The organism is Streptomyces griseorubiginosus (genome assembly GCF_001514195.1).
GTDB lineage: Bacteria > Actinomycetota > Actinomycetes > Streptomycetales > Streptomycetaceae > Streptomyces > Streptomyces griseorubiginosus.
Window position 1 is genome coordinate 1 of sequence record NZ_KQ948744.1, and the last position, 109229, is coordinate 109229.

Genomic DNA, 109229 nt, shown 5'->3' on the forward strand with positions numbered 1-109229 from the left:
GGCAACGACTGTGTCTTTTCCGGTCGAAACTTCATAGTGTTTCGGTGGTCATAGCGTGAGGGAAACGCCCGGTTACATTCCGAACCCGGAAGCTAAGCCTTACAGCGCCGATGGTACTGCAGGGGGGACCCTGTGGGAGAGTAGGACACCGCCGAACAAATTGTGAGAAAACCCCCGTTCCATTCGGAACGGGGATTTTCTGTTTTTCCGTACTACTGTGTCGGCATGAATTACGTGATTCGGTCCGTTCGTGCTGAGGAGTGGGCTGCCGCCAAGGCTCTGCGGCTGGAGGCGCTTCAGGATCCCGTCGCGCCTCTTGCCTATTTGGAGACCTATGCGGAGGCCTTTGGCCGGCCTGACTCCTTCTGGCAGGAGCGCACCGCTTCGGGGGCCGAGGGGGCGGACGGTGCGCAGACGGTCATCGCCGAGGCGCCCGATGGTCAGTGGGTCGGGACGGCGACCGTGTTGATCGAGGAGCCCGGGACCACGGACTGGGCCGGGTTCCCCGTGGAGCGGAAGCAGGGGCACATTGTCGGCGTCTATGTGCGACCCGAGGAGCGGGGCAGCGGGCTCACCGATGTGCTGTTCGACGCGGCCCTGGAGTGGGCCTGGGCGCACGGGGCCGAGCTGGTGCGGCTGATCGTGCACGAGGACAACGCGCGGGCACAGCGGTTCTATCGCAGGGCGGGGTTCGTGCCGAGTGGTGTGGTGGTGCCGCTCGCGAAGGCTCCTGGGCAGTCCGAGTTGGAGTTCGTGCTCGAACGCTCCTGAGGACGCTCGCGACTACACGGGCAGTTCGGCGTCCGGCCAGCGGGTGCGGGCCTGTTCCCGGGAGCGGAGCAGGGCCAGGGTCGGCAGGCCCCGGTCCGCTCTGGCGGCCAGGAGCTCCGGGAGCTGGGGGAGCGGGGCTACGGCTGCGACGTCGTCCAGGACGAGGGTCAGTGGTGGGTCGAGGCGACCGGCGGATGACCGTTCGGCCATGTGCCGGCCACGCTCGACCACGCTGGAGGCGAGAGCCGTCAGAAGGGGCATCGCGCCGGGGTTGGTCCTGGGGTCCTCGATGGATTCACCGACCAGATAAAGCGTTCCCCCTTCGTGGACGAAGGAATCCAAGGCGAGGGCATCATTTCGGTTGGGAGTGCATGCCTCGCGGATGTTGACGGTGAAGAGGGCGGAGAGGGTCCGGGCCGTCAGTTCCTGGGCGATGTCCCTGCGCTCCGGGTGCGCGGTGAGGGCCGCTTCGAGTTCGCCCGCGGAGCCGGGGGCGGCCTTCGGGTGGGTGCGGAGGGTGCGTACCGCGTCCTGGATCTGGGTGCCCTGGCACCAGCGGTGGACGTGGCGGATGGTGCGGGATTCCAGGGCGGCGGCGTGGAGGTAGCTGCGCAGGAGCGTTTCGGCTACGTCGGTGACAGCCTGGTCGATCTTCGCGGTGGGGCGTACGGGGGCGAGGAGGGCGGTGGCTCTGGCCTTCGCCGTTTCCTTGTTCTCGCAGCCGGCTGTCGGTGACCAGTGGAGGCGGGCCGGGGTGTCGCAGAGGTGGGTGGGGTCGTAGACGTGGACCGGGCCGAGTTTGGCTCGGGCGTCCTTGGTGTCCTGCCAGAGGGTGGGGTTCGAGGTGACTACTAGGGCGGGGCCCTCGGCGTCTCTGATGGCTTGGGTCGCGGTGGTGTGGCGGGTTGCCTGTGGGGCGTAGAGGACCGCGCCTTCGGCGCGGGATGTTTCCCACCCGCCCACCCGTTCACCGTTGGACAGAGAAGTGAGCAGCTCGGCGGCCGCGGACGGTGCACGGAGTGGTTCCGCGGGATGGGGGAGCCCGGGCGGGTCGCCCGCCGTCGGCGGCTGCGGCTGCTCGATCGCCGCTGATCTCAGTGGATCGCCCAGCTGGGCTGCAACGGTCGGCTCCTGCTCCGCGGATGGTCTCGGGGCCGGCACCTCATGGGCGGCGGCCGGTACCTCATGCACCGGCTCCGGAGCCCTACGGCGTTCCCGCGCCGCCGTCTTCTCCGCTCTCGTTCTTGCCCGTACCGCTCTCCAGCGGGCCAGTGTGCCCATGACGAAGATGGTCAGGACGACCAGGATCATCAGCTGGCCGATCAGCAGGCCCCAGACCAGGCCGTAGCCGGAGAGCTGGGCGGGCGGGGTGTCGGGCCAGGCGCCCGGGATGTCCTGGGGGTGGCCGATGAGGTGGCGCATGGCCAGGGGGGTGCGGGTGAAGGTGACGGACCGGGGCCAGGCACCGTGGGTGAACAGGCCCGCCAGGCCCGTCGCCGTCCAGACCAGCAGGGTCATGCCGACGAGGAAGGCGAGTATGCCGACCAGCAGGCCGTCCGGGATGCCCCCCCGGGCTTCCCGGGGTTCCCGAGGGTCCCGTCGGCGGTCGTCCGGTCTCACCACTGTCCGCCCCTCCTACGCCACCGTCGACTCGGAGTCGCCCATGTGCTGTTCCACGAAGGCCGCCGCCCTCTCCTCCGCCTCCAGCTCGGCGGCGCGCAGGGCGTCGTCGGTGAGCTCGCGGTCCGCGGAGGACTCCGTCATCGCGCGGTCGGTGAAGACCAGTGGGCGTTCGGTCTCGGTGACCAGGTGTTTGACGACCTGGACATTGCCGTTGACGTCCCAGACCGCGATGCCGGGGGTGAGGGAGGGGATGATCTCGACGGCCCAGCGGGGCAGGCCCAGGACGCGGCCCGTGGCTCGGGCCTCGTCGGCTTTCTGGGCGTAGATGGTGCGGGTCGAGGCCATCTTGAGGATCGCGGCCGCCTCCTTCGCCGCCGCTCCGTCCACCACGTCGGACAGGTGGTGGACGACCGCCACGAAGGACAGGCCGAGTCGGCGGCCGAACTTCAGCAGGCGCTGGAAGAGCTGGGCCACGAAGGGGCTGTTGATGATGTGCCAGGCCTCCTCGACCAGGAAGATGCGCTTCTTCCGGTCGGGGCGGATCCAGGTGTGTTCCAGCCAAACTCCCACGATCGCCATGAGGATGGGCATGGCGATGGAGTTGCGGTCGATGTGGGACAAATCGAAGACGATCAGCGGCGCGTCCAGGTCGATGCCGACCGTGGTCGGGCCGTCGAACATGCCGCGCAGGTCACCGTCGACCAGGCGGTCAAGGACCAGGGCGACATCGAGGCCCCAGGCGCGTACGTCCTCTATGTCGACGTTCATCGCCTCGGCCGACTCGGGTTCGGGGTGCCGTAGCTGCTCCACGATGTCCGTGAGGATCGGCTGGCGTTCGACGATGGACTCGTTGACGTAGGCGTGGGCGACCTTGAGGGCGAAGCCGGAGCGTTCGTCGAGGCCGTGGCCCATCGCGACCTCGATGATGGTCCGCAGCAGGGCGAGCTGGCCGGTCGTGGTGATCGCCGGGTCCAGCGGGTTGAGGCGGATGCCCTGGTCGAGGGCGGCCATCGGGTCGAGACGGATGGGAGTTATCCCCAACTCCTGCGCGATGAGGTTCCATTCACCGGCGCCGTCCTCGCCCTGGGCGTCCAGGACGACGACTTGGCGGTCCCGGAAGCGCAACTGCCGTAGGACGTAGGTCTTCTCGAGGGCCGACTTGCCGTTGCCGGACTCGCCCAGGACCAGCCAGTGGGGGGCCGGGAGCTGCTGGCCGTAGAGCTGGAAGGGGTCGTAGATGTAGCCCTTGCCGGAGTAGACCTCGCGGCCGATGATCACGCCCGAGTCACCGAGGCCGGGCGCGGCGGTCGGGAGGTAGACCGCCTGCGCCTGGCCGGTGGACGTGCGGACCGGCAGGCGGGTCGTCTCGACCTTCCCGAACAGGAAGGACGTGAAGGCGTCGGTGAGGACGGACAGCGGATCCCGCATGCGTGGTCCCCTACTTTCGGATGCCGGTGGCGAACGGAAGCGTGTTCACGAAGGCGCGGTGGTGCTCGCGGTCGCACCACTCCAGCTTCAGGTACGACTTTCCCGCGGAGGCCCTGATGGTCCGCTTGTCGCGGGCCAGGGCCTCGGGGGAGCGGGAGGAGACGGTGATGTAGCCGACCAGGTTGACGCCGGCCGCGCCGCTCGCGAGGTCCTCGCCGCGCTGGTCGAGGCGGGAGTGGGCGGCCACGTCACGGGGGTCGATGGTGCGGTTCATCTTGGCCGCGCGGGACGCCTCCGCCTCGTCATTGGTCTTCTCGGTCAGCATGCGCTCGATGGCGATCTCGGTGGGTTCGAGGTCCATCGTGACGGCGACCGTGCGGATGACGTCCGGGGTGTGGACGAGCAGGGGCGCCAGGAAATTGACGCCGACCGGGGTCATCGGCCACTCCTTGACCCAGGCGGTGGCGTGGCACCAGGGCGCGCGGGTGGAGGACTCCCTCGTCTTCGCCTGGAGGAACGTCGGTTCCATGGCGTCGAGTTCGGCCGGCCAGGCGTTGCGCTGGGTCATCGCCTGGATGTGGTCGATGGGGTGGTCGGGGTCGTACATGGAGTGGATCAGCGACGACAGCCGGCCCTGGCCGAGCGGCTGGCGGACGCGGATGTCGGCCTCCTGGAGGCGCGAGCAGATGTCGGTCAGCTCGCGGGCCATGACGACGGCGAGGCCCGCGTCCTTGTCCAGCTTGCGGCCGGACTGGGGGCGGGCGGCGCGGGCCATCGCGTGGGCCTCCGCCGCCAGTTCCCGGGTGTAGTGCATGCAGGCGACCAGGTACGCGCGGTGCTGCTCGCTGCTGGTGGACACCATCGACTGGAGCTGGTCGTACGACGACTGGAGCCAGGGCAGCGCCTTGTCGTCCCCGCGTACGGCGACGTCCTTGGCGTGGGCGTCGGGGTCGGCGGGGAGGGTGCGGGCGAGCATCTGGAGGCGGGTGACGAAGCCGTCGCCGTTGGCCACGTGCTTGAGGAGGGTGCCGAAGCGGTCGACGAGGGCTTCCTGGTCCTCGGAGTCGCGCAGGCCGACGCCGGGACCCTCGATCTCGATGGCGGCGGTGACGGTACGGCGGTCCGCGTGCAGGAGGACGGCGATCTCGTCGGGGCCGAACGGGGCGGCGAGCCAGTTGATGCGGCCGATGCCGGGGGGCGGGCCGACCTCGACCTCGCGGCCGTCGACGTGGGTGCCGGCCTCCATGACGGAGGAGCGGTAGGTGGTGCCCTGGCGCAGGGTGCGCTTGTAACTGCGGTTGATCTCGAACCACTTGTAGAAGGTGCGGCGCTTGTACGGCACGTAGACCGCGGCGAGCGCGACGAGCGGGAAGCCCATCAGGAGCACGATGCGCAGGGAGAGCACCGGGACGAGGAGCCCGCACATCATGCCGAGGAACGCGCCCACGATGATGAGCGCGATCTCGCCCGACTCACGATTCCGGCCGACGATCGCGTTCGGCCGGGCGCGGCCGATCAGATATGTCCGGCGGGGCGTGACCGCATGCGACACGTGGGACTCGGTCGTCAACGCCCGTCACCTCCTGTGCTGTTGCTACTGCCGTTGCGGGTGTTGCTGGCGTGCGGGGTGTTCACCGGGTTGCCGGCGCGGGGAGCGGGAGCGGCGGAGGGGACAGATCCGCCGCCTCCGTTCGGGGTGCGCGAGCTGTGGGCGGCGACTCCGCCGGACGCCGGGTTGCTCGGGCGGGCGCCCGAACCTCCGGAGGCCTGACCGTTGTTGTCGGCCCGGGAGCTGTGGGTCTTGATGCCCTGGGCGACGAGGGTGGCGGGCGAGCTGATGACGGCCGCCGCCTTGCCTTCGGCGCCCTGCATGATGCGGTTGTTGCGGGAGCCGGCGATCTCGTCGCCGAAGCCGGGGACGAAGCGGTAGATCATCGCGCTGGCGAAGATGGCGAGCAGGATGATGGCGAGGCCGGAGACGACGGCGGAGAAGGCGTCGGGGCCGTCGTCGGAGGAGAGTGCGCCGGCGAGGCCGAGGACGATGACGATCACCGGTTTGACCAGGATGACGGCGATCATGATGCCGGCCCAGCGGCGGACGTGGCCCCAGAGGTTCTTGTCGACGAGGCCGGCGTAGACGACGGTGCCGAGGAGGGCGCCGACGTAGAGGAGGGCGGCGCGGATCACGAGCTCCAGCCAGAGGACTCCGGCGGCGAGGATGCTGACCAGGGAGACGACGATCAGCATGATCGGGCCGCCGCCGATGTCGTTGCCCTTCTGAAGGGCGCCGGAGAAGGTGCCGAAGAAGGTGTCGGTCTGGTCGCCGGTGGCTTTCGCGAGGACTTCTGAGACGCCGTCGGTGGCCGAGACGACGGTGTAGAGGATGAGGGGGGTGAAGGCGGAGGCGAGGACGGTGAGCCAGAGGAACCCGATGGCTTCGCTGAGGGCGGTGGAGAGGGGGACGCCTCTCACTGCGCGCTTGGCGACGGCGAGGAGCCACAGGAGGAGGGTGAGGATGGTCGAGGCGGCGAAGACGACGGCGTACTGCTGGAGGAACTTCTGGTTGGTGAAGTCGACGTTGGCGGTGTCCTTGACGGCGTCGCTGAGTTTGGTGATGGTCCAGGCGGCGGCTTTGGCACAGCCCTGGGCGAGGGACGACAGCGGGTCGAGGGTGCTGGTGAGGCTGGGGGTGGAGCCACCGCTGGATCCTGAGCCGCTCTCGCAGTAGTCCTTGGCCGGGCCGACGATGAGGTCGCAATCGTCGTTCGAGGGCGTCGGTGAGGGCGTGGCGGACGGTGTTGGTGCCGCAGCTGCCCGTGAGGCCAGCAACAGGACTGTGGACTGAACAGCTGTCAGGGCGGCAGCGACCTTGAGGACGCGGCGCGGGCTACCGGGCATACGTGAACCCTCCGTACTCCTCGACGGCCTTGGCCATGTCGTCGGCGCTGGAAGCCTTGTTGTCACCGGGAACAGGCGCTGGGCCGTCCTTCTGGGCGAAGCTGTCGACTTTCCAGTCATTGTCCGACCAACGCAGCTGGAGGGTCATGGTGAACCAGTCGCTGCTCACCGGGTCGGTCGATGTGGCGCCGGCGGTGCCGTACAGGCCGGTGCACCAGACCTCGACGGACGCTGTGGTGTCCGACGAGCTCGTGACCTTGGTACCGATCGGGACAGTGCGCGAGACGTAGGTGCTTCCCTGCGCTGCGTCGCCGTTCTGATCGAGCCCGAGCTTGCTCAGGAACTCTGCCGTGTAAGCCTTGTTGAACTTGTCCGTCAGGGCAGCCTGCTGGTCCGCGACGAAGATCTGCTGGACGATCTCGGCTCGGCGGGTCGCCTTGAGGATGTCGGCGGAAACCAGCACCGTCGCGTAATTGGCGGCAGCACTCGCGGCACCCTGAGTGTCGTGAGTGAATCCCGACGGGATGCCACCCGACCGTGTACTCACAGGCTTGTTTCCGGTTGCCGCTGTGGAGTTTGCTCCGGGTTGCCCGCCGGTCCCGTCCGCTGACGTCGAGGCTCCCGATCCGTTGTCGCCGCGGTTCGCGAAGGCGATTGCTGCGATCAGGAGGACGATGACGCCTACGACGGTGACGAGGCTTCTGGAGGAGGAGCGGGGGGTGCGGCGGGCGCCGCCGTAGACGTCGCCGGGGCGTTCGGGGTAGCGGGTGCGGGTCTGGCCCGTGCCGCCGTAGCTCTCGTGGTCGTCGTCCTGACTCATGCCGCTCACGCCCCCTCGACGTCGTACGGGAACCCGTAGGAGTACGACGGTAGCCGCGCTGGTTCCCGCGCGGGTGCGGTGTGGTGACTCGACATCAGGGAACGCAACCTCAGCCGGTGGGCACTGCGGACGGGTGGGGTAGGAGGGGGTACCGGGAGCGCCCGGCCGGACTGGAGGTGCGTCGACCGGACGCTGCGGCTATACGGCCATTCCGTACACGATGGTGAAGAGCGTGCCCAGGGAGCCGATGATGAAGACTCCGGTCAGGCCCGCGACGATGAGGCCCTTGCCCTGTTCCGCGCTGAAGGTGTCCCGCAGGGCGGTGGCGCCGATGCGCTGCTTCGCGGCGCCCCAGATGGCGATGCCGAGGCAGAGCAGGATGGCGACCGCCATGACGACCTGGATCATCGTCTTGGCCTCGGTCCCCAGCGCCCCGAAAGGCCCCCAGTCTGGAGCGATCCCGCCGATGATGGTGTTGATGTCGCCCTTGTCGGCCGCAAAGAACATGTAAGTCACCGCCCCTGGTGGGTAGTTCCGTCCCCCTGCGTGGGCGCAGAGGTCAGTCCTCATTGTCGCCGACAATTCTGCCGTCGTATGTCGACTTGGCGGCATTGGCCGACGGGTTTCGTACGAATGACTGTCTGGTCACTCTGTGTATCACGGCAGGTCACGCCGGGCAATGAGGCCTGAGCGGAACCTGGCGTGTGGTTCCGTCGTTGACCCCTCTTACGACCTGCGGTGCTTCTGGCACCGATGTTCTGCGGGTGAAGGCTAACCCGGACCGCCACCGGTATGACGAACGGGCCGCGGTAGGGGAGCCCGCGGCCCGTTCGTTGACGGAGAGTCAGCTGGTGAAGGCGCTGACTCCCTCCGGAGTGCCCCAGCCGGTCGGTCCGTCGTAGCCCGACCGGGCGGTGCAGAAGTAGCTCGTGGTGCAGGTGCCGTTGTTGCCCGAGGTCACGTCGTTGAGGGCGGAGGTGTGCTTGTAGGGGTACTGGGCCGGGTAGTCGCTGCTCCCCGGGGTGCCGGCCAGTGCGTAGACGCTCGCGATGATCGGGGCGGCGGCGCTGGTGCCGCCGAAGGTGTACCAGTCGGCGGTGATGCCGTAGGAGTCGTAGACGGAGACGCCGGTGGCCGGGTCGGCGACGGCGGAGACGTCCGAAATCATGCGCTTGGTGCAGCCGGTGTCGGTCTGCCAGGAGGGCTTGGCGTCGTAGGCGGAGCAGCCGGAGCCGGTGCCCTCGGTGGAGCTGGTCTTCCAGACGCTCTCGGTCCAGCCGCGGGCGTTGGAGGCGGTGGACAGGGCGGTGCCGCCGACCGAGGTCACGTACTTGGAGGCGGCCGGGTACTCGGCGCCGTAGCCCGAGTCGCCGGCGCTGACGGTGATGGCGACGCCGGGGTGGTTGAAGTACGAGGAGTCGTAGGACGTGTCGCTCGACGACTCCGAACCGCCGTAGGAGTTGGAGACGAACTTGGCGCCGAGGGCGACCGCCTCGTTCACCGACTTGCCGAGGTTGGCCATCGTGGGCGAGGTCGCCTCGACGAGCAGGATGTGGGCGTTGGGGGCGATCGCGGAGACCATGTCGAGGTCGAGGGAGATCTCCTCGGACCAGCCGGCGTCGCTGGAGGGCAGGGAGGTGGTGGAGCCGGTCTGGGAGACCTTCTTGAAGCAGCCGTTGGCGGTGGTGCAGGCGGGGAGGCCGTAGTAGGAGCGGTACGTGGCGAGGTCGGATTCGGCGTTGGGGTCGTTGTAGGCGTCGACGATGGCGACGGTCGCGCCGGTGCCGCCGGAGGCGGCGGCCGCGGTCAGGCCGTAGGCGGACCGCAGGTCGCTCGGGCCGTAGCCGGTCGGGGTGGTGGCCTTCGGGGTGACGCCGCGGGCCTGCTGGGCCTTCTGGAAGGCGGTGGTGCCGCCGGTCACGCGCAGGGAGTCGCAGGCCAGTTCGCCGGCCTTCTTGGGGGTGGCGCAGGGGGTCGCGGTCCAGGTGACCTTGGACGAGGTCGTGGCGTCCGCGTGGACGGCGGTGCCGAGGCCGGCGAGGGCGAGGGCGGCGGTGGCGAGGCCGGCGGTGCCGACGCGGCGCCATCCGGGGCGTCTGTGGGGGGAGTTGGTACGCAAGATGCAGCCTCCTGATGACGGGGGAACAGGGGCGGTGCGGGTGCGTGCCGTCGGTGGGGTGTCCCGGGTGAACGGGCGGCGGCCTGCGAAGACCGTCCTCTTGTTGAGCACGTGACAACAAGGGAGCCGGTGGAATCCTGACCGACGCCTTACCGAGGCGGGCGTCGGATTACCCGGCGATGAAGGCCCGTTGGACTGTGGGCGGCACCCGCTTGACCTGATTCACAGTCGTACGAAACGCGGGGATACGGCGAACGGGCCGCGACCGGATGTCGTGGCCCGTTGCCGTGGTGCCGCCGAGGGGACCCCACGTCCCCCTCTCAAGGGCGGCGTCCCCGTGACCCGACGGGGACGTTCAGGGGGTTCAGCCGCCGAAGGCGGCCAGGCCCTGCGGGGTGCCGAGCCCGGTCGGGCCGTCGTAGCCCGTCCTGGCGGTGCAGAAGTAGCTGGTGGAGCAGGTGCCGTTGTTGCCCGAGGTCACGTCGTTGAGGGCGGAGGTGTCCAGGTAGGGGTACTGGGACGGGTAGTCGCTGCTGCCCGGGGTGCCCGCGAGGGCGTACACCGACGCGATGATCGGGGCGGAGGCACTGGTGCCGCCGTAGGTGTTCCAGCCGGTGCCGTCGGCGCCGTAGGAGTCGTAGACGGAGACGCCGGTGGCGGGGTCGGCGACGGCGGAGACGTCGGCGATCATGCGCTTGGTGCAGCCGGTGTCGGTCTGCCAGGAGGGCTTGGCGTCGTAGGCGGAGCAGCCGGAGCCGGTGCCCTCGGTGGAGCTGGTCTTCCAGACCGTCTCGGTCCAGCCGCGGGCGTTGGAGGCGGTGGACAGGGCGGTGCCGCCGACCGCGGTGACGTACTTGGAGGCGGCCGGGTACTCGGCGCCGTAGCCCTCGTCGCCGGCGCTGGCGGTGATGGCGACGCCGGGATGGTTGTAGTACGAGGAGTCGTACGAGGTGTCCGAGGAGGACTCGGAGCCGCCGTAGGAGTTGGAGACGAACTTGGCGCCCAGCTTGACGGCCTCGTTCACCGCGGTGCCCAGGTTGGCGTCGGTCGCGGACTTCGCCTCGACCAGCAGGATGTGGGCGTTGGGGGCGATGGCGGAGACCATGTCGAGGTCGAGGGAGATCTCGCCGGCCCAGCCGCTGTTCGCGGTGGGCAGGGAGGTGGTGGAGCCGGTCTGGGAGACCTTCTTGAAGCAGCCGTTGGCGACGGTGCAGGCGGGGAGGCCGTAGTAGCTGCGGTACGTGGCGAGGTCCGCGGCGGCGTTGGGGTCGTCGTAGGCGTCGACGATGGCGACGGTCTGGCCGGAGCCGTTGTTCGCGGAGGCGGCGGTGAGGCCGTAGGCGTCCTGGAGGTCGCTCGGGCCGTAGCCGGTCGGGGTGGCGGAGGAGGCCTTCGGGGAGACGGTCGCGGGCTTGACGCCCTTCTTGACGGCCTGCTCCTCCTGGAAGGCGGTGGTCCCGCCGGTGACGCGCAGGGCGTTGCAGGCGGCGTAGCCCTTCTTCGGGGTGGTGCCGCACACGCTGCTGTACTGCACGTGTGCCTTGGCGACAGCGGCGGCGATGGCCTTGCTGCTCACCTTGTGGGGAGTGGCCGCGTCGGCGTGCGCGGCGGTGCCGAGACCGGCGATCAGCAGGGCGCCGGTGGCTGCGGCGGCGGAGCCGATGCGGCGCCATCTGCCGGATATGTGGGGGGAGTTGGGTGTACGCAACGTACAGCCTCCTGTGAGTGGTTGCAGAGGCCTGCGGTGGGGACCACCGGTGAGGTTCCCGGTGGGGGCGGCGACCCGCGTAGACCATCGCCTTGTTGAGTACGTGACAACAAGACCGGCGACGGAATCCTGACTTCCGCCTTACTGAAGGGCGTTGCGGGCTTACTGATCAATGGCGGCGGGATGGGCGGGGAATGGCGTCGGCTTGACCATCTGCACAGGTCGCACACAACCGGAGGGTCAGGCGGGGTGTCCGTCAGACCTCTCCCAGAAGGCGCGCAGGGCGTCCGCGAGGGCCTCCGGGGCCTCCTCGGCCATGTGGTGGCCGGAGTCGATCGGGGCGCCTTCCAGGTGGCCGGCCGCCCAGTCGCGCCAGACGGCGATGACGTCGCCGTAGAGCTCGGCCATGTCGTCGCGGGTGGCCCACAGGATCTGGAGGGGGCAGCCGATGCGCCGGCCGGCCCGCTGGTCGGCGTCGTCGTGCTCCCGGTCGACACCGAGCCCGGCCCGGTAGTCCTCGCACATGGCGTGCACGGTGGCCGGGTCGTGGATCGCGCGGTGGAAGTCCTCGTAGGCCTCGGCGCCCATCTCGTCGGGTGTGGCCGTGTACCAGGCGTCCGGGTCGGCGTTGATGACGCGTTCGGCGGGCTTGGCGGTCTGGCCGAGGAAGAACCAGTGCCACCAGCTCGCGGCGAACCCGGCGTCGCAGCGGCGCAGGGCCTCCCCGATCGGGACCGCGTCCAGCACGCTGAGCGCGGACACCGCCTCGGGATGGTCCAGGGTGAGGCGGGAGGCCACGTACGCGCCCCTGTCGTGCCCGACGACCGCGAACCGCTCGTGCCCGAGCCCGCGCATCACCGCGAGGCAGTCCCCGGCCATGGCGCGCTTGGCGTACGGGCGGTGCTCCGGGTCGGTCGGGGGCTTGTCGGAGCCGCCGTAACCGCGCAGGTCGGGGCAGACGACGGTGTACCCGGCGGCGGCCAGCAGCGGGGCGACGCGGTGCCAGGTGGCGTGGGTGCGGGGATGGCCGTGCAGCAAGAGGACGGCGGGGCCGGTGCCGCCGTGTCGTACGCGCAGCCGGACACCGTCGCGGCCTTCACGGTGGGTCAGCTCGAAGCCGTCGAACACGCGGGTCTCCCGGTCGGTCAGGGCGTTCGGACCCGACTTCCCAGGAGTGTTCGGTCCACACTCGTACGCTCGGTTGACGCTTTTCTCACCTTCGTGCGGAATGCTGGCGTCCGATGAAGCGCACGCCACGTACCGCTCTGTACGCCGTCGTCGTCCTGCTCGCCGTCACCGCGTCCTCCGAGGCGATCGCCGACGACGGCACGGGGCCGTTCGGGGTGACCGAGGTCGCCCCCGCCGGCTCACAGATCGCCATGGTCGGCGCCCTGTTCGACGGCAGGCAGCACGTCTGCACCGCCTCCGTCGTCCGCAGTCCGCACAGGGACCTCGTCGTCACCGCCGCGCACTGTCTCGACGACAGCGACGACCTGGTCTTCGAGCCCGGGTACCGGGACGGCAGGGCGCCCTACGGGAAGTGGCAGGTGGAGAAGCGATACCTGCCCGAGGGGTGGTCCAAGGGGCAGGACGAGAACAGCGACCTCGCCTTCGCCACCGTGGACGGAAAGGTCCAGGACCGCGTCGGCGCGAACCGGTTCACGACGGGTACGGCGACCGGGGCCACCGCCGTCACCGTCACCGGGTACCCCTCCTCCCGGGACGTGCCGATCAGCTGCACCAACAAGCCCACCGCGCACAGCCGCACGCAACAGCGCATAGATTGCCCGGAGTTCACCGGCGGGACCAGCGGCAGCCCCTGGGTCAACGGCGACCGGCAGGTCGTCGGTGTGCTGGGCGGGCACGAGGAGGGCGGACTGACGCCCGACGTGTCGTACAGCGTGGTCCTGGGTGCGGAGGCCGCCGAGCTCTACCGTGAAGCCGTCTGCTGACGGCGGTGCGGTGATCTTTGTGCCGACCCCGCCGAGTACCCCGGTTTCCGGCGGGGAAGCTCATAAACTGGCGCGGGCGGACTCCCGGTCGGTGAGGGGCGGTTGACGGTGCGTAAGGCGTGGCTCGTGGCGGGCGCCGCTCTCGGGGCGGGGCTCAGCTTCGTGATGCTGCTCGTCGTCGGGGTCTACGTCGTCGCGGGCAACCTCGCCGGCGGGGTGGGCGGAGCCACCAGATCCCTGGCCAAGGGCGCCGTGCCGGCCGCCTACCAGGCGCTCGTGCAGAAGTGGGGCAACCTCTGCCCCGCCATCAACCCGGCCCTGCTCGCCGCCCAGCTCTACCAGGAGAGCGGGTTCAACCCCAACGCGCAGAGCGCGGCCGCGGCGCAGGGGATAGCGCAGTTCATCCCGGGGACCTGGGCCACGCACGGCGTCGACGGGGACGGGGACGGCGACAAGGACGTCTGGGACCCCAACGACGCCATTCCGTCGGCGGCTTCCTACGACTGCTCGCTCGCGTCCTATGTGAAGGACGTTCCCGGAAACCTCACCGACAACATGCTCGCCTCCTACAACGCGGGCGCGTACGCGGTCATCAAGTACGGGGGCGTGCCGCCGTACAAGGAAACCCAGAACTACGTGAAGACCATCACGACTCTGGAGGAGAGCTTCGCCGCGCCGACGAGCCGGGTCGATCCCTCCAAGCAGGCCGCCGGGGCGATTTACTACGCGCAGAAGAAGCTCGGGACGCCTTATCTGTGGGGCGGCACCGGTACGGCCGCTCAGGGCGGGCGCTTCGACTGCTCGGGGCTGACGCAGGCCTCTTACGAGAGCGTGGGCATCACTCTTCCCCGCGTCGCCAACGACCAGTACAACGCGGGCCCGCATCCGGCCAGAAGTGAACTGCTGCCGGGGGACCTGGTGTTCTTCTCCAAGGACCCGACAAATTCGCGTGCCATCCATCATGTGGGTATTTATGTGGGCGGCGGATACATGATCGACGCACCGAGAACAGGTGCTGTGATCCGGTTCGACCCGATCGACACTTCTGAGTACTTCGGCGCCACCCGGGTCACCGAAGATGGCGCGAAAGCATTGCCCACCACCGTGTGACCGAGCGTGAAACCCACCCCCTGAGCTGCGGCGATGTGTCTCTCTTCGATAACGTCTGCGTGATCATTCAGTGGAACGTGGAACGTATTAACGGGAGCCGTGCGTTCCTGAGGGCGTAGCCGAGCGCACATGGGTACGCCGGGAAAGACGACGAAGGGGCCGCAGCACCATGGCTGTTCTCGCCGAAACCGGGTCGAACCCTGACGTCGACCTGCTCTACGACATCAACGGCCTGGCCAAGGACGCCCCGCACTGGTTCGACCGGGTCATGGAGTACGTCGGGGAGTACGGGATCCTGCTCGGCATGGTGCTGCTCATCCTGTGGTGCTGGTGGAGCGGGCGCCGGCGCGGGGGTGAGGACGCCGCGTCCTCCGTGGCCGCGCTCCTCTGGGCGCCGCTCGCCGCCGCGCTCGCCGTTCTCGTGAACATCCCCATAAGGGGGTTCGTCGAGCGGCCCCGGCCGTTCCGGACCCATGAGGGGCTCGAAGTCCTGGTTTCCGGGAAGACCGACTATTCGTTTGTGAGCGACCACGCGACGATCACCATGGCGATGGCGGTCGCGTTGTTCGTCGCCAACCGGAAGTTCGGCGTGATCGGGATTCTGCTCGCGCTGCTCGAAGGGTTCTGCCGGGTCTACATGGGCGTGCACTATCCGACGGATGTCGTCGGGGGGTTCGCGCTGGGAACGGCCGTGGCGCTGCTGCTTTCGCCGCTCGCGATGGCTCTGTTGACGCCTTTGACGCGGGCGATCGAGGGGTCGTCGAAAGGGGCGTGGCTGATTCGGGCGCGGGGGAGCGAGCCGACGGGTTCTGTGGTTCCCGGGGCGAGGCGAGAGGCCGCGGCTTCTGAGAGGGATCTTGCCGCATAGATGCCGGGTGCGGCGCCGTCGTGGTTTCTCGCGCCCACGCGGCGGAGCCGCACATCGATACAGCCCCGCGCCCCTAAGGGCGCTACAGCGACTGCGGGTACGAGAAGAAGCCCTCCGGGTCGTACTGCTTCTTCACCTTCGTCAGCTTGGTCACCGCGTCGCCGTAGTACGCCTTGCGCCAGTCCCTGAGGGTCGGGTCCGTGTAGTTCTGGTAGGCCGCCCCGGAGGCGTACGGCTTCATCGCGTCGTGGGTGCCGGTGAGCCAGGACTGGGCCGCCGTCCCCGCGGTGCCCGCCCGCCAGGACGCGATGTACTGGGCCAGCATCCGGGAGCGGCGGTGGACGAAGGCCGTCGCCGTGGGGGAGACCCGGTTGACCGCACCGCCGAGTGCCGTGAAGGCCACGCTGCCCGAGCCGCCCCGGACCGAGGCGATGTGCGACAGCAGGGTGCGGATGCCGGCCGCGGAGATCGAGCGGTCGAAGAAGTCCGAGCGGGCCGCGTAGGTCTCGCGGCCGAGCGCGCCGTGCGGGTTGCGGTTCGGGGTGGAGCCGGGCAGATGGCACTGGGCGTCCGTGGAGAAGGACGAGCAGCCCGCGTACGCCTCCATCGCGCTCTCGTAGGAGTGCCGTCGGAGCGTGACGCTGCGGGCCGGTGCGCCCACCCGGTCGGCCAGCCGGTCCAGGGCGTTCTGGAGTTCGCCGTAGGTGCCCAGGGAGAAGGCCGCGACCGCCACCGAGGGCGAGCCGCCGTTCTCCAGGTGGCAGGAGGACCAGATCTCGTCGGGCTGGCCGGGACCCCACTCCTGCCAGGCCTTCAGCACGGCGGCCGCCTTCGACCACGGCCAGGTCGCGTACGCGGTCACGCCCTGCGGGGCCGGGTGGGTCCTGAAGTGCAGCTCGGTCACCACGCCGAAGTTGCCGTTGCCCGCGCCGCGCAGTGCCCAGAACAGGTCCTTGTTGGTGCCGGCGTTCGCGGTGAGCTGCTTGCCGTCGGCGGTGATCAGGGTGGCCTGGGTGAGGCTGTCGCAGGTCAGGCCGTAGGCCCGGGAGGCCACGCCGTGGCCGCCGCCGAGGACCAGGCCGGAGACGCCGACGGTCGGGCAGGAGCCCGCCGGGATCGTCACGCCCTTCGCGGTGAGCGCCCGGTAGACGTCGATCAGCTTGGCGCCGGCGCCGACCACGGCGGTGCCGCCCGAGGCGCGGACCCGGTTCAGCTCGGAGACATCGACGATCAGCCGGTTGTTTCCCGAGGACCAGCCGGCGTAGGAGTGACCGCCGTTGCGGATCGCGACCCGCAGACCGTGCGCGCGGGCGTAGGCGAGAGTGGTGCGGATGTCGTCCGCGTGCGCCACGTACGCGACCGCGGCCGGCTTCAGCGAGTCGAAGCGGGTGTTGTAGAGCTGACGGGCGGTCGTCCAGTCGGAGTCGCCGGGGCGTACCAGGGAGCCGTCCAGGTCGCGGCCGAGCGCGGCCCAGTTCGGGGCGGCCGAGGCGGGCGTACGGGAGGAGAGCCGCTGGTCGAGGGTGCTCTGCGCGGCACCTGCGCTGTCCTTGCCCTTGCAGGCGGCGGTGCCGGCCGCAGCGAGCGCGGCCGCGCCGCTTGCGATGAACGTACGCCGTTCCATGTGTCGTGCCTTTCGTCTGCCTCGTCGGCTTCCGTGGAACGAGACGGGGCTGTGGGGGGTGAGGGTTCCCTTGCCGGTTCCGGAATCACACCGTGCCCTCGACGTGAGCGTTCCGTGACCTCACCGCACCTTTCTCAGGGGTTCACCCCTCGTTCACTTCCGGCCATAAGCGCCTTCACCTGATCTGCCTAATTTCGGCCTTACGCGATGCGAGGTGCGCCACGAGGGCGCCCCCGTGTCACCCAGACTTCGCGCACGCCGCCGGATTCAGGACGGCGGCTCCCGGAAGGAACTCAAGTGAAGCTTCAGCGCAAGAACCGGCGGGCCCTCGCTCTCGGTGCTCTCGCCGTCTCCGGCGCCCTGGCCCTCACGGCGTGCGGCTCCGACGACACCAGCGGCGGCAGCGGCAGCGGCGGTGCCACGACGGCCGCCGCCGGCAACATCAAGTGCGACGACGCCAAGGGCCAGCTGCTCGCCGACGGCTCCTCCGCGCAGAAGAACGCGATCGACGCCTGGGTCAAGCAGTTCACGCAGGCCTGTGGCGTGCAGATCAACTACAAGGGCGGCGGCTCCGGCGCCGGTGTGACCGCGTTCAACAACGGCCAGGTCGCCTTCGCCGGTTCCGACTCCGCGCTGAAGCCGGAAGAGGTCACCGCCTCCAAGAAGGTCTGCTCCGGCGGCCAGGGCATCGACCTCCCGATGGTCGGCGGCCCGATCGCCCTCGGCATCAACATCTCCGGTGTCGACAAGCTCACGCTGGACGCGCCCACCATCGCCAAGATCTTCAACTCGAAGATCAGCAACTGGAACGACCCGGCGATCGCCAAGCTGAACCCGGGCGTCAAGCTGCCGGACCTCAAGATCCAGGCCTTCCACCGCTCGGACGACTCCGGCACCACGGACAACTTCACCAAGTACCTGATCGCCACCGCCAAGAGCGACTGGCCCTACGAGCACGGCAAGACCTGGGTGGCCAAGGGCGGCCAGTCCGCCGCGCAGTCCTCCGGTGTCGCCCAGCAGGTGAAGCAGACCAACGGCGCCATCGGCTACTTCGAGCTCTCCTACGCCAAGGACGGCATCACGCCGGTCAGCATCAACACCGGCGCCTCCGCCCCGGTCGAGCCGACCGTCGAGAACGCCACCAAGGCCATCGCCGACGCCAAGGTCGTCGGCACCGGCTCGGACCTCTCGCTGGAGCTCAACTACGGCACCAAGGCCGAGGGTGCCTACCCGATGGTCCTGGTCACCTACGAGATCGTCTGCGACAAGGGCAACAAGGCCGACACCCTGGCCGCCACCAAGGCGTTCCTGCGATACACCGCCTCCGAGGACGGCCAGAAGGTCCTCGCGGAGAACGACTACGCGCCGATCCCCGACGACATCATCGCCAAGGTTCGCTCCACCATCGAGACCCTGAGCTGACCTGAGTGTGCGGACCGGTCCGGGGCCCCGCAGCACGGGACCCCGGCCGGCCGCACCGTCCGGTGCACCGCCGCCAGGAGCCGCACCCCGCGTACGGCTCCGCAGACCGGAGAACCCGATGGACACACAGATAAAAGACGCACCTCCCCCCAGTCCCCAGCCGACCGTGGCCGAGCAGAAGCGCGCGGCCCGTGGCGCCACCCGACCCGGTGACCGGATCTTCCTCGGTCTCTCCCGCGGGTCGGGCATCCTGCTGCTGGTGATCATGGCCGCGATCGCGGTCTTCCTCACCTACCGCGCCTCGATCGCGATCAGCAAGGACGAGGCGAACTTCTTCACCGCGTTCGAGTGGAACACCCAGCTGATCCCGCCGAAGTTCGGCATCGCGGTGCTCGCCTTCGGCACGATCGTCTCCTCGATCATCGCCATGGCCCTCGCCGTCCCGATCGCGGTCGCCATCGCGCTGTTCCTCACGCACTACGCCCCGCGCCGCCTGCGCGGCCCCATCGCGTACGTGATCGACCTGCTCGCCGCCGTGCCGTCCATCGTGTACGGCCTCTGGGGCGCCCTGATCCTCGTACCGCACATGAACGGCCTGTACGGCTGGCTGGACGACTACTTCGGCTGGACCGGCATCTTCTCCTGGCAGCAGGGCGCCCCGCGCTCCATGCTGACCGTCGGCATCCTGCTCGCGATCATGATCCTGCCGATCATCACCAACGTGAGCCGCGAGGTCTTCCGCCAGGTCCCGCAGATGCACGAGGAGGCGGCCCTGGCGCTCGGCGCCACCCGCTGGGAGGTGATCCGCATGGCGGTGATCCCCTTCGGCCGCTCCGGTGTGATCTCCGCCTCGATGCTCGGCCTCGGCCGCGCGCTCGGCGAGACGATGGCCGTCGCCACCGTGCTCTCGCCGTCCTTCGACATCCAGGCCAGCCTGCTCGACCCGGGCGGCGGCACCTTCGCCCAGAACATCGCCAGCAAGTTCGGTGAGGCCAGCGAGCTGGGCCGGGACGCGCTGATCGCCTCCGGTCTGGTCCTGTTCGTCATCACCCTGCTGGTCAACGGCGCGGCCCGCATGATCATCGCCCGCCGCAAGGAGTACTCGGGGGCCAACGCATGAGCACCGCAGCCACCGTCAGCACCCTCAAGGGTGCCCGCCTGCCGAAGTGGTCGCCGTACGCGATCGCCGCCGGCTCCGTCGCCCTCGGCGTCGGCATCAGCTTCGCCGCCGACCTGCACAGCAGCATCCAGTGGGCGCTGATAGCCGGGCTGCTGTTCGTCCTCGGCACCTACGGCATCGCCGCCCGGGTGGAGGGGCGCCGGCAGGCCAAGGACCGGGTCGCCACCTCCCTGGTCTGGGTCGCCTTCCTGCTCGCCGTCGTCCCGCTGGTCTCCCTGGTGTGGTCGACCGTCGCGCGCGGTGTGAAGGTCCTCGACTTCTACTTCCTGACCCACTCGATGGGCCTGGTCTCCGACGACGAGCCCGGCGGCGGCATCTACCACGCCATCCTCGGCAGCCTGGAGCAGGTCGCTCTCGCCACCCTGATCGCGGCGCCGATCGGTGTGCTCACCGCGATCTACCTCGTCGAGTACGGGCGCGGCAGGCTCGCCAAGGCCGTCACGTTCTTCGTGGACGTCATGACCGGCATCCCGTCGATCGTGGCGGGTCTGTTCATCCTCTCGATCATGCTGATGTTCGACATGGAGCCCTTCGGCTTCGCCGGCTCGCTCGCGCTCGCGATCCTGATGATGCCGGTGGTCGTCCGCTCCACGGAGGAGATGCTCAAGCTCGTCCCGAACGAGCTGCGCGAGGCGTCCCTGGCGCTGGGCATCCCGAAGTGGCGGACCATCCTGAAGGTGGTCATCCCGACCTCCATCGGCGGCATCACCACCGGCATCATGCTGGCGGTCGCCCGTATCGCCGGTGAGACCGCGCCGGTGCTGCTGCTGGTGTGGGGCAACTCGCTCATCAACGCCAACCCCTTCGAAGGGGCCCAGCAGTCGCTGCCGCTGTACATCTACCAGCAGTACGCGAACAGCGCGGGCGCCGGTGCGGCGTACGACCGCGCGTGGGCGGCGTCGCTGACGCTGATCGCCTTCGTGATGATCCTGAACCTGGTGGCCCGCGGCATCGCCCGCTGGAAGGCCCCGAAGACCGGTCGCTGACGCGGCCTATCGGCGACTGATCTGGAAGTGAAGTAGACATGGCCAAGCGAATCGACGTAAGCGGGCTCACCGCCTACTACGGATCCCACAAGGCGATCGAGGACATCTCGATGACCGTCGAGCCCCGCTCGGTGACGGCCTTCATCGGCCCCTCCGGCTGCGGCAAGTCGACGTTCCTGCGCACCCTGAACCGGATGCACGAGGTCACCTCCGGTGGCCGGGTCGAGGGCAAGGTGCTCCTCGACGACGAGGACCTGTACGGCCAGGGCATCGACCCCGTGTCCGTGCGCCGCGAGGTCGGCATGGTCTTCCAGCGCCCGAACCCGTTCCCCACGATGTCGATCTTCGACAACGTGGCGGCGGGCCTGCGCCTGAACGGCTCGTACAAGAAGTCGGAACTGACCGACATCGTGGAGAAGTCCCTCAAGGGCGCCAACCTCTGGAACGAGGTCAAGGACCGGCTGAACAAGCCCGGTTCGGGTCTGTCCGGCGGTCAGCAGCAGCGGCTGTGCATCGCCCGCGCCATCGCGGTCGAGCCGAAGGTGCTGCTCATGGACGAGCCCTGCTCGGCCCTCGACCCGATCTCCACGCTCGCCATCGAGGACCTCATCGGTGAGCTGAAGGAGCGCTTCACGATCGTCATCGTGACGCACAACATGCAGCAGGCCGCCCGGGTCTCCGACCGCACGGCCTTCTTCAACCTGGCCGCCGTCGGGCAGCCCGGCAAGCTGATCGAGATCGACGAGACGGAGCGGATCTTCTCCAACCCGTCGGTCCAGGCCACGGAGGACTACATCTCCGGCCGCTTCGGATGAGCCGGTCCGGCTGCGGCCGCCCGGTCTCCTGAAGACCCCTCGCGGTGCTGCATGGCGGTGCCACCGCGAGGACACAGAGGGCCCGCCCCCGGATCAGGGGGCGGGCCCGTTGTCGTATGTGCGCGGCGCCTACAGGAGCGTGCGCGGCGCCTACGGGTACGTGCTCGGTGCCTACAGGAACAGCAGGTTCACGATGCCGTAGCAGCAGGCGGCCACGATCGCCGCCGCCGGCATGGTGATGAACCAGCCGAGGACGATGTTCTTGGCCACGCCCCAGCGGACCGCGTTGACGCGCTTGGTGGCGCCGACGCCCATGATCGCCGAGGTGATGACGTGGGTCGTGGAGACCGGCGCCTTGAACAGGTAGGCGGTGGTGAACATGATCGCCGCACCGGTGGTCTCCGCGGCGAAGCCCTGCGGGGGGTCCAGCTCGATGATCTTGCGGCCCAGGGTGCGCATGATGCGCCAGCCGCCCGCGTAGGTGCCCAGCGACAGCATCACCGCGCAGACGATCTTCACCCAGACCGGGATCGGGTCGCCGTACGTCTCGTGGCCCGAGATCACCAGGGCCATCACCACGACACCCATGGTCTTCTGGGCGTCCTGGAGGCCGTGTCCGAGGGCCATGCCGGCCGCGGACACCGTCTGCGCTATCCGGAAGCCCCGCTTGGCCTTGTGCGGGTTGGCCCGCCGGAAGAGCCACAGGATCGCCGTCATCACCAGGTAGCCGGCGATCAGGCCGACGACCGGGGACAGGAACATCGGGATGACGACCTTGTCGAGGACGCCGTTCCAGATCACCTCGGTGCCGCCGGCCAGCGCCGCTCCCACCATGCCGCCGAACAGCGCGTGCGAGGACGAGGAGGGCAACCCGAAATACCAGGTGATGAGGTTCCAGGTGATCGCGCCGACCAGCGCGGCGAAGAGGATGGCCATCCCCTTCGAGCCCTCCGGCGTCTCGATCAGGCCCTCACTGACCGTCTTCGCGACCCCGGAGCCCAGGAAGGCGCCTGCCAGGTTCATGACCGCCGCCATCGCGAGCGCGGCCCGTGGCGTGAGCGCCCGTGTCGACACCGAGGTCGCGATGGCGTTCGCGGAGTCGTGGAAGCCGTTGGTGTACGTGAAGAAGAGCGCGACCAGGATGGTCACGACCAGAGCGAAGGTGTCCATGGAAGGGTTCAGGACTCCTTGACGGCGATGGTCTCCACCGTGTTCGCCACGTGCTCGAAAGCGTCGGCGGCCTCTTCCAGGACGTCCACGATCTGCTTGAGCTTGAGCACCTCGATGGCGTCGTACTTGCCGTTGAAGAGCGTGGCGAGCAGCTTGCGGTGGATCTGGTCGGCCTGGTTCTCGAGGCGGTTGACCTCGATCCAGTACTCGGTCAGGTTGTCCATGGTCCGCAGGTTCGGCATGGCCTCGGCGGTCAGCTCGGCCGCCCGCGCCAGGACCTCGATCTGCTGCTCGACGCCCTTGGGAAGCTCCTCGACGTTGTAGAGGACGACCAGGTCGACGGCCTCCTCCATGAAGTCCATGATGTCGTCGAGGGAGGACGCCAGGTTGTAGATGTCCTCGCGGTCGAACGGCGTGATGAACGAGGAGTTCAGCTGGTGGAAGATCGCGTGCGTGGCATCGTCACCGGCGTGTTCCGCGGCCCGCATACGCTCTGCGATCTCGGCCCGGCCGGCGGTGTCCGCCCCGAGCAGTTCCATCAGGAGCTTCGAGCCCGTGACGATGTTGTCCGCGGAGGCGGCGAACATGTCGTAGAAGCTCGTCTCCCTGGGGGTCAGACGAAAGCGCACAAGGGGTCCTCGGGGTGCATCGGTTTCGGTCAGGGTGATGCTAAGTGCATCATCCGGCCACGGCTAATGGGCCGTCCCCCAGTGTCGCCCATCGGGCACAGTGGTTGGCACGGGGGCCGTCCGCAGGCCCTATACCCGGGAAACTTCGGTACGATATACCCAGGAGGGGTATAGGAATGCCCCTTGTTGTGGAGGACGCGATGACGACGACCGACACCGGCGCCCCGGCGCCCTCCGAGACGGTGACCGAAAACACCACCCACGGCTACCACAAGCAGAAGGACGAGCACCTCAAGCGCCTGCGCCGGATCGAGGGCCAGATCCGCGGCCTTCAGCGGATGGTCGACGAGGACGTCTACTGCATCGACATACTCACGCAGGTCTCCGCCTCCACCAAGGCGCTCCAGTCCTTCGCCCTCCAGCTCCTGGAGGAACACCTGCGGCACTGCGTCGCGGACGCCGCGGTCAAGGGCGGCGCCGAGATCGACGCGAAGGTCGAGGAGGCCACGAAGGCGATCGGCCGCCTGCTGCGCACCTGACGCACACCGCGCAGGCGCTGCGACGGGACGGGCGGCCCCGGGAGCGGACGCCGAGAGGCGTCCGGGACGTGGTCATCGGCTCGGGCTCGGGCTCGGGCTCGGGCACGCCACGTGCGGGGCGGTGGCTGGGCCGGCTTTCGGGCTCCGGCGGCTCACGCGCCGGAGTCGGTGGTGTCCATCCGTTCCTCGGCCACTTTCAGCACCTCGTCGATGCTCTCCAGGCTGAGCCGGTCGTCCGCGGCCGAGGCCGCGATGATCAGCTCTCCGCACAGTTCGATCTCGGCGAGGGCCACGTGGTCCTGAACCGCCGTACCGCCGACCGGAGCCACGCGCATCACCTCTTCTCTGCCGTTACCGACTTCCTAGAGTAGGGAGCGGCTACACACCGCGCATGGCACGGACGGGCTAGTCCTTGACGCCCGTCACGACCGCTCATCCATCGGCGATCTTGCCCGCGAAGATGTCCCTCGCGGCCGGCAGCCGTACGTCCGCGGCCACCCCGAAGTCGTACAGCAGGGTCGTCGAGGCGACCGCGACGGTGCCCGGCCGCTGGCCGTTGACGAAGCTGAAGCGGTGCCGGACCTTGCGGATACGGCCCTGGTCGTCGAGGTAGACGTCGAAGGGCACCGCGGCCGTGGCGAACCCTTTCGCCGCCGCGGCCAGGACGGCCCTGTTGGCCCGGGAGGCGCCCTTCGCGGCGGCGGTGAGGTCCGCGGTCCCCCGGTAGTGCCGCACCTCGGTCCCCGCCAGCTCGGTCGTCCCGACGTACGTCGCCGTCCTGGTCCCGCGCAGCACCTCGGCGGCGGCCAGCGGGTCGGTGGCCCCGCCGGTGACGAGGTTGCCGTCGGAGAGAGAGGCGGTGTCCACCCGCACCCACTTGTCGGCGGGCACCCCGGCACCCCGGTTCTTCATGAACAGGGCTCCGGGGGCGAGGAGTTCGGTGATCGGCCGGTGCTCGCTGGTGCCGGCCGGGTCCTGCGGCAGCAGCACCCTGAGCCGGCCGAGCCGCCCGCGGTAGTCGTACACGCCCTCGCCGCGGATGGTGACCCGGGTGCCGCCGGTGGCCATCTCCATCGAGGTGCTGGCCTTCGAACTTCCGGTGTCCATCAGGGTGTCGGGGGCGCGGCGCAGGGTTCCCACCGGGTCGGCCGCGGCCGCGTCGTCCGGGCCGGAGCCGGCGCCCGAGCAGCCGGCGGCGCAGGCGCCGGCCATGAGCACCGCCGCGACGACCGTCCCGCGGGCCCGCCTGTGCTGCTGCTCCGCCATCGCCGCTACCCCCAGCCGATACGTCCGTCAAGGACCCGTGTCGTTTCGCTTAACGACGGCTGGGTGGGCCCGTCACGCGCACACCTGCCGTTTACCCGGGGTGGGTAACGTTGTCGGTGTGGCGCAGCAGGACAGGATCCCCCCACCTCCCCCCGACGCACCGGCCCACCGGACACAGATGGTCGAACAGGGCCGCTTCTGTCTGGCCCGGTGCACCTGCGGCTGGCGCGGACCGGCCCGCAGAGCCCGCAGCCAGGCCCGGACGGACGCGGAGGGACATGCGAGCAGTGCCTGAGCGGCGTCCCGGGGCTAGAGCGGCAGCAGTTCGTCGATCAGGGTGCGGTCGCGGTACTGCGTGAGACGGCTGCGGGCCGCGGCGGGGGAGAGCCACAGGATGCGGTCCACCTCGTCGTTGGGGGTGAAACCGCCCCCGGTCGCCTCGGCCGCCCAGTAACGCACCCGCTTGGGGCGGCCGTTGGCCATGTAGCGGACGGTGGGGAGCTCGGTCCCGGGCTCGGCGGTGTAGCCGGTCTCCTCCTCGACCTCGCGCAGGGCACCGGCGAGGGCGTTCTCGTGGGGCTTCAGCTTGCCTTTGGGGTGCGACCAGTCGTCGTACTTCGGTCGGTGGACCAGGCAGATCTCCAGGTCGCCGTCGAGCGGGGAGCGCCGCCACAGGACGCAGCCGGCCGCCTGGACGACGGGGTTGTCGGAGGTGTCGCGGGTCTCGGTGTCCGGGGGTGGGGTCATGTGCTCACCGCCTCTTTCAGCCAGCACTGCTGGAACGCGAACCGGGCCGCCTCCACCTCGTGGCGCTGGTCGGCGTGCAGGACACCGAGGGCGTACGCGGTGGCCGGGGCGATACGGGGGGTGCGGGCCGCCGAGGCCGCGGCTGCCGCCGCCTCCGAGGCGTCCCGGTGCCGGTCCAGGCACTGGCCGGCCGTCAGGAGCCGTACGTCCACCGCGGGGGACAGGACCTCGCGGGCGTAGCGGTGCAGGCGCAGCAGCAGGCGGACCTGGTGCCAGGGGGCGTCCTGGGGGTGCGGGGAGGGGTCGGGGGAGAGGCCGTGGATGAGGGCCTCGGCGTTGTAGGGGTGGCCCGCGGTGACCAGGGGCAGGGCGGTCACCGCGTCCTCCAGGCGTTCCTGGGCCGCCGTGGCCAGGGGGTGCAGGTCGGTGCCGGCGGCGGTCTTGACCAGGGGGACCTCGCTGGCCAGTAAGGCGATGGTGTCGGCGACCGCGTGGAAGCGGGAGGAGCCGAGGGCCTGGAGGGCGGTGGAGTGGGCGCGGGTGCGGGCCAGGGTGAGCTGGCGGTCCAGGAGGGCGCCCGCCTTCGCCGCGCCGACGGTCAGGTTGCCGCGGTCGGGAGCGGGGGCGGGGCCGGGGTCCGCGCCGGGGTCGGCTCCGGGGGTGGGGCGGGTCGTGGGGGCCGCGCCCTGGGCTGGACGGGTCGTGGGACCCACGCCCTGGGCCGGGAAGACCGCGCCCGACAGTCGGTGCAGGGCCAGCAACAGCCGTTCCAGCCGGGACTCGTAGGCGTGCTCCATGCCCAGGGTCCCGGACAGCCAGGCCAGTTCGGGGCGCAGGGACTCCGACCACTCGGCGTCCAGGAGGGGGCGGAAGGTGTGGAGGCTGGCGCTGATGCGGCGGACCGAGCGGCGCAGGGCCCGGGCCGCGTCCGCGGGGTCCTCCGCGCCCGCCGCCGCACCGCCGGACTCGCGGTGCTGGCGGAGTGCGCGGAGGAACTCCGTGGCCTGGGACCGCAGATAACCCGCGAGGGCGTCCCCGGTCACGGTTCCGACGGGCCCGGTCAGCGGGCCGGTCGGTTCAAGGTGTTGCTGTGCCACGCCGGCGCCTCCGGGCGTCTATGAGCATCTCCTGGACGTTGCGCAGGGGTTGGCCGTCCGCGTCGGTCGCGTGCCGGGTCCACTCGCCGTCCGGGCCGAGGTGCCAGGACGCGGTGGTGTCCGACATCCCGGTCTCCAGCAGCCGGTTCAGGGCAGCCCGGTGGGCCGGGTCGGTGACCCGCACCAGGGCCTCTATCCGGCGGTCGAGGTTGCGGTGCATCATGTCGGCGCTGCCGATCCACACCTCGGGCTCGCCGCCGTTGCCGAAGGCGAAGACGCGGGAGTGCTCCAGGAACCGGCCGAGGATCGAGCGGACCCGGATGTTCTCCGACATGCCCGCGACGCCGGGGCGGATCGCGCAGATGCCGCGCACCCAGACGTCGACCGGCACGCCGGCCTGCGAGGCGCGGTAGAGCGAGTCGATGAGCGCCTCGTCCACCATCGAGTTGACCTTGATGCGGATGAAGGCCGGGCGGCCTGCGCGGTGGTGCTGGACTTCCTTGTTCACACGGGCGATGAGGCCGTCGCGAAGGGACTTGGGGGCCACCAGGAGGCGGCGGTAGGTCTCGCGGCGGGAGTAGCCGGACAGCCGGTTGAAGAGGTCGGAGAGGTCCGCGCCGACCTGCGGGTCGGCGGTGAGCAGGCCGAGGTCCTCGTAGAGGCGTGCCGTCTTCGGGTGGTAGTTGCCGGTGCCGACGTGGCTGTACCGCCGTAGCGTGTCGCCTTCCTGACGGACCACCAGGGACAGTTTGCAGTGGGTCTTCAGGCCGACGAGGCCGTAGACGACATGGCAGCCCGCCTCCTCCAGCTTGCGCGCCCACTTGATGTTGGCGTGCTCGTCGAAGCGGGCCTTGATCTCGACCAGGACGAGGACCTGCTTGCCGGCCTCGGCGGCGTCGATGAGGGCGTCCACGATGGGGGAGTCGCCCGAAGTGCGGTACAGGGTCTGCTTAATGGCGAGGACGTCCGGGTCGTCGGCGGCCTGCTGGAGGAAGGCCTGGACGGACGTCGAGAAGCTGTCGTAGGGGTGGTGCAGCAGGACGTCACGGGTGCGCAGGGCGGCGAAGATGTCCGGCGCGGACGCGGACTCGACCTCGGCCAGGTCGCGGTGGACGCCGGCGATGAACTTGCGGTACTTCAGCTCGGGCCGGTCGAGGGAGGCGATGCGGAAGAGGCCGGTGAGGTCGAGCGGGCCGGGCAGCGGGTAGACCTCCGCCTCGGAGATCTTCAGCTCGCGCACGAGGAGGTCCAGCACCTCGCGGTCGATGGACTCCTCCACCTCCAGGCGCACCGGCGGGCCGAACCGGCGCCGCATGAGTTCCTTCTCCAGGGCCTGGAGGAGGTTCTCGGCGTCGTCCTCCTCGACCTCCAGGTCCTCGTTGCGGGTGACCCGGAAGGTGTGGTGCTCCAGGACCTCCATGCCCGGGAACAGTTCCTCCAGGTGGGCGGCGATGACGTCCTCGATGGGGACGTAGCGGCCGGGGGAGGACTCCAGGAAGCGGGACAGCAGCGGGGGGACCTTGACCCGGGCGAAGTGGCGGTTGCCGTTGACCGGGTTGCGCACGATCACGGCCAGGTTCAGGGAGAGGCCGGAGATGTACGGGAAGGGGTGCGCGGGGTCGACGGCGAGGGGGGTGAGGACCGGGAAGATCTGGTGCCGGAACAGGGTGAAGAGGCGGGCCTGCTCCTTCTCCTGGAGTTCGTTCCAGCGGACCAGGTGGATGCCTTCCTCGGCGAGGGCGGGGGCGACGTCCTCGTGGTAGCAGGCGGCGTGCCGGGCCATCAGCTCGCGGGAGCGGGCCCAGATCATCTCCAGGACCTCACGGGGCTGGAGGCCGGAGGCGGAGCGGGTGGCGACGCCGGTGGCGATACGGCGCTTCAGTCCGGCCACCCGGACCATGAAGAACTCGTCGAGGTTGCTGGCGAAGATGGCGAGGAAGTTCGCGCGTTCCAGCAGGGGGGTGTTGGGGTCCTCGGCGAGTTCCAGGACCCGCTCGTTGAACGCGAGCCAGCTGCGCTCCCGGTCGAGGAAACGACCCTGCGGGAGCTGGGCGGCACCGTCGACCGGGATCTCCTCGTACGCGTCGAGATCGGCGTCGAGATCGGGTTCCAGATCGGAGACGGTGGCCGACACGGTGTGCGGGCGGTGCGCGGCTATGGAGCCCACGGAGGGCTGCACGTGCTGGACCTCTGCCTGGGCGTTCGACTGGCTCATGGACCCATTCTTCCGCGCCGAGCGCGAAACGGGCGCGTCGGAGGCGGCGAGCGGGAGCACGGCGGCGACCTGGGTCCCGACCGGAACGCCCCCGTTCCTGCGGACCCCCTCGGGCGGCGGCGAAGGCTCTGGCACGACGGGCTTCATCCACTGAGCCTCGCAAGCCTGTCTGAACCGACGGTTACAGAGACATGGCGGTAGGGATATCGGGGCGCGACTGCGGAGGGGTGGGGTGGGTTGTGGTTCCGGGGGTGGCGTCGGTTCTGGAGGGCGGGGTTGTGGCGTCGGGGGTGGGGTGCCGGTTGTCGAGGGCGAGGGGTGAGGGTGGTGGTTGCCGGAGGCGGGGTGCTGGGGGGACGGGGTGCTGGTTGTCGTTGCCGGAGTGGGGTGTCGGCTAGGGGTGGGTCATGGCTTCTGGGGCGGGGGCTGCGGCTCTTGAGGGGAGGGGGTCTGGCTCTCGGGGGTGGGTCCACGACGGGGGAGGGAGGGGTCGTGCTGCTGGGGCATGGGGGTCAGCCGCCGGGGCGGGGCGGGGCGGGTCTGGGCTGGGCACCGCTCCCGAGGACGGGAATCGCGGCTTACGAGGGGACGGGGTTACGGCTCTCGGGGTCGGGGCCGCACAGCCGCTGGGGGACGGGCCGTGGTTGCTCGGGAAGGCGCGCGTCGGCTGCCGCTGCCGGGCCGGAGCCCCAGTTGCCGAGGTGCGAGTGGCACGGCTCCCGAGGGGTTGCCGTCGGCCGGGGGCACGGCTCCTGGGCGGCGGGGGCGCCTTGCTGTGGACAGTGTCGAGGGACGGGCCCGCCGTCCACGTCAGGGGGTGACCCGGCGCAGTTGCCAGTACGTGGCTGTCGTTGCCAGGGCCGCGGTTGCCAGGACCAGGGCTGTTTCCGTGAGGTGGGTGGGCCAGAAGGCGGTGGGGGGCAGGGGGGTCGGGCGGTGGTGTTCCAGGGTGCGGTTGAGGACGGTCGTCACAGCCACCGACAGGGCCAGGGCGGGGAGCGGGCGGCCCAGCAGGAGGCCGGTGAGGGCGCCCACTGCCAGGGCGCACAGGCCGTACGCCACCACCAGGGGGCCGTGGTCGGCGAACACGTCGTTGAAGGCGAGGCTGTCGCCCATCAGGTCGCGGTGTGCCGACCAGGCCCACCGGTAGACGGGGACGAAGACCGCGCCGCCGACGACGAGCGCCGCCGCGGGCAGGGCGAGCTTGGCGGTGAGCCAGCGCCTCGGGGTGACGCCCTGGGTCCAGGCCAGCCGGGCGGTCCCGCTCTCCAGCTCGCGGCCGATCACCGCCCCGCCCGCCCAGGCGGCCACGGCCCAGTAGCTGTAGTACATGAACGTGCTGGTCCAGCTCATCGCCCCGCTGTAGGCGTGCCAGGCGTCGATCCCGCACAGGATCCCGTGGTCGGGGCAGGCGTCGAGCGTCTCGCGTACGGAGCCGGCCGTGACCTCGGTCAGCCACACCAGGTAGCCCACCGAGCCGAGCACGAACACCGTCCACACGATCAGTGCCGTGCGGTGCAGCCGCAGGACGGTCCGGGTCAGGCCCGGCGCGCTCATCCCGTCGCCGCCCGTCTGCGCAGGAGGCCGAACGCGAGGGCGACGGCCACGGCGGTGAGGGCGAGCAGCACCCCGGTCTCCAGGAGCTGGCGGGGCCAGTAGTCGGAGGACGGCAGGTACTCGCGGGAGAAGCCGACGACGTGGTGCTTGGCGAGGCAGGCCTTGTCGTCGTAGCAGTCCGGGTCGGCGACGCGGGCGCCGGTGGCGGTGATCGCACGGCTGCGGGAGTGCAGCTCGGGCGCCTGGTAGCGGCCCTGGAACGGCCAGTGGTTGCCGCGGAAGGCGTAGACGAGGAAGTACGCGAACCCGCTGAAGGCGAGCGCGGGCAGGGTGCGCCGGACCGCGAGGCCGATCAGGGCGCCGAGGGCGAGTCCGAGCAGCGGGGCGGCGACGGTGGCCGGGCCGAGGGAGAAGTAGAGGGCGCGGGGCTGGATGCCGGCGATCAGGAGGTTGCCGTGGGCGGTCCACAGCTGGTGGTAGAGGAGGGTGAGCAGGCCCGTCCCCGCGACGACGAAGGCGGCCGGCACGGCGAGCTTCGCCGCGAGCCAGCGGACCGGGGACACCGACTGGGTCCAGGCGAGCTGGGCGGTGCCGGTCTCGAGTTCCCGGGCGATCAGCGGGCCGCCGGCGAACAGGGCGACGGCGAAGGAGCCCACGGTGAGCAGGGTGTCGGCGTAGTAGAACCGGCTGCTGTACTCGTCCGCCGAGCCCATGGCCATGATGAGCCCGGAGTAGCCGTAGGTGTCGAGCGCGCGCTGTGCGGTGTCGGCGCCGGGGCCGAGCAGCCAGAGCAGGAGCCCCGCGGTGCCGGCCACGAAGGCGAGCCAGATCCACAGGGCGGCTCGGTGCAGGCGCAGCACGGTGCGCACCAGGCCGCTCCGGGGCGGTGCGGGGGCGGGGGCCGCCGCTTCGAGGGTCAGGGCGCTCACGCGGTCACCGCCTGCGGGGCCGGGGTGGTGCTCGGGGTGAGCAGTGCGGGGGCTGCGGGGGCGCGCAGGTGGGCGAGGACCAGTTCCTCCAGGGAGGGTTCCTCGGTCGCCCAGCCCTCGTCGACCGGCCCGTCCCGGCGGACCAGGGCGGTCAGGCCGCGGCCCGCCGTGCGGGACTCGATCACGGTGTGCCCGCGCCGGGTCAGGTCCTCCGGGGTGCCGCGGCCGGTGACCACGGTGTGGGCGGTGAGCAGGTCGTCGATGCCGCCGCCGAGCCGGACCCGGCCGCCGCCCAGGAGCAGCAGGTGGTCGCAGGCGTCGGCGAGCTCGGCGACGATGTGTGAGGACATCAGCACGGTGGTGCCGTGTTCGGCGGCGTCCGCCATCAGGGTGCCCATCAGTTCGTGCCGGGCGAGCGGGTCGAGGTCGGCCATCGGCTCGTCGAGGAGCATCAGCTCGGGCCGCTTGCCGAGCGCGAGGGCGAGGGCGACGCGGGTGCGCTGGCCGCCGGAGAGCGAGCGGATCCGGGACTTCGGGTCCAGTCCGCCCTGCTCGACGATCCGGGCGGCGCAGGCGGCGTCCCAGCGGGCCGGGTTCAGCTCGGCGCCCATGCTCAGGGTCTCGGCGATGGTCAGCTGGGGGTAGAGCGGCTTGTTCTGGGCGAGGTGGGCGACCCGGTCGCGGTGCTCGCCGGGCGCCCCGTCGAGGACGGTGAGCGTGCCGGAGGTGGGCCGCAGCAGGCCGGCGGCCATGGCGAGGAGGGTGGACTTCCCGGCGCCGTTGGGTCCGACCAGTGCGCTGATGCGGCCCGCGGGCAGCCGGAAGGAGCAGTCCTCGAGGGCGGCGCCCTGTCTGCCGTACCGCTTGCCCAGGCCGGACGCCTCCAGGGCGACGGCCGGGGCGGTGCTGGTGGAACTCACTGGTCCCCCTTCGGGAAGTGTTCGTCGAGTACGGCGGTGAAGAACGCGTCGACGTCCTCGCGCCCCAGGCCCGCCGACCGGGCGCGCGCGGCCCATGCGCCGAGCTCGGCACGGAGGGGGGTGTCGGCGGCCTGGGCGCCGGTGCCGAGCGTGGCGCGGACGAAGGTGCCGAGGCCGCGGCGAGCCTCGACGAGGCCTTCGCGTTCCAGTTCGCGGTACGCCTTGAGCACGGTGTTCGGGTTGATGGCGGTGGCCTCCACGACCTCTCGGGCGGTGGGCAGCCGGTCGCCGGGTTCCAGGAGGCCCAGCCGCAGGGCCTGCTTGGTCTGCTGGACGATCTGCACGTAGGTGGCGACGCCGGAGCGCCGGTCGATGCGGTACTCGACCACGCGGACAACCACCCTTTCACTAATTGAGTAGTGAAAGGGTGGTCCAGGGGGTCCGGAAAAGTCAAGCGAGGATTTCCCGTCGCCGAGTGAACCGCTCGGCGGGGGTCGTCCGATGAAGGGGCGTGAGGGAGACGAGAAGCGACGGGGAGCTGCTGCGGGCCATCGCCGCGGACGCGGACCGGCGCGCCTTCGAGGAGCTGTACCGGCGGTACGCGCCCTGGCTGCTGGCCAGGCTGCGCGGCCGGTGCGCCGATCCGGGCCTGGTGGACGACGTCGTGCAGGAGACCTTCCTCGCGGTCTGGCGGGGGACCGCCAGGTACCGCGAGGAGGGCGACGTGGCCGGCTGGCTGTGGCGGATCGGCTCGCGCCGGCTCATCGACGCGCTGCGCGGCGACGGGGCGCGGGGGCGGCTGCGGCAGGCCCTGGCCCGGATCCGGCACCGCGACGAGGAGTCCGCGGAGGAACGCGTGCTCGCGGGGGTGGAGCACGGAGACCTCGCGGGCGCCCTCGTCCGGCTCTCCCCGGAGCTGCGAGCGGTCCTCCAGGCCACCGTCATCGACGGTCTGACCACCCGGGAGGCCGCCGTCCTGCTGGGCATCCCGCCCGGCACCGTCAAGACCCGGGCGATGCGGGCCCGCAAGCAGTTGCGGGAGGAGCTGGCATGAGCACGAGTACCCCCGACAGCCCCCAGGGAGGTGGCGGCATGACCTGGCATGTGGCCGAGGACGATCTACGGGCCTACGTCCGGGGCGAGTTGACCGCCCCCCTGCTCTGGTCCGCCGACACCCACCTGGCCGCCTGCGCCACGTGCCGGGCGCTGCTGGCCGGCGTCACCGACCCGGTCGCGCTGGACGCCGGCTGGGAGCGGCTGGACGCCGAACTGGACGCACCCCGGCCGGGATGGTTCGAGTCCCTGCTGGTGCGGGCCGGGATCGCCGACCACACCGCCCGGCTGCTGACGGCCACCCCGGTGCTGCGCCGCTCCTGGCTGGCGGCCGTGGTGTTCCTGCTGCTGGCCACGGTCGGCGTGGTGCACACGGCCGGTTCACCGACCCTGTTCCTCGCCCTCGCCCCGCTGCTTCCGCTGGCCGGCGTCGCGCTGTCGTACGGCCCGGCGCTCGACCCGACGTACGAGATGGCGGTCGTCGCGCCCCTGCACGGCTTCCGGCTGCTGATGATCCGCACGCTCGCCGTGCTGGCCGCGGGCCTCGGCCTCAACGGGCTCGCCACCCTCGCCCTGCCCGGCTACGGCCTGCGCGCGCTCGCCTGGCTGCTGCCCGCGCTCGCGCTCACCGCGACCGGCCTCGCCCTCACCCCGCGGCTCGGCCCGGTCCTCGCGCCGTCCCTGGTCGGCGGCGCCTGGATCGCCGTCCTGCTGGCCGCGCAGGCCGCACAGGAGCGGGGCGCCGGTTCGCTCGCGCCGTTCACCGCGGCCGGCCAGGGCGTGGCCGCGGCCGTCGCCGCGCTCGCCGCCGGACTGCTCTTCGTGGTCCGTGACCGCTTCGACCTCTTCAACGGGAGCGCGGAGTGACGGCGGCCCGCCGCGGCCGCCGCCGCACGACCGACTTCGACCACGGCGATCACACGATCGCCCGCACTCAGGGGGACCACATGGGGGACCGCATGACCGACAGCCACCGGAGCACCGCATGACCACCACCGTCACCGCCTCGGGGCTCGGTCTCCGGTACGGCGGCACCCGCGCCCTCGACGACGTGTCGCTGCGGCTCACGCCCGGCGTGACCGGGCTGCTCGGGCCCAACGGCGCCGGAAAGACCACCCTGCTTCGGGTGCTCGCCACCGCCGTGCCCGCGGACCGGGGCTCCTTCACCGTGCTCGGCCACGACCCCGGCACCTCGCGCGGCCGCCATCAGGTCCGCCGCTCGCTCGGCTACCTGCCGCAGACCCCGGGCCTGCACCCGGACTTCAGCGCCTTCGAGTTCGTCGACTACGTGGCGATCCTCAAGGAACTCACCGACCGCACCGCCCGCCACCGCGAGGTGCGGCGGGTGCTGGAGGAGGTCGACCTGGGGGACGTGCGCGGCAGGCGCATCAAGAAGCTGTCCGGCGGGATGCGGCAGCGGGTCGCACTGGCCGCGGCGCTCGTCGGGGACCCCGGGTTCCTCGTCCTCGACGAGCCGACCGTCGGCCTCGACCCCGAACAGCGCATGCGGTTCCGGGAGTTGATCGCCGGGGCGGGAGAGGGCCGGACGGTTCTGCTGTCCACCCACCAGACCGAGGACGTGGCGATGCTCTGCCACCGCGTCCTGGTCATGGCCCGCGGCCGCATCCTGTTCGCGGGCACCCCCGCCGAACTGACCGCTCGCGCGGCCGGCCGGGTGTGGAGCAGCACGGAACGCGCCCCGGGCGCGAAGGCCGGGTGGCGCACCGGCACCGGCTCCTTCCGCAACGTCGGAGACCCGCCCGCGGACGCCGAGCTCCTCGAACCCACCCTGGAGGACGGCTACTTGCTGACCCTGGACGACGTGAGCGCGGAGGCGGCGGCGTGAGCGTGCTGACGGAGACGGCGGCCGGGACCGCCGTGCACGAGAAGGATCCGCGGCCGTCGTGGGCGGCCGTGGTCGCGCTCGCCCGCTTCGAGGCGCGGGACCTGCTGCGGTACCTGCCGGTGGCAGCGACGCTGCTGCTGTACGTCGGCTGGACCGCCTGGACCCTGTTCCACTCCAAGGACGGCATGGACGCCTACCCCGCCCTCCAGGACGTCGACCGGGACACCCAGACCGGGCCCCTGCTGCTGGGGATCGCGCTGTTCGTGTGCGTCAACCGGTGCACGCTGCGCTCCCGCCGGCGCGGCACCGACCGGCAGTTCGACGTGCTGGTCATGGAGCCGTGGCGGCGGACGGTCGCCCATGTCCTGTCGTTGGTGCCCTTCGCCGCCGTCACCGCGCTGGTCGTGCTCGGCGAGTTCACCCGGCAGGCCCTCAGGCCCGGCGCGGTGGGCCACGGCTCGCCGGCCGAACTGGCCGTGGGCCCGCTGTACGTGCTGCTGTGCGGGGCGCTCGGGGTGCTGCTGGCCCGGCTGGTGCCGACCGTGTTCGCCGCGCCGGTCGCGGTGATCGGTCTCGTCGTCCTGAGCGTGTTCGTCTCCGCGGGCACCGGCGGCGCGGAGTGGTCGCGTTGGCTGTCGCCGGTCGTGGACGAGGTGAGCGGCACCACCGTGCTGCCGTCGGACCTCCTCGGCCGCCCGGCGGCCTGGCACACGCTGTATCTGACGGGGCTGATCCTGCTGGTGGCGCTCGGCGCGGTGCTGGCGAGCGGGGGCCGTGGGCGGTATGTGCAGATCGGCGCGGCGGGGGCGCTGGTGCTGACGCTGGTCGGGGCGGTGGCCCAGTCCCGGGGTGTGTCACCGGAGTTGGCGGCCGCGCGGGAGCGGGCCTCGGTCACCCCGCAGCGCGACCAGTCGTGCGTGCGGCGGGCCGGCTCGACGTACTGCGCCTTCCCCGAGTGGACCGGCCGCGCGGACGACTGGGCGCGGGTCGTGGACCGGGTCCGGTCCCTGGCCGGGGGCACGGCCGCCCGGCAGCCCCTTCTCGTACGGCAGCGGGTCGAGGCGCGGTACGGGCTCGACGGGGACTCGGCGATCCCGGCGCTCACCACGCCCGGCCAGGTGACGGTCGGCACCCGCTGGGGCGGCAACCGGGTCCCCGAGTTCGCGGTCGGGGTCGCCTCGGTGCTGGTCACCGGGGCCGAGTCGAAGGGCGGTGAGCTGTGCGACGGGCGGGTGGTCACCGTCATGTGGCTCGTCCTCGGCGGGTCGGCCCAGCCGCTGACCGACCTCGCGGACGTCCGCCTCGACGACAGCGTCACCGGCTCGGCGAGCGTGCTCGCCCCGACCGACGGGCTGTCCATGTCGGCCGCCCAGACCGATGTCGTACGAGAACTGCTGGACCGCCCGCGCGACGAGGTGACGGCGGCCGTGCGACGGAACTGGACCGGCCTGACGGCACCCGGGGTCACGACGGCCCGGGTCGCACAGCTGCTGGGGGTCAAGGCACCGGAGGGGGCGAAGGACTGTGCCGGGGAGTGAGGGGCGGGGGGATGTGGGGGCCGAGGTGGCTGGTGGGGGCGACGGGGGAGGGCTGCGGTCCGACGGGAGGCGGGGGCCGGTCTTGTCGGCGGGACGCAGGCGGGCGGTCGAGGGGGCCGGAGTGGTTGAGGGGGGAGGGCAGCGGTCCGGCGTGAGCCGGGGGCTGGTCTTGTTGGCGGGACGCAGGCCGACGTGGCGGCGGGGGCGGGTGGGTCGGGGGATCGCGGCGGTCGAGGGGGCCGGAGTGGTCGAGGTGGGACGGCGCCGGTCCGGGGTGAGCCGGGGGTTGGTCGTGGCGGTGGGGCGCACGGTGCCGTGGCGGGTGGTCGGGGTCGGTGCGGTCGTGGGGCTGCTGGTCGTCTGGTTGCCGAGGCTGCTGGGCGGGACGCCCGACGCGTGGCTGGGGCTCAACCTGCTGCGGGCCGCCGCGCTGGTCTTCGCCCTCGGCCTTGCCTTCCTCCTGGACGACCCGGCCCGCCGGCTCACCACCCCGGTCCCGACCCGGCGGTGGGCCCGGACCGGGCTGCGCGTGGCCCTGGTGACCCCGGTCGCCGCCGTGTGGTGGACGGCCGCGCTGCTCCTCGTACCGGCGCAGAGCCGGCCCCCGGTCGGGCCGGTCACCCTGGAGGCCGGGGCCACGGCCGCCCTGGCCCTGGCCGCCGCGTGCGTGGTCGTCCGCTTCACCGAGGAGCCCGAGCCGGGCGCGTCGGTGGCGGCGGGCCTGCTGACCTTCGCCCTCCTCGCCCCCGCCCTGATCCCGTCCCGCTGGGACCTGTTCGTCCCGGTCGGCGACCCCGCCTGGGCGGCGGCGCATGTGCGGTGGGCCGCGGTGCTGACGGCGGCGGTGGTGACGGCGGTGCTGTGTGCGCCGGAGCCGGTGCGCAGCCTGAGGAGCCTCCGCGCGGCGTCGTGAACGGGCGGCGCATGGGGCCAGGGTGACGCGTCCCCAGGCGGGACCGTACGGGGTGACGCCTCCTCAGGCGGTGCCGTTCGGCGTGACGCCTCCTCAGGCGGTGCGGTGCCCGCCCACCGGGCAGCTCCAGCCCCCGCCCGCCGGGTCCGTCCAGACCGCGACTCCGTCGACGACGTCCGCCCGGGCGGGCCGTTCGGTGCTGGGGACGAGCGGCAGACCCGTGCGGTACAGCTCGACGTAGGCGTCCGGGATGCGGTCGGCGAGGGCATGGAGGATCTCGGCCTCGGGGAGCGCCGGGTCCACGCCGAAGCCGACACCCATCCCGTCCTCGTCCGTCAGGAGCACCTCCACCAGCCCCTCGTCCAGGGGAGAGAAGGAGACCGCGGGGATCGCGGGGGCCCCGACCGACAGATCACCGAGGACCAGCGCGACCAGCTCGCTCAGCTGCATCCGGCAAACGGTACGGCGAGCGCGTCGAGCAGGCCGCCGAGCTCTCGTGGGCCTTCGAGGTGGACCAAGTGCCCCTGTCCCGGCAGCTCGTGGACCTCCGCGTGCGGGACACGGCGCCGGACGTCCTCGAACGACGTGCCATAGGGGGCCGTCGAACGGTTGCGGCCACCGACGACCAGGTCGACCCGGTCGGCCCGGCGGGCCAGAACCGTCGGAGCGGGAGCGGCGTTCAGTGCGCGGAGCTCGGTGTACAACGGCTCGCTCAGCCGGCACAGCGCGGCCCAGCCGGCGCGGTCGGCCCGCAGGGCGTCGACATGGGCCGCGTCGAACCCGCTGATCCGCCGGTTCACGATCTCGACGGCACGGTCGGGTCCTGCGGACTCCAGCTCCGGCAGGGCGTGCGCGCCGAACGGCCGGATCACCGGCTCGTAGGCGATGACCTGCCGTATCGGTCGCTCCTCCGCGGCCAGCAGTGCGATCAGACCGCCGTAGCTCCAGCCGAGGACCGCTCCCGCATCGAACGTGTCGAGCACCACGCCCAGGTCCTCGACCTCGGTGCGCAGCGTGTACCCGGCGCCCAGCGGCCCCGAGGGCTGCCGCCCCCGCCGGTTCACCACGACCACGGAAGGCCACGCGCCGAGCGACCGCGCCACCGGCGCCCACGCCTGTGCGTCGCTCATCACACCGGGCACGAGGACCAGCCCCGGAGCGCCCGGGTCGCCGTACACGTCCACCGTGATCCAGCTGGTCCCGACCGCCAGGCTCTTCTGAAACGTTCGCTCCATAAACCTATTATGGAGCGATCGCTCTACAATGCAACCGTGTCCGAGCAGCCCTCGCCCCCGAAGACCCGTCCCCGTGGCCGCCCCCGGGCCTTCGACCGTGACCGTGCCGTCCTCGAGGCCGCCCGGCTCTTCTGGCGCCGCGGCTATTCCGGCACCTCGACCCGCGCGCTCACCGTGGCCCTCGGGCTCTCCACCTCCAGCCTCTACGCGGCCTTCGGCAGCAAGGCCGGCCTGTTCGAGGAGGCGGTGCGGACGTATGCCGAGCGCTACCGCGAGATCTACGAACGGGCCGTCACCGAACCGGACTTCGGGGCCGTCGTAGCACGCGTCCTTGTCGACTCGGTGCAGGAGTTCACCCAGCCCGGCGACCGCCACCCCGGGTGTCTCGTCACCAGTGCCGTGATGAGTGACAGCACGAGCACGCTCGACACCGCCGTCTACATGGCCGAGTTGCACGCGGCGAACGAGCGCCTGCTCCGCGCGCGTGCAGAACGGGCGGTCCGCGACGGCCACCTGCCCGCCGGATGTGATCCGGCGTCACTCACCGGGCTCGTCCAGTCCCTCTGGCACGGCCTGTCCGCCCGCTCCACCCTCGGCACCCCGCGCGAGGAGTTGATGGCATCGGCCCGCCTCGGCCACGAGCTGATCCGCCTGCACCTGGGGTGAGGGCGGGCTCCAGGTCCTCAGGTCTCCGTGCGGTACATCAGGTCCGTCTCGTACGTCGTGAAGCCGAGGCGTTCGTAGACCGACACCGCCGCCTTGTTGTCGGCGTCGACGTACAGCATCGCCGTGGGCAGGCCCTGGGCGGCGAGGTGGCGCAGCCCGATCGTGGTGAGGGCCTTGCCGAGGCCGCCGCCCTGGGTGCCGGGGCGGACGCCCAGGACGTAGACCTCGCCGAGCTGTTCCGCCGCGTGGACCTTCGTCCAGTGGAAGCCGACGAGTTCACCGGCGCGGAAGGCCAGGAAGAAGCCCGCCGGGTCGAACCAGGGCTCGGCCATGCGGTCGTCGAGGTCGCGCTGGGTCAGGGAGCCCTGCTCGGGGTGGTGGGCGAACGCGGCCGCGTTCACCGTGAGCCAGGCGGTGTCGTCCTCGCCGGGGACGAAGGCACGGACCGTCACGTCGGCGGGCAGCACCGGGTCGGGCAGCTCCAGGCCGGCCAGCGGGCGCCGCATCTGCCGCAGCTCGCGGAAGAGGGTCAGACCGAGGACCTGGGCGAGATGGCGGGCGGCGCTGTGACCGCCGTGCGCCCACACCCGCAGCCGCTTGCCGGAGGCGGCCAGGAGGGCGGAGCCCAGTGCGCGGCCGTGCCCGTGGCCGCGGTGCCCGGGGTGGACGACCAGCTCCGCGGCCGGCGCCTCCACCGGGTCGGTGTCCTCCAGCTGGGCGTAGCCGACCAGTTCGTCCCCGACGTACAGGAGCAGATGCGAGACGCCCTCGCGGGCGCCGCCGCGCAGCTGCAACCGGCCCTGTTCGGACACCGCCTGCTGGCCGTCGGCCTCCGCGGCCTCGGCGAGGAGCGCGAGGACGGCCCCGGTCTGGTCCGGCGAGAGCGCCGAGAGGGTCTCGAGGGAACGGGCGGTGCCGGAGCGTGCGATGTCGTCGCTGGTCATGGCTACGAGGGTAAGGGGAGGTCCGGGCAAAGCGGCGGCAAAGAAGCAACCAGGATGTAACCACGAAACCTCTGTTGCGCTACGCGCGTTGACCCTAGGCTGCGCCGGACGGGGGGCACTCTCACATCCCGAACCCAGGGGGGCGTATGCCAGCCAAGTCCCAGCAGCAACCGCGCCGCAGACGCACGTACCGGCTCGTGGCCGCGGCCGCCGGTCTCGCCACCGTCGGCGCGCTCGCCGCCGCGCTGCCCGCCGGCGCGCACGACAACAAGCACGGCAAGCCGCTGCCCAGCCGGTACCAGGACGTCCAGCTGCTGTCCTTCAACGACCTGCACGGCAACCTGGAACCGCCGTCCGGTTCCTCCGGCCGGGTCACCGAGCTCCAGGCGGACGGGACCACGAAGACCATCGACGCCGGCGGTGTCGAGTACCTCGCCACCCATCTGCGGGAGGCGCGCAAGGGGAACGCGTACTCCGTCACCGCCGCCGGTGGTGACATGGTCGGCGCCTCGCCCCTCATCTCGGGTCTCTTCCACGACGAGCCGACCATCGAGGCGCTGAACAAGCTCGACCTGGACGTCACGTCGGTCGGCAACCACGAGTTCGACGAGGGCGCGGTCGAGCTCGCCCGCCTTCAGAACGGCGGCTGTCACCCCACCGCCGGCTGTTACACCGACAAGAAGTTCGAGGGCGCCGACTTCCCCTACCTCGCGGCGAACGTGCTCGGCGAGAAGACCGGCAAGCCGATCCTCAAGCCGTACTGGGTGTGGAAGAAGAAGGGCGTCAAGATCGGCTTCATCGGCGTCACGCTGGAGGACACCCCGGGTGTCGTCTCCGCCGAGGGCGTCAAGGGCCTGAAGTTCAAGGACGAGGTCGAGACGATCAACAAGTACGCCCGGGTGCTCCAGAAGCAGGGCGTGAAGTCGATCGTGGCCCTCATCCACGAGGGCGGCCAGCCGGCCTCGGGCTCCTACAACTACAACTGCGACTCCCCGGGCTCGGGCGACGGCATCTCCGGCCCGATCGCGGACATCGCGAAGAACATCTCGCCGTCCGTGGACGCCCTGGTCACCGGGCACACCCACGCCGCGTACGTGTGCACGATCCCCGACCCGTCGGGCAAGCCCCGCATGGTCACCTCGGCCGCCTCCTTCGGCCGTCTCTACACGGACACCACGCTGACGTACGACCGCTTCACCGGCGACATCGTCCGTACGGCCGTGAAGTCGGCGAACCACGTGGTCACCCGGACCGTCCCCAAGGCGCCGGACATGACCGAGCTGATCGGCAGGTGGAACACCCTCGCGGCGCCCATCGGCAACCGTGCGATCGGGTACATCTCCGCCGACGTCCCGAGCACCGGCACCGAGTCGCCCATGGGTGACCTCATCGCCGACGCCCAACTCGCCCACGGCAGGAAGCTCGACGCCGGGACCGACCTCGCGCTGATGAACCCGGGCGGGGTCCGCGCGGGCCTCACCTACGCGGCCAAGGGGACCGAGGGCGACGGTGTGGTGACCTACGCCGAGGGCTTCACCGTGCAGCCGTTCTCCAACACCGTGAACCTCCAGGACTTCACCGGAGCCCAGCTGATCAAGGTGCTCCAGGAGCAGGTGAGCGGGTCGAACGCGGCCTCCCCGAAGATCCTGCTGCCGTCGGCCAACCTCACCTACACGCTCGACCTGACGAAGGCCGGCGCCGACCGGATCGTCGTCGACTCGGTGCGGCTCGACGGCACGGCCATCGACCCGGCGGCCACCTACCGGGTCGCGACCAACAGCTTCCTCGCGGGCGGCGGTGACGGCTTCACCACCCTGGGCCAGGGCACCAACGACCTCGTCGGCGGCGACGACCTGGCCGCGCTGGTGGACTACCTCACGGCCAACTCGTCGGCGACGAGCCCGATCGCCCCGCCGGCGGCCAACCGGATCACGGTCGTTCGGTAGAGACCTTCCGTCGACCAGGTGAAGGCGAGGGGACCGGCACGAGCCCGGTCCCCTCGCCGAGCCGGGGTGAGTCTTACTCTCCGTCACCAACGCTCGTGAACTGAACAAGCCGAGGCGAAGCGCTCGTTCGCGTCTGACGGAGTATGAGCAGGTCGAGCCGGGGACCTCGGAAGGCCGGCGCGGAAGTGAGCGGCCGCTGCCAACAGCGTTGTGTAGCGGTCGCGTTGAAGCCGTCGGACGGCACCACTCCGGCCTCCTGCGCGAAGTAATGCGGTGATAGCATTCCCGCGTCCGCGACCTTGATCCACTCGGGTCGGGTGCCATATGGGGGTTGGCTTCCTTGCCGTGACAGCAGCCGTTTGTTCCTGGTGAATGCGCTGTGGATCATCGCGCGATAGATCCGTAGATGTCTGCAACCGTGCCGGGAAAGGCTCCCATGAATCAAGTGGCACTCATATGGTGCCTGGCTTCGGTGGCGGCGTTGGCCGTTGCTGCGGTCGTGGCGCTCACTCTTCGTAGCAGAGCCCTCGGGGTGAAACTGCGGCGGGCCGAGGCCGAGGTGGCACAGGCGCAAGAAGCCGCTCGGCATCAAGTAGAGGCCGCCAACAGCAAGTTGGTGCAGTTCCAGCAGGAGCAGGCCGATGTCATCCGAGAGGCCGAGCAGGTCGCGGAGGACCGGACCAAGGGCGTTCTGAAGGGCTCGGCCCGCTTCCTCCAGAGCCTGGCCGCGGAGATGACGACCCTCCTGGACCGGCTTCAGCGCGAGTACGGAAACCACCCCGTCCTGAAGGACCTCCTCGAAGTCCGGCACGCCAACGCGCAGATGGCACGCAAGGCCGAGGGCATCGCGGTCCTGTGCGGCGGACCGCTCGGCCGCCGCACGAAGCCGGCGAGCATCTACGACGTGGTGCGCAGCGCCCAGGGCCAGATCCGCAACTTCCAGCGGGTCGACATCATGCAGGGCAGCAATGTCGCGCTGAAGGCGACGGCGGTCGCGCCGGTGGCCCTGACGGTTGCGGAACTGCTGGACAACGCCGCGACGTTCTCGCAGAACGACGCGCCGATCGACGTCACGTTCCAGCGGGTGCAGAGCAACATGTGCATCGTGATCGACGACGCGGGCGTCAGCATGAGCGACGAGGACCGGCAGGCCGCGATGGAACTGCTGTCGGGCGAGACCCCGCCCCGGCTCTCCGGGCTCGGCAACCAGCCCAAGTTCGGCTTCCCCGTGATCGGTCTGCTCGCCCGTCAGCACGGTTTCGGCGTCGATGTCACCGGCGTCTCCCGGTACGGCGGTGTCAGGGCCGTGGTGCGTCTGCCCGAGGAGCTGTGGACCATGGAGGAGATACCACCGCCCGCCCAGGACGTGCCGGTGAGCATCCGGCGCAACGAGGGCCAGCCGCGGCAGCCGCAGGCCGTCGAGCCCGTCGGACGTACCGCACACGGACTCCCCAAGCGCGGCCAGCGCCAGACGCCCATCGCGAGTGTCAGCGACGCCGGCCGTCGGGACGACTCCTCGCCGGTGCGCGAGGTCAGCCCCAGCCGCTCCCGGCTCGCCGGCTTCCAGCGCGGCACTCTCCTGGGCCGAGAAGATGAGGCTTCGTCATTCGAAGGGTCTGAGGACCGATGACCACCGCAGATCTGTCGTGGATGGTCGAGGACATCGTGGCCAACGTCCCCGCCGCACGGCATGCCGTCGTGTTGTCCGCGGACGGCATATCCAAGGGCGCGACGGACGGCCTGACGAGCGCCGCCGTCAGGACGATCTCCGCCGCCATGGCCGGCATGCAGTCGCTCAGCCGGGCGACGGCACGGTTCGCGGGCCCGGTGCAGAACTGGCAGTGGAACCAGACCCTCGTCGAGTTCGAGGACGGCTGGGTCTTCGTGACCGAGGCGGGCAAGGGCGCCTACCTGGCGGCCGCCGCCGCCCCCGACGTCGATCTGGGCGCCATCTCGTTCCGTATGCAACGGCTCGTCGCCCGGCTGGGCGACCAGCTCACCTCCGCACCCCGGGTCAGCGGTGCGAGGGCTGTGACGGTCGACGCCCAACTGGCCGAGGACGAGACGTCGGGCGGTCAGGGCTTCGTGCTCGCCGAGCTGGACAAGGCGGTCGCCGGGGTGCGGGGAGCGCGCCACGCCGTGCTGCTCGGTACCGACGGCCTGCCCCGAGGGACGACCTCGGGCATCGGCAAGGACATGGCGGACATCATCTCCGCCGCCATGTCGGGCCTGGTGGCCTACAGCCGGGCCACGGCACAGTTCGCCGGCGGGCTCCAGGACACGTGGCGCCAGACGCTCGTGGAGTTCGAGCACGGCTGGGTCTTCCTGATCGCGGCCGGCGAGGGCGCCTACCTGGCGGCGTCGGCCGAACACGACTGCGACATCGAGACGTTCGTCTCGCGACTGGCGGACGCGGTGCCCGCATTGAACGCCGCCTCGGCACCGCAGACAGGGACGGTGGGCCATGCATGACGATCAAGAACCTGCGCTGGAACTGACGTCCGAATTAGTTCCTCTCCATGTCATCGCCGACGGCCGGGACCTGCCCGCGGACCACGAGTACTCGCGCACCGCGCTCGTGACCGCCCTGGACGACTCGCCGGCGGCGGCGCGCACGCTCACCCCCGAGGCCCGCAGGGTCATGGACCTGGTCTCCGACGGACTGCTGTCCGTGGCGGAAGTGGCCGGGCGCACACAGCTGCCCCTGGGCATCGTGCGCATCCTGATCGCGCACCTGGTCGAGGTCGGGCTGGTCTACGTGCGGCCGCCGATGCCGCGGGCCGTGGCGCACGACCGCGCACTGCTCCAAGCCGTGGTCGACGGCTTGCAGAAGACTCTCGGAGCGTGACATGTACCTGGAACCAACCGTCACCACGGCCGTCAAGGTCCTCGTCGTGGGCCCCTTCGGGGTCGGCAAGACCACGTACATCGGCAGCCTCTCCGAGATCGTCCCGCTCCAGACCGAGGAGGAGATCACCGAGGCCAGCGAGGGCTACGACGACCTCGCGAACATGCCGGACAAGACCACCACCACCGTGGCCATGGACTTCGGGCGGCTCACCCTCAACGAGCAGCTGGTCCTCTATCTTTTCGGGACGCCCGGTCAGGAGCGTTTCAAGGAGATGTGGGAGGAGCTGTCGAGAGGCGCTCTGGGCGCCCTGATCCTCGTCGACCCCGACCGCCTTGACGAGGCGTTCCCGGTGCTGGACCTGGTCGAGAAATTCGACCTGCCCATGACGATCGGCGTCAACACCAAGGACGGGACGCCGATGTACGCCTGCGACGAGATCCGTGAGGCCCTGCATCTGCCTCCGGAGGTCCCCGTCGTCGACGTCGACGCGCGCGACCAGCAGTCGTCGGCCCAGGCACTCATCACCCTCGTGCAGCACCTCATGTCCACCCTTGTCTAGGAGTCACGGCATGCAGAACCACCCCGACACCACCCCGGAGATACCGCCCGGCTGCCCCGCACACGGCAACGTCGCCCTGTACGGCCCGCAGTTCGGCTCCGACATCGAGGGCACCTACGAGTACCTGCGTTCGCTCGGCCCGATCGCCCCCGTGGACATCGCGCCCGAGGTCGAGGTCGAGCTGGTCACCAGCTACGACACGGCGCTGAAGATCCTGCACGACCCCACGACGTTCGTCCGGGACTCCCGCCGCTGGAACGCCCTCAACGAGGGCCGGGTCCCCGCGGACAGCCCGGCCCTGCCCATGATGGGCTACCGGCCCAACGCGCTCTTCGCGGACGGCGCGCGCCACGCCCGGCTGCGCCAGGCCGTCACCGAGAGTCTGGCCACCGTCGACGAACTCCAGCTGGTCCGGCAGGTGCAGCAGTCGGCCGGCTATCTGATCAGCAGCTTCGGCGCCCGCGGGCAGGCCGATCTGATGACGGACTACGCCGGTCCGCTGCCGCTGCTCGTCTTCAGCGAACTGTTCGGCTGCCCGGCGGAGATCGGCGACCGCGTGATCGCGGGGATCAGCGGCATCTTCGAGGGCACCCCCGGTGCCGACGAGACGCTCGGCGGGGCTCTGATGGAGCTGATCGGGCTCAAGCGCCGCAGCCCCGGAGCGGACCTGACGACACGTCTGATGGTGCACCCCGCTCAGCTCACGGACGAGGAGGTGCTCCACCAGCTCGTCACGCTGCTCTCCGGCGGCACCGCGCCGCTGACGGCCGCCATCGGCACCGCCACCGCCCTGTACCTCAGCGAGGACTGGGCCGAAGGGCTCTCGGTCGAGGACGCGGTGGCCCAGACGCTGTGGAAGTACCCGCCGATCGCCAACTACGCGGCCCACTACCCCACCCACGACGTCGAGGTCGACGGCAGGACGCTGCGAGCCGGTGACCCGGTTCTCATCAGCTTCGCGGCGGCCAACAACGACCCCCAACTGGCCGTGCACCGCGAGCAGCTCAGCTCCAAGGCGCATCTGGCGTTCGGAGCCGGGCCGCACGCCTGCCCGGCCAAGGACCCGGCCGTCATGATCGTCATCAGCGCCGTGGAGGCCCTGCTCAACCGGCTGCACGACGTCGAGACCCGCATCGCGTTCAAGTCCCTCGCCTGGAGCGAAGGCCCCTGGAGCCGTTCGCTGGTGACGGTACCGATCCGGTTCACTCCCCCTCTGGCGCCGGCGGCCGCTCCTGCCGCTCCCAAGGCCACGGAGACCGTCCGCCCGGTGGCGTCGCCCACCGCACCCACCGCCTCCCGGCCGGCTCACGCCGCCCCCGCCAAGGGCCTGTTCAGCCGCTTCCTGGCCTGGACGAGGGGCGAGTGACGTAAGTAACGCTTTAAGAACACTGTGTTATTGGATGCTTCAATCATCTGGCGGGTACGTATGGCGGCTGTGCCTAGAAAGGGGCCGTCATCGTGGGAAGCGTCACGACTCCGTCGTTCGACCGCCGGGCCGCAGTGTCCCTCATCTCCCGTCTGCGGACGGAACGAGGCCAGGACAATCCCTTCCCCATCTACCAGGAACTCCGCAGTCAGGGCGCGGTCATTCCCGCGCCCTGGGGCGGCTATCTCGTGACCAGCTACGAACTGTGCGACCAGATACTGCGCAGCAGTGCCTGGCTCGAGCCCGACAAACCCTGGCGGGAACGGCAAGGACCCCGTACCCGCTGGAACGCTCCCTCAGCCCGTGAGATCAGCAGCACGCTGCCCGCTCTCAACCCCCCGGACCACACCCGGGTCCGCCGGGCGGCCGGCTCCTTCGACCGCGGGACCATCGAGCAGCTGAGCAGCACCGTCACCGAGGACACCGACCGACTCCTCGACGCGCTGGTCGACCGGCTGCGCGACGGAGAGGCGGACTTCGCGGCGCTGGTCAGCGAGGAACTCCCGATCGCCACCGTCGGCCGCTGGCTCGACCTGCCGGCCGCAGACTGGCCACGCCTCCGGGACCTGACCCACGAACAGGTCTTCACCCAGGAACTGCTCCCCACCGCCAGCCAGCTGGTCCGCTCCGACGTGGCCATGGCCGAGCTGCGTGAATATTTCCTCGAACTGGTACGCGACCGTCGTACACGCTTGCGTGAGGACCCCGTGTCCGAGTGGATCAGGACATGGGACTTACTCGAACCCGACCAGGACAAGGCCGACGAACAGGTCTACTACCTGGCCCTGTTCGTCCTGCTGGCGGCCCTGGAGACCACCTCCACGCTGCTGTCCACGACGACACTGCTGCTCGTCGAGAACCCGCGCCGCTGGGACCTGGTCACCGCCGACCCCGACGAACTCGTGCCCGCCTTCGTCGAGGAGACCCTGCGCTACGACCCTCCCACCCACGTCATCAGCCGGGTGTCCGCGGCGGACTGCGTCCTCAACGGCGTCCAGATCCGCACGGACGAGATGGTCCACCTCATGGTGGGAGCGGCCCACCGGGACCCGGGCAAACACCCTCGCCCCGAGGAGTTCGACCCCCACCGCAGGCCCGCGCACCTCGCCTTCAGCGGAGGCATCCACTACTGCCTGGGCGCACCACTGGCCCGGCTGGAAGCCAACACCCTGCTCCGCCAACTCGTCCGCCGCCTGCCCCGCCTCACCCTCGTGCGCCCCCCGACCCGGGCGCCCCGAGTGGCGTTCCGGCGGCTGCTGAACCTGGATGTCGACCTCGCATGAAGAACCAAGCACTCACGACCGCGCACGACGTCATATCCGTCGACCAGGACGGATCCGTGCTCCACGTGCAGCTCAACCCCTCCCGGCGCGACGACACCCTGAGCATCGCCGTCGTGGACGCCCTCACCGACCTGCTCGACAACCTGCGGCCCGACGTCCGCGTGCTCGTCCTGTCGTCGCGGGGCGAGGACTTCTGCACGGGAGCCGACCGCGGCGAGTACGCGGCCGCCCTCGCCGCGGACCCCACGGGAGTCACCCTGCGGCGCATCGGCGACAAGGCCCACCGCCTGTGCCAGGCCCTGGAGAACACCGACGCCATCACGATCGGACGGCTGCACGGCGGTGTCCTCGGCGCCGGTCTCGCGCTCGCCGCGCACTGCGATCTGCGGGCGGGCGCCGACACCTGCCGGTTCCGCATGCCGGAGGTCGGAGTGGGCCTGCCGCCCGCCTGGGGAGGCGCCATGGGGCGCCTCATCTCCGAAGCCGGGGTCGCGAGGATCCGTGAACTCATGCTCACCAGCGACCCGTTCGACGCGGCCACCGCCCACCGCCTCGGCGTCCTCCACAAGACAGCTCCCCTCGACGAGCTGGACCAGGTCGTCGAGAGATGGACGAGACCGCTGCTGCGGCGCTCGCGCGAGGCCCTGGTCCTGACCAAGCGGATGCTGGCCGGCTACGCCCGCGCGGACCGTACGGCCGACGTAGCCCTCCTCGACTCCCACCTCCTGACGTCCCACCTGGCCCGGATGGGGTAAGCACGGCGTACGACCTCACGGGGTCCGCGGATCCAACGTCTCCGGTGTCTCCGGTGTCTCCGGCGGAGGGGTCGGGGCCCCGGGGAGTCGTACGGTCGCGACGGTGCCGCCGCCGTCCGCGTGGTCCAGGGTCACTTGGCCGCCGGACTGCTCGATCGTGCGGGCCACGATGGACAGGCCGAGACCCGAGCCGGGCAGGGCGCGGGCCGACGGGGAGCGCCAGAAGCGGTCGAAGACGTGCGGGAGTTCCTCGGCGGGGATACCGGGGCCGTGGTCGCGGACCGTCAGCACGCCCCCGTCCAGGCGGACCTCGATGGTGCCGCCCTCGGGGCTGAACTTCACCGCGTTGTCCAGGATGTTGACGACGGCCCGTTCCAGCGCGGCCGGCTCGGCCCGGGTGTACCAGGGCTCCAGCGAGGCGGCGATGGTCAGTTCGGGTCCGCGCAGACGTGCCCTGCGCAGGGCCGCCTCGACGGTGTCCTCCAGGGACACCACCTGCACGCGTTCGCCGCGCTGGCCCTCCGAGCGGGACAGTTCCTGCAAGTCGCCGATCAGGGAGGCCAGTTCGGTCATCTGCGCCTTCACCGAGGCGAGCAGCGCCTTGCGGTCCGCCTCGGGGAGGGGGCGGCCGGTCTCCTCGCTGCGGGTGAGCAGCTCGATGTTGGTGCGCAGGGAAGTGAGGGGGGTGCGCAACTCGTGACCGGCGTCGGCGATCAGCTGCTGCTGAAGATCGCGGGAGCTGGCGAGGGAGGAGGTCATCGAGTTGAAGGAACGGGACAGCCGGGCGACCTCGTCCTCGGCGTCCTCGTCGACGGGGATGCGGATGCTCAGGTCTTCCGTACGGGCCACGTGCTCCACGGCCTCGGTGAGCTTGTCCACGGGCCGGAGACCTGCCCGGGCCACGGCGAGCCCGGCGGCACCGGCACCGAGGACGCCTACGCCGGAGACGAGGAGGAGGATGAGGGCGAGGTCGTTGAGGGTGTCCTGCGTGCTCTTCAGAGAGACGGCTACGACGAGTCCCACCTTGGGGCCGGCTTCGCCCGCGGGAGTGGCGGTGGCGCCCAGCGGCCTGGTGAGGATCCGGACGTCGGTTCCGTCACCGGTCGTTCCGTTGCGGAAGTAGATCTTGCGGGTGTCCGCCCGCTGGATCTCGTCCCTGTCCTGCTTGGTGACCTTCACCGCCGCGACGGAGTCCTGGAGGATGCAGACGGTTCCGTCCTCCTGCACCAGCTGGGAGTAGTTGCGGAAGACCCCGTTGCCGTAAGGAGTCTCCGTGCAGTTGTCGAGGGCGTCCTGGAGCTGGCCCGGCATTCTCATCGACGCCTTGGTGAGGTCGCCGTCGACCTGGTCGTACAGCTTCCCCTGCACGATGAACCAGCACGTCACCGACACCGCCGCCACCGCGAACGCCACCGCCGCCGCCACCAGGAGCGCCAGGCGGGAGCGGATCGGGAGGGACCGGTACCGCCGTAGGACCGGGTTCACTCCGCGCCGCCCTGTCGCAGCACGTACCCCACGCCCCGCACCGTGTGCACGAGACGCGGCTCGCCGCCCGCCTCCGTCTTGCGGCGCAGGTACATCACGTACACGTCCAGCGAGTTCGACGACGGCTCGAAGTCGAAGCCCCAGACCGCCTTCAGGATCTGCTCCCGCGTCAGGACCTGCCGCGGGTGGGCCATGAACATCTCCAGGAGCGTGAACTCCGTGCGGGTCAGTTCCACCGGCCGTCCCGCCCGGGTGACCTCCCGCGTCGCCAGATCCATGCGCAGGTCCGCGAAGGTGAGCGCCTCGTCGTCCTCGGCGGAAGCGGCCCCGGCCGCCGCCGCGTAGGAGGACCGCCGCAGCAGCGCCCGGACCCGGGCGAACAGCTCGTCCAGTTCGAACGGCTTGACCAGGTAGTCGTCGGCGCCCGCGTCGAGCCCGGTCACCCGGTCTCCGACCGTGTCGCGGGCCGTCAGCATCAGGATGGGAGTCGTGTCGCCCGCGCCGCGGATGCGCCGGGCGGCCGTGAGCCCGTCCATGCGCGGCATCTGGATGTCGAGGACGACCAGGTCGGGCCGGTACGCGGTGGCCTTGTCGAGGGCGTCGGCCCCGTCCACGGCCACCTGGGTGTCGTAGCCCTCGAAGGCGAGGCTGCGCTGGAGTGCTTCGCGTACCGCCGGCTCGTCGTCGACGATCAGGATGCGCTGGGGGTCACGGTCGCCTTCGGCGGGGCTCATGGCTTCGGATTCCTCGGGTGCGGTGGGGACGGCGGGGAGCCGGCGGGTGAACGCTTTCAGCCTCGCACGGTTCCCGCCCGGTGCGACAAGGGCACGGGGTCAGCGGGTGGCGCCGCGGCGGCGGGCGCGGCCGGCGTTCGCCCCGCGGCGGGCCACCGCCGTGGCGGTCGTCGTGGCCGCCACCTCGGGCGCCCGCGGCACCGGCGGGTGCAGTGCGTACGCCACGTCGAGGGCCAGGGCGAACCCGGCCGGGTCGGCGCCGGACACCGTGTGCGAGACCTGCTGGATCATGACGTGCTCCCTACCGGGTGGAGGAGGTTCAGTTGCTGGTGCCGCCGGCCCGCAGCGTGGCCAGGTCGGACTTGACGGTGTTGATCGGGATGGAGAACCCGAGACCCTGGCTGCCGGCCTGCGAGGAATCCGAACTGGACGAGTACATCGCCGAGTTGATGCCGATGATGTTGCCGTTCATGTCGATCAGCGCGCCGCCGGAGTTGCCGGGGTTCAGCGAGGCGTCGGTCTGGATCGCCTTGTACGTCGTCGTCGAGGAGCCGGTGTCGCCGTTGAACTGCTGGCCGCCGAACTCGAACGGCCACTGGCCGTTGCCGCCGCCGAACTGGCCGCCCTGGTTCTGCTGCTGGCCCTCCTCCGTGGAGACGGTGACGTCCCGGTTGAGGGCGGAGACGATGCCGCTGGTCACGGTGCCGGTCAGGCCCTCGGGGGAGCCGATCGCCACGACCTGGTCGCCGACCTGGACGCCGTCGGAGTTGCCGAGGGTGGCAACGGACAGACCGGAGGCGTTCTCCAGCTTGATGAGGGCGAGGTCCTTCTTGGGGTCGGTGCCGACGACCTTCGCGGTGTAGGTCTTGCCGTTGTTGGTGCTCACCTTGATGGTGGAGGCGCCGGCGACGACGTGGTTGTTGGTGATGATCTCGCCGTCGCTGGTGATGATCACGCCGGAGCCGGTGGACTCACCGGAGTTCGAGGTGGCGTTGATCTCGACGATGCTCGGGCTGACCGCCTTGGCGACCCCGGCGACCGTGCCCTTGGCGGAGGACGGCACCACGCTGGTGCTGGTGCTGCTGGAGGTGACCGTGTCGTTGCCGGTCAGCTCCTGGATGCCGTAGGCGGTGCCGCCTCCTATCACCGCGGCGACGATGGCCACGGCGGCGAGGAGGGCGATGGGGCCGCGGGAGCGCCGCTTGGGCGTCGGGGCGGGCCCGGCGGGGGGTGCGGTGAGAAGAGCGGTTCCGCCGCCGTTGCCGTCACCGCCGCCGTACGCACCCTCGCCCGGGGCGGCGAAGGCGGCCGGCTGGGCCGGGGCCTGCTGCTGTCCGGGCCACCCGGGGGCCGGCTCCGCGGCCGGCTGCTGAATCGGCGTGGTGTGCTGGGCGGGCGGCTGGGCCGGCGGGGGCGGCCACTCCGGGTTCACGGGCGACGAAGCGTGCTGCTGCTGGGCGCCCTGGTGGGGGTTGTCGTACTGCTCGTACTCGCCGTCGCGGCGGAAGCTCTCGGTCATGTCAAAAAGCTTGTCCCGCGACCATGAGAGCTTGCTGAGTGCTCCCTGAGAAGCCCGGCAGAACCTCGTATGCCCGATATAAGGCCGCTGCTGGCCCTCCGGCCAGGCGTTCTCAGACGGTCTTCAGATACCTCACCCGCAGCCGCAGGACCGCCGTACGACCAGACGGGAGGGGAACACCTTGACCCGCTCGCGACGGGAGCCGGCCACCCGCAGCCCGTCGTCGAGGACGAGGTCCACCGCTGCCCGGGCCATCGCCGAGCGGTCCGAGGCGATGGTCGTCATCGGCGGATCGGCGAGCGCGGCCTCCTTGATGTCGTCGAACCCGATGACCCCGAGCTCGCCCGGCACGTCGATGCGCAGCTCGCGCGCGGCCCGCAGCAGGCCGATCGCCTGGTCGTCGGTGGAGCAGAAGATCGCGGGCGGGCGCTGCGGCCCGGCGAGGATCTCCAGACCCACCTTGTAGGCGTCGTAGCGGTTGTACGGCGCCTCGAAGAGCCGTCCCTCGGTGGGCAGCCCGGCCTCCTGCATGGCCTGCCGCCAGCCCTCGACGTGGTCGGAGACCGGGTCGCCGACGGAGGGGGTGTCGGCGGTGCCGCCCATACAGGCGACATAGGGGTAGCCGTGGCCCAGCAGGTGTTCGACGGCGGTCTTGGCGCCGTTGACGTCGTCGAGGACGACGGCGACGTCGTCGATGGCCTCGGGCCGCTCGTGCAGCAGCACGACCCGGGCGTCCCAGGCGTCTATCTCGGCGGCCGCGTTGTCGTTCAGCGCGTGTGAGACCAGGATCAGCCCGGAGACCCGCATCCCGAGGAACGCGCGCAGGTAGTGGACCTCGCGCTCGCCGATGTAGTCGGAGTTGCCGACCAGGACCATCTTTCCGCGCTCGGACGCGGCCTGTTCCACCGCGTGCGCCATCTCCGCGAAGAACGGCTGGCGCGCGTCCGGCACGATCAGGCCTATGAGGTCGGTGCGCCGGGACGCCATCGCCTGGGCGACCCGGTCGGGCCGGTACCCCAGCTCCTTGATCGCGGCGAGGACACGCTCGCGCGTGGCCGGGGCAACCGGCCGGGGTCCGTTGTTGATGACGTAGCTGACCACCGCGGTGGACGTCCCCGCGAGTCTTGCCACGTCATCCCTGGTTACCTTGGCCACGCGCGGAGTCTACGCGGATGGACCCGCTCTGGGCAGGGCGTGAAGGCGGCCTCCGTACCCCCGCGAAGGGGCTCGCGGGCGTGCGTCGGTGCGGAAGCCGTGCCCATGCGCGGGGCCCTCTACGCCTCTACGTCTTCGAGGGCGGGGCTCTCGTCCATTTCCTCCGCCTTTGCCTGCTCCGCCTTGGCCTTCGCCTCGTCGGTGATCCGGTCGCCCTTCTCGGGCGTAACGAATCGATAACCGACGTTCCGGACGGTCCCGATCAGCGACTCGTGCTCGGGTCCGAGCTTGGCGCGCAGGCGTCGTACGTGCACGTCGACCGTTCGGGTGCCGCCGAAGTAGTCGTAGCCCCAGACCTCCTGGAGCAGCTGCGCGCGCGTGAAGACGCGGCCCGGGTGCTGGGCGAGGTACTTCAGGAGCTCGAACTCCTTGAAGGTGAGGTCGAGGACCCGGCCCTTGAGCTTCGCGGAGTAGGTGGCCTCGTCGACGGAGAGGTCGCCGTTGCGGATCTCCATGGGGGAGTCGTCGTTGACGATCTGCTGGCGGCCCATGGCGAGCCGCAGCCGCGCCTCGACCTCCGCCGGTCCGGCGGTGTCGAGGAGCACGTCGTCGATGCCCCAGTCGGCGGTGACGGCGGCGAGGCCGCCCTCGGTCACGACGAGGATGAGCGGACAGCCCGGCCCGGTGGAGCGCAGCAGCTGGCACAGGCTGCGCACCTGGGGCAGGTCACGGCGTCCGTCGATGAGGATGACGTCGGCACCGGGGGTGTCGACGAGCGCGGGGCCCTCCGCGGGTGCCACGCGCACGTTGTGCAGGAGCAGGCCGAGGGCCGGCAGCACCTCCGTCGACGGCTGGAGGGCGTTGGTCAGGAGCAGCAGAGAACTCATACGTCTGGTTCCTCCTCGGTCCCGGCGAGGTCGTTGCTTTCGTATACAGGCGTATCCGAAAGCACAAAAGGACCCGGGGGCTGCGTCGCCCGAGTCCTCTTCCCAGGAGAATAGCCCACATGAGCATGGATCCGGCAGGTCGTGTGGCACGTTCCACGGCTCGTCCGCACTCTGAGACGCGCAGACACGCACCTATACGGACGTTTCTGCACACCGTCGACGGCGTGACGATCGATTCCGTATACGATCCGCCCTCGTTCGTATACGACTCCTCCCGGCCACCCTCCCGTGACCTGGTGTTCGTCGTCGCGCACGGTTTCACCGGCGATGTGGATCGTCCTCATGTTCGCCGGGTGGTGAAGGCCCTCACGCGGTACGGCGCCGTCGTCACCTTCTCCTTCCGCGGCCACGGCGCCTCCGGCGGGCGCTCGACGGTCGGCGACCGCGAGGTGCTGGACCTGGCCGCCGCGGTGGAGTGGGCCCGTGGACTCGGCCACACGCGCGTGGCGACCGTCGGCTTCTCCATGGGCGGCTCGGTGGTGCTGCGGCACGCGGCGCTGTACGGGCCGGAGAGCGCCGCCCGCACGGACGTCGTGGTCTCGGTCAGCGCCCCGGCCCGCTGGTACTACCGCGGTACGGCCCCCATGCGCAGGCTCCACTGGCTGGTGACCCGCCCCGCCGGACGCCTGGTGGGCCGCTACGGCTTCCGCACCCGCATCCACCACCGGGACTGGGACCCGGTCCCGCTCTCCCCGGTGGAGGCGGTCCCGAAGATCGCCCCGGCCCCCCTCCTCATCGTGCACGGCGACCGCGACGGCTACTTCCCCCTCGACCACCCGCGGATGCTCGCGGCGGCCGCCGGCGACCACGGTGAGCTGTGGATCGAGCCCATGGGCCACGCCGAGCACGCGGTCGGCGACGAGCTGCTGGACCGGATCGGGGACTGGGCTGTCACAGCGGGCGGCTAGCCTGGGGCGCGTACATCACCGATTCGATTGAGGAAGCGGATGCCAAAGGTCACGGTGCGCTACTGGGCCGCCGCGAAGGCCGCGGCCGGGATCGCCGAGGAGCCGTTCGACGCGGCCACGCTCGCCGAGGCGCTGGACGCGGCGCGTGAGCGACACCCCGGTGAACTCGTGCGCGTCCTGCGGCGATGCTCGTTCCTCGTCGACGGTGACCCCGTGGGCACCCGCGGACATGAGACGGTACGGCTGGCCGACGGCGGCACGGTCGAGGTGCTCCCGCCGTTCGCAGGAGGATCACGATGACGAACCAGCCGAACCAGCCGAACCAGCCGAATCGGCCGTACGAGGGCTACGAGCCGTATCCGCAGCAGGGCTGGCCCGCCCACGCGGACCAGGGCCATGAGGACCCGCAGTCCGCCCAGCAGCACACCCAGCAGTGGCAGGGCCAGACCTGGGACACCCAGCTCCACACCCCGGCCCAGCCCGCCCCGGAGACGGCGTATCTGCCGCAGCAGGGGTACGAGGGCGATGCGCAGGGTTACGGCGCGTACGGCTCCGCCCAGGCACCCGGCGCGTACGACTCCGCGCAGGCGGCACCCGGCTCCGGTGGGTACGGTCCCGCGCAGGCGGCTCCCGGCTCCGGTGGGTACGGTCCCGCGGTGGGTTCGACCCCGGCCGCGTACGGTTCCGCGGCGGCTTCCGGCTCCGCCGGTCATGGCTCCGCGCCGATGGGGGCCGGTGCCGCCCAGCCGCTCCCCGCTTCCGGCCCCTCCGCCCCGCCCTCCGGCTACGGCCCCGCCACCCTCGCCGGGAACGCCCGCGTCACCGACGCCCAGCGGGCCCGGCTCGAAGGGCGGTCCCCGATCATCGAGCCCGGCATCCAGCCGGCCGCGCTCACCGCGCTCCTCGGCCTGCTGCTGTCCGGTACGGCGGCCGTCGGGTCGTACGCCCTTCTCGTGCCCCTCGTCGCCCTCCAGGCCGTGACCGCGGCCGGCTGGTTCCGGCTGAACGGCATGTGGCCCGCCCGGCAGGGCATCGCGCTGGCCTTCCTCGGCGCGCTGGTCGCGGACGCGGCGCTGCTCGTGGCGGGCCGGTCCAACGGCCCCGCCGCGATCCTCGGCACCCTCGGCGTGTGGGTCCTGCTCAGCCTGGTGATGCAGCTCCGCTCGCACGCCGACCCGGACGAGCGGATGTACGGCCTGATGGCGACCGTCGCCTCGGCGGCGCTGGCGATCGTGGCCACCGGCTACCTGGCGGCCGACCCGGACGCGGTGTCGGTGGGCGCGGTCGCGGTGGCCGTGGCCGTCCTGGCCCGGGCGCTGCCCCTGCCGACCCCCGCCTCGGTGGTCGTCTCGCTGCTCGCCGCGGCGGGCGCGGGCATCGCGGTCGGCGGGATGACGGGCCTCGGCGCCAAGGGCGCGCTGCTCGGCGCGGGCGCGGCGGTGTGCGCGCTGATCGGCCACCGGGTCGCGAGCTACGACTACCCGTCCCGCTTCGTGCACTTCACCGCGGGTGTGGCGCTGCCCCTGGCGGCGGCGGCCCCGGCGGTGTACGTCCTGGGCCGCGCGATCAGCTAGGCGTCCCGGTCCAGAGGCAGAAGGGGTGCCCGGACGGGTCGTACAGCACCCGTACGTCGTCCTGCGGCTGGTGGTCCGCGAGCCGTGCCCCCTGCGCCACGGCCCGGGCGACCTCCGCCTCCAGGTCGTCCACCTCGATGTCCAGGTGCAGCATCATCTGCTGGTCGCCGGGACTGCGGGTGGGCCAGACCGGCGGGACGTAGTCGGGCTCGGTCTCGAAGGCGAGGGACGTGCCCGCGGTGCCCGGCGGCGGGCCGATGAGCACCCAGTGCGGCTCCTCGGCGCGCACCACGTACCCGAGCAGGCGCTGGTAGAAGGCGGCCAGCTCATGGGCGTCCCGGGCGTCGAGGACGACGGTGGACAGCCGCGCGGACGACGGGGCGGGCTCCCTGCTGCTCACGGAAGAAGACATGCCCGCTTCCTACTGGCGCCGCTTCTTCCCGTCCAGTTCGTCCCACCACTCGTCGGACTTGGGGTCGCCGGAGGGGTCGTCCCACCAGCGGTCGTCGGGGCCGCGCCGGTTGGCGACCATCGCGGCGAGCGGCGGGATCACCATGGCCACCACGCACATCCCCACGGCCACCGGGACCGACCAGAGCCGCACGACTCCCCAGGCCAGGACGAACAGGCCGATGCACGTGCCCATCATGCCGAAGTAGACATGCCGTCGTCGCGCCAACATGCCTCCAGCGTAGGCCCGCACGGGCCGAAAGGGCCGTACAGGCCGAAGGGCCGCACCCCGGGGGTGCGGCCCTTCGACTGCGCTCAAGCGTCAGACCGCGATCGCGACCTCGGCCAGGCCGCCCTGCTGGGCGACGACCGTACGGTCCGCGGTGCCGCCCGGAACCAGGGCGCGGACGGTCCAGGTGCCCTCGGCCGCGTAGAAGCGGAACTGGCCCGTCGCGGAGGTCGGCACCTCCGCCGTGAACTCGCCGGTCGAGTCCAGGAGGCGGACGTAACCCACCACAGGCTCGCCGTCACGCGTCACCTGACCCTGGATCGTGGTCTCACCGGGCTTGATCGTCGAGGCGTCGGGGCCGCCGGCCTTCGCTCCACACATGTCTTTCTCCAGATTCAGAAGGGTCTGACCGGAAGGAAGGCCGGTCGGGATTTGCGGGTGGGTCTTACTTGTTGGCGCCGAGCTCGATCGGAACGCCGACCAGGGAGCCGTACTCGGTCCAGGAGCCGTCGTAGTTCTTGACGTTCTCGACACCGAGCAGCTCGTGCAGCACGAACCAGGTCAGGGCCGAGCGCTCACCGATACGGCAGTACGCGATGGTGTCCTTGGCGAGGTCGACCTGCTCCTCGGCGTAGAGCTCCTTGAGCTCCTCGTCCGACTTGAAGGTGCCGTCGTCGTTGGCGTTCTTCGACCACGGGATGTTGCGCGCGGACGGGACGTGACCCGGACGCTGCGACTGCTCCTGCGGCAGGTGCGCGGGGGCGAGCAGCTTGCCGGAGAACTCGTCGGGGGAGCGCACGTCGACCAGGTTCTGCGAACCGATGGCCGCCACCACGTCGTCACGGAAGGCGCGGATGGCCGTGTTCTGCGGCTTGGCCTTGTAGTCGGTCGTGGGGCGCTCGGGCACCTCTTCGACCAGCTCGCGGGCGTCCAGCTCCCACTTCTTGCGGCCGCCGTCGAGGAGCTTGACGTTCTCGTGGCCGTAGAGCTTGAAGTACCAGTAGGCGTAGGACGCGAACCAGTTGTTGTTGCCGCCGTAGAGGATCACCAGGGTGTCGTTGGCGATGCCCTTCGCCGAGAGGAGCTTCTCGAAGCCCTCCTGGTCGACGAAGTCACGGCGGACCGGGTCCTGAAGGTCCTTGGTCCAGTCGATGCGGATCGCGTTGCGGATGTGGTTCTTCTCGTAGGCGGACGTGTCTTCGTCCACCTCCACGATCGCGATGTCGGCGTTGTCGAGGTTGGCCTCGACCCAGTCGGCGTCGACCAGGACGTCGCTGCGGCTCATGCTCTTTCTCCTCCGGGGCAGTTGCGGCGGGGCGTGCGGAAGGGTGCGCGGGGCGCACGGATGCCCTGGGCGTCAGGGCAAGGGGATGCGGAGGTCGATGCCGTCCGCTCAGAAGGGGCGACAGAGCATGGCGGCGACACGGCACAGGTCTACTGCCCGCCGCTTCGTGAGATCCGCCTGTCGCTTCATGGCCTCGATCGTAGGGACGGACATACCGGCATGTCACCGGTGTGTCGCATGGTGAGATGCGATCGTCCGGGATGTGGGATCAAAGGCCCGCCCGGGCCGTGTTCCCACGGTTCCCGGGCGGATGTAGTCGTCATCACATCTACGGTGCGGACGTCACCGTCTCGCCTGTCGGACGCCTCGGCGTGCCTGCTCGGGCGCGCCCGGGGTCCGGTCCGACGCTCGTCCTACCCGGCGAGCCTGACGTTCGAACCCTTCACCGCGATCTCCACAGCGTTCGCACCCGCCTGCACCTTGTCGAGCTTGATGCCGCCCGGCAGGCCCTCGATCTTCTGGTCGAAGTCGGCGATGGAACGGAAGTCGGAGTCGGCGAGGGTGATGTTGCCGAAGCTGGGGATCGAGTCGGCGTGCACCCGCACGGTGTCGCCGTCGACCACGCTCACGGTGCTCAGCACGGAGACGGGCTTCTCCAGGGCGCTCACCTTGATGTCGACCTTGATCTTGCCGTTGCCGCCGTCGGAGAGCCCGACGACCTTCGCGGTGATGCCGAACGGCAGCCGGGTCTCCTGCGACTTGGCGGCCTTGAGCAGCTGGTCGTAGGTGACGGCCGCGCTGCCGGCGGCGGAGGAGGCGGTGGCGGAGCTGTAGTCGCCGGAGAACGCGACGCCCTTCATGGCGGCGTTCAGGTCGTCGATGCGGATCTTGCCGCCGCTGGTGCCGGTGTCCGCGTCGTACTCCTTCATGCCGACCTGCACGTCGTCGAGTTCACCGCCGGCCACCTGGGTCAGGAACGGGAACCCCTTGATGTCGACGCTCGGTGTCGTCGTCAGCCCTTCCCGTGACTGCAACCGGTCCGCCACCTCACCTTCCGCGAAGTGGACCGCCAGCCGGTCGGCGGCGACGAAGAGCCCGCCGAGAATCACGGCGGTGATCAGAAGTATTCGCAGGGCGCGCATACGGTGGTTCCCCCAGGAGCGGCAGTGGGTGTCGACGAACGGATGACCGTCGAGCCCGACATTAACCGCGCCGGGTAAGGCCTTCCTTGAATTGTCGAGCACCTGTGACAGGCCGCGGCCCGCGAGATACGGCTCCGCTCGGCCGACGGCCAGTGGTCGACGGCCAGTGGTCGACGGACGGTCAGTGGTCGACGGTCAGTAGACGAGCGCCTGCGTCCCGTCCGCCAGGGCCTCCTGCACGAACACCTGCGCCCCCGCGATCCGTACGCCCTCGATGACGTCCTTCTCCGTGATGTCCCGCCGGGCCGCGCACTGCGTGCACAGGGTGAGCCGCCCGCCCGCGAGGATCGACTCCAGCAGGTCGGGCAGCGGCGCCGCGTGCGGCAGTTCGAACTCGGCGGCCCGGCCCGGCAGCGCGAACCACGCCGACTCCCCGGTCAGCCACAGGGACACGTCCACCCCGCTGGCCACGGCCACCGCCGCCACGGTGAACGCCTGCGAGCAGCGCTCGGGAGCATCGGCCCCGGCGGTCACCTTGATCACGAGCTTCTTCGCCATGCGGGAAGGGTAGTGCGTACGACGGCCGGGGCGGCGTGACGCACCCTGGCCCGTTGTCGCGGTCGGACGTGGCCTGATCGTGATCGTCGGCGCTACAACTCCGGGCTCGGACCGGCGGTCTCCTGTGCGGTACGTGGGCGGAACGCGTGCCGAGCACCTCGTGGGAGACGCCGTTGAAGAGCCCGTTGAAATGCCTGGTGAAGAGCCTGGTGAAGAGCCCGTTGAAGAGCCCGGTGAAGAGCCCGGTGAAGAGCCGGAGGAGACACCTGATCGCCCTCGCGGCCGCCCTCGGCGTCGTGGCCGGGGCGGGTGCCGGATACGTGGTCCAGGCGGCCCGGGAGCCGAAGCTGCCCACGCTCGTCCAGTCGCCGCTCCCACAGGCCCGCGGACCGCAGCCGGAGCCGCTCACCGAGGCGTTGGACCGCAAGGTCAGGAACGACGGCGACCTGCGCGAACTGCTGCTAAAGAAGCCCAGCGGGGCGACCACCCCGGACTGGGTCGCTTCCCAGGGCTGGATGGACCGGGCCGGGTACGCCGACCTGTCGGACGAACCCGAGGCCTTTGAGACGCACCTGACCGAGCAGGAGTTCTTCAGGGCGGCGGTGACCGGCTGGGACACCGGCGATCACCAGGTGGAGATCCTGCTGGCCCAGTTCGAGCAGCGGGAGGCTCCGGCGGCCCCCGCCGACGACAGTTCGAGCAGCCGGTACTGGGCTGAGACGGATCCGGACGTGCGGAGCCGCCCGCTGCCCGGCACCGGCGAGGGCAAGGTGTACGTCCACCCGAAGCCGTCCGCCGAGGCCAACGCGCTCCCCGGCGTGAGCGCGGAGGCACACGCGTCACGCGGTGACCTCTCCCTGCACATCTGGATCTACGGCGACGACCCCGTCCCCTGGCGAACGATCATGGATCTCGCCGAACGGCAGATGGAGCGACTGTGAGCGGCACGACGAGCGGCGAGGCCGGGGCGGCGGAGCCGGTCCTGGACGAGGAGAGCGGGGCCGCGTCCGAGCCGTCGTCCCCGCGCGACCGCCTGCGCGGCGCCGCGTCCGCGCTGCGCTGGGTCACCGCGGCGGTGGTCTTCGCCGTGGCGGGAACCACCACGGCGTACGGCGTCGGCCGCCTGGACCGGGGAGACCTGCCGGGGCTGGCCGCAGAGGCGGACGGCCTGTGGGAGTTCCCGCGCCTGAGCAGCCCGCCGCTGCCCTCCGACAGCCCGGCCCCGTTCGCCGACGAGGACCGGCCCGGCGCCCACCACGCCGATCCTCGGGCCCTGGTCCTGCCCGCGCCCAAGGGTGCGGTGGAGGACCGGGCGCTGCGCGGCTCCGACGGCTGGCTGGCGACCGAGGACTTCCTGGCGGAGTACGTCGAGCCGGACCGGGCCGCCCTCGGGCAGCTGCTCGTCGACTCCGGTCTGCGGCACGTCACCGCACGCGGCTGGACCACCGAGGACGGCACCCGGACCCGCGTCTACCTGCTCCACTTCGGTACGGCGGCGGTCGTGGACGACCTGTTCCACCGGCACATGGCGGGCCTGGACGCCCCCGGACACCGGGTGCGCGGCGCCGAGCGGGCCGTCTCCGACCAGGAGCTCCCCGACACCACCGGTATCGAGGAGATCCGCCGTGCCGTGTACGACGAGACCCGGCCGTACGGCAGGGAGCATGTCCGGCAGGGCTATCTGTCCGCGGGGGATGTGCTGGCCGTGGTGCTCCAGTCCCGCGAGGGCACGGTCGGCACCGTGCCCTTCCTTCAGACCCTGGCCCTCCAGAGCCAGCTCCTGACCTGAACCGGGCCGCGGATGCGGTTCGGGGCAGCCGCGTTGCGGATGTGTCCGGATCGTGATCAACCCTCCGTACAACTCTGGGGATTGACCGAAGGTCTCCTGTGAAGCGCGCATACGGAATGCGCGCTTCACGCTTTGTGGGGGACGCATTGGAAGTGCCCGAAGAGAGGGCCGACGAGCGGTTCGAGCCGGTTGAGCGAGTTGCGCCGACTGAGCCGACTGAGCGGGTTGCGACGGCTGAGCCGGTTACGCCGGTTGTGACGGCTGAGCCAACTACACCGGTTACGACGGCTGAGCCGACCACGCCGGTTACGGCTGAGCCCGTTGCGCCGGCACCGGTGGCCGAGGCCCGGTCGCCGCGCCGCCGGGGCCGTACGACTCTGCTGATCGCCGCCGCGGCCGTGCTCGGTGTCGTGGCCGGGACCTGCGCCGGATACCTGATCCAGGCCGACCGCGACCCCACCCCGCTGCCCTCGCTCTCCCAGCCGACACTCGCCCAGGCGAAGGGCGACGGCCCCGAGCCGCTGTCCGCCGCGCAGGACCGCCGCGTCAAGACCGACGGCGACCTGCGGAAGCTGCTGGTGAAGAAGCCGGCAGGGACGAAGAAGGCGGTGTGGCTGTCCTCGGTCGACGGCTGGCTGAGCCTGCCCGCGTACGCGGACACCTACGTCAAGCCGGGCCCAGCCTTCGGCGACGCCATCAGCGACGAGTTCCGCAGGGCGGTGTCGACCGGGTGGACCAAGGGGCAGGCGGACTTCGAGGTCCAGTTGGTCCAGTTCCGGCAGGAGGAGGTCCTTGCGGCCTCCGAGGTCACGTCGGGCAACCAGTCCTGGGCGGCCGACGAGTCCGCCACCCGGAGCTGGGCGCTTCCCGGCACGGAGGACGGTATGGCGTACGCCCACGACAAGCCGAGGACGAAGCCCGGTTACCTGCCGCAGTACTACGCCGAGGCGTACGCGTGGCGGGGCGACGTCGCGGTCATGGTCTGGATCTACGACACCAAGCCCATCCCCAAGAAGTCGATCATGGACCTGGCCGAGAGGCAGATGGAGCGGCTGTGAGCGAGAACGCCGAGAGTGCTGAGAGCGGCGTGAACGCCGAGAACGCCGGGGGCGTGGTGCGCGAGGCGGCCGCTCCGGAATCGGTCCGTGCCGGTCGCGGGCGCCGGGGTGGCCGTATCGCCGTCTCGGTCGTGGCGGCTGGGGCCGTCGTGGCGGGGGTGGGTTTCACGGTCGTCACTGTGAACGGCGCGAACCGCGACGCGGGCGCGCCCGTGTGGACGTTCCCGAAGGGGGACAAGGCCGGGGCCGGTGAGGACAAGGCGGCTCCCGAGAAGGGACTGGGCGCGATGCTCGTGCCGTACGGCGCCGACGGCTGGAGCCGAGGGCCGGACATGGCGGAGTTCGGGTCCGACGCGGAGCTCAGCGGGGCCAGGGCGACGGCGCTGGCGAAGGAGTCGCTCAGCGGCTTGCCGCGCAGCCAGCGCAAGGCGCTGGAGAAGCGGATCGACAAGCAGCGCATCTCGGGGATCGCGATGCGCAGTTACGTCAGCACCGAGGAGCTGTCCTCCGTCTACACGGACCAGGCCTCCGTGGTGACCGTCCAGCTGGCCCAGATGGCGAGTACGGCGGCGGTCCGCGGCCTCGCCCGCTCCCAGCAGGGCTTCCTCGACGCCCTCGGGATCTTCGACGAGGGCCCGAAGATCGAGGGGCACAAGGACGCGGCGTGCTACCTGCCGCCGTCGGACAAGAAGGACGGCAAGAACGGCCTCCAGTCCATGTACTGCGTCGCCGCGCAGGGCAACGTCCTGGTCACCCTCAACGCGACCAGTGCGAAGCCCCTCCAGAAGACAGGCATAGCCATGTTCCTGCGCGAACAGCTCGACCGCATCGAGGAGCCGGGGGAGGCGGTATGACCCACCAGGCAGAAGAGACCGACCGCAGCACGAGCCGGGTCCCCGCGGAGGGCCCCACCTCCGGTCTGCCCCGGTCCGACGAGCCCCAGCCGGCCCCGTCGGCGTCGGCTGCCGCGCGGGAGCCCGTCCCGGCACCCGTCGTCCCCACCGACGAGCCCGAGCTCGGCACCGACTCCGCGGCCGTCCCCCCGGGCGCACCCACTGCCGTACCAGACGCCACCGCGGCTCTCCCGGAGTCCAACCCGCCCCTCGCGCCCCGCCCCCTCAAGTCCCGCCGTCTGCTCCGGGCCGCACTCCGCTGGACGGCCGCGGTGGTCGTCTTCGCGGCGGTGGGAGCCGGGACGGCGTACGGGATCGCGGGCATGGAGCGGACCGACGTCCCCGGGCTCGGGACCGTGTCGGACGGTAGGTGGGTGTACCCCACGCTCACGAAGCCGCCATTGCCGAAGGGCCGTCCAGGACCGCTCGCCGAGGGCAACAAGAGCGGGACGCACTACGCCGATCTGCGCCGACTGGTGCTGCCCGCGCCGCAGCAGGCGACGGCGGATCCGGCGCTGCGCGGCACCGACGGCTGGCTCCCGACGAAGGACTTCCTCACGGAGTACGCGGAGAAGCGCGACCGCGAGGAACTGGCGCAGAGGTTCACCCAGTACGGGCTACGTCACATCGCCGCCCGCGGCTGGACCACCCCCGACGGCACGCACACCCGCGTCTACCTGCTCCAGTTCGACACCGCGGCCGTCGTAGACGAGCTCATCGGCCAGATCGCCCCGTACGGCGGCCCGGGCTACCAGCTGCGCGGCGCCGCCGAGTCGGTCTCCGACGACGGCTTCCCGGCCAAGGCCCAGATCGAGGACGTCACGCGCGTCGTCTACACCGAGTCCAAGCCGTACGGCACCGAACAGACCCGCCAGGCCTACCTGGCCGCCGGTGACGTGCTCGCCCTGGTCGTGCAGGACCGCAAGGGCAGCGCGCACGCCGTCCCCTTCCAGCAGACGGTGACCCTCCAGAGCCAGCTCCTGGCGTGAGGAGGCCCGCACGGTCCCCCGGGCCCCGGCCGCGTAAGCTGGGGCCCGGCCCTGTGTACATGCACCGCACTCCGCTCATCCGAGGAGCACCCCGTGGAGATCTTCTTCGAAGCCCTGCTGGTCCTGGTCTGCGTCGGCGTCCTCGCCTTCGCCGGACTGACCGTGAAGAAGCTGTACCAGGGCCAGCGCTGACCTTCGTCTAGGAACCGCCACTCATGATCGAGATCCCGTCCGACCTCCACAAGGACCTCGTCCCGCTCGCCTTCCTGCTCGGCAACTGGGCCGGCGCGGGCGTGCACGACTTCCCCGGCTCGGAGAAGTGCAACTTCGGCCAGGAAGTGACCTTCAGCCACGACGGCCGGGACTTCCTGGAGTACGAGTCCCACACCTGGGTCCTCGACAACGACGGCAACAAGGTCCGCCCGCTGGAGACCGAGCACGGCTTCTGGCGCATCGACTCCGACCGCAAGGTCGAGGTGACGATGGTCCGCGACGACGGCGTGGTCGAGATCTGGTACGGCGAGATGGCCGACCAGAAGCCGCAGATCGACCTGGTGACCGACGCCGTCGCCCGCACGGCCGCCTCCGGGCCGTACAGCGGTGGCAAGCGCCTGTACGGCTACGTCAAGAGCGACCTCATGTGGGTCGGCGAGAAGCAGACCCCCGAGGTCGAGCTGCGTCCCTACATGTCGGCCCACCTGAAGAAGGTCGTCACCCCGGAGGAGGTCGAGCGCTGGGCCAAGGCCCTGCCCGACGACATGCCGGACGACGGCATCGCCTTCTTCAAGTAGGCCCCGGATTCGAGTAGGCCCGCTCCCGATTTCAGTGGGCCCGCTCCCGATTCCGGTGGGCTCCGCGCCGGGAGGTCCTAGACTTTCCGGTGTGGTGAGCACCGACTGGAAGAGCGACCTCAGGCAGCGCGGCTACCGGCTGACGCCGCAGCGCCAGCTTGTCCTCGAAGCTGTGGACACCCTGGAGCACGCGACCCCCGACGACATCCTCACGGAAGTGAAGAAGACCGCCTCGGGGGTCAACATCTCCACGGTCTACCGGACCCTGGAGCTCCTCGAGGAGCTCGGGCTGGTCAGCCATGCCCACCTGGGGCACGGGGCGCCGACGTACCACCTCGCCGACCGGCACCACCACATCCACCTGGTCTGCCGCGACTGCCAGAACGTCATCGAGGCCGACATCAAGGTGGCCGCCGAGTTCACGGCCAAGCTGCGCGACACCTTCGGCTTCGAGACCGACATGAAGCACTTCGCGATCTTCGGCCGCTGCAAGGACTGTTCTCTCAAGTCCCTTGAGATCAAGAATTCAACTACCGAGTCGTAGGCTTGTGCATATGAAGAGCCCTCTGCTGTCCCTGCCCGGCGCCGTCCCCGCCGAGGGCGTGGACGAAGGCGTCGCCGCGCACTACGGCGACCTGTTCCGCGAACAGCGCGCCCTCGCCGACGGCACCGGATTCGTCGACCTCTCGCACCGCGGGGTCGTCTCCGTCACCGGCGACGACCGCCTCAGCTGGCTGCACCTGCTGCTCACCCAGCACGTCAGCGACCTGCCCACCGGCCAGGCCACCGAGGCGCTGATCCTCTCCGCGCACGGCCACATCGAGCACGCCCTGTACCTCGTCGACGACGGCACGACCGTCTGGGCCCATGTCGAACCCGGCACCCAGGGCGCGTTGATCGCCTACCTGGAGTCGATGAAGTTCTTCTACCGGGTCGAAGTCGCCGACCGCACCGACGAGTTCGCCGTCGTCCACCTCCCCGCCGGGTCCATCGCCGAGGTGCCGGACGGGGTCGTCGTACGCGAGACGCCGTACGGCCGCGATCTCTTCCTGCCGCGCGCCGAACTGGAGTCCTACGCCGAGAAGTCCGGGCCCGCGGCCGGGCTGCTGGCCTACGAGGCGCTGCGCGTCGAGCACCACCGCCCCCGCCTCGGCTTCGAGACCGACCACCGCACCATCCCGCACGAGCTGGGCTGGATCGGTTCGGCGGTGCACCTCCAGAAGGGCTGCTACCGCGGCCAGGAGACCGTCGCCCGCGTCCAGAACCTCGGCAAGCCGCCGCGGCGCCTGGTCTTCCTGCACCTGGACGGCAGCGAGGTCCATCTGCCGCCCGCCGGCGCCGACCTCCGGCTCGCGGACGAGGGGCCCGACGGCCGCAAGATCGGCTTCGTGACGACGTCCGTACGGCACCACGAGCTCGGCCCGGTCGCCCTCGCCCTGGTCAAGCGGAACATCCCCCTGGACGCACGCCTCGTCGCGGAGACAACGGCGGCGGCTCAGGAAGTGGTCGTGGAGCCGTAGATCCAGACCGGTTGGCGTCACGACGAGCAGTTCTCGCCGCCGGCGTCCAGCGTCACCCACACCGACGCCCGGTGGACCGTGTCGGTGCCCGGTGGAAGCCGGGTGCTGACCAGGCCCGCCACATCGGCGCCCGCCTTCGCCGGGACCAGCTGGACGCCGGTGTAGGTGGTGGCGCCGAGCAGGTAGTCGGAGGTCGCGTCCGGGATCAGCACCGCGCCGATCTCGAAGCTCGCTCCGCGCTGCGCCGGGAAGTCGCCGATCTGCGGGCAGGCGTCCCAGCTGGTCGGGCCGGTGTCGGGCCCGGTCAGATGCACCCGCCCCAGCAGGTTCAGGGCGGCCTCGCCCTTCCTGTGCGCGACCAGCCACAGGGTGTGGTGCGGCGGGATCACCGCGAGGCCGTAGACCTTCTGGTGCAGCCGCACCGAGGCGGCCTGCTGCGGGTACTGGATCCGTACGGAGGCCGCGGCGGCAGACGGGGAGACGGACGGTGGTGCCGCCTGCGACTGCCTCACGGGGGCCGTGGGCCCGTCCCCCTCGGCGCCCGAGCCGAGGCCGGTGAGTGCCGAGACCACCGCCGCGATCCCGGTCAGCCCGCCCAGCGCGGTGATCAGGAAACCGGTCAGCAGGACGGCACGCGGGATGCTCTGCGGGCCCGACAACGTTTCCCGCTCCTCGTCGGGGTGGCCGTCCGAGGGGCCTTCCCCGTCCCGGGACTCCCCGGTCGTCGTGATGCGTGTGCTCATGCCTGAACCGACCCTCCCGGTCGTGAGCGCCCCGCCCCCCGCGCGGGGCGCTCTCCACGTCCAGGGTGCGTCCGGCCGGAAACCCTGGGCGCGATATGCCGTTGAAAACCCATAATTTGGCAACGGGCAGCGACCGGCCGGACACGGGGAGCAAGTGTTCGGGCGAACGAGGTGACGACCTGTCCCGGGGGAGGCGCCATGACACCGGAAGAGGAATTCGCCGAGGCGCTGCGCGTGCGCAGAAAGGCCGCCGGGCTCTCGCTCGGCGAGCTGTCACGGCTCGTCAACTACAGCAAGAGCTACCTCAGCCGGGTGGAGAACGGCACCCGGATGCCCGGCCCCGCGCTGGCCCGGGAGTGCGACACCGTGCTGCACGCGGAGGGAGAGTTGCTGGGTCTGCTGCCGGACCGGCCGGCGCGGTCCGTGCCCGCCGGGCCCGCCGGGCCACCCGTGCGGCCCGGGCTGCCCGGCCGGCGCCGGGGACGCGGACCCTCGGGAGCCGCCCCCGCCCCGGCAGGCACCTCCGGCACGCCGGGCACACCGGGCACGCCGCGCACCTCGCGCAGCTTCGGCACCTCGGGGAGCGAGTTCGACCAGCTGATCCGCCGCGGTGACGCCCGCCATCTCCTCGGCGACATGTACGGGGCCGGCCGGCTCTACCTCGCCGCGTACCGGGCCGCCGAGGGCGACGACCTGGCCCGCGCCCACGCCGTCGTGCGCTGCGCCCGCCGCTGGTCCGACCCCGGTCAGGTGGACCGGGAGCTCCTCGCCCGGATCGACGAGTGCCTGAAGACCCTGGCCGGCCGCGAGGACCTCCCCGCGGTGGAGCTGCGGCTGCGCCTGACCGCACACCGCGCCAAGAAGCTCACCATGGGCGTCGGCGACGACACCGCGGTCGCCGGCGCCGAGCCAGGCACGAGCGTCGACCGGGCCCGCGGGGTGCTCAGGGAGTTACGGGACCGGCTCCCGGGCATCGGCGCCGAGACCCACTGCGAGGTCCTCACCGAATGCCGCTGGGCCCTCTACGACTTCGCGCCCGCCGCCGAACTCCTCGCCCTGTCGGCCGAGTTACGGGACGTGGCGGTCCGCTCCCGCTCGATGTACTTCATCGGCGAGGCCCTGGTCGCCCTCGCCATCGACCAGTTGAGGGTGGGCCGGGTGACCGCCGCGGACGCGACCGTACGGCGTCACCGCGAGCACGCCGCCCACCGGCACAGCACCCTCGCGCACTGGCAACAGGGCACGCTGGACGCCCTGATGAACCTCTGGCAGGGCGAGTTCGCCGCCGCCGAGGAGTGGATCCTCGGCGAGTCCAGGACCATCGCCGAGACCATGGAACGGGATCTGGCGGTGCCCGCCGACACCCTCAGCCAGACCTGCCTGGGCCAGGCCTACTGGCTCCGCCACGAACAGGGCCGCATGGCCGAGCTGTTCGACTCCCCGCTGATGGCCGGAGTCCGGCGCCGCGACTACTTCCCGGTGTGGCGGGCGGGCCTCGCGCTCGCCCTGTGCGAGACCGGCCGCCACGACCAGGCGGCCGACCAGGTCCTGGCCTTCGCCGCGGACACCGGCGGCTTCACCAGGTTCCCGCCGAGCGGCTGGGCGCTGCCCACGGCGGCCGTCCTCGCCCAGGCGTGCGCGGAGCTGGCCGTACGGGACGTACGCGTCCGGGAGTTGCTGCCGTACGTGCCACCCCTGCGCGCCCTCCTGGACGCGCACCCCGGTGAACTGGTCCTCGCGGGCTGGCCGACCGTCCTGCTCGGGCCCGCCGCGCGCTTCAGCGGGCTGCTCGCGCTGGTGGCGGGTGAGCCGGAGACCGCGCTCGGGCACCTGCGCCGCGCCGTGCGGCTCGCGCAGCACTCGCCGGCGCAGATGACACGGCTGCGGCTGGACGAGGCACGGGCGCGGCTGCGGTCGGACTCCGCGGCGGTACGGGCGGGGGCGCGGGGACTCGCCCGCACGGCGCTCGGAACGGCCGAGGAGCTGGGCATGGCGGCCGTGGCCCGGGACTGCCGGGAGTTCCTGCGCCTGCCCGCCACCGGACGGTGAGGGTCACATCTCGTCACATCTCCAGCAGGACCGTGAACGGGCCGTCGTTGGTCAGGGACACCCGCATCCGCGCGCCGAAGCGGCCGGTGGCGACGGTGGCTCCCAGCGCGCGCAGCTGGGCGACGACCTCGTCGACGAGCGGCTCGGCGACATCGCCGGGGGCGGCCGCGTTCCAGGTGGGGCGGCGGCCCTTGCGCGCGTCGCCGTACAGCGTGAACTGGCTGATCACCAGCAGCGGGGCGTCGATGTCGCTGCACGACTTCTCGTCGTGCAGCATGCGCACCGACCAGAGCTTGCGGGCCAGTTGGGCCGCCTTCTCCTTGGTGTCCTCGTGCGTGACCCCGACCAGGACGCACAGTCCCTCGCCGCTGATCTCCCCGACCGTCTCGCCGTCGACGACGACGCTCGCGCCGTCCACCCTCTGCACCACCGCTCGCATACGACCATCATGCCGGGCCTGCCCGAAGGGACGGCGTCCGGGTTTGTTTTTGATCCTTAAGCCCCCATCTGCGGCCGTTCGGGGGCACTCGGTCACATAGCGGCCACTTGGGGTGGCACGATGCTTCCACACGCCGGTCGAGGGGACGGTAGAGGCGCATGAGCACACCGAGTACCGGGCGGCTGGACAGTCGGCGGCCGCCCGCACAACGTACGGACAGCCCCGTGCTGCCCCCGGAGCCGCCGGAGCACGACCTCGCCCGGCTGAGCCTGCCGGCGCTGCGCACGCTGCGCCGGGACGCCCAGCGGGACGAGGCGGACCTCAGTTACGTCCGCCGGCTGCTCCAGGGCCGTATCGACATCCTCCGCGCGGAACTCGCACGCCGCTCCCCGACGGGCCGGGACCCGCTCGCCGAGCGGCTCCCGGAGGCCTCGGTGGTCGAGCGGCTCCCCGAGATCCTCACCGACGCCCCGGCCCGCCACCGCTCCTCGGCCCGCCACGTCACGCTGGGCACCCCGCACAGCGAGGAGTACCGCCTGCTGGCGGCGGAGATGCTCGCCGAGGTCGAACTCTCGGACCTGGGCGCCCGCACCGACCTGGAGCTGAACACGGCGATGGGCCGCCTGGTGCGCTACGAGCAGCAGGTCTCCGGCCGCAGGCAACGCCTCCAGCGGACGGCGGACGAGTGCAGCGGGGAGATCACGCGGCGGTACCGGGAGGGGGAGGCGCAGGTGGAGGACCTGCTGGCGTAGCGGTGAGGGGGCGATGCGGCGGCGGTGAGGTGGCGGTGAGGTGGCGGACCCCGGGTGCGGAAAATCTGCGCGACACCTCCCTCCCCGCCCCCCTACCGTGACCCCATGAGCGACCGAGCCGACATAGCCCTCACAGCCGCCACCGCCGACATCGACGTCCGTGCGATCACCGAGGCCGAGTATCCCGAGTGGTTGCGGGCCGTGCGGGCCGGGTTCCTGAAGGGGCCCGTCGTGCCGGCGGCGGACGTGGAGGCGCGACGGGCGCAGTTCGAGCCCGGTCGGTTCATCGGGGCCTTCGAGGGGGACCGGTGCGTGGCGACCTTCCGGTCCTTCGCGCAGGAGGTGACGGCGGTCGGTGGCGGGTTCGTCGCCGCCGACGCGATCTCCGCGGTCACCGTGGCCGCCACCCACCGCCGCCGCGGTCTGCTGACCCGCATGATGACCCGGGATCTGGCCGCCGCGAAGGACCGCGGGGACGTCGTCGCCACCCTGATCGCCGCCGAGTACGGGATCTACGGCCGCTACGGCTTCGGCCCGGCCACCTCGGGCACCGTGTGGACGGTCGACGTCACCCGCGCCGGCCTCGACCCCCGGGGCCCGGCGCTGGACGGCGCCCGCATCGACCTGGTGGACCCCGACGTCGTCCGCAAGCTCGGTCCCGAACTGCACGACCGGGTGCGCCGGGCCACCCCGGGGGCGATCAGCCGCGGCGACTGGTGGTGGCAGCTGCACACCGGCGCCGTGCGCACCGACCCGGCGTGGACCGAGCCCTTCTACGCGCTGTACCGGGCCGCGGACGGCACGGTGGAGGGGCTGGTGGCGTACGACGTCGACGACAAGTGGGCCGACACCATGCAGCCGTCGAACACGGCGAACGTCCGCAGCCTGATCGCCTCGACCCCGGCCGCCGAGCGGGCGCTGTGGCACTACCTGTGCTCGATCGACTGGGTCATGCGGGTCAAGAGCGACTGGCGGGCCCCCGACGACCTGCTCCCGCACCTGCTGCCGAACCCGCCCGCGGCCGGCGTCGCCATGCACGCGGACTGGATGTGGGTGCGGATCCTGGATGTCGTACGGGCCCTGGAGGCGCGGACGTACGAGGGCGAGGGCGAGCTGGTGCTGGAGGTCGTGGACGGCTCCGGACTGGCCGGCGGCCGCTACCTGCTGGAGGCCGCACCGGACGGGGCTTCTTGTACGGCGACGACGCGGAGCGCGGATCTCACGCTGGACGTGGGGGAGTTGGGGCGACTGTGGCTCGGGGACGAGTCGGTGGTGCGGCTCGTGCAGCTGGGGCGGGTGCGGGAAGAACGAGCGGGCGCCGGCCGGGGGGCCGACGCCCTGCTGCGTACGTCCAGGCGCCCGTGGTGCCTGGACATGTTCTGAGACCTCCTTGTCGTGCGGCGACTGACTGTTCATCCGTAGCGGTGTTGTTTTTCTGTGGCGGTGCTGTTCAGTTGTGGCTGTGCGGGTGAGGCTCTTCAGTTGTCGGTGTTCAGTTGTGGCTGTGCAGACCGACCGGGCTCCCGGCTCCCCTCCGGAAGGGAGCCCGATCAGCCGGATCCAGGGCCCGAGGGGGCCTCGTCCGGACGGGGTCCCACGCTCACTGGCCTCATTGGCCTCACTGGGCGAGCAGCATCACGAGGATGACCGCGCCGATCCCGCCGATCGCGACGTTCTTGGACTTGACGCCGATGGTCAGCGCGACGAACGCGACGATGCCCATCGCGCCCCACTTCCACTGGACGAGCGCCTCGAACCCCACGGCGAGGGCGGCGACGGCGACGGCGACGAACGGCATGACGGTCCTCCTCCGGGACAGTCCCTTCGCGGGACGGTGGCCCCTGCCGACCGCCGACTCGGCCAACCTTGTGAAGGATTGACCATGTCTCCCAAGGTTGCTCAAGTTGGCGACCAACTTCACAGTACTTATCTCCGCTTGGAAGCGGCTCATAACCACCTTCCGGTGAACTGCCAAAAGATGGCGGGAAGTTGTAGTGTTTGGCCGTGGACCCGAAACACGCCTCCGTCAATGGACGGAAGAGGTCACAGCGGCCACACAAGTCCCATCACGAGGTGGCCGACGAGCTCCGCGCCCGGATCCGGTCCGGCACGCTGCGGGCAGGTCAGCGCATGCCCACGCAGGCGCGGCTGGCCGACGAGTTCGGGGTGGAGCGCGGAGTCGTACGCCAGGCGCTGTACGTCCTGCAGGCGGAACACCTGCTCACCAACGTGTCCAAGGGAAGCCCGGCGACCGTCGCCCCCGACCTGGGAACGGGCCGTTCGCCGCACGGCGCCGGAGCCGCCCCGCAGCCCACCACGGTCGCCCTCGGCCCCCGTATCGCCGCCGCCTTCGCGGCCCCGCACGTCGAGATCGACGCGCTGTGCCTGACCTCGGTCTCCCTCAACCTCGCGATCGGTGAGGGGCTGCGCCAGATCCACGCCGGACGACTGAATCCGGCCAAGATCGACGTCCGGGTCCTGCTGCCGGGCCGGGACATCGACCTCGCGTTCCCGGTGTCGGTGGAGGACCGCGGCGACGACGACCCGGTGCACGACCGCTGGCTGGCCCAGCGCAACGCACAGGGCCAGGTCCTCCGGCACAACCTGCTCGCCCTGCGCGCCACGCACGGCATCGACGTCCGGGTCTCCTTCCGCGCGCTGCCCTTCACTCCGCCGGTCAAGCTGTACCTGCTGAACGGCTCGGAGGCGCTCTTCGCGTACTACACGCTGACCCGCCGCAAGCAGCAGATCGACCACGAGCACCTGGAGCTGTACGACTCCGAGGGCACGCAGTCGATGCTGTTCCCCTTCGAGCAGGGCGCCGGCCTGCGGGACACGACCTTCGTGGAGCAGTCCCACCTGTGGTTCAACGCGCTGTGGGAGACGATCAGTTCGGAGCTGGCGCTCACGAGCTGACGTCTCCCACGGTGACTGACGGAGGCGCTGTCCCCTCACATCGCCGGACCGGCGACGAGCAGGGCGAGCACGACCGCTCCGGTCGAGCTGATCGCGGGGTTCTTGGCCTTGAGGCCGATGGTGAGCAGCAGCATCCCGATGATGCCGCTGGCGCCGTACTTCCACTGGAGAGTCTGCTCGACCCCGACGACGAAGACAGCGGAGAGGAGGGCAAGGGCGGGCATGGTGGTTCCCCCTTCGGGCGTCGGGGCGGGCGAGGCGGGTGGTGGTGCGGGTGGTGCTGAGGGCGACTCGATTGACGGTTCGGTCGACGATGCGGAGGCAAAACCTCCACCAACTCGACCAAGTTGGCAACCAACTCTGACTATGTTGTCCCCACTTGGCTGTGGTTGATAAACAACTTCGCAACAACTCCCCATAGATGGATTGGAGTTGTAACGTTTGGTCGTGACCCAGGAGAACGTGGCAGTGAACGGCAGCAGAAAGCTCTCGCCCCAGGAAATCGCTGACACCCTGCGAGAACGCATCCGCACGGGCGACCTCAAGGCCGGCGACCGCCTCCCCACCCAGGCGGAACTCGCGGACGAGTTCGGCGTGGAACGAGGCACGGTCCGCCAGGCGCTGCGCGTGCTCCAGGAGGACGGGTTGCTCAGCAATGTGAGCAAGGGGAGCCCACCGCGGATCGCGGAGCGGGTACCGGGCCTGTCGGGGGAGCCTCAGCCGACGATGGTGGCTCTGGCGCCCCGACTCACGGAGGCGTTCGCGAGTCCGCACGTCCGTATCGACGCCGCGTGCCTCACCGCGGAGACCTTGATGGTGGCCCTGAGCGAGCCGGTCCGCCTCATCCACGAGGGCCGGATCCGCCCCGAGTCCATCGACGTCCGCATCCTGCTGCCCTCCCGCGACATCAACCTGGCGTTCCCGGTCCCGGTGGAGGCCCCCGACGACGACAACCCGGTCCACCAGCGCTGGCTGGAGATGCGCAACGCCCAGGGCCACGTCCTCCGCCACAACCTCCGCGCCCTGCGCTCCTCCCACGGCATCGACGTGAAGGTCACGTTCCGCGCGCTGCCGTTCACTCCGCCGGTGAAGCTGTACTTGCTCAACGGGGTGGAGGCGTTGATCGCGTACTACATGGTGTCGCGTCGGGAGGAGTCGACAGACGCGGGAGTCCTCGACATGTACGACGTCCTGGGCACGGAGTCGCTGCTCTTCTCGTTCGAGAAGGGGGCCGGTGAACGTGACGCTTCGTTCGTCGCGCAATCCCAGAAGTGGTTCGACGCCCTCTGGGAAACCATCACGACTGACCTGACACTCTCTTAGTGACTCCTGAGACAAAGCACACTGGACCGGTGACAGCAGAGAAAGCAGAACTCTCATCACTGGTCGCCTCCGCCCGATACGTGTTGTGGGACCTGGACGGGCCGATCTGCCGGTTGTTCGCGGGGTATCCGGCGCACGAGATAGCCGGTGAACTCGTCGCGAAGATCGAGCTGTTGGGCATGGGCGCGCTGCTCACTGAGCAGGAACGATCCAGCAATGACCCCCAGGAAGCCTTGCGTGGCGTGCACGAGCGCCGCAGGGGAAGCGATCTTGTCCTTGAGCTGGAAGGGTGGCTCACTCGACGAGAGTTGGAGGCCGTGGCCCTTGCCAGGCCTACCCCGTACGCCGACCCGCTGATCAGGACCTGGTGGTCGCTCGGCGTCAAGTTCGCGATCACCACCAACAATGCCGCCCTCGCAGCAGAGGCGTACGTCGAGACGCGTGACCTGACGGGCTGCTTCCCGCACGTCTACGGCCGCACCCCGGACCTCGACCTGATGAAGCCGAACCCGTACTGCCTGGAAGAGGCCATCAAGGCCATGGGGGCGGTTCCGGCGGCGACGTTGATGATCGGTGACGCTCCGACAGACCTTGAGGCCGCACGTTTGGCCGGAGTCGAGTTTCTGGGTTACGCGCGTAACGAGCACAAGGAGGAGATCTTGAGGGAGGCGGGCGCGGAGGTGGTCGTACGCTCGCTGGACCAAGTTCTCGACGTCCTGCGCGAGGCGCGCTGAGGTCGGTACGGTCGCGGTGTGAGCGAAGAGCGCGGCAAGGCAGCCGCCATCCTGGCGACACTGCGGTCCCGTATCGCCGAGGGCGAGTACAGGCCAGGGCAAAACCTGCCACCACAGCGTGCTCTCGCCGAGGAGTTCGACGTCTCGCGCGACACGATCCAGCGTGTCCTGCAGGAGTTGAAGACCGAGGGCTGGATCGAAGCCCGGCAGGGCAGCGGATCGAAGGTCCGAGCCACGCCCCCGATCCATGTGACGACCCCGTCGAAGGTCCCCCCGGGCCGCGTAGCGCTGGGCCCATTCATCGCGCGCGCCTTCGCGCAGCCGACCGTGGAGTTGGACGTCTTCACTTTCACGTCGGAGAGCCTCGACACCCACATGCGGGTGCAGGCCGAGGCGATCCGAAGCGAACAGATCCCCGCCCCGGAGCGCATCATGCTGCGGATACTGCTGCCGTCCGACGAGATCGAGTTGCCCTATCCGCGAGCAAGGACGCCGAAGGGCGCCACCCCGACCGCCGAGGTGCAGGAACTGGACCGGATCCTCCAGGCCAGGACCCGGGAGATCATCAGACGCCACACCTCCTCGCTGCGCAACGCCCTGCGCAACCTCAAGACGGACGCACTGGTGGACGAGGTGGACGTGAGGGTGCTGGAGGTGCCGCTGGCTCCCACGCACAAGCTGTATCTGAGGCGGGGCGTCGAGGGCCTCATGGGGCCCTACAGGATCGTGGAGCGCACGATCCTGATGGATGACGACACCGAGATCGACGCCTGGGACGTTCTGGGGCTTGGCTCGACCCTGATAAGGCTGGTCCATGACGAGGGCGATCCCCACGCCGTCGGTTCGGTGTTCATGCAGAGCTGGCAGGAGTGGTTCGACGCCTGTTGGCACCGTTACGGATCGTGCTGACACCCTCGGGCCCCTTTCAGTCCACTGGACTGGTTGTTGCAAATTGGTTGTCCCCGGCGAAACAGATCGCTAATCGGCCGACAACTTGTTTGCTGTATGACGGGTAGCGGTAGGGTCGACTTGTGGGTACCGGTAGTGCAGTGGATGAAGGCGGCCGGAAGTTCCAGGAGCTGAAGAGCGCCCTGCTCGCGGAGATCACCGAAGGCGAGTACGACGAAGGAACCCTGCTGCCGCCTCAGCGTGAGCTCGCGACGCAGTACAACGTGTCCCGGGACACGGTCCAGCGCGTGCTCATGGTCCTGGCCGAAGAGGGCTGGATCGATTCACGTCAGGGCAGGGGTTCGGTGGTGCTGCGCACGCAGACCGTCCGGTCGAGCGCCCGCGAAAACGCCACCGTACGGCGCGTGACACTGGGCCCACTCATCGCTGCCGCGTTCAGAGCGCCAGACGTCTCGCTCGACGCGTTCACCCTCACTTCAGAGGTCCTCTACACCCACGTTCGGGTGCAGGAGGAACTGATCCGGGCCCGCGAGATCAGGCCGGCCACGATCACCGTTCGCATGCTGGTGCCGGACGACGACCAGCCGATGCCGTTCCCCTACGCCCCGGGCGCTCGGCATGACGACCGGCCTCAACGGCATCTTCGGGGTATCCGGAAGTACCACACGGAGAACCTCGTCCGTCGCCTTGCGGAACTGGAGAGGGACACTCCCGGACTGACGGCCACGGTAGAGATCCGCCGGGTCCCCTTCGTTCCGTACTCGAAGCTGTACATCTTCAATGGTGCCGAAGTGGTGACGGGGCCCTACGTGCCGTCCGAGCGGCCTATAACCCTCGACGACGGAACCACTCTGGACGTCGTCGACGTCATGGGCTTCGACTCCACGCTGACTCACTGCGCCAAGGACTCCGACCCGGACTCGCAGGACTCGCTGATCGTGAGCAGCTGGCAGAGATGGTTCGACTCGACATGGCGGCTGCTCGCGACGTAACGAAGCGGGCACGAGGGCGTTAAAAAAGCCGGCACGCCCCCGACATGTCCGATAGGTCTCCCTCCAAAGGACGCATCAAGGCCATGCGAAGGGGCGCGTACCGCTATCGTGTGCATCAATTTTCTTGGATGCGCATCCCTTTTGATGTTTAGAACTAGCGTTTCAGGAGCATGAGTGGCGATCGGGGCTTGGCCTGACCGCGGGGGCGAAGTCCGGGATGCCGTGGTTTCGGCGTTTCGCCGGAACGAATGTGCCGCTCAGATCTCAGCGGGAGCGTCGCTATCCCCCGATGCAGGGGCCGACGTATTGGCCAATGTCTGCCCGGTCGGCAAGCCCCTGGACTCCACCGTTGTCGACGTCCTCACCCGGTTCGTCGCGTGTTTGCCGCTTGTGCGCAAGGACGACCTTCCCCTGCTTCCGACCTACTGGCCGCGTAACGAGCGCGACAGCCGGGCCTACCTGGACACGCTCGCTCGGCATGTGAAGCAGCGCATGCTGGCCCCCAACTGGACCGCAATTGGCGGGCTGTTCGCAGTGCTCGGCGTGCCCGGTGACGCACTGGACCGGTTCGCCGCACAGGTTCCCGCCATGTCCCGTCGCCCCTACAGCCTGCTGCTCACGAACCTCACCCGGGACACCGTGATCGTCCTGGACGGCCCCAAGCTCTCGGTGGCCGCTCTCGATTGGTCCTCGGCCTCCTACGGAGATCCTCTGCACGGCCTCGCCAGCCACCTGGTGCGGATGCGTTACCCCGAGGACCAATGGGACGAGGTCATCGACGCGTGGGTGCGGGGGATGCGGCGCACTCGCCCACTGGCCATCAGCGGTATCACCAGGGACCTTCCGCATTACATCGGCTTCGAACGCATTCATGCCGCGTACGACGATGTGATCCATGCGGCGAGGTCTCTCGGTGACTCGGTCGAAGACGGCCGGTTGGTCGAGGCGGCCGCCCATATCGGTACGGCTCTCAAAGACGCCGCCGACCTGCTCGGCATGTCCGAGGTCCCGAGCGAGAAGGAGATCGCGGACGCCCTGTTCCGTTGGCAGGCAGCGCGCTTCGCGCGGAAGACGGACGGGCTGCCGGACGCGCTGTTCATGTGGCGGCGCGACCCTCGCGTCCCTGAGCGGGATGACTTCTCACCTGTTCTCGTGCGCCGTGCGCTCGCCGCGGAGGGACTCGCCCCGGCCGACCTGGTCTTCCGCGGTACGGCTCACCTCAACACCGTCGTCCGAGTGGAGGGGCATCCGGACCCCGTCGTGGTTCGCCGCGAAACCGCGGCGGCTCCTCGCCGCGAGCAGGGGCTTCTTCCGGAACACGCCGTTCTGCAACTGATCGAGAAGTCCGAAGCGCCGATCCGGGCGCCACGCATCCTGGCACTCGGGTTCGACGATTGCGGGCGCCACTTCGCGATCCACACGTACGAGGGCCCCGAGGGCCGGCCGCCACAGCATCCCGTGGACGGACTGCTGCCCGCCGAGGCGGACGAACTCGTCGATGAACTTGCCGCGCTAGCGAGGGTCGGCCACTCGTCCCTGTCGTACGAGGAGCCGAAGGAGGGCTTCTACCGCTGGCTGACGGAACGGCTTGCGTTCTTCGTCGACGCCCTTCCCGCCCGGACCCTGGAGGCCGCCGAGCAAAGAGGTCTGCCGAGCGGTGACGTACTCCGCTGGGCCCTCGGCCGCTATGAAGTGGCGCACCGCGCGCCCGTCATCCTGCACGGTGACCTCAACCCCTGGAACCTGGTGCGTGCCGGACGCGGGGGAGGGCTGACGATCATCGACTGGGAGATGGGGATGATCGGCGATCCCTTGTACGACCTCGTGCGTCATCTGCATCTGACGCCCACCCGGACGGAGATGCGGATGCGCATGTTCGACCGCTGGAGCAGCAAGCTTCCGCCGGAGTGCGTCACGGGGTGGGAGAAGGACTGGCGGGTCTACCGCTGGATCGAGCAGATCCGCTCGGCCTACGTCGATCTCGACCGGATGACCACCGGGGCCGCACTGGACACCCCGAACGTACGGCGGGCCGTCGACGCGTACGAGATGACCCTGTCCGCCGCCACCGGCTCCCTGGGACTGCGCCGACGCGCGGTACCGAAGGCACCGCCCGCGCTCAAGGCGTCCTGACTTCGGTCCGTTCGCACCGCCATGCGTAGGCTCCCCCCATGACCCACCCCCCCGGCCTCCGCGAACGCAAAAAACAACAGACCTACGAGTCCGTCTCCGAGATCGCCATCCGGCTCTTTCTGGAGAAGGGGTTCGATGCCGTGTCCGTTGCTGAGATCGCCGCTGCCGCCGGGATCTCCAAGCCGACCCTCTTTCGGTACTTCCCGGTCAAGGAGGATCTCGTCCTGCATCGGATCGCCGATCACGAGGACGAGGCCGCTCGGGTCGTGAGGGAGTCGGGGGAGGCGCCGGTCACCGCCCTGCGGCGGCATTTTCTTGAGGGGCTGGAGCGGGGGGATCCCGTGACCGGGCTCAGTGATCATCCGCAGGTGCTCGCCTTTCATCGGCTTCTCTACGGGACTCCCTCCCTCGTTGCCAGAGCCCATGGGCATCTTGAGCGGCAGGAAGCCGCGCTCGCCGAGGTGCTCGGTGGGGACCTCGACGCACGGCTCGCCGCCGGGCAGATCATCGCCGTGCGGCGGGTGCTCGCTCTGGAGAACTGGCGGCGGATTGCCGAGGGGGAGCCGATCGAGGAGGTGCGCGTGGACGCCGTGGCTGCGGCTGAACGGGCCTTCGGGGCGCTGGCGGGTGGGTTGCCCTGGCTGGCCGGCGAACAATGAGGCTGAGTTAAAAAGTTAACTCGGTTGTGTTTTTTCGCGTACGCTCGCCCCTATGACCTCAGCCTCAGCCGACCCCACCCTGAAAGAGACCCTGCGCCGCGAGCGTGCCCACCACGACCGTTGCCTTGCCGCCCTCGCCGCCATGGTCGACGGGGCCCAGCGGCAGGTCGTCGTCGGTGAGGACGTCTCCGCCTCCGGCGCCGATGCCGAGGTCCTCGGGTACCAGTTGCGCAGTCAGGCCAAGGAGATGCGGGAGCTGCCCGAAGGGCCCTTGTTCTTCGGCAGGTTGGACTTCGATCGTGGAGACCACAGCGGGCAGGGCTACCACCTCGGGCGGCTGCGGATCACCGAGCATCCCGCCGCCCCGCCCCTCGTCGTCGACTGGCGTGCGCCCGTCTCCCGCGCCTTCTACCAGGCGAGCGTCCAGGATCCGCAGGGCGTCGCCGTGCGGCGGCGGTTCGGGTGGGCGCCAGGGAGCGCGGGGGACTCCGCCGACCTCACCGGGCTCGAGGACGAGCATCTGAGCGAGTGCGAGCACCTCGGAGAAGGCCGATCCGCGCCCAGCGCCATCGTCGCCCGCGAGATCGAACGGCCCCGCATCGGGCCCATGCGGGACATCGCCGCGACCATCCAGCCCGAGCAGGACGATCTCGTACGGGGCGACCTCGCCGTCTCCGTGTGCGTCCAGGGCGCTCCCGGGACCGGCAAGACCGCCGTCGGGCTGCACCGGGCCGCCTATCTGCTGTACACGCACCCGCAACGGATGCGACGTGGCGGACTCCTCGTCCTCGGGCCCAACCGGACCTTCCTCTCCTATATCTCCCAGGTGCTGCCCGCACTCGGCGAGACCGGCGTGCGCCAGTCCACGCTCCAGGACGAGATCGCCCGCCACCCGGTCACCGCCACCGACCCCCGCCAGACCGCCGTCCTCAAGCACGACGCCCGCATGGCAGAGGTGCTGCGTCGGGCGCTCTACGCCCGCGTGTCGACCGAGCCCCTCAACCCCCTTGAGATCAAGGACGGTTCCTACAGCTGGCGAGTCCCGCGCGGTGAACTCGCGCGGATCGTGGCAGACGTACGGGAGGAGGAACCGCCGTACGGCACCGGGCGGGAGCGGGTGCGCGGGCGGGTGGTGCGCAGTGTGCAGTTGCAGGCCGAGCGGCGGGCCGGTCCGCAGAACGGCGCCTGGGTGCAGCGGATTTCGCGGTCGAGGGCGGTCGGGGCGTTCCTCGACGTCGTATGGCCCAAGGTGCGGCCCGAGGAGCTGCTGGCCGAACTCCTCACGGATGGTGATGCGTTGGCCGCGCACGCCGACGGGCTCTTCGACGCCGGCGAGCAACAGACGCTGCTGTGGGGCAGATCGCCGCGGTCGTGGAAGTCGGCGCGCTGGTCGGCCGCCGATCTGGTGCTGCTCGACGAGGTCGCCGGGCTGGTGGAACATCCCGAGGGGTACGGCCATCTCGTCGTCGACGAGGCGCAGGACCTGTCGCCGATGGAGTGCCGGGCCATCGCGCGCCGGGCCCGGTTCGGGTCGCTGACCGTCCTCGGTGATCTGGCGCAGGGGACCACACCGTGGGCGGCCCGCTCCTGGCACACCGTCCTCGCCCATCTCGGCAAGCCGGACGCGACCGTCGTACCGCTGACCGTCGGGTTCCGGGTGCCGCGGGCCGTCGTAGGGCTTGCCAACCGGCTCCTGGCACGGCTGGACGTGGAGGTGCCGGCGGGGCGGTCGCTGCGGCAGGACGGGGAGTTGCGGATGCGGCCGGTGGCTGACGCGGAGGCGCTGCCCGAGGCTGTCGTGGCGGCCGTGCGGGACGCGCTCGCGCAGGACGGGTCCGTAGGGGTTGTCGCGGCCGACGAGCACGTGGAGGACGTACGCCGTGCCCTCGACGCGGCCGGGATCCCCGCCGCCGGGCCGGACGAGATCGGGGCGCGGGTGAGCGTCGTAACGGCCGCAGTGGTCAAGGGACTTGAGTACGACCATGTCGTGGCCGTCGAGCCGGCGGCGATCGCGGAGGCGGAGGAGCGCGGGCTGCACCGGCTGTATGTCGTGCTGACCCGGGCGGTGTCGCGGTTGGAGGTGGTGCACGGGCGGCCGCTGCCGTTCTAGTCGTTGCAGGGCTACGGCCGCCGCTGCCGTTCTAGTCGTTGCAGGGCTACGGCCGCCGCTGCCGTTCCAGCCTTGCAGAGCTACGGCCGCCGCTGCCCTTCCAGCCATTGCAGGGCTACGGCCGCCCGTGCGGCCGAGTCAGACGCCGCTGTTGCCGCTGTCGAGAAGCGGGATCAACTGCTCCTCCTCATACGTCAGATGGGCCTCCAGCTCGGTCGTCAGGCGGTCGACCTCTGCGTGGACGGCAGCGGGGTCCGGGTCCGCGAGTGCCGTGCGCAGCTCCTCCACCAAGGTCGCGATGTGCTCGTGCTCCGCGCGCAGCCGGTCGAGGACGGGCGCCGCCTCCGGGTGGCGGTCGGACAGGAACGGGAACATGGCCATGTCCTCGCCCGTGTGGTGGTTGTGCAGGCCCTGGCAGAACGTCAGGCAGTTCACCCGGAGTTGGGCGCCGAGGGTCGAGCCGCCGGCCGTCATCTCGCGGCGGATCAGGGCGAGTTCGCGGCGGAAGACGTCGTGGACGAGCCGGATCGCCTCGGCCGGGGATCCGGCGTTGATGTTCGGCGGGCCCGGGCGTGCGATCTCGTGCAGTGCGACCACGGGGAGGACCCGGTCCGTCTTCTCCTGGTAGGTCGCCCAGCCGCGGTCCGCCTCCACGGCCCGCGCGAAGGCCTGGTCCCGTTCGTCGCCGGCCAGGACGACAGCCCGCGCCTCGTAGGTGAACACACCGCTTTCGACGGTGACTTGGGGGTTCGCTACGAGGTTGCGGTACCAGTCGGGGTGGCGGGGCGAGCCGCCCGCCGAGGCGATCACGAGGATCCGGTCGCCGCCGTCGGGGAGGTAGCCGACGGGAGTGGTGTGCGGGGTGCCGGTGCGGGCGCCGGTGGTGGTGAGCAGGATCAGACGGCCGCCCTCGAAGGGGCCGCCGACCTGGCCGTGGTGGGCGCGGAACTCGTCGATGATCCGCTGGTTGAAGTCGTGGAAGGCGTTGGCGGGGTTGGTCACTTGCTCTGCTTTCTCTGGTCTCCGGTCGATTCCTGGTCATTTCCTGGAGGACTCAGAGAAAGCGGCGGACCCCTGGCCCGCGCCGGCCTCACTCAGAGGCCGGGCACCCAACTCGCTCACGGCACATGGCCGACCCGGCAGTCATGTCCACACGGTAACGTCCGGCGCATGATCGAGACCAACGAGTTTGCGGACGTTCCCACGACGACACTGGCCGATCTTCTCGGCCGTGAGCAGGTCATGGACATCGGGATCAGGCCCTTGTGGGGGCCGGTGCCGAGGATCGCGGGGCCGGCCTTCACCGTACGGTGCCCTCCCGGCGACAACCTGATGCTGCACGCGGCGATCCACCGGGCGCCGGCCGGTTCGGTGATCGTGGTGGAGTCCGGTGATCTCGACTACGCGCTGGCCGGCGGGAACGTCTGCGCGGTGGCCCAGCGCCGGGGGATCGCCGGGTTCGTGGCGGACGGCGTGATCCGGGACCTGGCCGAGGTGCGGGAGGCGGGCTTCCCGGTGTTCGCGCGGGGAGTCATCCCGATCCCGGGCACCAAGAAGGCCGTGACGCCGCTGGGTGAGCCGGTGCGGTGCGGTGGGGTGCGGGTCGAGGCGGGGGACGTGGTGGTGGCAGACGAGGAGGGAGTCGTTGCCGTGCCGGGCGCACGCCTGGCGGAGACCTTGAGCGCTGCCCGCGCCAAGCTGGCCAAGGAGGCGGCGGAGACGCTGGACCAGTGGGAGACGGCGCATCGGAAGCGGGTTGACGAGGCTCTGGCCGCGGGTGGGTTCGAGGGCTGAGCGCGGTGCTGTTGTTCCTCGACGTGGATGGGACGCTGTTGCCGTTCGGGGCGGTGGGGGCAGCGGGGTCTTCGGGTCCTGTGGAGGCGTATCCGCTGTACGAGCCCGCCTTCCCGCTGCCGGCGGAGGCCGCCGGCCACCCCTTGCTGGCCCGTGTCGATCCCGCGCTCGGTGCGCGACTCACCTCGCTGGGTTGCCAGTTGGTGTGGGCCACGACGTGGATGGACGACGCGAACACCTGCCTGGCGCCCTGGCTCGGGCTTCCCCCACTGCCCGTCGTGGACTGGCCGGACGCGGACGACGAGGGCAGGACCACCGGGCTCCACTGGAAGACCCGTCCGCTTGTCTCCTGGGCAGCCGGCCGGGACTTCGTCTGGGTCGACGACGAGGTCACTGATGCCGACCGGGCGTGGGTGGCGGGGCAGCATTATCCGGGTCGGGCGCTTGTGCATCGGGTCGAGGCTCAACGGGGTCTGACGGAAGAGGACTTCGCCGTACTGGAGGAGTGGATCAGGGGGTGAGGGGGGCGGGGGATATCGGGTGGTCCTCCCGGGCGCGCTCGACCTACCGTCGGCCTCATGGCTGACGAAGGTTTCAACGATCCGCGGCTGGCCGCTGTCTACGACCCGCTCGACCCCGATCGCCGTGATCTCGACGCGTACATCGGGATGGTGGAGGAGTTCGGGGCGCTGCGGGTGCTGGACGTCGGCTGTGGGACTGGGGTGTTCGCGTTGGCGCTGGCCGGGCGGGGGGTCGAGGTCGTCGGGGTCGATCCCGCGCCGGCGTCGCTCGACGTGGCCCGGGGGAAGCCAGGTGCGGAACGGGTGCGCTGGATCCACGGAGACGCGACCGAACTGCCCCCGCTGTGCGTCGACTTGGTGACCATGACGGCCAACGTGGCGCAGCAGATCGTGGAGGCGGACGCCTGGCGGGGGACCCTGCGGGGCGCACACGCGGCCCTACGGCCCGGAGGGCGCCTGGTGTTCGAGACGCGGGACCCGGCTCGGCGGGCCTGGGAGGAGTGGAACCGGCAGGCGTCGTACGCCGTGACCGAGTTGGCGGGTGTCGGGACGATCGAGAGCTGGGTCGAAGTGACCCGTGTGGAGGGGCAGTTGGTGTCGTTCCGGTGGACCTATGTGTTCGCCGCGGACGGACTGACGCTGACCTCGGATTCCACCCTGCGCTTCCGGGAGCGGGCGGAGATCGAGGCGGAACTGGCCGGGCAGGGGTTCGTGGTGGAGGACGTACGGGACGCACCGGACCGGCCGGGCAGGGAGTTCGTGTTCGTGGCGGGGCGGGAACCTGGCAGCAGGTAGGCGCGGAGCACGTGGGTGAGCCGCGGGAGGGACTGCCAGGTACCCGGGTCTGCTCAGCGTTGGAGGCTTGGCGACAGGGGGACCCAGCGGTGCGGGGTGTGGAGGTCGACCGCGTCTCGTCCGGCGCTGATCTTCAGGCCCGCGGCGGCGCAGCAGTAGGCGAGGACATCGGCGCCGTAGGGGAACGCGTGCTTGCGCTGCCAGAAACGGAACGTCCAGTACGCCTCCGGGTCCGAGTCGTGCGGCCCTGTGTGGATCTCGTCGCCCGCGACGATCTCGCCGTCACGGGCGAGGGCGCCGAACGTCCCGCCCTTAGGGTTGAAGTAGACCCCGTAGGCCGTGGTGCCCGCCGATATCGCGCGCAGTACCGCGTTGTCGCTGGGCATGTACCCGTCCTGGGCGATGACGCAGCCACCGGGGGTGCCGGCCACGCCGCTGACGCCCACGTAACGCAGGGACTCGTCGTAGTCCATCGGGTCGAAGGGCGCGTGGTCGCGGTCGGCGCGCGGGCAGTGGGCGGGGTCGGCGCCGAGCCGTCGTATCAACTCGTCCTCGTCCAGGCCCTGTACGAAGCAGACACCGAGCCCTTCGGTGTACAGCGGTTCGCTGCCGAAGGCGGCGATCAGGGCGTCCGCGGCCTCCTGTGCGGCGACCTCCTGCGGAGGCAGCTCGATCGCTCCGGGCAGGTCCCGGACGAGCGGCGCGAGCGGAGTGGTCAGCAGCAGCCGGCCCGGTGACCAGGGTGGCGCCTGCGGTGTCCATACGTCCGCCCCGGCGTCGATCAGCGCGCGCACTGTGGCGTCGTCCATGCTGTGGACGGCGTACCAGAGGGGGGTGTGGTCGTCGTGGTCGCGTACGTCGACGTCCGTGACGTGAGGGAGGAGCGCGCTCACCGCTTCCGCCGAGCCCTGTTCCGCGGTGAGGTGGAGCGGAGTGGTGCCTTGCCATCCGACGGCGGCCTCGGGCGGGGCGCCGCCCTCTAGCCGGGCCCGGATCAGGGCCGCGTCACCCCAGTCGCGGTAGCCGATTCCCTTCCAGTCGGCTTGGGGCACATAGCGCAGGCGGGCCTCCTCCTCGCGCTGCCGTGCCTCGCGCTGGCGCCGGTCGAGGGGTGGTGCGAGGAGCGCCGGTGGGCCGCTCACCTCCATGGTCGTGAACGTGGTCGGCGGTTCGTCCTGATCCGGGGGTCCGAGGTCGGGCCAGACCTCGTGGGCCCTCCGGGACGCGGTGAGGAGCGCGGCCGTGTCGACGGGGGTGCGGGTCTCGGGTACGCCCTCGTCCGGCCACTCGACCACCAACTGCGTGGCACCCGGGGGTGGGAGCTCCGGCAGATACAGGTCCACGTCGGTCTTGAAGAGCGACCTGCGGGAGTGATGCAGGCCCGGATCCAACGGGATCAGTCCTACGGCCTGCTCGGTCGCCGCCTGCCTGGTCAGGCCGTCGGGGCCGGTGTACTCGATCCCCCGCATCACGGTGCCGTCCAGCGAGGTCACCCGGCGTCCGTCGGAGAACAGCAGCCCCACGCGGAGTCCTGACTGGCGCCGTGGTCCCCCGCTCTGCCTGCGGGCCCTGCGGAACACCGACAGATGCAGGGTGACCGACCGGGGCCACACGGACCACCCCGTCACCACCACCCGCGTCTCCGCCCCCACCCCGACCACGTCGAGCTGCGGCACCAGCGCGGGCGCGAACCGGTCGACGGGCGGCACGTACCGCCCCTCGTCCTCCCCGGCCGGCCCTAACCACGCCATCGCGCCCCGCTCGGCGGCCGGCTCCTCAGCGAGAACCAGATCATCGAAGAAACCCATAGGCAGAGCGTTGCACGGGGCACTGACAGTGGCGGTGGTGCGCGGTTGGTGGGACGAGGGGGAGGGGGAGGGGACTGCGGGCGCGCCGGGGTGAGAGGAGGCCGCCGGAAAGCCCCGGCGGGCGGTTGCCAGGGCTGCCCGCAGGCTCCCGTACGGGCCTCGGTGACCTGATGAAACCCCGTGGGAAGGGCACTCGAAAGGCGACCCGGTGTGTCGCACCACCCGCGGATGGCGTGCGCACCATGCTTGCCCGAGCAAGGCCGATTCCAACGGTCACACCGAGCGTGCTCCCCTCCAGAGCACCCGCTCCCCCCGACCCGGCGTGGCGTGGCGCACTTTTGCAAGCGGGTGCTTGCAATAGTTAGCGGGGGTGAGGCAAGGTAGACGCATGGCATCGCTCAACGTCGGCAATCTCGGTGAGTATCTGCGTGAACAGCGGCGCACCGCGCAGCTGTCGCTCAGGCAGCTCGCCGACGCCGCCGGGGTGTCCAATCCGTATCTGAGCCAGATCGAGCGCGGGCTGCGCAAGCCGAGCGCGGAGGTGTTGCAGCAGGTCGCCAAGGCCCTGCGGATCTCCGCCGAGACGCTGTACGTGCGGGCCGGCATCCTCGACGCCGAGCGGGACCGGGACGACGTGGAGACACGTGCGGTCATCCTCGCCGATCCCACGCTCAACGAGCGGCAGAAGCAGGTGCTGCTCCAGATCTACGAGTCCTTCCGCAAGGAGAACGGCTTCGAGATCGCCCCGGCCGACGCGGCCCCCGCGCAGGACGGCACACGGACCGGCGCACAGAGCGACCCGCAGAACGACAGCGACGTCCAGGACAGTGACGTACTGGACGGCACCGCCGTTGAAGACACCCGTACGACCGACGGCAGCGACGCCGACCCGCACCAGACGGCCAGTTGAGTCAGGACCCGGCTCGACAGCTCGCCGACCGGCACGCGGGACCCAAAACCCTCAGCAGAAAGCGACCCGGGAGGACCATCACCATGGCCATCACCGACGACATCCGCAAGGCCGTAAAGGACCCGACCCCGCTCTACTTCCTCGCCGGCGCCGGTGACCTGGCCTTCCAGGAGGCCAAGAAGGTGCCCGGCCTGGTGGAGCAGCTCCGCGCCGAGGCGCCGTCCCGGATCGAGGCCGTGCGCGGCACCGACCCGAAGGTGGTCCAGGAGAAGGCCCAGGCGCGCGCCAAGGAGGCCGGCGCCAAGGTCAAGGAGACGCAGGAGACCCTTCAGGCGAAGTTCGGTGAGTTCTTCACCAGCCTGGACGGCGACATCAAGAAGCTCGGCTCCACCCTCGACGCCGACCTGAAGAAGCTCGGCGAGTCCGCCCAGGACTTCGCCCTGCGCAGCGTGGGCGTGGCCGCCGAGTACGCCGTCAAGGCCCGTGAGACCTACGAGAAGGTCGCCGAGCACGGTGAGCAGGCCGTGAAGACCTGGCGCGGCGAGGCCGCCGAGGAGATCGAGGAACTGGCGATCGCCGTCGAGCCCGACGCCGAGCCGGGCGACATCAAGGTCGCGACCCCGGCCACGGTCGCCAAGCCCGCCACCGCCACCGCCACGACCGCCGCCCCTGCGCCGGCCCCGGCCAAGAAGACGGCCCCCGCCGCCAAGAAGGCCACCCCGCGCAAGACCGCGCCGAAGAAGACCCCGCCCGCGAAGTAAGTCACCCCGCGGGACGGATCAGGGTTACGGGCCGGGCACTTACCGAGTGCCCGGCCCGTTGTCCGGGTAGCTGACTCGCGGGAGCGGGTACGGTGACCGCGTAATCGCTCAATCGCGTAATGACGAGCCGAGTCGGGTGGTGGACGTTGTGCTGATGCAGGGGTTCGCAGGCTTCATGTGGCTGCTGAGCATGGCCCTGATCGTTTTCAGCGGTTTCGCGCTCTTCGACGCCGCCATCCGCCGTGAGGACGCCTACCGCGCGGCAGACAAGAAGACCAAGCCCTTCTGGCTGGTCATCCTCGGGCTGGCCTTCGTGGTGAACCTGATCTTCAACATCCTGTCGTTCCTGCCGATCATCGGTCTCATCGCCACGATCGTGTACATGGTCGACGTACGTCCGGCGATCCGCGCCCTGCCGGGCGGCGGCCGCAGCGGCCGGGGCAGGGGTTCGAGCAGCGACGGCCCCTACGGCCCCTACAACGGAGGTCGCTAGAAGCAACGGAGGTCGCTGGAAGCGCCCCTCGACCGGCCCGAACCCGCTAGCCCTCGCGGTCCAGCAGCAGTACCGCCACGTCGTCCGCCAGCTCGCCCCCGTTGAGCGAGCGCACCTCGTTGACCGCGGCCCGCAGCAGTTCCTCGCCGCGCAGTCCCTCGGACAACTGGCGGCGGATCATGGCGACCATCCCGTCCTGCCCGAGCCGCTCCCGGCCCTGGCCGATGTGTCCCTCGATGAGCCCGTCGGTGTAGAGCATCAGGCTCCACTCGGCGCCCAGCTCGACCTGCATCCGGGGCCAGCGCGCGCCCGGCAGCAGCCCCAGCGCGGGGCCGTTGTTGTCGTACGGCAGCAGGCGTGCGGGGCGGCCCGGCCGGGCCACCAGCGGTGAGGGATGCCCGGCGAGGCACAGTCCCGCCCGGCGCCCGTCCGGCGCGATGTCGACCGTGCACAGGGTGGCGAAGATCTCGTCGTCGGAGCGCTCGTGCTCCAGCACCTCCTGGAGCGTGCCGAGCAGTTCGTCCCCGCACAGGCCCGCCAGGGTCAGCGCCCGCCAGGCGATGCGCAGCTCCACCCCGAGCGCCGCCTCGTCGGGACCGTGTCCGCAGACGTCACCGATCATCGCGTGCACGGTCCCGTCGGGCGTGCGGACGACGTCGTAGAAGTCCCCGCCGAGCAGGGCCCGCGAGCGCCCCGGCCGGTACCGCGCGGCGAACCGCAGCGAGGAGCCCTCCAGCAGCGGCGTGGGGAGCAGGCCGCGCTCCAGGCGCCGGTTCTCCTGCGCCCGCACCCGTCCCTCGGCGAGCCTGCGCTCCGCCGAGTCGGAACGTTTCCTCTCCACGGCGTACCGGATCGCCCGGCTCAGCAGCCGGCCGTCCAGCTCGTCCCGGAAGAGGTAGTCCTGGGCGCCCACCCGTACCGCCTCCGCGCCTCGCTCGGCGTCTCCGGACGCGGTCAGCGCGAGGACGGCGTGCCGGGGCGCGAGTTCCAGGACGTGCCGGAGTACGGCGAGCTCGTCGTCGTCAGCGGTACGGCCGGAGCCGGGCAGCGCGAGGTCGAGCAGGATGCAGTGCACGTCGTCCGTGAGCAGCCGCTCGGCCTCGGTGAGGTTGCGGGCGGTGCGGACGCGGATCGGCCTGCCGGCGGGGTCCAGGAGTTCGGGTACGACCGTGGAGCCGCCGGGATCGTCCTCGATCACCAGCAGGGTCAGTTGGGTGGCGGCGTTGTTGTCGACCGTGGCTTCCTTGCGCGGGGCGTCTTCCCTGGAGGGGCCGCCCTTGGGTGCGGCCGGCGCCTGACCACTCTCCGCGGCCGGGATCGCGCGCTGCCGCGGTATGGGTACGGGCATGGTCTCGGATTCCTTCCCTCCCCCCGAGGGCACGGTGGGGCGAGGGGTCTCGATCCACCGACGGGGACCATAGCGGGTGCCGGGCCGGGAAAGGAATGGTGTGCGACACGTGGCTTGGCCGGTCGCCACTGTCATATGCCGCGTTCCGTACCGCAGTTGGACAGGTGACAGGTGTCGTCGGGATGACGAACGTCACGTTCCCGGCAGGTTTGCGGGGCCGTCAGGGGTGCGGCGCGTCACATGACCTGGGTCTCACGCCGCCGTGGGCCCCGGATCGGGCGACACTCGCGCAGGCCCACGCCGCCCCCGTGGAGCGTCCCTCACGCGTCCGGTCGCACCACTCCGAGGATCGGCATCGAGCCCGCGCCCGCGAGGGTCACTGTGCGTCCCGGGCGCGGGGCGTGCACGATCGCGCCCTCGCCGAGGTACATCGCCACATGACTGGCGTCGTCGAAGTAGATGATCAGGTCGCCGGGCCGCATGTCCTTGATGTCCACGTGCTTGAGCTGCTTCCACTGCTCCTGCGAGGTGCGCGGGATGGGCTTGCCGGCGCTCGCCCAGGCCTGTGAGGTCAGTCCGGAGCAGTCGTACGAGTCCGGCCCCTCGGCGCCCCATTCGTACGGTTTGCCGATCTGGGTCGTCGCGTACCGGACGGCGATCTTGCCGGCCTCGCTGGCCTTGCCGTCGATCTCGTCGAGGATGCCGGAGTCCAGCCAGGCGCTCTGGGCCTTGTGGGCCGCCTGCTCCTCCAGTTCGGCGAGGCGCTCCTTCTCCCGCTCCTCCAGCTGGGATTCGAGCTGCTCGGCCGCCGCGATCTGCTGCTCGACCTTCTTCTTGGCCGCGGCCTTCGCCTTGCGCCCCGCCTCCAGCTTGGTCCACTGGGCGGAGGCGTCGTCGGCGTACTGCTTCAAGTCCTGCTGGGTTTGAGTGAGTTCGGCGATGAGGGCCTTGGTGGCGCGCTGGCCCTGGAGGACGCGGCCGGTGGCGTCCAGGAACTCCTGCGGGTTGTCGCTCAGTATCAACTGGGCCTCGTCCGGGAGGCCGTTGGTGCGGTACTGGGCGGCGGCCGCGGCGCCCGCGCGGGCCTTGAGCCGCCTGAGCTTCTCCTGGCCCTGCACGATCTTCTTGGCCAGCGCGACGATCTGGGCCGACTGCTGCCGGGCCTTCTCCTCGGCGGCGTTGTAGGCGTCGGTGGCGACGGCGGCGTCGTGGTACAGCGCGTCGAGACGTTCGCGTACGGCCTCGAGGTCCTTGTTGGTGACGGCGGTGCCGGGGGTCGGTGAGGCCGTGGGGGAGGGGGTGGGGGTCGGACTCGGGGCGGCGAACGCGGTGGCCGGTGCCGCGAGTACGGCGACCGCGCCGATCACGGTCACGGCCGTAGCGATCAGACCGCGCTTGCCCGTGCCCATACCTGTTCCCCCAAAGCTGATTTACCGTCAGTAACTTACGGTGCTCGGGGGATCGTGCCACGTCACAGCCGAAAACGACAGGGGCCTGCCTGCCCGGCGTACCCCTGCGCGCACCTTCGCGCCTCGCGTCTGTCGGTCCCTCCCCCACTCCTCGCCCCGCGAAGACGATCTCCCGGAGTTTGTGACGAACGCCTCATGCGGATCGTTCCCGCGGAGGAGGGGCCAGAGTGAGGGCGAGGGGCGCGGGCGCGGTGGTGGGGTCCCGTGACGTCGAGTCGGCTGCAAGGGGCGTGCGTCCGCCGGCGACTCGCTCCCGACCGGCGTCCGCGCGCGGTGCTTCCACGTCCCACGGTGCACCGCACTCCGCGCCGACCGGCGTCCGCGCGCGGTGCTTCCACGCCCCACGGGTGCACCGCGCCCCGCGCGGCGGTCCCCCATCGGAGGACTTGGCGGCCGGCGGGTATCTCAGCTCAAGGGGCCCCGCGGCCCGGCAGCCCCCACTCCGCCGGCCGCCGGGCGGGCCCACCCCGCACCACCCCAGGCCGGCCGAACCACCCCAGGCCGGCCGAACCACCCAGGGCCGCCCCCGAGTCACCTCCGAGGAGCCAACGCCCCCCAAGCCACCGTCACTTCTCCCTGGCGCCAGCGGGAAGGGCCGTCCGTGATCGGCCAGTCGGTGGTGAGGTGGCGGGCCGTTCGGATCCAGCGCTGGCGGGCGCCGTACGACGCGTAGGGCGCCGCCGCTGCCCACGCGCGGTCGAAGTCGTGGAGGAAGGCGTGCACCGGTTCGCCCGGGACGTTGCGGTGGATGAGGGCCTTCGGCAACCGTTCGGCGAGGTCGGAAGGCCGGTCGAGGGAGCCCAGCCGGGTCGCGAAGGTGACCGTCCTGGGCCCCTCGGGGCCGAGTGCGACCCACACGTGCCGACGCCCGATCTCGTCGCAGGTTCCCTCGACGAGCAGTCCGCCCCGGCAGCCGTCGGAGGCCGGCGCGAGCCGGGCGCACAGCCGCTCCCACACGGCGGCCACCTCGGCCTCGTCGTACTGGCGCAGTACGTTCGCGGCCCGGATCAGCAGGGGCCGTTCGCGGACCGGGATCTCGAACCCGCCGTGCCGGAAGACGAGTCCGTCCCGCTCGTAGGGCCGGGCCGCCGCCACCCGCGCCGGTTCGATCTCGACGCCGACCACGCGCGTGCGGGGGGCCGTCTCACGGAGCCGGGTGAGCAGTTCGACGGCCGTCCAGGGCGCGGCCCCGTACCCGAGGTCGACCGCGACCGGATCGGCGGCGCGGCGCAGTGCGGCGCCGTGGGTCGCCGCGATCCAGCGGTCCATGCGGCGCAGCCGGTTGGGGTTGGTCGTCCCGCGCGTGACCGTGCCCACGGGGCGAGAGGCGGCACGGGACGTCATGTCTAAGAGGGTATGCGGCGGCCCGGGGCCGGTCCGCTGTGCGGGCGGTCGCGCGGGTGGGTCGCTGCCCGCCGGGCCTTCTTACGCGCTCCGCAGCCTTCTTGCGCGCTCCGCAGCCGTCATAACGCGCCCGCGGCCTTCATAACGCGCCCGCAGCCTTCATAACGCGCCCCGCTCTCGAACGGTTGAGCGACCTCGGGTAATACCTCGGCAAAAACCGCCCCGCCAGGAATGGGAACGCCTCCCTCCGGTGTTCCTCCCCTCGGAGGGCCCCCGCACCCTCCGACAGGCATGCCCGCAGCAAGGAGGAACGCCACGTGAGCCAGTACATCAGCAGGCTCCAGCGTCGCTCTCCCACCACGACCCCGCGGCTGTGGCTGCCGCACCGCCGCCCCCGCCGCGTCGCCATGCTCTCCGTGCACACCTCACCGCTCCACCAGCCCGGCACCGGCGACGCCGGCGGCATGAACGTCTACATCGTCGAGCTCGCCCAGCGTCTCGCGGCGATCAACATCGAGGTCGAGATCTTCACCCGCGCCACCACGGGCGGCCTCCCCCCGACCGTCGAGATGGCCCCCGGCGTCCTCGTCCGCCACATCGACGCCGGTCCCTACGAGGGCCTCAACAAGGAGGACCTCCCCGCCCAGCTCTGCGCCTTCACCCACGGCGTCATGCAGGCATGGGCCGGTCACCGCCCGGGCCACTACGACCTGGTCCACTCGCACTACTGGCTCTCCGGCCACGTCGGCTGGCTCGCCGCCCAGCGCTGGGGCACCCCGCTCGTGCACGCCATGCACACCATGGCCAAGGTCAAGAACGCCAACCTCGCCGACGGCGACACTCCCGAGCCTGCCGCCCGGGTCATCGGCGAGACCCAGATCGTCTCCGCCGCCGATCGCCTCATCGCGAACACCGCAGAGGAGCGCGAGGAGCTCGTCCACCACTACGCCGCCGATCCCGCCAAGGTCGCCGTCGTCCACCCCGGCGTGAACCTCGACCGCTTCCGCCCGGCGGACGGCCGAGCGGCGGCCCGCGCCCGCCTCGGCCTGCCCCAGGACGCGCTCATCCCCCTCTTCGCGGGCCGCATCCAGCCCCTGAAGGCCCCCGACGTCCTGCTCCGCGCGGTGGCGGTCCTCCTCGACCAGCGCCCCGACCTGCGCTCCCGCATCCTCGTCCCGGTCGTCGGCGGCCTCAGCGGCAGCGGCCTCGCCAAGCCGGAGGGCCTGCAGAAACTGGCCTCCCGGCTCGGCATCGCGGATGTCGTACGGTTCCACCCGCCCGTCGGCCAGGAGCAGCTCGCGGACTGGTTCCGGGCCGCGTCCGTGCTGGTCATGCCGTCCTACAGCGAGTCGTTCGGCCTGGTCGCCATAGAGGCCCAGGCGGCCGGCACCCCGGTGCTCGCCGCGGCGGTCGGCGGGCTGCCGGTGGCGGTGGCCGACGGACGGACCGGCTTCCTCGTACGAGGACACGATCCGGCCGCCTACGCGCGCGTGCTGCGCGATTTCGCCGACGACCCGGCGCTGTCGCCCCGCATGGGCGAGGCGGCGGCCCGGCACGCGCAGTCCTTCGGCTGGGACACCGCGGCCGCGGCGACGGCGGACGTGTACGTGGCCGCCGCGCAGTCGTACCGGCGTCACGTACGCTCGCTGCATGGCTGAGGCAGAGAAGGCGGCGCAGGTCATCGAGGGCGTTCTCAAGGACGCCGAGGTCGAGTGGGAGAGCCCCGCGCCCGGCAACTACGTCGTGCAGCTCCCCGGCACCCGCAAGCTGAAGACGACCGTCTCGCTCCTGGTCGGCCGCCACTCCCTCTCCGTGAACGCCTTCGTCATCCGCCACCCCGACGAGAACGAACCCGGCGTCCACCGCTGGCTCCTGGAACGCAACCTCAAGCTCTACGGCGTGAGTTACGCCGTCGACCGGCTCGGTGACATCTACGTCGCCGGCAAGCTCCCCCTCGCCGCCGTCACCGCCGACGAGGTCGACCGCCTCCTGGGCCAGGTCCTGGAGGCGGCCGACGGGAGCTTCAACACCCTGCTGGAGCTGGGTTTCGCCACCGCGATCCGCAAGGAGTACGAGTGGCGGGTGGCCCGGGGCGAGTCGACCCGCAACCTGGACGCGTTCGCGCATCTGACCCGGCGTACGGAGGACTGACTCCGGGGCGGGCTCGCCTGGTTGGGCGGGGCGTGTCGGACGGCTGAGGCCGGCTCGCCTGGTTGGGCGGGGCGTGTCGGACGGCTGAGGCCGGCTCGCCTAGTTGGGCGGGAGCGTGCCGGACGGCCGGGGCGGGCTGGTGGGACCGGGGTCCTCGGGCGTGGGCGTGGGAGCGGACTGCTTGTCCAGCTGGTCGGCGAAAGCCCGCAGCGCGTCGGCGAGTTCCTTCTTGGTGGGCAGCTGGTCGACCTTCCGGTCGCGTTCGGCGATACGGCGATTGAGCTCCGCCAAGTCGCTGGGCGCGGAAGGCTGTCCGCTGGGTTCCTCGGTGGGTTCCTCGGTCGGTTCGTCGGGGGACGTGGAGGTGGGGCTGGGATCGACCCCGCCGGCGCTTCCGCCACTGCCGCCACTGCCGCCGCTGCCGCCGACGGTCCCCCCGTCGGTCCCGCTCTCGTCCCCCGGATAGCCGGCCGACGTGCTCGGCTCTGCACTGGGCCCGTCGTCCGAACTCGCCGCGATGGCACCGCCGACGCTCACCGCGACCAGGACGGCCGCTCCCGCGACGGCGACGGAGAGACGCCTGAACGGTAAGGACTTCTGTCTGTCACCGGTGTTCTGTGCGTCACCGGCGTTCTGCCTGTCACCGGCGTTCTGCCTGTCACCGGTTTTCTGTGTGTCACCCGTGTTCTGTCTGTCATCCATGCCGCGACGCTAATCGCCGACGATCACCGGACGGGCGCCTTCCGTCGATCTCCTAGCGCTCACCCGGTACCGCCCCGGAGTCACCCCCACCAACCGCTTGAAGTGCCGGGTGAGATGGGCCTGGTCGTGGAATCCGGTGAGCGCGGCGACCTCGGCGGGCCCGCTCCCGGCGAGCAGCAGCCGCCGGGCCCGGTCGACGCGGCGCGAGGTCAGGTACTGGTGCGGCGCGATGCCGTACCCGCTGCTGAACGCCCGTACGAGATGCGCCGGATGGGCCTGGACGGTCGCCGCGGCGGCCTCCAGGGAGAGCCCCTCCACGACCCGCTCGTCGAGGAGTTCCCGCAGCCGGCGGGCCAGGGCGGGGTCACGGCGCGTGGGTCGGCCGTACGACCGGGGCTGCAGGAGACTCCGGAGCCGGTCGCTGATGAGGGTCAGCCGGCTCTCGGCCTCGAACTCCTCACCGGGTCTGGTCAGCGCCGTGTGCAACTGCCCCACCCGCAGCCGCAGTACGGGGTCCCGCAGATCGGGGCCGTCGACGGCGGGCCCGATGAGCTCGTCGCCGAGGTGGGTGCCGTCGAGGTAGAGGACCCGCTTGCGGAAGCCGCCGGGGGTGGCGGGCGAGCCGTTGTGCGGGACGTGCGGCGGCAACAGGGACACGGTGTCGTCCGGCGTGCCGTGCTCGTGCCGGTCGAGGTCGTACCGTACGGCGCCGTCGTCCACGATGAGCAGCGTCCACGCCTCGTGCACGTGCATGGGGTAGGCGTACTCGGTGAAGTGCGCGTGGAAGACCTCGGTGACGCCCGGGACGGTCGGGCGCCACGCGGTGACCTCCTGCGGGGGCGGGGTTCTCGGCGCCATGCAAAGAACGTACAAGACGGTGTCGTACGGCGGCCGCGAGTCTGGGCGCATGAGTACCGAACCCCTCCGCTTCGACACCAAGATCGCCGTCCTGCTGCGCGAGGACCTGGAGACCTGGCAGCGCCTGAACGTCACCGCCTTCCTGGTCAGCGGCCTGGCCGCGCAGGCGCCCGAGGTGCTCGGCGAACCGTACGAGGACGCCGACGGGGTGCCCTATCTGCCGATGTTCCGGCAGCCGGTCCTGGTCTTCGAGGGCACCAAGGAGACGCTGACGGCGGCCCACGCGCGCGTGCTGTCCCGCTCGCTGCCGCGCGCGCTCTTCACGAGCGACCTGTTCGCGACGGGCAACGACCGGGACAACCGCGCGGCGGTCCGGGCGGTCGCGACGGCGGACCTGGACCTGGTGGGGCTGGCCGTGTACGGGCCGCGAAACGCCGTGGATAAGGTGCTCAAGGGGGCGCGGATGCATCCGTGACGGAGGGGGCGGACCGGTCGTGGCCCCGGGGCGGGCGCGCCGCCGACGCGCCTGTGGGATCAGGCCGGGGCGGCTTCGGCGGCGGCCGGCTTCTCGGGTACGGCGATATCGGCGGCCGTTTCCCCGAGTGCGGCGGTCTCGGCGGCGGCTTCCCCGGGTGCGGCGGTCTTGACGGCCGCTTCCCCGGGTGCGGCGGTCTCGGCGACCGCTTCCCCCGGTACGGTCGCCTCGGCGGCCGTTTCCTCGGGCAGGTGCCGCATCAGGGCCGCGTACCCCACGGCCGCGACCGTCCCGACGACCGCGCACAGCCCCCACAGCCAGGCGGCGCCGTAACGGTCGATGACGAAACCGGACATCAGGGGCGCGACGAGGGCGGCGAGGGACCAGGACAGGGTGTACATGCCCTGGTAGCGCCCGCGGCCGTGGGCGGGGGAGAGGCGGACGACGAGCCCGGTCTGGGTGGGCGCGTTGATCATCTCGCCGAGCGTCCACACGCACACGGTGAGGGCGAAGAGGCCGACGGACCCGGCGAAGGCGGTGAGCCCGAAGCCGTACCCCGCGAGCAGCGACGAGACGACGAGGAGCCGCTTCGGGTCCCGGTGCTGGATGAACCGGGTCACGGGGATCTGGAGGGCGACGATCAGGACCCCGTTGAGGGCGATGGCCAGGCCGTAGTCGGCGGGGGTGAACCCGGCGGCGCCCATCGCGACGGGCAGGCCGATGGAGCCCTGCTGGAAGATCACGGCGACCAGGAAGGACAGTCCAACGACGCTCATGAAGCGTCCGTCGCGCAGGACGGCGGCGAGGCGGACGTCGTCGGAGACCTTCCCGGCGTGCTGGGCGACGGGCCGTGACTCGGGCAGTTTGAGGAAGACGACGACCGCGCAGACGGCGGTCATCCCGGCCTCGACGAGGAAGCCCGCGAGATAGCTGAACTCGGCGATGAACCCGGCGCCCATGGAGGAGACGGCGAAGCCGAGGTTGATGGCCCAGTAGTTGAGCGAGAAGGCCCGCACCCGGTCCTCGGGCCGCACGATGTCGGCCATCATGGCCTGCACGGCCGGCCGGGACGCGTTGGAGGCCATGCCGACCAGGAACGCGACGCCGGCGATGGCGACGGGGTGCTGCATGAAGCCGAGCAGCGCGACGGAGGCGGCGGTCGACGCCTGGGCCACGAGCAGGGTGGGCCGACGGCCCAGCCGATCGGTCATGACCCCCGCCCCGAGCGACGACACGACGCCGCCGAGCCCGTGCAGGGAGGCGACGAGACCGGCGTAGGAGGCGGAGTAGCCGCGGTCCAGGGTGAGGTAGAGCGCCATGAAGGTGGCGACGAAGGCGCCGAGCCGGTTGACGAGGGTGCTGGTCCACAGCCACCAGAACTCACGGGGGAGCCCGGAGACGGTCTCGCGGGTGGCGCGTCTCAGGGTGGCGAGCGGCATGGACGGTCCCCCATGTATGTAAGTGTCCCGGATGGCAGGCACAACTTACGAAGGCGGGTCGGCGGTCGGCCACTCAATTAACAGATCCCGTCAACCGTCCGTCTGTCGAGCGGGCACTACCGGGATCGAAGGCGTGGATTACGCTCATACGCATGGCCGACGCACCGTACAAGCTGATCCTCCTCCGCCACGGCGAGAGCGAGTGGAACGCGAAGAACCTGTTCACCGGCTGGGTGGACGTCAACCTCAACGAGAAGGGCGAGAAGGAGGCAGTCCGCGGCGGCGAGCTCCTGAAGGACGCCGACCTCCTGCCCGACGTGGTCCACACGTCCCTCCAGAAGCGCGCGATCCGCACCGCCCAGCTGGCGCTGGAGTCCGCGGACCGCCACTGGATCCCGGTCCACCGCTCGTGGCGCCTGAACGAGCGCCACTACGGCGCCCTCCAGGGCAAGGACAAGGCGCAGACCCTCGCGGAGTTCGGCGAGGAGCAGTTCATGCTGTGGCGCCGTTCCTACGACACGCCCCCGCCGCCCCTCGAGGACGGCACGGAGTTCTCCCAGTCGGAGGACCCCCGTTACGCCTCCATCCCGCCGGAGCTGCGGCCCCGCACGGAGTGCCTGAAGGACGTCGTCGTCCGCATGCTCCCGTACTGGTACGACGGCATCGTCCCGGACCTCCTGGCCGGCCGCACGGTCCTGGTCGCGGCCCACGGCAACAGCCTCCGCGCCCTGGTCAAGCACCTGGACGGCATCTCGGACGCAGACATCGCGGGCCTCAACATCCCGACGGGCATCCCCCTCTCCTACGAACTCGACGCCTCCTTCAAGCCGCTGACCCCGGGCGGCAAGTACCTCGACCCGGACGCGGCCGCGGCAGCGATCGAGGCGGTCAAGAACCAGGGCAAGAAGAAGTAACCGAACGCCAGGAAGCCCCCGACCTGCGAGTTTCTCGCGGGGCGGGGGCTTTTTGGTCAGGCTGGGCCGTCTGTGGGCCGTGCGCTGCTCAGGCATCCGCCACAATGCGGACGTGGACGTGACAGATCTCGCCGTGAAGGTGGGCACCGGGGCCCTGGGCGGCGCTACAGCTTCCCTGTTCCTCGCCAGCTACGTGGCTCAGCGCCAAGAGCGGGGGAAGTTGCGAGCAGCGGATCTTGACGCCCTGCGTTCGTACATAGCCCAGCGCCTTTCACACTTGGCGCTGCACTGGCATCGCTACTCCGTGACCAAGAGCTATCCGGGGCAGTTCTTGAAGAGCGGGAGCCAGGACGCCATGGCAGTTGAGTTGGTCCGGTTGTGTCTGAGGCTCTCTGAGCGCCAACAGCGACGAATCCGCAAGCAGCTGGTTGTGATCTTCGGTGAGCTGACCGTCACCTGCGCCGAGGAACTTGCCATGACCCCGGCTTTCGATGGCACACACGCACCTGTTGCGGAGCCGTCAAAAGTCGGCTGGCGGATGATCCCCACCGAGGCTTGGCAGGGGACGGCGGTTAGCAAGATGGAACAGCTTGGTGATCTCAGCGTCGGAGGTGGAAGCCTCCGGGCGTTTGCCGATTCGATGACCGAAGCCTCAAAGTACGACGCAGTCCGCCGTGACTTCGAGGCTCTGCTCAAGATGGTTGGCGGGCGTCCAGGCCTGGGCCGGAACAAGAAGTAGCCCCCGCGCTTCTGCGGTCGATTCAGTCTCGCTCGGAGGAGTAGAGGGCCGCCACGGCCTTACGCGTGCGCTCCTGACTGGACGGCATGAGGTGCGCGTAGACCCGCAGCGTGAGGCCCGGGTCCGAGTGGCCAAGGTACTCGGCCAGGGCCTTGATGTTCTCCCCAGCGTCCAGGAGCACCGAGGCGTAGAAGTGGCGGAGCGCATGCATGCCGTTCTCGCGAGATTCGGCGTACGGCTGGCCCTGCTTCCGCTCGGGGATCACTTCAGCCGAGGCCAGCGCCCGCTTCCACGCTTCCTCGTTGAGCGACGTCCGCCAAACGTGACCACCGCGCGGCCCGGTGAAGATCAGCCGCTTGGTCACCGGAGGCCCGTCCGCCACCTTCCACGGCAAGGTGATGTCGACCGGCGGGAACCGCTTCATGTGGGCACGCAGGGCATCAGCGACCGGCCCGGGAAGCGGCACGTCCCGGAGCTTGCCACCCTTGGGCGGGGCAAAGACGGCCTTGCTCCGGCTCAGCTTGAGCTGCTGGACCACGTGGAGCGTGTCCGACTCGAAGTCGATCGCGTCGACGGCCACCCCGAGGATCTCGCCCTGGCGCAAGCCGCAGCCGCCACCCAGATCGACCATGGCCCGGAACCGCTCGGGCATGCCGGCCCGGACGGCAAAGACCCGTTCCGGTGTCCAGGGGGCGACGCGCCTGTCATCGACGGTCGGCGGCCGGACCGATCGAGCCGCACACGGATTCCTGGGAAGGTGCCCGTCATCCACGGCCGCACTGAGGGCGGCACGCACGTTGGAGTAGATAGTGCGGGCGTACGAGCCTCGGATGCCGTTCTCGCTCAGCTGCCGCACCCAGTCCCGGATTGAGCTTGTTCCGCTTTGACGGACACCATCGGTGTGGTGGTCAGGCTGCGAGTGCGGTCTCATACTCAGCGGGACTGCGGTAGCCGAGGCTGCTGTGAAGCCGGTGCAAGTTGTACCAGCCCTCGATGAAATCGAAGATCGCGGTTCGGGCCGCGGCTCTGCTGGGCCAGGAGCTCATGGTGAGCAACTCCCTCTTGATGGTGGCGAAGAACGACTCGGCGAGCGCGTTGTCCCAGCACTGTCCGGTGCGGCCGACCGACAGGCGTACGCCCAACTGGTGCGCCAGTGTGGCGAATTGCTGGCTGGTGTACTGACAGCCGCGATCCGAGTGAAAGATCACCGGCCGGGTGGGACGGCGCTTCCGGCAGGCGGCCGTGAGGGCATCGGCGACCAGATCTGTCCGCAGGTGGTCGGCCGTCGCCCAGCCGACCACGCGACGTGAGGCGATGTCGATGACGGTGGCCAGATAGAGCCAGCCCTCCTCCGTGGCGATATAGGTGATGTCGCCGCACCACCGGGCATTCAAGTCGGCGGGGTCGGGCTGGAAGTCCCGGACGACGAGATCGGGCCGAAGGGCAGCCCGTGGATCAGGAATCGTCGTCAGGTGTCGTCGTCTGCGGTGTCGGCCCTCCAGGCCGGCAGCCCGCATCAGCCGCGCCACACGTCGGCGGCCACATCCGGCGCCTGCCCGCTTGAGCACCGCATGAACGCGCGGGGCGCCGTAGGTTCCCCGCGATCTCGTGTGGACGTCGGCGATCTGTTCCGCCAGCTCGGCGTCACGGACCGCGCGGGGACCAGGCTTGGCAGCGCGCCGGGCATAGAAGGCGGTTCGGGAGACCTTCAGCAGCTCACACGCTCGTTTGACGCTGTGACCTGCACGCTTCTCCGCCTCGATGAACGGGTGCACCGTCACCGGGTCTCCTTCGCGAAGAAAGCCGTCGCACGCTTGAGGACCTCGACGTCCTCACGCAGACGGCGGTTCTCCCGCCGCAACGCGGCCAGCTCCTCGCGTTCACTGCTGGTCAGGCCGTCCCGCTCGCCCGCATTGACCTCGGCCTGCTTCGCCCAGTCACGCACCGCGGTCTCGGTCAGATCGAAGTCCTTGGCGATCTGACCGACCGAGCGGTCACCGCGTCGGCACAGCTCGACGATCTCCGCCTTGAACTCCGGCGTGAACGAGCGACGAGGGCGAGGCTTCTTCTTCCCCATGCTCTCCATGATGGACATCCTCTCGGGGCTGAACCCCTGATCTCGAATGTCCGTCAAAGCGGATCAAGCCCAGGATATGCGCAGGCTGGAAGGAGCCGAGCGGTCGCGATCCCAGGTACGGGAAGGCGTGCAGCCGAAGCTGTGACTCCATCGAAGCCTGAGTGTTCGGGTCAGCCCCCTGGGTGGATACCCATGTCTCGGCGTATTGCTGGAAGGTGATCCGAGCGGCGCGCGGGTCGATGTACTGCCCGCGTGCCATGTCCGCTTCGGTGTGGGCGAGCCACTGGTCAGCAAGCCGCTTCTGTCTGTCGGGGAAGCTCTTGGACTTCTCCGTACCGTCCGGGCCAACGTACCGCGCGCGGTAGCGGGCGCCCGAGCCATAGCGGTCGCTCTTCACTCTGCGGGCCTTGCCGTCCGGACCGACCTCGGTCTTGTACCAGCGGTCTTGGATGTGTCCGGCCATCAGGCAGCCGCCCCCTCACGCTGGGAGTCCACCCAGGCCCGCACGTCGGCCGGGTCGAAGCGAAGGTGCCGGCCGACACGGAACCCACGGGGCCCGGTGCGCTTGCGTCGCCACTGGTAGACCGTCTCGACGCTGGGCAGCTCGAACATCTCCACCAGGTCGTCAGGCGTCAGGTACCGCGAGGGCAGGGTGCGCGGTTCGGTGGCCACGTCGGCCAGGGCGAGGCGTCGGCTAGCCATGGGTGGGCTCTCCTTCGGTTCCGGGTGCGGGTTCGATGGACGCGGCCAGCCAGGCTTCGGCGTCAGACAGTCCAGTCCCGGCGAAGACCCAGTGCGCGAGTACGTACGTCGTCTCGGGGCCCGGTTCGTTTGCTGCTGCCTGTGCTCGTCGCCATTCGGCGCGGGCGTTGCGGAGGGCGCCGAGGGTGGTGGAGTAGCGGCGGGACTTGGTGGAGAAGTGGCCGCGGAAGCCGAGCATGTGGGCCCAGGCGCGCAGGCGGAGGTGCTCCAGATCCTTGCGTGCGCCGAGGGCCCAGGCGGTCCGGATGAGGCGGCGGGCGTGCTCGCTGATGTCGAGCTGGGCGAGTTCGGCGACGAACTTCAGCGGCCGGTCGAGAGCTCCCGTGGCCGTCTCCGCGCCCTTGGTGGCGTACTTGGCGATGTAGGCGGCGACGGCGCGCTCGGTCAGCTCCTGGCCGTCGTTGAAGTCGGCGGATCGGATGGTGCGGACGTCGAGTTGGTGGCCGAAGGTGAAGGTGTGGGTGCGGCCGTCGATGACGGGGCCGTCGACTCGGGCCTTGGTGGCGGCGGTTTCTATGGCGTCGGTGAGGAGTTCGGCTGTGGCCCAGGCGGGCGGTGGGGTGTTGCCTCCGCCGGGGCCGTCGATGCGGATGACGGCGTGGAAGTGGACGGCTCCGCGCTTTTGGTATTCGGCGACCTTGGCGAAGGAGACGCGGGCGTGGTCGCGGAGGCGCCGTTGTGAGAGGCCCGCGCGCTTGGCGACTTCCCGGCGGAGGTAGATCGAGAAGCGTCGCCAGAGGGCACCTGCGTGGGCGTTCCAGAGAACGGCGGCTTCGTAGTCGTAGGTGTCGGGGTTGAGTGGGGTGCCGAGGGTGTCGTCGTCCTGGTCGTGGTGGAGGCCGCAGCGGCAGGGGCGGCCGTCGGTGCGGCGGTTGTGGACCGGGCCGAAGCCGGGGGCGGTGAAGGTGGCGAACACGCGGGGGTGGGCGCCGACTTGCTCAGGGGTGCCTTTGCCGCCGCGCAGTCCGGCGGTGATGAGGTGGAAGGTGTCGCGGCGGTAGACCTCGGCGCAGGCCGGGCAGCGGGTGGTGCGGCGGTTGTTGCAGCGGACGAGGAGTTGGCCGGCGGGGAGGCTGGTCGAGTCGAGGTGCTGGAGGATGCGGCCGATCTCGCCGGTGGTGGTGTCGAGGTCGTATTCGGTGCGGTGGCCGTCGAGGTGGATGGGGTGGGTGCAGCCGCCGAGGCCGGAGAGTTGGCGGAGGATACCGGGGAGGGTGCCCTGGGCGGCCATGTTCGCGAGTTCCGGCACGGGGGCCGGGGTGGTGCGGGTGAAGATGGCGTTTCCCTTCTGACTGGCTCGGTCGGGAGGAAGGCCCCGGGGCGGCGTAATGCTTGGTCGTGTGCCGTCGCCCCGGAGGCCGGGCGGTGTCTAGCGGCGGTGCTGGTCGCGGAGCAGGGAGCGCAGGACCACGGCGGCCACGGCTACCGAGATGGCCGTGACGGCGACGGCGGCCAGGAGCGCGGTGAGGACGACTCCGCCGACGACCAGGGCGACGACCGTCTTCTGATCGATGGACACCGAGGGCAGCGAGCGGCGGGCGGGCGCCGGGGCGGTGGCTGCGGTGTGGGTGTGTGCGGGAGGCGGAGTGGGGTTGTCCGGGTACTTGGGCAGGAACACGGCGGAGACTCCTTATCTACTCGTCTAGATGTGTCAGCCGTTTATGACGGTCACGCCGGAGCGCGTGCCGGATTCGATGGCGGGGGCGAGGAAGGTGTGCGAGAGCCAGAAGCCGAAGAGGGCGATCAGGACGACAATCCAGGTGCGGACGCCGAGGAACTTGATCGCTCCCCAGGCGAAGAAGCCGAGGACGACGACGAGCGGAAGACTGACGGTCACGGGAGGGTGGGTCCTTTCAGCGGACGGGGCAGCGGTGGGTGCGGGCGGCCAGTTCGGCGGCGGCGCGGCTGTCGTAGTCGGCGGAGAAGTTGCAGCGCGGGGCGGTGCAGGCGGCGGTGTGCTTCTCGCGGCCCCGGCCGTCGTACGAGGTGGCGACCTGAACGGGGCCGATGCGGGTGACGTTGCGGAAGCGGCGGTTGGCGGTCACGTGGGGGTTCTCCCTTCAGAGTTGGGCGGCGATGGCTTCGGCGAGTGGCGCCGGGACACCGAGGCGGGCGCGGAGGGTGGGGGTGTCGATTGGTGTTCCGGTGCGGGTGTGGTGTTCGGCGGCGACTTTGCGGGCGTGGTCGACGAGTGCGGTCGGCACCGGCACGGGCGGGGTGGGCCGAGGTGGCTCGATGGCGGGTTGGGCGGGCGTTTCGGGTGTGGCTTCGGGCTCGTTCTCCTGGTCCTCGATTAGGTCCGTGCCGTTCTCGCCGGTGGCCGTTTTTGGCGCCGTATGGGCGAGGAGGGTTCCGCCGAGGAAGGCGACCGCGGGCCAGCCCGCGACGAGGATGCGCAGCCAGGCCGGCACGTCGGTCATGTCGAGGAGTCCGGCGGTGGCGACGTTGGCGCCGAGGGACGCGGTGAGGGCGATGACGAACCAGCACCAGGCCGCCGTCTTGGCCGTTCCGGAGCGGAGTCGACGCCAGGCGGCGACGAGCAGCAGGTCAACGCTGATCGGGTAGGCCCACGCCTTCCATCCGTCCTGTCCGGCCGCCATGGCGATGTCGTGGATGTGGGCGAAGGACAGCGCGGCGGCGATGAGCGCCTGAACCAACACCGCGTCGACACGGGCCAGATGGGCGCGCACGGTCCGGCTCCTTTCGGTTTCGGGCATGGCAGGGGTAGGGACGTGGCATGAGGCGGTCACGCCGGCCGGGTGAAGAGGGGGTGCGTCAGTCCGTCACCGGGTGCGGCAGGACTGCCGGGGCCGGGGTCACGACGGGGTGCACGGGGACGTCGGGCCGGAAGCGCTTGAGCGAGGTCAGGTCAGGCACCAGCTGCGCCGATTCCCGGCAGATCTCGGCGGCGTCGCCGAGGGAGAGGTAGGGCGTGCGGATGCGGGACCAGCCGCCGGAGGTGTCGCCCGCGACGGCGAGGCCGGGCAGTTCGGGGGCGATGGCGCAGGCGGCGGAGACCGCTTCCGGGGCGATGTCGCCGAGGGCCATTTTGGCGGAGGCTTCGTCGTTGACGCGGTGGCAGACGCGGCCCGTGAGCTGGGCGCGGAGCATGGTGGCGCCCTTGCCGAGTTCGGCGCCGAAGCGCTGGCCGCACACCTCCAGGTAGATGCCGGCCGCGCGGCCGAGCTGGGCAAGGCGGATGAGCTGGGTGACCATCTCGTCGCGGCGTTCCTCGTCCTTGCGGGTCGCGGTGAGGAAGAGTTCGGCCACCTCGTCGACGAACAGGACGACAGGGGTGGGCCGTTCGCCCCCAGGCAGGCCCCAGACGTCGGAGGTGATCTCCTCGTCCGGAGTGTCGGGCGCGATACCCTGCCGGGCCTTGATCAGGTCGTATCGATCCTCCATTTCTTTGACCAGCACGGGCAGCAGGTCGGCGGCTTCGTCCGGGTCGGTGGCCAGGGCGGACAGGCGGGCGGCGAAGGGCGCCAGTTCGACGCCGCGCTTGCAGTCGATCCCGACGAGGGCGACGGGCTGACGGGCGAGTCCGGCGATGAGGTGACGCAGGTACATGGACTTGCCGGACAGGGTCGCGCCCAAGGTGAGTTGGTGAGGAACGGTCCGGTAGTCCCGCACGAACGGAGTGGCATCCTCCCGCAGGGCGACCGGCACCTTGAGG

114 protein-coding genes, 1 rRNA gene and 2 pseudogenes (1 of these 117 running past the window's edge) are annotated in these 109229 nt (G+C 70.7%); 57 read left to right on the forward strand and 60 right to left on the reverse strand.

The window, feature by feature from the left end; all coding sequences use genetic code 11:
• Positions 1–40: 40 nt before the first annotated feature.
• Positions 41–157 (forward strand): 5S ribosomal RNA (rrf, locus tag AQJ54_RS35080).
• A gap of 68 nt (positions 158–225) precedes the next feature.
• Positions 226–771, forward strand: coding sequence for a GNAT family N-acetyltransferase (locus AQJ54_RS35085; RefSeq protein WP_062244448.1), 546 nt, complete (start codon positions 226–228; stop codon positions 769–771).
• Between the two features lie 12 nt (positions 772–783).
• Here AQJ54_RS35085 and AQJ54_RS35090 read toward each other — a convergent pair whose 3' ends face one another.
• The 9 genes from AQJ54_RS35090 to AQJ54_RS35130 all read right to left on the reverse strand — a co-directional run bounded on the left by AQJ54_RS35090 (position 784) and on the right by AQJ54_RS35130 (position 12495).
• Complete coding sequence (locus tag AQJ54_RS35090) at positions 784–2391, reverse strand: type IV secretory system conjugative DNA transfer family protein (protein WP_062245046.1); 1608 nt, start codon at positions 2389–2391, stop codon at positions 784–786.
• Between the two features lie 15 nt (positions 2392–2406).
• Complete coding sequence (locus AQJ54_RS35095) at positions 2407–3822, reverse strand: ATP-binding protein (RefSeq protein WP_062032851.1); 1416 nt, start codon at positions 3820–3822, stop codon at positions 2407–2409.
• Positions 3823–3832: 10 nt separating this feature from the next.
• Positions 3833–5392: an SCO6880 family protein gene (locus AQJ54_RS35100; protein ID WP_062032849.1), complete on the reverse strand. Its 1560-nt coding sequence runs from the start codon at positions 5390–5392 to the stop codon at positions 3833–3835.
• A complete protein-coding gene (locus tag AQJ54_RS35105) occupies positions 5389–6720 on the reverse strand; it encodes a hypothetical protein (RefSeq protein WP_062244451.1) in 1332 nt (443 codons plus the stop codon). The genes AQJ54_RS35100 and AQJ54_RS35105 overlap by 4 nt, the downstream gene beginning before the upstream one ends.
• The gene (locus AQJ54_RS35110; protein WP_062244454.1) at positions 6710–7540 is read right to left on the reverse strand and encodes a DUF8175 domain-containg protein; all 831 of its coding nucleotides are present in this window, start codon (positions 7538–7540) and stop codon (positions 6710–6712) included. The genes AQJ54_RS35105 and AQJ54_RS35110 overlap by 11 nt, the downstream gene beginning before the upstream one ends.
• 198 nt (positions 7541–7738) lie before the next feature.
• Positions 7739–8047 (reverse strand): hypothetical protein, encoded by a 309-nt coding sequence (locus AQJ54_RS35115; RefSeq protein WP_020140250.1) that lies wholly within the window; start codon positions 8045–8047, stop codon positions 7739–7741.
• A gap of 337 nt (positions 8048–8384) precedes the next feature.
• Positions 8385–9659, reverse strand: coding sequence for a S53 family peptidase (locus AQJ54_RS35120; RefSeq protein WP_062244457.1), 1275 nt, complete (start codon positions 9657–9659; stop codon positions 8385–8387).
• 364 nt (positions 9660–10023) lie between these two features.
• Positions 10024–11367: a S53 family peptidase gene (locus AQJ54_RS35125; RefSeq protein WP_062032840.1), complete on the reverse strand. Its 1344-nt coding sequence runs from the start codon at positions 11365–11367 to the stop codon at positions 10024–10026.
• Between the two features lie 240 nt (positions 11368–11607).
• Positions 11608–12495 (reverse strand): alpha/beta fold hydrolase, encoded by an 888-nt coding sequence (locus AQJ54_RS35130; protein WP_062244461.1) that lies wholly within the window; start codon positions 12493–12495, stop codon positions 11608–11610.
• A 113-nt stretch (positions 12496–12608) separates the two neighbouring features.
• On the opposite strand from AQJ54_RS35130, the gene AQJ54_RS35135 reads away from it, so the two are divergent.
• The 3 genes from AQJ54_RS35135 to AQJ54_RS35145 all read left to right on the forward strand — a co-directional run bounded on the left by AQJ54_RS35135 (position 12609) and on the right by AQJ54_RS35145 (position 15297).
• On the forward strand, positions 12609–13319 hold the full coding sequence (locus AQJ54_RS35135) for a trypsin-like peptidase domain-containing protein (protein ID WP_062244464.1): 711 nt from the start codon (positions 12609–12611) through the stop codon (positions 13317–13319).
• A gap of 102 nt (positions 13320–13421) precedes the next feature.
• Positions 13422–14429 carry a C40 family peptidase gene (locus AQJ54_RS35140; RefSeq protein WP_174856933.1) on the forward strand — a complete coding sequence of 336 codons (1008 nt, stop codon included), beginning with the start codon at positions 13422–13424 and terminating at the stop codon, positions 14427–14429.
• 169 nt (positions 14430–14598) lie between these two features.
• On the forward strand, positions 14599–15297 hold the full coding sequence (locus AQJ54_RS35145) for a phosphatase PAP2 family protein (protein WP_062032833.1): 699 nt from the start codon (positions 14599–14601) through the stop codon (positions 15295–15297).
• 82 nt (positions 15298–15379) lie between these two features.
• Here AQJ54_RS35145 and AQJ54_RS35150 read toward each other — a convergent pair whose 3' ends face one another.
• Positions 15380–16921, reverse strand: a complete 1542-nt coding sequence (locus tag AQJ54_RS35150) for an FAD-binding oxidoreductase (protein ID WP_062244467.1) — start codon at positions 16919–16921, stop codon at positions 15380–15382.
• 297 nt (positions 16922–17218) lie between these two features.
• Here AQJ54_RS35150 and pstS point away from each other — a divergent pair, with 297 nt between their 5' ends.
• From pstS to pstB, 4 genes are all read left to right on the forward strand, one after another.
• The gene (pstS, locus tag AQJ54_RS35155; RefSeq protein ID WP_062032827.1) at positions 17219–18343 is read left to right on the forward strand and encodes a phosphate ABC transporter substrate-binding protein PstS; all 1125 of its coding nucleotides are present in this window, start codon (positions 17219–17221) and stop codon (positions 18341–18343) included.
• Between the two features lie 118 nt (positions 18344–18461).
• Positions 18462–19463 (forward strand): phosphate ABC transporter permease subunit PstC, encoded by a 1002-nt coding sequence (gene pstC / locus AQJ54_RS35160; RefSeq protein WP_062244469.1) that lies wholly within the window; start codon positions 18462–18464, stop codon positions 19461–19463.
• Positions 19460–20509, forward strand: coding sequence for a phosphate ABC transporter permease PstA (pstA, locus tag AQJ54_RS35165; RefSeq protein WP_062244472.1), 1050 nt, complete (start codon positions 19460–19462; stop codon positions 20507–20509). The genes pstC and pstA overlap by 4 nt, the downstream gene beginning before the upstream one ends.
• Before the next feature lie 38 nt (positions 20510–20547).
• A complete protein-coding gene (pstB, locus tag AQJ54_RS35170; protein WP_020140239.1) occupies positions 20548–21324 on the forward strand; it encodes a phosphate ABC transporter ATP-binding protein PstB in 777 nt (258 codons plus the stop codon).
• A gap of 171 nt (positions 21325–21495) precedes the next feature.
• Here pstB and AQJ54_RS35175 read toward each other — a convergent pair whose 3' ends face one another.
• Positions 21496–22494 (reverse strand): inorganic phosphate transporter, encoded by a 999-nt coding sequence (locus AQJ54_RS35175; RefSeq protein WP_062032818.1) that lies wholly within the window; start codon positions 22492–22494, stop codon positions 21496–21498.
• 8 nt (positions 22495–22502) lie between these two features.
• On the reverse strand, positions 22503–23123 hold the full coding sequence (locus AQJ54_RS35180; protein ID WP_020140237.1) for a DUF47 domain-containing protein: 621 nt from the start codon (positions 23121–23123) through the stop codon (positions 22503–22505).
• A gap of 200 nt (positions 23124–23323) precedes the next feature.
• On the opposite strand from AQJ54_RS35180, the gene AQJ54_RS35185 reads away from it, so the two are divergent.
• Complete coding sequence (locus tag AQJ54_RS35185; protein WP_030318243.1) at positions 23324–23662, forward strand: metal-sensitive transcriptional regulator; 339 nt, start codon at positions 23324–23326, stop codon at positions 23660–23662.
• A gap of 152 nt (positions 23663–23814) precedes the next feature.
• Here the strand turns inward: AQJ54_RS35185 and AQJ54_RS35190 are convergent, their stop codons facing one another.
• The 9 genes from AQJ54_RS35190 to AQJ54_RS35230 all read right to left on the reverse strand — a co-directional run bounded on the left by AQJ54_RS35190 (position 23815) and on the right by AQJ54_RS35230 (position 32782).
• A complete protein-coding gene (locus AQJ54_RS35190) occupies positions 23815–23997 on the reverse strand; it encodes a hypothetical protein (RefSeq protein WP_062032815.1) in 183 nt (60 codons plus the stop codon).
• A 97-nt stretch (positions 23998–24094) separates the two neighbouring features.
• The gene (locus AQJ54_RS35195; RefSeq protein ID WP_062244475.1) at positions 24095–24928 is read right to left on the reverse strand and encodes an SCO4651 family lipoprotein; all 834 of its coding nucleotides are present in this window, start codon (positions 24926–24928) and stop codon (positions 24095–24097) included.
• 309 nt (positions 24929–25237) lie between these two features.
• Positions 25238–25675: an NUDIX hydrolase gene (locus AQJ54_RS35200; protein ID WP_062244478.1), complete on the reverse strand. Its 438-nt coding sequence runs from the start codon at positions 25673–25675 to the stop codon at positions 25238–25240.
• Positions 25672–26772, reverse strand: a complete 1101-nt coding sequence (locus AQJ54_RS35205; protein WP_062244481.1) for a CHAD domain-containing protein — start codon at positions 26770–26772, stop codon at positions 25672–25674. The genes AQJ54_RS35200 and AQJ54_RS35205 overlap by 4 nt, the downstream gene beginning before the upstream one ends.
• A complete protein-coding gene (locus AQJ54_RS35210) occupies positions 26753–28987 on the reverse strand; it encodes an RNA degradosome polyphosphate kinase (RefSeq protein WP_062032805.1) in 2235 nt (744 codons plus the stop codon). The genes AQJ54_RS35205 and AQJ54_RS35210 overlap by 20 nt, the downstream gene beginning before the upstream one ends.
• An 810-nt stretch (positions 28988–29797) precedes the next feature.
• Positions 29798–30544 carry a hypothetical protein gene (locus tag AQJ54_RS35215; protein ID WP_062244484.1) on the reverse strand — a complete coding sequence of 249 codons (747 nt, stop codon included), beginning with the start codon at positions 30542–30544 and terminating at the stop codon, positions 29798–29800.
• Positions 30541–31473, reverse strand: a complete 933-nt coding sequence (locus AQJ54_RS35220) for a hypothetical protein (protein ID WP_062244486.1) — start codon at positions 31471–31473, stop codon at positions 30541–30543. The genes AQJ54_RS35215 and AQJ54_RS35220 overlap by 4 nt, the downstream gene beginning before the upstream one ends.
• Positions 31470–32393 carry an ABC transporter ATP-binding protein gene (locus AQJ54_RS35225; protein ID WP_062244489.1) on the reverse strand — a complete coding sequence of 308 codons (924 nt, stop codon included), beginning with the start codon at positions 32391–32393 and terminating at the stop codon, positions 31470–31472. Before AQJ54_RS35225 ends, AQJ54_RS35220 begins: the two co-directional genes overlap by 4 nt.
• Positions 32390–32782, reverse strand: coding sequence for a GntR family transcriptional regulator (locus tag AQJ54_RS35230; RefSeq protein ID WP_030318231.1), 393 nt, complete (start codon positions 32780–32782; stop codon positions 32390–32392). Before AQJ54_RS35230 ends, AQJ54_RS35225 begins: the two co-directional genes overlap by 4 nt.
• 122 nt (positions 32783–32904) lie before the next feature.
• Here AQJ54_RS35230 and AQJ54_RS35235 point away from each other — a divergent pair, with 122 nt between their 5' ends.
• The 5 genes from AQJ54_RS35235 to AQJ54_RS35255 all read left to right on the forward strand — a co-directional run bounded on the left by AQJ54_RS35235 (position 32905) and on the right by AQJ54_RS35255 (position 37743).
• Positions 32905–33447 (forward strand): RNA polymerase sigma factor, encoded by a 543-nt coding sequence (locus AQJ54_RS35235; RefSeq protein ID WP_020140226.1) that lies wholly within the window; start codon positions 32905–32907, stop codon positions 33445–33447.
• A gap of 38 nt (positions 33448–33485) precedes the next feature.
• Positions 33486–34313: a cupin domain-containing protein gene (locus tag AQJ54_RS35240; protein WP_062244492.1), complete on the forward strand. Its 828-nt coding sequence runs from the start codon at positions 33486–33488 to the stop codon at positions 34311–34313.
• 118 nt (positions 34314–34431) lie between these two features.
• Positions 34432–35292: an ABC transporter ATP-binding protein gene (locus AQJ54_RS35245; RefSeq protein WP_062244495.1), complete on the forward strand. Its 861-nt coding sequence runs from the start codon at positions 34432–34434 to the stop codon at positions 35290–35292.
• Positions 35289–36830: a hypothetical protein gene (locus tag AQJ54_RS35250; protein ID WP_062244499.1), complete on the forward strand. Its 1542-nt coding sequence runs from the start codon at positions 35289–35291 to the stop codon at positions 36828–36830. Before AQJ54_RS35245 ends, AQJ54_RS35250 begins: the two co-directional genes overlap by 4 nt.
• A 253-nt stretch (positions 36831–37083) precedes the next feature.
• Positions 37084–37743 (forward strand): hypothetical protein, encoded by a 660-nt coding sequence (locus AQJ54_RS35255; protein ID WP_062245050.1) that lies wholly within the window; start codon positions 37084–37086, stop codon positions 37741–37743.
• Positions 37744–37836: 93 nt separating this feature from the next.
• Here the strand turns inward: AQJ54_RS35255 and AQJ54_RS35260 are convergent, their stop codons facing one another.
• Both AQJ54_RS35260 and AQJ54_RS35265 read right to left on the reverse strand, forming a co-directional pair.
• Positions 37837–38193 (reverse strand): hypothetical protein, encoded by a 357-nt coding sequence (locus tag AQJ54_RS35260; RefSeq protein ID WP_062244502.1) that lies wholly within the window; start codon positions 38191–38193, stop codon positions 37837–37839.
• A complete protein-coding gene (locus tag AQJ54_RS35265; protein ID WP_062244505.1) occupies positions 38184–38978 on the reverse strand; it encodes an alpha/beta fold hydrolase in 795 nt (264 codons plus the stop codon). The genes AQJ54_RS35260 and AQJ54_RS35265 overlap by 10 nt, the downstream gene beginning before the upstream one ends.
• A gap of 36 nt (positions 38979–39014) precedes the next feature.
• Here AQJ54_RS35265 and AQJ54_RS35270 point away from each other — a divergent pair, with 36 nt between their 5' ends.
• Positions 39015–39644, forward strand: a complete 630-nt coding sequence (locus AQJ54_RS35270; RefSeq protein ID WP_248845501.1) for a TetR/AcrR family transcriptional regulator — start codon at positions 39015–39017, stop codon at positions 39642–39644.
• 17 nt (positions 39645–39661) lie between these two features.
• Here AQJ54_RS35270 and mshD read toward each other — a convergent pair whose 3' ends face one another.
• Positions 39662–40588, reverse strand: a complete 927-nt coding sequence (gene mshD / locus AQJ54_RS35275; RefSeq protein ID WP_062244511.1) for a mycothiol synthase — start codon at positions 40586–40588, stop codon at positions 39662–39664.
• Positions 40589–40734: 146 nt separating this feature from the next.
• Here mshD and AQJ54_RS35280 point away from each other — a divergent pair, with 146 nt between their 5' ends.
• The 8 genes from AQJ54_RS35280 (at position 40735) to AQJ54_RS35315 (ending at position 49408) form a co-directional block, all read left to right on the forward strand.
• Positions 40735–42534 (forward strand): bifunctional metallophosphatase/5'-nucleotidase, encoded by a 1800-nt coding sequence (locus AQJ54_RS35280; RefSeq protein ID WP_062244514.1) that lies wholly within the window; start codon positions 40735–40737, stop codon positions 42532–42534.
• Positions 42535–42970: 436 nt separating this feature from the next.
• Positions 42971–44164 carry an ATP-binding protein gene (locus AQJ54_RS35285; protein WP_062032774.1) on the forward strand — a complete coding sequence of 398 codons (1194 nt, stop codon included), beginning with the start codon at positions 42971–42973 and terminating at the stop codon, positions 44162–44164.
• Positions 44161–45006: a roadblock/LC7 domain-containing protein gene (locus AQJ54_RS35290; RefSeq protein WP_243659626.1), complete on the forward strand. Its 846-nt coding sequence runs from the start codon at positions 44161–44163 to the stop codon at positions 45004–45006. The genes AQJ54_RS35285 and AQJ54_RS35290 overlap by 4 nt, the downstream gene beginning before the upstream one ends.
• Positions 44999–45382, forward strand: a complete 384-nt coding sequence (locus tag AQJ54_RS35295) for a DUF742 domain-containing protein (protein WP_062032771.1) — start codon at positions 44999–45001, stop codon at positions 45380–45382. The genes AQJ54_RS35290 and AQJ54_RS35295 overlap by 8 nt, the downstream gene beginning before the upstream one ends.
• A 1-nt stretch (position 45383) precedes the next feature.
• Positions 45384–45944: a GTP-binding protein gene (locus AQJ54_RS35300; protein WP_030318207.1), complete on the forward strand. Its 561-nt coding sequence runs from the start codon at positions 45384–45386 to the stop codon at positions 45942–45944.
• A 10-nt stretch (positions 45945–45954) separates the two neighbouring features.
• Entirely contained in the window at positions 45955–47310 is a 1356-nt protein-coding gene (locus AQJ54_RS35305; protein ID WP_062244517.1) for a cytochrome P450 family protein, read from the forward strand.
• A gap of 92 nt (positions 47311–47402) precedes the next feature.
• Positions 47403–48653 (forward strand): cytochrome P450, encoded by a 1251-nt coding sequence (locus AQJ54_RS35310; protein WP_062244520.1) that lies wholly within the window; start codon positions 47403–47405, stop codon positions 48651–48653.
• On the forward strand, positions 48650–49408 hold the full coding sequence (locus AQJ54_RS35315) for an enoyl-CoA hydratase/isomerase family protein (protein WP_062244523.1): 759 nt from the start codon (positions 48650–48652) through the stop codon (positions 49406–49408). Before AQJ54_RS35310 ends, AQJ54_RS35315 begins: the two co-directional genes overlap by 4 nt.
• A 15-nt stretch (positions 49409–49423) precedes the next feature.
• Here AQJ54_RS35315 and AQJ54_RS35320 read toward each other — a convergent pair whose 3' ends face one another.
• From AQJ54_RS35320 to AQJ54_RS35345, 6 genes are all read right to left on the reverse strand, one after another.
• On the reverse strand, positions 49424–50893 hold the full coding sequence (locus AQJ54_RS35320) for a sensor histidine kinase (protein WP_062244526.1): 1470 nt from the start codon (positions 50891–50893) through the stop codon (positions 49424–49426).
• Positions 50890–51627: a response regulator transcription factor gene (locus AQJ54_RS35325; RefSeq protein WP_062032756.1), complete on the reverse strand. Its 738-nt coding sequence runs from the start codon at positions 51625–51627 to the stop codon at positions 50890–50892. The genes AQJ54_RS35320 and AQJ54_RS35325 overlap by 4 nt, the downstream gene beginning before the upstream one ends.
• A gap of 99 nt (positions 51628–51726) precedes the next feature.
• On the reverse strand, positions 51727–51918 hold the full coding sequence (locus AQJ54_RS35330; RefSeq protein ID WP_062032754.1) for a hypothetical protein: 192 nt from the start codon (positions 51916–51918) through the stop codon (positions 51727–51729).
• 28 nt (positions 51919–51946) lie between these two features.
• On the reverse strand, positions 51947–53146 hold the full coding sequence (locus AQJ54_RS35335) for a S1C family serine protease (RefSeq protein WP_062244529.1): 1200 nt from the start codon (positions 53144–53146) through the stop codon (positions 51947–51949).
• Between the two features lie 132 nt (positions 53147–53278).
• Positions 53279–54301, reverse strand: coding sequence for a LacI family DNA-binding transcriptional regulator (locus AQJ54_RS35340; protein ID WP_078851969.1), 1023 nt, complete (start codon positions 54299–54301; stop codon positions 53279–53281).
• A gap of 119 nt (positions 54302–54420) precedes the next feature.
• Positions 54421–55188, reverse strand: a complete 768-nt coding sequence (locus AQJ54_RS35345) for a response regulator transcription factor (protein ID WP_030318185.1) — start codon at positions 55186–55188, stop codon at positions 54421–54423.
• 119 nt (positions 55189–55307) lie between these two features.
• On the opposite strand from AQJ54_RS35345, the gene AQJ54_RS35350 reads away from it, so the two are divergent.
• The 3 genes from AQJ54_RS35350 to AQJ54_RS35360 are packed head-to-tail and all read left to right on the forward strand — an operon-like array spanning position 55308 to position 57730.
• Positions 55308–56156, forward strand: coding sequence for an alpha/beta hydrolase (locus AQJ54_RS35350; RefSeq protein ID WP_211278618.1), 849 nt, complete (start codon positions 55308–55310; stop codon positions 56154–56156).
• A gap of 39 nt (positions 56157–56195) precedes the next feature.
• Positions 56196–56456: a MoaD/ThiS family protein gene (locus AQJ54_RS35355; protein WP_020140204.1), complete on the forward strand. Its 261-nt coding sequence runs from the start codon at positions 56196–56198 to the stop codon at positions 56454–56456.
• On the forward strand, positions 56453–57730 hold the full coding sequence (locus tag AQJ54_RS35360) for a hypothetical protein (RefSeq protein WP_062244534.1): 1278 nt from the start codon (positions 56453–56455) through the stop codon (positions 57728–57730). The genes AQJ54_RS35355 and AQJ54_RS35360 overlap by 4 nt, the downstream gene beginning before the upstream one ends.
• Here AQJ54_RS35360 and AQJ54_RS35365 read toward each other — a convergent pair.
• The 7 genes from AQJ54_RS35365 to AQJ54_RS35390 all read right to left on the reverse strand — a co-directional run bounded on the left by AQJ54_RS35365 (position 57723) and on the right by AQJ54_RS35390 (position 61394).
• On the reverse strand, positions 57723–58142 hold the full coding sequence (locus AQJ54_RS35365; RefSeq protein ID WP_062244536.1) for a VOC family protein: 420 nt from the start codon (positions 58140–58142) through the stop codon (positions 57723–57725). The genes AQJ54_RS35360 and AQJ54_RS35365 overlap by 8 nt on opposite strands.
• Before the next feature lie 9 nt (positions 58143–58151).
• Complete coding sequence (locus tag AQJ54_RS35370; protein ID WP_062244539.1) at positions 58152–58412, reverse strand: DUF3099 domain-containing protein; 261 nt, start codon at positions 58410–58412, stop codon at positions 58152–58154.
• A gap of 90 nt (positions 58413–58502) precedes the next feature.
• A complete protein-coding gene (locus tag AQJ54_RS35375; RefSeq protein WP_007382995.1) occupies positions 58503–58790 on the reverse strand; it encodes a DUF1416 domain-containing protein in 288 nt (95 codons plus the stop codon).
• Between the two features lie 64 nt (positions 58791–58854).
• Entirely contained in the window at positions 58855–59694 is an 840-nt protein-coding gene (locus tag AQJ54_RS35380) for a sulfurtransferase (RefSeq protein WP_062032739.1), read from the reverse strand.
• A 108-nt stretch (positions 59695–59802) separates the two neighbouring features.
• Positions 59803–59907 carry an Ms5788A family Cys-rich leader peptide gene (locus AQJ54_RS47860; protein ID WP_350867772.1) on the reverse strand — a complete coding sequence of 35 codons (105 nt, stop codon included), beginning with the start codon at positions 59905–59907 and terminating at the stop codon, positions 59803–59805.
• Positions 59908–60107: 200 nt separating this feature from the next.
• Positions 60108–60836 carry an LmeA family phospholipid-binding protein gene (locus AQJ54_RS35385; RefSeq protein ID WP_062244541.1) on the reverse strand — a complete coding sequence of 243 codons (729 nt, stop codon included), beginning with the start codon at positions 60834–60836 and terminating at the stop codon, positions 60108–60110.
• Positions 60837–61031: 195 nt separating this feature from the next.
• Positions 61032–61394, reverse strand: a complete 363-nt coding sequence (locus tag AQJ54_RS35390) for a DsrE family protein (protein WP_062244544.1) — start codon at positions 61392–61394, stop codon at positions 61032–61034.
• Between the two features lie 173 nt (positions 61395–61567).
• Here AQJ54_RS35390 and AQJ54_RS35395 point away from each other — a divergent pair, with 173 nt between their 5' ends.
• The 8 genes from AQJ54_RS35395 (at position 61568) to ygfZ (ending at position 68434) form a co-directional block, all read left to right on the forward strand.
• A complete protein-coding gene (locus AQJ54_RS35395) occupies positions 61568–62335 on the forward strand; it encodes a hypothetical protein (RefSeq protein WP_248845502.1) in 768 nt (255 codons plus the stop codon).
• Positions 62332–63183 carry a hypothetical protein gene (locus AQJ54_RS35400; protein ID WP_062244546.1) on the forward strand — a complete coding sequence of 284 codons (852 nt, stop codon included), beginning with the start codon at positions 62332–62334 and terminating at the stop codon, positions 63181–63183. Before AQJ54_RS35395 ends, AQJ54_RS35400 begins: the two co-directional genes overlap by 4 nt.
• 335 nt (positions 63184–63518) lie before the next feature.
• Entirely contained in the window at positions 63519–64241 is a 723-nt protein-coding gene (locus tag AQJ54_RS35405) for a hypothetical protein (protein WP_062244549.1), read from the forward strand.
• Positions 64238–65095: a hypothetical protein gene (locus AQJ54_RS35410; protein WP_079070156.1), complete on the forward strand. Its 858-nt coding sequence runs from the start codon at positions 64238–64240 to the stop codon at positions 65093–65095. Before AQJ54_RS35405 ends, AQJ54_RS35410 begins: the two co-directional genes overlap by 4 nt.
• The gene (locus tag AQJ54_RS35415; RefSeq protein WP_062244552.1) at positions 65092–66123 is read left to right on the forward strand and encodes a hypothetical protein; all 1032 of its coding nucleotides are present in this window, start codon (positions 65092–65094) and stop codon (positions 66121–66123) included. The genes AQJ54_RS35410 and AQJ54_RS35415 overlap by 4 nt, the downstream gene beginning before the upstream one ends.
• 215 nt (positions 66124–66338) lie before the next feature.
• Entirely contained in the window at positions 66339–66914 is a 576-nt protein-coding gene (locus tag AQJ54_RS35420; RefSeq protein WP_030318154.1) for a heme-binding beta-barrel domain-containing protein, read from the forward strand.
• Positions 66915–67005: 91 nt separating this feature from the next.
• A complete protein-coding gene (locus tag AQJ54_RS35425; RefSeq protein WP_030318152.1) occupies positions 67006–67458 on the forward strand; it encodes a Fur family transcriptional regulator in 453 nt (150 codons plus the stop codon).
• A 10-nt stretch (positions 67459–67468) separates the two neighbouring features.
• Complete coding sequence (ygfZ, locus tag AQJ54_RS35430; protein WP_062032720.1) at positions 67469–68434, forward strand: CAF17-like 4Fe-4S cluster assembly/insertion protein YgfZ; 966 nt, start codon at positions 67469–67471, stop codon at positions 68432–68434.
• A gap of 17 nt (positions 68435–68451) precedes the next feature.
• On the opposite strand, the gene AQJ54_RS35435 is transcribed toward ygfZ, so the two are convergent.
• Positions 68452–69177 (reverse strand): hypothetical protein, encoded by a 726-nt coding sequence (locus AQJ54_RS35435; RefSeq protein ID WP_062244555.1) that lies wholly within the window; start codon positions 69175–69177, stop codon positions 68452–68454.
• Positions 69178–69375: 198 nt separating this feature from the next.
• Here AQJ54_RS35435 and AQJ54_RS46465 point away from each other — a divergent pair, with 198 nt between their 5' ends.
• Positions 69376–71226: a helix-turn-helix domain-containing protein gene (locus AQJ54_RS46465; protein ID WP_062244557.1), complete on the forward strand. Its 1851-nt coding sequence runs from the start codon at positions 69376–69378 to the stop codon at positions 71224–71226.
• 13 nt (positions 71227–71239) lie between these two features.
• Here AQJ54_RS46465 and dtd read toward each other — a convergent pair whose 3' ends face one another.
• Positions 71240–71665 carry a D-aminoacyl-tRNA deacylase gene (gene dtd / locus AQJ54_RS35445; protein WP_030318141.1) on the reverse strand — a complete coding sequence of 142 codons (426 nt, stop codon included), beginning with the start codon at positions 71663–71665 and terminating at the stop codon, positions 71240–71242.
• Positions 71666–71823: 158 nt separating this feature from the next.
• Between dtd and AQJ54_RS35450 the strand changes: the two genes are divergently transcribed.
• On the forward strand, positions 71824–72417 hold the full coding sequence (locus tag AQJ54_RS35450; RefSeq protein WP_062032712.1) for an RsiG family protein: 594 nt from the start codon (positions 71824–71826) through the stop codon (positions 72415–72417).
• Positions 72418–72522: 105 nt separating this feature from the next.
• Positions 72523–73800, forward strand: a complete 1278-nt coding sequence (locus AQJ54_RS35455; RefSeq protein WP_062244560.1) for a GNAT family N-acetyltransferase — start codon at positions 72523–72525, stop codon at positions 73798–73800.
• Between the two features lie 235 nt (positions 73801–74035).
• Here AQJ54_RS35455 and AQJ54_RS35460 read toward each other — a convergent pair whose 3' ends face one another.
• Entirely contained in the window at positions 74036–74215 is a 180-nt protein-coding gene (locus tag AQJ54_RS35460; protein WP_062032707.1) for a hypothetical protein, read from the reverse strand.
• A 200-nt stretch (positions 74216–74415) separates the two neighbouring features.
• Here AQJ54_RS35460 and AQJ54_RS35465 point away from each other — a divergent pair, with 200 nt between their 5' ends.
• Positions 74416–75333 carry a winged helix-turn-helix domain-containing protein gene (locus AQJ54_RS35465; RefSeq protein ID WP_079070157.1) on the forward strand — a complete coding sequence of 306 codons (918 nt, stop codon included), beginning with the start codon at positions 74416–74418 and terminating at the stop codon, positions 75331–75333.
• Positions 75334–75368: 35 nt separating this feature from the next.
• Here the strand turns inward: AQJ54_RS35465 and AQJ54_RS35470 are convergent, their stop codons facing one another.
• On the reverse strand, positions 75369–75557 hold the full coding sequence (locus AQJ54_RS35470; RefSeq protein ID WP_030318128.1) for a hypothetical protein: 189 nt from the start codon (positions 75555–75557) through the stop codon (positions 75369–75371).
• 217 nt (positions 75558–75774) lie between these two features.
• Here AQJ54_RS35470 and AQJ54_RS35475 point away from each other — a divergent pair, with 217 nt between their 5' ends.
• From AQJ54_RS35475 to AQJ54_RS35505, 7 genes are all read left to right on the forward strand, one after another.
• Positions 75775–76656, forward strand: coding sequence for a winged helix-turn-helix domain-containing protein (locus AQJ54_RS35475; RefSeq protein WP_062244563.1), 882 nt, complete (start codon positions 75775–75777; stop codon positions 76654–76656).
• Positions 76657–76685: 29 nt separating this feature from the next.
• Positions 76686–77390 (forward strand): HAD family hydrolase, encoded by a 705-nt coding sequence (locus tag AQJ54_RS35480; RefSeq protein ID WP_346265474.1) that lies wholly within the window; start codon positions 76686–76688, stop codon positions 77388–77390.
• A gap of 18 nt (positions 77391–77408) precedes the next feature.
• Entirely contained in the window at positions 77409–78299 is an 891-nt protein-coding gene (locus AQJ54_RS35485; protein ID WP_062244565.1) for a GntR family transcriptional regulator, read from the forward strand.
• Positions 78300–78439: 140 nt separating this feature from the next.
• Positions 78440–79291, forward strand: a complete 852-nt coding sequence (locus AQJ54_RS35490; protein WP_062244568.1) for a GntR family transcriptional regulator — start codon at positions 78440–78442, stop codon at positions 79289–79291.
• Between the two features lie 306 nt (positions 79292–79597).
• Complete coding sequence (locus tag AQJ54_RS35495; RefSeq protein WP_248845503.1) at positions 79598–81424, forward strand: phosphotransferase family protein; 1827 nt, start codon at positions 79598–79600, stop codon at positions 81422–81424.
• Positions 81425–81462: 38 nt separating this feature from the next.
• Positions 81463–82083, forward strand: a complete 621-nt coding sequence (locus AQJ54_RS35500; protein ID WP_062244571.1) for a TetR family transcriptional regulator — start codon at positions 81463–81465, stop codon at positions 82081–82083.
• Positions 82084–82135: 52 nt separating this feature from the next.
• Entirely contained in the window at positions 82136–84193 is a 2058-nt protein-coding gene (locus AQJ54_RS35505; RefSeq protein WP_062244575.1) for a HelD family protein, read from the forward strand.
• A gap of 138 nt (positions 84194–84331) precedes the next feature.
• Here AQJ54_RS35505 and AQJ54_RS35510 read toward each other — a convergent pair whose 3' ends face one another.
• Positions 84332–85195 (reverse strand): nitroreductase/quinone reductase family protein, encoded by an 864-nt coding sequence (locus AQJ54_RS35510; RefSeq protein ID WP_062244577.1) that lies wholly within the window; start codon positions 85193–85195, stop codon positions 84332–84334.
• Positions 85196–85363: 168 nt separating this feature from the next.
• On the opposite strand from AQJ54_RS35510, the gene AQJ54_RS35515 reads away from it, so the two are divergent.
• From AQJ54_RS35515 to AQJ54_RS35525, 3 genes are read left to right on the forward strand one after another with little or no spacing between them, the layout of a single operon-like run.
• A complete protein-coding gene (locus tag AQJ54_RS35515; protein ID WP_062244579.1) occupies positions 85364–85987 on the forward strand; it encodes an RraA family protein in 624 nt (207 codons plus the stop codon).
• 5 nt (positions 85988–85992) lie between these two features.
• Complete coding sequence (locus AQJ54_RS35520) at positions 85993–86508, forward strand: HAD domain-containing protein (protein ID WP_062244582.1); 516 nt, start codon at positions 85993–85995, stop codon at positions 86506–86508.
• 57 nt (positions 86509–86565) lie between these two features.
• Positions 86566–87303 carry a class I SAM-dependent methyltransferase gene (locus AQJ54_RS35525; protein ID WP_062244584.1) on the forward strand — a complete coding sequence of 246 codons (738 nt, stop codon included), beginning with the start codon at positions 86566–86568 and terminating at the stop codon, positions 87301–87303.
• 53 nt (positions 87304–87356) lie between these two features.
• On the opposite strand, the gene AQJ54_RS35530 is transcribed toward AQJ54_RS35525, so the two are convergent.
• The gene (locus AQJ54_RS35530) at positions 87357–89111 is read right to left on the reverse strand and encodes an ankyrin repeat domain-containing protein (RefSeq protein ID WP_062244586.1); all 1755 of its coding nucleotides are present in this window, start codon (positions 89109–89111) and stop codon (positions 87357–87359) included.
• Positions 89112–89499: 388 nt separating this feature from the next.
• On the opposite strand from AQJ54_RS35530, the gene AQJ54_RS35535 reads away from it, so the two are divergent.
• The 3 genes from AQJ54_RS35535 to AQJ54_RS35545 all read left to right on the forward strand — a co-directional run bounded on the left by AQJ54_RS35535 (position 89500) and on the right by AQJ54_RS35545 (position 91275).
• A complete protein-coding gene (locus tag AQJ54_RS35535; RefSeq protein ID WP_062244588.1) occupies positions 89500–90021 on the forward strand; it encodes a helix-turn-helix domain-containing protein in 522 nt (173 codons plus the stop codon).
• 83 nt (positions 90022–90104) lie between these two features.
• The gene (locus AQJ54_RS35540; RefSeq protein WP_062244590.1) at positions 90105–90782 is read left to right on the forward strand and encodes a hypothetical protein; all 678 of its coding nucleotides are present in this window, start codon (positions 90105–90107) and stop codon (positions 90780–90782) included.
• Positions 90783–90936: 154 nt separating this feature from the next.
• Positions 90937–91275, forward strand: a complete 339-nt coding sequence (locus tag AQJ54_RS35545; RefSeq protein WP_079070172.1) for a DUF2516 family protein — start codon at positions 90937–90939, stop codon at positions 91273–91275.
• 46 nt (positions 91276–91321) lie between these two features.
• Here the strand turns inward: AQJ54_RS35545 and AQJ54_RS35550 are convergent, their stop codons facing one another.
• From AQJ54_RS35550 to AQJ54_RS35560, 3 genes are all read right to left on the reverse strand, one after another.
• Positions 91322–92623 carry a PP2C family protein-serine/threonine phosphatase gene (locus AQJ54_RS35550; RefSeq protein WP_062032670.1) on the reverse strand — a complete coding sequence of 434 codons (1302 nt, stop codon included), beginning with the start codon at positions 92621–92623 and terminating at the stop codon, positions 91322–91324.
• Between the two features lie 320 nt (positions 92624–92943).
• Positions 92944–94032: a C40 family peptidase gene (locus tag AQJ54_RS35555; RefSeq protein ID WP_062032667.1), complete on the reverse strand. Its 1089-nt coding sequence runs from the start codon at positions 94030–94032 to the stop codon at positions 92944–92946.
• Between the two features lie 591 nt (positions 94033–94623).
• Entirely contained in the window at positions 94624–95436 is an 813-nt protein-coding gene (locus AQJ54_RS35560) for a class I SAM-dependent methyltransferase (protein WP_062244592.1), read from the reverse strand.
• 317 nt (positions 95437–95753) lie between these two features.
• Here AQJ54_RS35560 and mshA point away from each other — a divergent pair, with 317 nt between their 5' ends.
• Complete coding sequence (gene mshA, locus AQJ54_RS35565) at positions 95754–97094, forward strand: D-inositol-3-phosphate glycosyltransferase (protein ID WP_062032661.1); 1341 nt, start codon at positions 95754–95756, stop codon at positions 97092–97094.
• Positions 97087–97587 carry a type III secretion system chaperone family protein gene (locus AQJ54_RS35570; protein WP_030318092.1) on the forward strand — a complete coding sequence of 167 codons (501 nt, stop codon included), beginning with the start codon at positions 97087–97089 and terminating at the stop codon, positions 97585–97587. Before mshA ends, AQJ54_RS35570 begins: the two co-directional genes overlap by 8 nt.
• 99 nt (positions 97588–97686) lie before the next feature.
• Here the strand turns inward: AQJ54_RS35570 and AQJ54_RS46470 are convergent, their stop codons facing one another.
• Positions 97687–98289, reverse strand: a complete 603-nt coding sequence (locus AQJ54_RS46470) for a hypothetical protein (RefSeq protein ID WP_062244594.1) — start codon at positions 98287–98289, stop codon at positions 97687–97689.
• 9 nt (positions 98290–98298) lie between these two features.
• On the reverse strand, positions 98299–99147 hold the full coding sequence (locus AQJ54_RS35580) for a helix-turn-helix transcriptional regulator (protein WP_062244596.1): 849 nt from the start codon (positions 99145–99147) through the stop codon (positions 98299–98301).
• A gap of 49 nt (positions 99148–99196) precedes the next feature.
• Between AQJ54_RS35580 and AQJ54_RS35585 the strand changes: the two genes are divergently transcribed.
• Positions 99197–99622, forward strand: a complete 426-nt coding sequence (locus AQJ54_RS35585; RefSeq protein ID WP_020140156.1) for a DUF2000 domain-containing protein — start codon at positions 99197–99199, stop codon at positions 99620–99622.
• 59 nt (positions 99623–99681) lie between these two features.
• On the opposite strand, the gene AQJ54_RS35590 is transcribed toward AQJ54_RS35585, so the two are convergent.
• On the reverse strand, positions 99682–101061 hold the full coding sequence (locus AQJ54_RS35590) for an MDR family MFS transporter (protein ID WP_062244599.1): 1380 nt from the start codon (positions 101059–101061) through the stop codon (positions 99682–99684).
• A 152-nt stretch (positions 101062–101213) separates the two neighbouring features.
• Between AQJ54_RS35590 and AQJ54_RS35595 the strand changes: the two genes are divergently transcribed.
• Both AQJ54_RS35595 and AQJ54_RS35600 read left to right on the forward strand, forming a co-directional pair.
• Positions 101214–101975 (forward strand): phosphoglyceromutase, encoded by a 762-nt coding sequence (locus AQJ54_RS35595; protein ID WP_062032647.1) that lies wholly within the window; start codon positions 101214–101216, stop codon positions 101973–101975.
• Positions 101976–102087: 112 nt separating this feature from the next.
• On the forward strand, positions 102088–102714 hold the full coding sequence (locus AQJ54_RS35600) for a hypothetical protein (RefSeq protein WP_159055596.1): 627 nt from the start codon (positions 102088–102090) through the stop codon (positions 102712–102714).
• A gap of 22 nt (positions 102715–102736) precedes the next feature.
• Here the strand turns inward: AQJ54_RS35600 and AQJ54_RS35605 are convergent.
• From AQJ54_RS35605 to AQJ54_RS35650, 11 genes and pseudogenes are all read right to left on the reverse strand, one after another.
• A pseudogene (locus AQJ54_RS35605) lies at positions 102737–103585 on the reverse strand (tyrosine-type recombinase/integrase); the annotation flags it as partial.
• Positions 103586–103622: 37 nt separating this feature from the next.
• Entirely contained in the window at positions 103623–104495 is an 873-nt protein-coding gene (locus AQJ54_RS45315; RefSeq protein ID WP_062244604.1) for an IS3 family transposase, read from the reverse strand.
• Positions 104492–104800, reverse strand: a complete 309-nt coding sequence (locus AQJ54_RS35615; protein WP_062244607.1) for a transposase — start codon at positions 104798–104800, stop codon at positions 104492–104494. Before AQJ54_RS35615 ends, AQJ54_RS45315 begins: the two co-directional genes overlap by 4 nt.
• A 49-nt stretch (positions 104801–104849) precedes the next feature.
• Positions 104850–105254: pseudogene (locus AQJ54_RS47000) on the reverse strand (tyrosine-type recombinase/integrase); the annotation flags it as partial.
• Positions 105254–105493, reverse strand: coding sequence for a helix-turn-helix transcriptional regulator (locus AQJ54_RS35620; RefSeq protein WP_062244610.1), 240 nt, complete (start codon positions 105491–105493; stop codon positions 105254–105256). The pseudogene AQJ54_RS47000 and the gene AQJ54_RS35620, both read right to left, overlap by 1 nt.
• Positions 105486–106784: a replication initiator gene (locus AQJ54_RS35625; RefSeq protein WP_062245064.1), complete on the reverse strand. Its 1299-nt coding sequence runs from the start codon at positions 106782–106784 to the stop codon at positions 105486–105488. The genes AQJ54_RS35620 and AQJ54_RS35625 overlap by 8 nt, the downstream gene beginning before the upstream one ends.
• Positions 106785–106922: 138 nt before the next feature.
• Positions 106923–107171: a hypothetical protein gene (locus AQJ54_RS35630; protein WP_062244613.1), complete on the reverse strand. Its 249-nt coding sequence runs from the start codon at positions 107169–107171 to the stop codon at positions 106923–106925.
• Between the two features lie 33 nt (positions 107172–107204).
• Positions 107205–107390 (reverse strand): hypothetical protein, encoded by a 186-nt coding sequence (locus AQJ54_RS35635; protein WP_062244616.1) that lies wholly within the window; start codon positions 107388–107390, stop codon positions 107205–107207.
• 16 nt (positions 107391–107406) lie between these two features.
• Positions 107407–107598 carry a mobile element transfer protein gene (locus AQJ54_RS35640; protein ID WP_062244619.1) on the reverse strand — a complete coding sequence of 64 codons (192 nt, stop codon included), beginning with the start codon at positions 107596–107598 and terminating at the stop codon, positions 107407–107409.
• A 15-nt stretch (positions 107599–107613) separates the two neighbouring features.
• Positions 107614–108243: a DUF2637 domain-containing protein gene (locus tag AQJ54_RS35645; protein ID WP_062244622.1), complete on the reverse strand. Its 630-nt coding sequence runs from the start codon at positions 108241–108243 to the stop codon at positions 107614–107616.
• A gap of 85 nt (positions 108244–108328) precedes the next feature.
• Positions 108329–109229: the 3' portion of an FtsK/SpoIIIE domain-containing protein gene (locus tag AQJ54_RS35650; protein ID WP_062244624.1), read on the reverse strand. 476 nt of this gene lie beyond the right edge of the window; only the last 901 of its 1377 coding nucleotides appear in the window; its start codon lies off the right edge, out of view — the gene reads right to left on this strand; its stop codon occupies positions 108329–108331.

Excerpts from the sequence above, each read along its gene's own strand:
- AQJ54_RS35105 (WP_062244451.1), bottom strand. The coding sequence starts at position 6,720 with ATGCCCGGTAGCCCGCGCCGCGTCCTCAAGGTCGCTGCCGCCCTGACA.
- AQJ54_RS35305 (WP_062244517.1), top strand. The coding sequence starts at position 45,955 with ATGCAGAACCACCCCGACACCACCCCGGAGATACCGCCCGGCTGCCCC.
- AQJ54_RS35585 (WP_020140156.1), top strand. The coding sequence starts at position 99,197 with ATGAGTACCGAACCCCTCCGCTTCGACACCAAGATCGCCGTCCTGCTG.
- AQJ54_RS35085 (WP_062244448.1), top strand. The coding sequence starts at position 226 with ATGAATTACGTGATTCGGTCCGTTCGTGCTGAGGAGTGGGCTGCCGCC.
- AQJ54_RS35540 (WP_062244590.1), top strand. The coding sequence starts at position 90,105 with ATGGCCATCACCGACGACATCCGCAAGGCCGTAAAGGACCCGACCCCG.
- AQJ54_RS35555 (WP_062032667.1), bottom strand. The coding sequence starts at position 94,032 with ATGGGCACGGGCAAGCGCGGTCTGATCGCTACGGCCGTGACCGTGATC.
- AQJ54_RS35150 (WP_062244467.1), bottom strand. The coding sequence starts at position 16,921 with ATGGAACGGCGTACGTTCATCGCAAGCGGCGCGGCCGCGCTCGCTGCG.
- AQJ54_RS35315 (WP_062244523.1), top strand. The coding sequence starts at position 48,650 with ATGAAGAACCAAGCACTCACGACCGCGCACGACGTCATATCCGTCGAC.
- AQJ54_RS35335 (WP_062244529.1), bottom strand. The coding sequence starts at position 53,146 with ATGACCGAGAGCTTCCGCCGCGACGGCGAGTACGAGCAGTACGACAAC.
- AQJ54_RS35300 (WP_030318207.1), top strand. The coding sequence starts at position 45,384 with ATGTACCTGGAACCAACCGTCACCACGGCCGTCAAGGTCCTCGTCGTG.
- pstC (WP_062244469.1), top strand. The coding sequence starts at position 18,462 with ATGGACACACAGATAAAAGACGCACCTCCCCCCAGTCCCCAGCCGACC.
- AQJ54_RS46470 (WP_062244594.1), bottom strand. The coding sequence starts at position 98,289 with ATGGATGACAGACAGAACACGGGTGACACACAGAAAACCGGTGACAGG.
- AQJ54_RS35365 (WP_062244536.1), bottom strand. The coding sequence starts at position 58,142 with ATGTCTTCTTCCGTGAGCAGCAGGGAGCCCGCCCCGTCGTCCGCGCGG.
- AQJ54_RS35470 (WP_030318128.1), bottom strand. The coding sequence starts at position 75,557 with ATGCCCGCCCTTGCCCTCCTCTCCGCTGTCTTCGTCGTCGGGGTCGAG.
- AQJ54_RS35515 (WP_062244579.1), top strand. The coding sequence starts at position 85,364 with ATGATCGAGACCAACGAGTTTGCGGACGTTCCCACGACGACACTGGCC.
- AQJ54_RS35350 (WP_211278618.1), top strand. The coding sequence starts at position 55,308 with ATGAGCATGGATCCGGCAGGTCGTGTGGCACGTTCCACGGCTCGTCCG.
- AQJ54_RS35280 (WP_062244514.1), top strand. The coding sequence starts at position 40,735 with ATGCCAGCCAAGTCCCAGCAGCAACCGCGCCGCAGACGCACGTACCGG.
- AQJ54_RS35450 (WP_062032712.1), top strand. The coding sequence starts at position 71,824 with ATGAGCACACCGAGTACCGGGCGGCTGGACAGTCGGCGGCCGCCCGCA.
- AQJ54_RS46465 (WP_062244557.1), top strand. The coding sequence starts at position 69,376 with ATGACACCGGAAGAGGAATTCGCCGAGGCGCTGCGCGTGCGCAGAAAG.
- AQJ54_RS35240 (WP_062244492.1), top strand. The coding sequence starts at position 33,486 with ATGACCTGGCATGTGGCCGAGGACGATCTACGGGCCTACGTCCGGGGC.
- AQJ54_RS35380 (WP_062032739.1), bottom strand. The coding sequence starts at position 59,694 with ATGAGCCGCAGCGACGTCCTGGTCGACGCCGACTGGGTCGAGGCCAAC.
- ygfZ (WP_062032720.1), top strand. The coding sequence starts at position 67,469 with ATGAAGAGCCCTCTGCTGTCCCTGCCCGGCGCCGTCCCCGCCGAGGGC.
- AQJ54_RS35625 (WP_062245064.1), bottom strand. The coding sequence starts at position 106,784 with ATGGCCGCCCAGGGCACCCTCCCCGGTATCCTCCGCCAACTCTCCGGC.
- AQJ54_RS35615 (WP_062244607.1), bottom strand. The coding sequence starts at position 104,800 with ATGGAGAGCATGGGGAAGAAGAAGCCTCGCCCTCGTCGCTCGTTCACG.
- AQJ54_RS35525 (WP_062244584.1), top strand. The coding sequence starts at position 86,566 with ATGGCTGACGAAGGTTTCAACGATCCGCGGCTGGCCGCTGTCTACGAC.
- AQJ54_RS35370 (WP_062244539.1), bottom strand. The coding sequence starts at position 58,412 with ATGTTGGCGCGACGACGGCATGTCTACTTCGGCATGATGGGCACGTGC.
- AQJ54_RS35265 (WP_062244505.1), bottom strand. The coding sequence starts at position 38,978 with ATGGAGCGAACGTTTCAGAAGAGCCTGGCGGTCGGGACCAGCTGGATC.
- dtd (WP_030318141.1), bottom strand. The coding sequence starts at position 71,665 with ATGCGAGCGGTGGTGCAGAGGGTGGACGGCGCGAGCGTCGTCGTCGAC.
- AQJ54_RS35390 (WP_062244544.1), bottom strand. The coding sequence starts at position 61,394 with ATGGCGAAGAAGCTCGTGATCAAGGTGACCGCCGGGGCCGATGCTCCC.
- AQJ54_RS35145 (WP_062032833.1), top strand. The coding sequence starts at position 14,599 with ATGGCTGTTCTCGCCGAAACCGGGTCGAACCCTGACGTCGACCTGCTC.
- AQJ54_RS35545 (WP_079070172.1), top strand. The coding sequence starts at position 90,937 with ATGCAGGGGTTCGCAGGCTTCATGTGGCTGCTGAGCATGGCCCTGATC.
- AQJ54_RS35375 (WP_007382995.1), bottom strand. The coding sequence starts at position 58,790 with ATGTGTGGAGCGAAGGCCGGCGGCCCCGACGCCTCGACGATCAAGCCC.
- AQJ54_RS47860 (WP_350867772.1), bottom strand. The coding sequence starts at position 59,907 with ATGTCCGTCCCTACGATCGAGGCCATGAAGCGACAGGCGGATCTCACG.
- AQJ54_RS35295 (WP_062032771.1), top strand. The coding sequence starts at position 44,999 with ATGCATGACGATCAAGAACCTGCGCTGGAACTGACGTCCGAATTAGTT.
- AQJ54_RS35595 (WP_062032647.1), top strand. The coding sequence starts at position 101,214 with ATGGCCGACGCACCGTACAAGCTGATCCTCCTCCGCCACGGCGAGAGC.
- AQJ54_RS35285 (WP_062032774.1), top strand. The coding sequence starts at position 42,971 with ATGAATCAAGTGGCACTCATATGGTGCCTGGCTTCGGTGGCGGCGTTG.
- AQJ54_RS35580 (WP_062244596.1), bottom strand. The coding sequence starts at position 99,147 with ATGGCGCCGAGAACCCCGCCCCCGCAGGAGGTCACCGCGTGGCGCCCG.
- AQJ54_RS35360 (WP_062244534.1), top strand. The coding sequence starts at position 56,453 with ATGACGAACCAGCCGAACCAGCCGAACCAGCCGAATCGGCCGTACGAG.
- AQJ54_RS35245 (WP_062244495.1), top strand. The coding sequence starts at position 34,432 with ATGACCACCACCGTCACCGCCTCGGGGCTCGGTCTCCGGTACGGCGGC.
- mshD (WP_062244511.1), bottom strand. The coding sequence starts at position 40,588 with ATGACCAGCGACGACATCGCACGCTCCGGCACCGCCCGTTCCCTCGAG.
- AQJ54_RS35095 (WP_062032851.1), bottom strand. The coding sequence starts at position 3,822 with ATGCGGGATCCGCTGTCCGTCCTCACCGACGCCTTCACGTCCTTCCTG.
- AQJ54_RS35590 (WP_062244599.1), bottom strand. The coding sequence starts at position 101,061 with ATGCCGCTCGCCACCCTGAGACGCGCCACCCGCGAGACCGTCTCCGGG.
- AQJ54_RS35505 (WP_062244575.1), top strand. The coding sequence starts at position 82,136 with ATGACCTCAGCCTCAGCCGACCCCACCCTGAAAGAGACCCTGCGCCGC.
- AQJ54_RS35190 (WP_062032815.1), bottom strand. The coding sequence starts at position 23,997 with ATGCGCGTGGCTCCGGTCGGCGGTACGGCGGTTCAGGACCACGTGGCC.
- AQJ54_RS35355 (WP_020140204.1), top strand. The coding sequence starts at position 56,196 with ATGCCAAAGGTCACGGTGCGCTACTGGGCCGCCGCGAAGGCCGCGGCC.
- AQJ54_RS35260 (WP_062244502.1), bottom strand. The coding sequence starts at position 38,193 with ATGCAGCTGAGCGAGCTGGTCGCGCTGGTCCTCGGTGATCTGTCGGTC.
- AQJ54_RS35330 (WP_062032754.1), bottom strand. The coding sequence starts at position 51,918 with ATGATCCAGCAGGTCTCGCACACGGTGTCCGGCGCCGACCCGGCCGGG.
- AQJ54_RS35110 (WP_062244454.1), bottom strand. The coding sequence starts at position 7,540 with ATGAGTCAGGACGACGACCACGAGAGCTACGGCGGCACGGGCCAGACC.
- AQJ54_RS35325 (WP_062032756.1), bottom strand. The coding sequence starts at position 51,627 with ATGAGCCCCGCCGAAGGCGACCGTGACCCCCAGCGCATCCTGATCGTC.
- AQJ54_RS35455 (WP_062244560.1), top strand. The coding sequence starts at position 72,523 with ATGAGCGACCGAGCCGACATAGCCCTCACAGCCGCCACCGCCGACATC.
- AQJ54_RS35560 (WP_062244592.1), bottom strand. The coding sequence starts at position 95,436 with ATGACGTCCCGTGCCGCCTCTCGCCCCGTGGGCACGGTCACGCGCGGG.
- AQJ54_RS35460 (WP_062032707.1), bottom strand. The coding sequence starts at position 74,215 with ATGCCGTTCGTCGCCGTCGCCGTCGCCGCCCTCGCCGTGGGGTTCGAG.
- AQJ54_RS35200 (WP_062244478.1), bottom strand. The coding sequence starts at position 25,675 with ATGACCCCACCCCCGGACACCGAGACCCGCGACACCTCCGACAACCCC.
- AQJ54_RS35195 (WP_062244475.1), bottom strand. The coding sequence starts at position 24,928 with ATGGCGGAGCAGCAGCACAGGCGGGCCCGCGGGACGGTCGTCGCGGCG.
- AQJ54_RS35500 (WP_062244571.1), top strand. The coding sequence starts at position 81,463 with ATGACCCACCCCCCCGGCCTCCGCGAACGCAAAAAACAACAGACCTAC.
- AQJ54_RS35550 (WP_062032670.1), bottom strand. The coding sequence starts at position 92,623 with ATGCCCGTACCCATACCGCGGCAGCGCGCGATCCCGGCCGCGGAGAGT.
- AQJ54_RS35215 (WP_062244484.1), bottom strand. The coding sequence starts at position 30,544 with ATGAGCGCGCCGGGCCTGACCCGGACCGTCCTGCGGCTGCACCGCACG.
- AQJ54_RS35175 (WP_062032818.1), bottom strand. The coding sequence starts at position 22,494 with ATGGACACCTTCGCTCTGGTCGTGACCATCCTGGTCGCGCTCTTCTTC.
- AQJ54_RS35135 (WP_062244464.1), top strand. The coding sequence starts at position 12,609 with ATGAAGCGCACGCCACGTACCGCTCTGTACGCCGTCGTCGTCCTGCTC.
- AQJ54_RS35185 (WP_030318243.1), top strand. The coding sequence starts at position 23,324 with ATGACGACGACCGACACCGGCGCCCCGGCGCCCTCCGAGACGGTGACC.
- AQJ54_RS35435 (WP_062244555.1), bottom strand. The coding sequence starts at position 69,177 with ATGAGCACACGCATCACGACGACCGGGGAGTCCCGGGACGGGGAAGGC.
- AQJ54_RS35290 (WP_243659626.1), top strand. The coding sequence starts at position 44,161 with ATGACCACCGCAGATCTGTCGTGGATGGTCGAGGACATCGTGGCCAAC.
- AQJ54_RS35620 (WP_062244610.1), bottom strand. The coding sequence starts at position 105,493 with ATGGCTAGCCGACGCCTCGCCCTGGCCGACGTGGCCACCGAACCGCGC.
- AQJ54_RS35530 (WP_062244586.1), bottom strand. The coding sequence starts at position 89,111 with ATGGGTTTCTTCGATGATCTGGTTCTCGCTGAGGAGCCGGCCGCCGAG.
- pstB (WP_020140239.1), top strand. The coding sequence starts at position 20,548 with ATGGCCAAGCGAATCGACGTAAGCGGGCTCACCGCCTACTACGGATCC.
- AQJ54_RS35210 (WP_062032805.1), bottom strand. The coding sequence starts at position 28,987 with ATGAGCCAGTCGAACGCCCAGGCAGAGGTCCAGCACGTGCAGCCCTCC.
- pstA (WP_062244472.1), top strand. The coding sequence starts at position 19,460 with ATGAGCACCGCAGCCACCGTCAGCACCCTCAAGGGTGCCCGCCTGCCG.
- AQJ54_RS35570 (WP_030318092.1), top strand. The coding sequence starts at position 97,087 with ATGGCTGAGGCAGAGAAGGCGGCGCAGGTCATCGAGGGCGTTCTCAAG.
- AQJ54_RS35535 (WP_062244588.1), top strand. The coding sequence starts at position 89,500 with ATGGCATCGCTCAACGTCGGCAATCTCGGTGAGTATCTGCGTGAACAG.
- AQJ54_RS35420 (WP_030318154.1), top strand. The coding sequence starts at position 66,339 with ATGATCGAGATCCCGTCCGACCTCCACAAGGACCTCGTCCCGCTCGCC.
- AQJ54_RS35345 (WP_030318185.1), bottom strand. The coding sequence starts at position 55,188 with ATGAGTTCTCTGCTGCTCCTGACCAACGCCCTCCAGCCGTCGACGGAG.
- AQJ54_RS35115 (WP_020140250.1), bottom strand. The coding sequence starts at position 8,047 with ATGTTCTTTGCGGCCGACAAGGGCGACATCAACACCATCATCGGCGGG.
- AQJ54_RS35385 (WP_062244541.1), bottom strand. The coding sequence starts at position 60,836 with ATGCGCGCCCTGCGAATACTTCTGATCACCGCCGTGATTCTCGGCGGG.
- AQJ54_RS35415 (WP_062244552.1), top strand. The coding sequence starts at position 65,092 with ATGACCCACCAGGCAGAAGAGACCGACCGCAGCACGAGCCGGGTCCCC.